The sequence below is a fragment of the Streptomyces sp. NPDC052114 genome (genome assembly GCF_040680155.1).
GTDB lineage: Bacteria > Actinomycetota > Actinomycetes > Streptomycetales > Streptomycetaceae > Streptomyces.
In genome coordinates this window covers 56,269-158,191 of record NZ_JBFAWC010000020.1, presented here as the reverse complement: position 1 = coordinate 158,191, position 101,923 = coordinate 56,269, and the positions used below count along the sequence as shown (strand labels likewise).

At 71.6% G+C, this 101,923-nt stretch carries 97 protein-coding genes, 1 tRNA gene, 2 pseudogenes and 1 riboswitch (1 of these 101 cut by a window edge); of the genes and pseudogenes, 44 read left to right on the top strand and 56 right to left on the bottom strand.

What is annotated here, in order from left to right; genetic code table 11:
• Positions 1–94: pseudogene (locus tag AB0L89_RS34285) on the bottom strand (IS5/IS1182 family transposase); the annotation flags it as partial.
• Between the two features lie 172 nt (positions 95–266).
• On the opposite strand from AB0L89_RS34285, the gene AB0L89_RS34280 reads away from it, so the two are divergent.
• Entirely contained in the window at positions 267–1,868 is a 1,602-nt protein-coding gene (locus tag AB0L89_RS34280) for a restriction endonuclease (protein ID WP_365150034.1), read from the top strand.
• A 214-nt stretch (positions 1,869–2,082) separates the two neighbouring features.
• Here AB0L89_RS34280 and AB0L89_RS34275 read toward each other — a convergent pair whose 3' ends face one another.
• The 3 genes from AB0L89_RS34275 to AB0L89_RS34265 form a co-directional block, all read right to left on the bottom strand.
• Positions 2,083–2,691, bottom strand: coding sequence for an SUKH-4 family immunity protein (locus AB0L89_RS34275; RefSeq protein WP_365150031.1), 609 nt, complete (start codon positions 2,689–2,691; stop codon positions 2,083–2,085).
• A gap of 167 nt (positions 2,692–2,858) precedes the next feature.
• Positions 2,859–3,062: a hypothetical protein gene (locus tag AB0L89_RS34270; RefSeq protein ID WP_365150028.1), complete on the bottom strand. Its 204-nt coding sequence runs from the start codon at positions 3,060–3,062 to the stop codon at positions 2,859–2,861.
• A gap of 139 nt (positions 3,063–3,201) precedes the next feature.
• The gene (locus AB0L89_RS34265) at positions 3,202–5,190 is read right to left on the bottom strand and encodes a WD40 repeat domain-containing protein (RefSeq protein ID WP_365150025.1); all 1,989 of its coding nucleotides are present in this window, start codon (positions 5,188–5,190) and stop codon (positions 3,202–3,204) included.
• Positions 5,191–5,553: 363 nt separating this feature from the next.
• On the opposite strand from AB0L89_RS34265, the gene AB0L89_RS34260 reads away from it, so the two are divergent.
• Positions 5,554–5,712 (top strand): hypothetical protein, encoded by a 159-nt coding sequence (locus AB0L89_RS34260; protein ID WP_365150022.1) that lies wholly within the window; start codon positions 5,554–5,556, stop codon positions 5,710–5,712.
• Positions 5,713–5,820: 108 nt separating this feature from the next.
• On the opposite strand, the gene phoU is transcribed toward AB0L89_RS34260, so the two are convergent.
• Entirely contained in the window at positions 5,821–6,501 is a 681-nt protein-coding gene (phoU, locus tag AB0L89_RS34255) for a phosphate signaling complex protein PhoU (RefSeq protein ID WP_055702652.1), read from the bottom strand.
• 273 nt (positions 6,502–6,774) lie between these two features.
• Between phoU and AB0L89_RS34250 the strand changes: the two genes are divergently transcribed.
• Together AB0L89_RS34250 and AB0L89_RS34245 are read left to right on the top strand one after the other, a co-directional pair.
• Positions 6,775–8,031, top strand: a complete 1,257-nt coding sequence (locus AB0L89_RS34250; RefSeq protein ID WP_365150018.1) for an ATP-binding protein — start codon at positions 6,775–6,777, stop codon at positions 8,029–8,031.
• Positions 8,028–8,708, top strand: a complete 681-nt coding sequence (locus AB0L89_RS34245) for a response regulator transcription factor (RefSeq protein ID WP_030682312.1) — start codon at positions 8,028–8,030, stop codon at positions 8,706–8,708. Before AB0L89_RS34250 ends, AB0L89_RS34245 begins: the two co-directional genes overlap by 4 nt.
• A gap of 74 nt (positions 8,709–8,782) precedes the next feature.
• Here AB0L89_RS34245 and AB0L89_RS34240 read toward each other — a convergent pair whose 3' ends face one another.
• Positions 8,783–9,508 carry a DUF461 domain-containing protein gene (locus AB0L89_RS34240; protein ID WP_365150015.1) on the bottom strand — a complete coding sequence of 242 codons (726 nt, stop codon included), beginning with the start codon at positions 9,506–9,508 and terminating at the stop codon, positions 8,783–8,785.
• Between the two features lie 604 nt (positions 9,509–10,112).
• Here AB0L89_RS34240 and AB0L89_RS34235 point away from each other — a divergent pair.
• The 7 genes from AB0L89_RS34235 (at position 10,113) to AB0L89_RS34205 (ending at position 16,892) form a co-directional block, all read left to right on the top strand.
• Entirely contained in the window at positions 10,113–10,595 is a 483-nt protein-coding gene (locus tag AB0L89_RS34235; protein ID WP_003953493.1) for a CarD family transcriptional regulator, read from the top strand.
• A 314-nt stretch (positions 10,596–10,909) separates the two neighbouring features.
• Positions 10,910–11,638: a 2-C-methyl-D-erythritol 4-phosphate cytidylyltransferase gene (gene ispD / locus AB0L89_RS34230; RefSeq protein WP_365150012.1), complete on the top strand. Its 729-nt coding sequence runs from the start codon at positions 10,910–10,912 to the stop codon at positions 11,636–11,638.
• Positions 11,628–12,137, top strand: a complete 510-nt coding sequence (ispF, locus tag AB0L89_RS34225) for a 2-C-methyl-D-erythritol 2,4-cyclodiphosphate synthase (RefSeq protein WP_365150009.1) — start codon at positions 11,628–11,630, stop codon at positions 12,135–12,137. Before ispD ends, ispF begins: the two co-directional genes overlap by 11 nt.
• 73 nt (positions 12,138–12,210) lie before the next feature.
• Positions 12,211–12,615: a PPOX class F420-dependent oxidoreductase gene (locus tag AB0L89_RS34220; RefSeq protein WP_365150006.1), complete on the top strand. Its 405-nt coding sequence runs from the start codon at positions 12,211–12,213 to the stop codon at positions 12,613–12,615.
• A gap of 81 nt (positions 12,616–12,696) precedes the next feature.
• Positions 12,697–14,100 carry a cysteine--tRNA ligase gene (cysS, locus tag AB0L89_RS34215; RefSeq protein ID WP_365150004.1) on the top strand — a complete coding sequence of 468 codons (1,404 nt, stop codon included), beginning with the start codon at positions 12,697–12,699 and terminating at the stop codon, positions 14,098–14,100.
• A 107-nt stretch (positions 14,101–14,207) separates the two neighbouring features.
• A complete protein-coding gene (gene rlmB, locus AB0L89_RS34210) occupies positions 14,208–15,158 on the top strand; it encodes a 23S rRNA (guanosine(2251)-2'-O)-methyltransferase RlmB (protein ID WP_365150001.1) in 951 nt (316 codons plus the stop codon).
• A gap of 96 nt (positions 15,159–15,254) precedes the next feature.
• Entirely contained in the window at positions 15,255–16,892 is a 1,638-nt protein-coding gene (locus AB0L89_RS34205; RefSeq protein WP_365149995.1) for a DoxX family membrane protein, read from the top strand.
• A 94-nt stretch (positions 16,893–16,986) separates the two neighbouring features.
• On the opposite strand, the gene AB0L89_RS34200 is transcribed toward AB0L89_RS34205, so the two are convergent.
• The 3 genes from AB0L89_RS34200 to ugpC all read right to left on the bottom strand — a co-directional run bounded on the left by AB0L89_RS34200 (position 16,987) and on the right by ugpC (position 19,573).
• Complete coding sequence (locus tag AB0L89_RS34200) at positions 16,987–17,706, bottom strand: nucleotidyltransferase family protein (protein ID WP_365149993.1); 720 nt, start codon at positions 17,704–17,706, stop codon at positions 16,987–16,989.
• Between the two features lie 36 nt (positions 17,707–17,742).
• The gene (locus tag AB0L89_RS34195; protein WP_365149990.1) at positions 17,743–18,201 is read right to left on the bottom strand and encodes a hypothetical protein; all 459 of its coding nucleotides are present in this window, start codon (positions 18,199–18,201) and stop codon (positions 17,743–17,745) included.
• A 235-nt stretch (positions 18,202–18,436) separates the two neighbouring features.
• Positions 18,437–19,573 carry a sn-glycerol-3-phosphate ABC transporter ATP-binding protein UgpC gene (ugpC, locus tag AB0L89_RS34190; RefSeq protein ID WP_365149987.1) on the bottom strand — a complete coding sequence of 379 codons (1,137 nt, stop codon included), beginning with the start codon at positions 19,571–19,573 and terminating at the stop codon, positions 18,437–18,439.
• Positions 19,574–19,773: 200 nt separating this feature from the next.
• Here ugpC and AB0L89_RS34185 point away from each other — a divergent pair.
• Positions 19,774–19,847 (top strand) — tRNA-Thr (locus tag AB0L89_RS34185).
• Positions 19,848–19,925: 78 nt separating this feature from the next.
• Here AB0L89_RS34185 and AB0L89_RS34180 read toward each other — a convergent pair.
• From AB0L89_RS34180 to AB0L89_RS34120, 13 genes are all read right to left on the bottom strand, one after another.
• Positions 19,926–21,065: a tyrosine-type recombinase/integrase gene (locus tag AB0L89_RS34180; RefSeq protein ID WP_365149984.1), complete on the bottom strand. Its 1,140-nt coding sequence runs from the start codon at positions 21,063–21,065 to the stop codon at positions 19,926–19,928.
• A complete protein-coding gene (locus tag AB0L89_RS34175; RefSeq protein WP_365149981.1) occupies positions 21,065–21,262 on the bottom strand; it encodes a helix-turn-helix domain-containing protein in 198 nt (65 codons plus the stop codon). The genes AB0L89_RS34180 and AB0L89_RS34175 overlap by 1 nt, the downstream gene beginning before the upstream one ends.
• Before the next feature lie 173 nt (positions 21,263–21,435).
• On the bottom strand, positions 21,436–22,602 hold the full coding sequence (locus AB0L89_RS34170; protein WP_365149977.1) for a DUF3631 domain-containing protein: 1,167 nt from the start codon (positions 22,600–22,602) through the stop codon (positions 21,436–21,438).
• Positions 22,599–22,952 carry a hypothetical protein gene (locus AB0L89_RS34165; protein WP_365149974.1) on the bottom strand — a complete coding sequence of 118 codons (354 nt, stop codon included), beginning with the start codon at positions 22,950–22,952 and terminating at the stop codon, positions 22,599–22,601. The genes AB0L89_RS34170 and AB0L89_RS34165 overlap by 4 nt, the downstream gene beginning before the upstream one ends.
• The gene (locus AB0L89_RS34160; RefSeq protein ID WP_365149971.1) at positions 22,949–23,860 is read right to left on the bottom strand and encodes a bifunctional DNA primase/polymerase; all 912 of its coding nucleotides are present in this window, start codon (positions 23,858–23,860) and stop codon (positions 22,949–22,951) included. Before AB0L89_RS34160 ends, AB0L89_RS34165 begins: the two co-directional genes overlap by 4 nt.
• Before the next feature lie 88 nt (positions 23,861–23,948).
• Positions 23,949–24,395: a hypothetical protein gene (locus AB0L89_RS34155; protein ID WP_365149968.1), complete on the bottom strand. Its 447-nt coding sequence runs from the start codon at positions 24,393–24,395 to the stop codon at positions 23,949–23,951.
• Between the two features lie 179 nt (positions 24,396–24,574).
• Positions 24,575–26,584, bottom strand: coding sequence for a plasmid transfer protein TraB (gene traB / locus AB0L89_RS34150; protein ID WP_365150065.1), 2,010 nt, complete (start codon positions 26,582–26,584; stop codon positions 24,575–24,577).
• A gap of 64 nt (positions 26,585–26,648) precedes the next feature.
• The gene (gene traA, locus AB0L89_RS34145) at positions 26,649–27,194 is read right to left on the bottom strand and encodes a plasmid transfer protein TraA (RefSeq protein WP_365149965.1); all 546 of its coding nucleotides are present in this window, start codon (positions 27,192–27,194) and stop codon (positions 26,649–26,651) included.
• A 14-nt stretch (positions 27,195–27,208) separates the two neighbouring features.
• Positions 27,209–27,718, bottom strand: coding sequence for a hypothetical protein (locus tag AB0L89_RS34140; protein WP_365149962.1), 510 nt, complete (start codon positions 27,716–27,718; stop codon positions 27,209–27,211).
• A 43-nt stretch (positions 27,719–27,761) separates the two neighbouring features.
• Positions 27,762–27,992 (bottom strand): hypothetical protein, encoded by a 231-nt coding sequence (locus AB0L89_RS34135; RefSeq protein WP_365149959.1) that lies wholly within the window; start codon positions 27,990–27,992, stop codon positions 27,762–27,764.
• Between the two features lie 27 nt (positions 27,993–28,019).
• Positions 28,020–28,406: an RRQRL motif-containing zinc-binding protein gene (locus AB0L89_RS34130; protein WP_365149956.1), complete on the bottom strand. Its 387-nt coding sequence runs from the start codon at positions 28,404–28,406 to the stop codon at positions 28,020–28,022.
• On the bottom strand, positions 28,406–29,293 hold the full coding sequence (locus AB0L89_RS34125) for a DUF2637 domain-containing protein (protein WP_365149952.1): 888 nt from the start codon (positions 29,291–29,293) through the stop codon (positions 28,406–28,408). Before AB0L89_RS34125 ends, AB0L89_RS34130 begins: the two co-directional genes overlap by 1 nt.
• Positions 29,290–29,556 (bottom strand): DUF6284 family protein, encoded by a 267-nt coding sequence (locus AB0L89_RS34120; protein ID WP_365149949.1) that lies wholly within the window; start codon positions 29,554–29,556, stop codon positions 29,290–29,292. Before AB0L89_RS34120 ends, AB0L89_RS34125 begins: the two co-directional genes overlap by 4 nt.
• A 492-nt stretch (positions 29,557–30,048) precedes the next feature.
• Between AB0L89_RS34120 and AB0L89_RS34115 the strand changes: the two genes are divergently transcribed.
• Together AB0L89_RS34115 and AB0L89_RS34110 are read left to right on the top strand one after the other, a co-directional pair.
• Positions 30,049–30,822, top strand: a complete 774-nt coding sequence (locus tag AB0L89_RS34115) for a GntR family transcriptional regulator (protein ID WP_365149946.1) — start codon at positions 30,049–30,051, stop codon at positions 30,820–30,822.
• On the top strand, positions 30,819–31,364 hold the full coding sequence (locus AB0L89_RS34110; RefSeq protein WP_365149944.1) for a GNAT family N-acetyltransferase: 546 nt from the start codon (positions 30,819–30,821) through the stop codon (positions 31,362–31,364). Before AB0L89_RS34115 ends, AB0L89_RS34110 begins: the two co-directional genes overlap by 4 nt.
• A 125-nt stretch (positions 31,365–31,489) precedes the next feature.
• On the opposite strand, the gene AB0L89_RS34105 is transcribed toward AB0L89_RS34110, so the two are convergent.
• The gene (locus tag AB0L89_RS34105) at positions 31,490–32,299 is read right to left on the bottom strand and encodes a DUF6551 family protein (RefSeq protein ID WP_365149941.1); all 810 of its coding nucleotides are present in this window, start codon (positions 32,297–32,299) and stop codon (positions 31,490–31,492) included.
• A 187-nt stretch (positions 32,300–32,486) separates the two neighbouring features.
• Here AB0L89_RS34105 and AB0L89_RS34100 point away from each other — a divergent pair, with 187 nt between their 5' ends.
• Positions 32,487–33,395: a YDG/SRA domain-containing protein gene (locus AB0L89_RS34100; RefSeq protein ID WP_365149938.1), complete on the top strand. Its 909-nt coding sequence runs from the start codon at positions 32,487–32,489 to the stop codon at positions 33,393–33,395.
• 393 nt (positions 33,396–33,788) lie between these two features.
• On the opposite strand, the gene AB0L89_RS34095 is transcribed toward AB0L89_RS34100, so the two are convergent.
• From AB0L89_RS34095 to AB0L89_RS34080, 4 genes are all read right to left on the bottom strand, one after another.
• Positions 33,789–34,154 carry a hypothetical protein gene (locus AB0L89_RS34095; RefSeq protein WP_365149936.1) on the bottom strand — a complete coding sequence of 122 codons (366 nt, stop codon included), beginning with the start codon at positions 34,152–34,154 and terminating at the stop codon, positions 33,789–33,791.
• 141 nt (positions 34,155–34,295) lie between these two features.
• Entirely contained in the window at positions 34,296–34,955 is a 660-nt protein-coding gene (locus tag AB0L89_RS34090; protein ID WP_365149933.1) for a DUF4232 domain-containing protein, read from the bottom strand.
• A gap of 359 nt (positions 34,956–35,314) precedes the next feature.
• Positions 35,315–38,527, bottom strand: a complete 3,213-nt coding sequence (locus tag AB0L89_RS34085) for a Tat pathway signal protein (protein ID WP_365149930.1) — start codon at positions 38,525–38,527, stop codon at positions 35,315–35,317.
• Between the two features lie 123 nt (positions 38,528–38,650).
• Positions 38,651–40,072, bottom strand: a complete 1,422-nt coding sequence (locus tag AB0L89_RS34080; RefSeq protein WP_365149928.1) for an FAD-dependent oxidoreductase — start codon at positions 40,070–40,072, stop codon at positions 38,651–38,653.
• A 154-nt stretch (positions 40,073–40,226) separates the two neighbouring features.
• Here AB0L89_RS34080 and AB0L89_RS34075 point away from each other — a divergent pair, with 154 nt between their 5' ends.
• Positions 40,227–40,991: a thioredoxin domain-containing protein gene (locus tag AB0L89_RS34075; RefSeq protein WP_365149925.1), complete on the top strand. Its 765-nt coding sequence runs from the start codon at positions 40,227–40,229 to the stop codon at positions 40,989–40,991.
• Here the strand turns inward: AB0L89_RS34075 and AB0L89_RS34070 are convergent.
• Positions 40,969–41,649 carry a rhomboid-like protein gene (locus tag AB0L89_RS34070; protein WP_365149922.1) on the bottom strand — a complete coding sequence of 227 codons (681 nt, stop codon included), beginning with the start codon at positions 41,647–41,649 and terminating at the stop codon, positions 40,969–40,971. The two genes, AB0L89_RS34075 and AB0L89_RS34070, sit on opposite strands and share 23 nt — an antisense overlap.
• A 34-nt stretch (positions 41,650–41,683) precedes the next feature.
• Here AB0L89_RS34070 and AB0L89_RS34065 point away from each other — a divergent pair, with 34 nt between their 5' ends.
• The gene (locus tag AB0L89_RS34065; RefSeq protein WP_365149920.1) at positions 41,684–42,571 is read left to right on the top strand and encodes an aminoglycoside phosphotransferase family protein; all 888 of its coding nucleotides are present in this window, start codon (positions 41,684–41,686) and stop codon (positions 42,569–42,571) included.
• A 117-nt stretch (positions 42,572–42,688) separates the two neighbouring features.
• Entirely contained in the window at positions 42,689–43,168 is a 480-nt protein-coding gene (locus AB0L89_RS34060) for a GNAT family N-acetyltransferase (protein WP_365149917.1), read from the top strand.
• A 17-nt stretch (positions 43,169–43,185) separates the two neighbouring features.
• On the opposite strand, the gene AB0L89_RS34055 is transcribed toward AB0L89_RS34060, so the two are convergent.
• The 3 genes from AB0L89_RS34055 to AB0L89_RS34045 form a co-directional block, all read right to left on the bottom strand.
• Positions 43,186–44,457 carry a GNAT family N-acetyltransferase gene (locus AB0L89_RS34055; protein WP_365150062.1) on the bottom strand — a complete coding sequence of 424 codons (1,272 nt, stop codon included), beginning with the start codon at positions 44,455–44,457 and terminating at the stop codon, positions 43,186–43,188.
• An 88-nt stretch (positions 44,458–44,545) separates the two neighbouring features.
• Complete coding sequence (locus AB0L89_RS34050) at positions 44,546–45,562, bottom strand: zinc-binding dehydrogenase (RefSeq protein WP_365149914.1); 1,017 nt, start codon at positions 45,560–45,562, stop codon at positions 44,546–44,548.
• A 62-nt stretch (positions 45,563–45,624) separates the two neighbouring features.
• Positions 45,625–46,836, bottom strand: coding sequence for an NAD(P)-binding protein (locus tag AB0L89_RS34045; RefSeq protein ID WP_365149912.1), 1,212 nt, complete (start codon positions 46,834–46,836; stop codon positions 45,625–45,627).
• Positions 46,837–46,952: 116 nt separating this feature from the next.
• Here AB0L89_RS34045 and AB0L89_RS34040 point away from each other — a divergent pair, with 116 nt between their 5' ends.
• Positions 46,953–47,654 (top strand): pentapeptide repeat-containing protein, encoded by a 702-nt coding sequence (locus AB0L89_RS34040; protein ID WP_365149909.1) that lies wholly within the window; start codon positions 46,953–46,955, stop codon positions 47,652–47,654.
• 718 nt (positions 47,655–48,372) lie between these two features.
• On the opposite strand, the gene AB0L89_RS34035 is transcribed toward AB0L89_RS34040, so the two are convergent.
• Positions 48,373–48,876 carry a hypothetical protein gene (locus tag AB0L89_RS34035; RefSeq protein WP_365149906.1) on the bottom strand — a complete coding sequence of 168 codons (504 nt, stop codon included), beginning with the start codon at positions 48,874–48,876 and terminating at the stop codon, positions 48,373–48,375.
• Between the two features lie 246 nt (positions 48,877–49,122).
• On the opposite strand from AB0L89_RS34035, the gene AB0L89_RS34030 reads away from it, so the two are divergent.
• Positions 49,123–49,656: a Uma2 family endonuclease gene (locus tag AB0L89_RS34030; protein WP_365150059.1), complete on the top strand. Its 534-nt coding sequence runs from the start codon at positions 49,123–49,125 to the stop codon at positions 49,654–49,656.
• An 18-nt stretch (positions 49,657–49,674) separates the two neighbouring features.
• On the opposite strand, the gene AB0L89_RS34025 is transcribed toward AB0L89_RS34030, so the two are convergent.
• Positions 49,675–50,319 (bottom strand): response regulator transcription factor, encoded by a 645-nt coding sequence (locus tag AB0L89_RS34025; RefSeq protein WP_365149903.1) that lies wholly within the window; start codon positions 50,317–50,319, stop codon positions 49,675–49,677.
• Complete coding sequence (locus AB0L89_RS34020; protein WP_365150056.1) at positions 50,316–51,500, bottom strand: sensor histidine kinase; 1,185 nt, start codon at positions 51,498–51,500, stop codon at positions 50,316–50,318. Before AB0L89_RS34020 ends, AB0L89_RS34025 begins: the two co-directional genes overlap by 4 nt.
• A gap of 335 nt (positions 51,501–51,835) precedes the next feature.
• On the opposite strand from AB0L89_RS34020, the gene AB0L89_RS34015 reads away from it, so the two are divergent.
• The 4 genes and pseudogenes from AB0L89_RS34015 (at position 51,836) to AB0L89_RS34000 (ending at position 55,709) form a co-directional block, all read left to right on the top strand.
• Positions 51,836–52,393: a heme-binding protein gene (locus tag AB0L89_RS34015; protein ID WP_365149900.1), complete on the top strand. Its 558-nt coding sequence runs from the start codon at positions 51,836–51,838 to the stop codon at positions 52,391–52,393.
• Between the two features lie 72 nt (positions 52,394–52,465).
• Positions 52,466–53,065: pseudogene (locus AB0L89_RS34010) on the top strand (ankyrin repeat domain-containing protein); the annotation flags it as partial.
• Complete coding sequence (locus AB0L89_RS34005; RefSeq protein WP_365149897.1) at positions 53,065–54,189, top strand: hypothetical protein; 1,125 nt, start codon at positions 53,065–53,067, stop codon at positions 54,187–54,189. The pseudogene AB0L89_RS34010 and the gene AB0L89_RS34005, both read left to right, overlap by 1 nt.
• Before the next feature lie 92 nt (positions 54,190–54,281).
• Positions 54,282–55,709, top strand: a complete 1,428-nt coding sequence (locus tag AB0L89_RS34000) for a M1 family metallopeptidase (protein WP_365150053.1) — start codon at positions 54,282–54,284, stop codon at positions 55,707–55,709.
• A gap of 27 nt (positions 55,710–55,736) precedes the next feature.
• On the opposite strand, the gene AB0L89_RS33995 is transcribed toward AB0L89_RS34000, so the two are convergent.
• From AB0L89_RS33995 to AB0L89_RS33980, 4 genes are all read right to left on the bottom strand, one after another.
• The gene (locus AB0L89_RS33995; RefSeq protein WP_365149894.1) at positions 55,737–56,255 is read right to left on the bottom strand and encodes a GNAT family N-acetyltransferase; all 519 of its coding nucleotides are present in this window, start codon (positions 56,253–56,255) and stop codon (positions 55,737–55,739) included.
• A 10-nt stretch (positions 56,256–56,265) separates the two neighbouring features.
• Positions 56,266–57,312: a hypothetical protein gene (locus AB0L89_RS33990; RefSeq protein WP_365149891.1), complete on the bottom strand. Its 1,047-nt coding sequence runs from the start codon at positions 57,310–57,312 to the stop codon at positions 56,266–56,268.
• Positions 57,290–57,646: a PadR family transcriptional regulator gene (locus tag AB0L89_RS33985; protein ID WP_365149888.1), complete on the bottom strand. Its 357-nt coding sequence runs from the start codon at positions 57,644–57,646 to the stop codon at positions 57,290–57,292. Before AB0L89_RS33985 ends, AB0L89_RS33990 begins: the two co-directional genes overlap by 23 nt.
• A 209-nt stretch (positions 57,647–57,855) precedes the next feature.
• Entirely contained in the window at positions 57,856–58,431 is a 576-nt protein-coding gene (locus tag AB0L89_RS33980) for a TerD family protein (RefSeq protein ID WP_055696644.1), read from the bottom strand.
• Positions 58,432–58,621: 190 nt separating this feature from the next.
• Here AB0L89_RS33980 and arfB point away from each other — a divergent pair, with 190 nt between their 5' ends.
• On the top strand, positions 58,622–59,050 hold the full coding sequence (gene arfB, locus AB0L89_RS33975) for an alternative ribosome rescue aminoacyl-tRNA hydrolase ArfB (RefSeq protein ID WP_365149885.1): 429 nt from the start codon (positions 58,622–58,624) through the stop codon (positions 59,048–59,050).
• A gap of 158 nt (positions 59,051–59,208) precedes the next feature.
• Here arfB and AB0L89_RS33970 read toward each other — a convergent pair whose 3' ends face one another.
• Positions 59,209–59,727 (bottom strand): flavin reductase family protein, encoded by a 519-nt coding sequence (locus AB0L89_RS33970; RefSeq protein WP_365149882.1) that lies wholly within the window; start codon positions 59,725–59,727, stop codon positions 59,209–59,211.
• A 396-nt stretch (positions 59,728–60,123) separates the two neighbouring features.
• Here AB0L89_RS33970 and cdgB point away from each other — a divergent pair, with 396 nt between their 5' ends.
• Both cdgB and AB0L89_RS33960 read left to right on the top strand, forming a co-directional pair.
• Positions 60,124–61,761, top strand: a complete 1,638-nt coding sequence (cdgB, locus tag AB0L89_RS33965) for a diguanylate cyclase CdgB (RefSeq protein ID WP_365149879.1) — start codon at positions 60,124–60,126, stop codon at positions 61,759–61,761.
• Between the two features lie 88 nt (positions 61,762–61,849).
• Complete coding sequence (locus AB0L89_RS33960) at positions 61,850–62,851, top strand: carbohydrate-binding protein (RefSeq protein ID WP_365149876.1); 1,002 nt, start codon at positions 61,850–61,852, stop codon at positions 62,849–62,851.
• Between the two features lie 54 nt (positions 62,852–62,905).
• Here AB0L89_RS33960 and AB0L89_RS33955 read toward each other — a convergent pair whose 3' ends face one another.
• The 5 genes from AB0L89_RS33955 to AB0L89_RS33935 form a co-directional block, all read right to left on the bottom strand.
• A complete protein-coding gene (locus tag AB0L89_RS33955) occupies positions 62,906–63,754 on the bottom strand; it encodes a class II fructose-bisphosphate aldolase (RefSeq protein WP_365149873.1) in 849 nt (282 codons plus the stop codon).
• 148 nt (positions 63,755–63,902) lie between these two features.
• Complete coding sequence (locus tag AB0L89_RS33950; protein ID WP_365149870.1) at positions 63,903–64,841, bottom strand: 1-phosphofructokinase family hexose kinase; 939 nt, start codon at positions 64,839–64,841, stop codon at positions 63,903–63,905.
• Positions 64,842–65,022: 181 nt separating this feature from the next.
• A complete protein-coding gene (gene nagA / locus AB0L89_RS33945; protein WP_365149867.1) occupies positions 65,023–66,162 on the bottom strand; it encodes an N-acetylglucosamine-6-phosphate deacetylase in 1,140 nt (379 codons plus the stop codon).
• A gap of 7 nt (positions 66,163–66,169) precedes the next feature.
• Positions 66,170–67,174: an ROK family protein gene (locus AB0L89_RS33940; RefSeq protein ID WP_365149864.1), complete on the bottom strand. Its 1,005-nt coding sequence runs from the start codon at positions 67,172–67,174 to the stop codon at positions 66,170–66,172.
• A gap of 1,017 nt (positions 67,175–68,191) precedes the next feature.
• Positions 68,192–69,085 (bottom strand): sugar isomerase, encoded by an 894-nt coding sequence (locus AB0L89_RS33935; protein WP_365149861.1) that lies wholly within the window; start codon positions 69,083–69,085, stop codon positions 68,192–68,194.
• A 333-nt stretch (positions 69,086–69,418) separates the two neighbouring features.
• On the opposite strand from AB0L89_RS33935, the gene AB0L89_RS33930 reads away from it, so the two are divergent.
• The 3 genes from AB0L89_RS33930 to otsB are packed head-to-tail and all read left to right on the top strand — an operon-like array spanning position 69,419 to position 71,771.
• On the top strand, positions 69,419–70,636 hold the full coding sequence (locus tag AB0L89_RS33930) for an extracellular solute-binding protein (RefSeq protein ID WP_365150050.1): 1,218 nt from the start codon (positions 69,419–69,421) through the stop codon (positions 70,634–70,636).
• A 9-nt stretch (positions 70,637–70,645) separates the two neighbouring features.
• On the top strand, positions 70,646–70,879 hold the full coding sequence (locus AB0L89_RS33925; RefSeq protein WP_365149858.1) for a DUF3263 domain-containing protein: 234 nt from the start codon (positions 70,646–70,648) through the stop codon (positions 70,877–70,879).
• Between the two features lie 19 nt (positions 70,880–70,898).
• The gene (otsB, locus tag AB0L89_RS33920; RefSeq protein WP_365149855.1) at positions 70,899–71,771 is read left to right on the top strand and encodes a trehalose-phosphatase; all 873 of its coding nucleotides are present in this window, start codon (positions 70,899–70,901) and stop codon (positions 71,769–71,771) included.
• On the opposite strand, the gene AB0L89_RS33915 is transcribed toward otsB, so the two are convergent.
• The 4 genes from AB0L89_RS33915 to AB0L89_RS33900 all read right to left on the bottom strand — a co-directional run bounded on the left by AB0L89_RS33915 (position 71,759) and on the right by AB0L89_RS33900 (position 77,952).
• On the bottom strand, positions 71,759–73,252 hold the full coding sequence (locus tag AB0L89_RS33915) for a right-handed parallel beta-helix repeat-containing protein (RefSeq protein WP_365149852.1): 1,494 nt from the start codon (positions 73,250–73,252) through the stop codon (positions 71,759–71,761). The two genes, otsB and AB0L89_RS33915, sit on opposite strands and share 13 nt — an antisense overlap.
• An 86-nt stretch (positions 73,253–73,338) precedes the next feature.
• Positions 73,339–74,745 (bottom strand): trehalose-6-phosphate synthase, encoded by a 1,407-nt coding sequence (locus tag AB0L89_RS33910; RefSeq protein WP_365149849.1) that lies wholly within the window; start codon positions 74,743–74,745, stop codon positions 73,339–73,341.
• An 88-nt stretch (positions 74,746–74,833) separates the two neighbouring features.
• The gene (locus AB0L89_RS33905) at positions 74,834–76,906 is read right to left on the bottom strand and encodes a hypothetical protein (RefSeq protein ID WP_365149846.1); all 2,073 of its coding nucleotides are present in this window, start codon (positions 76,904–76,906) and stop codon (positions 74,834–74,836) included.
• A gap of 74 nt (positions 76,907–76,980) precedes the next feature.
• The gene (locus AB0L89_RS33900; RefSeq protein ID WP_365149843.1) at positions 76,981–77,952 is read right to left on the bottom strand and encodes a glucosyl-3-phosphoglycerate synthase; all 972 of its coding nucleotides are present in this window, start codon (positions 77,950–77,952) and stop codon (positions 76,981–76,983) included.
• Between the two features lie 156 nt (positions 77,953–78,108).
• Positions 78,109–78,257, top strand: a riboswitch (SAM riboswitch).
• Here AB0L89_RS33900 and thrC point away from each other — a divergent pair.
• The 5 genes from thrC to AB0L89_RS33875 all read left to right on the top strand — a co-directional run bounded on the left by thrC (position 78,251) and on the right by AB0L89_RS33875 (position 84,228).
• Complete coding sequence (gene thrC / locus AB0L89_RS33895) at positions 78,251–79,570, top strand: threonine synthase (protein WP_365149840.1); 1,320 nt, start codon at positions 78,251–78,253, stop codon at positions 79,568–79,570. Its footprint overlaps the riboswitch before it by 7 nt.
• 115 nt (positions 79,571–79,685) lie before the next feature.
• Positions 79,686–79,961, top strand: coding sequence for a ubiquitin-like small modifier protein 1 (locus AB0L89_RS33890; RefSeq protein ID WP_173895112.1), 276 nt, complete (start codon positions 79,686–79,688; stop codon positions 79,959–79,961).
• Positions 79,962–80,380: 419 nt separating this feature from the next.
• The gene (locus AB0L89_RS33885; protein WP_005315736.1) at positions 80,381–80,584 is read left to right on the top strand and encodes a cold-shock protein; all 204 of its coding nucleotides are present in this window, start codon (positions 80,381–80,383) and stop codon (positions 80,582–80,584) included.
• A gap of 384 nt (positions 80,585–80,968) precedes the next feature.
• Entirely contained in the window at positions 80,969–82,594 is a 1,626-nt protein-coding gene (gene groL / locus AB0L89_RS33880) for a chaperonin GroEL (RefSeq protein WP_365149836.1), read from the top strand.
• A gap of 176 nt (positions 82,595–82,770) precedes the next feature.
• The gene (locus tag AB0L89_RS33875; protein WP_365149833.1) at positions 82,771–84,228 is read left to right on the top strand and encodes an alanine/glycine:cation symporter family protein; all 1,458 of its coding nucleotides are present in this window, start codon (positions 82,771–82,773) and stop codon (positions 84,226–84,228) included.
• 20 nt (positions 84,229–84,248) lie between these two features.
• Here AB0L89_RS33875 and AB0L89_RS33870 read toward each other — a convergent pair whose 3' ends face one another.
• Entirely contained in the window at positions 84,249–85,514 is a 1,266-nt protein-coding gene (locus AB0L89_RS33870; RefSeq protein ID WP_365149830.1) for a hypothetical protein, read from the bottom strand.
• Positions 85,515–85,908: 394 nt separating this feature from the next.
• Here AB0L89_RS33870 and AB0L89_RS33865 point away from each other — a divergent pair, with 394 nt between their 5' ends.
• Positions 85,909–86,511, top strand: a complete 603-nt coding sequence (locus AB0L89_RS33865) for a Uma2 family endonuclease (protein ID WP_365149827.1) — start codon at positions 85,909–85,911, stop codon at positions 86,509–86,511.
• A 72-nt stretch (positions 86,512–86,583) separates the two neighbouring features.
• On the opposite strand, the gene AB0L89_RS33860 is transcribed toward AB0L89_RS33865, so the two are convergent.
• The 3 genes from AB0L89_RS33860 to AB0L89_RS33850 all read right to left on the bottom strand — a co-directional run bounded on the left by AB0L89_RS33860 (position 86,584) and on the right by AB0L89_RS33850 (position 90,102).
• Positions 86,584–88,092 (bottom strand): PTS transporter subunit EIIC, encoded by a 1,509-nt coding sequence (locus AB0L89_RS33860; protein WP_365149824.1) that lies wholly within the window; start codon positions 88,090–88,092, stop codon positions 86,584–86,586.
• Between the two features lie 44 nt (positions 88,093–88,136).
• Positions 88,137–89,111, bottom strand: a complete 975-nt coding sequence (murQ, locus tag AB0L89_RS33855) for an N-acetylmuramic acid 6-phosphate etherase (protein WP_365149821.1) — start codon at positions 89,109–89,111, stop codon at positions 88,137–88,139.
• 67 nt (positions 89,112–89,178) lie between these two features.
• The gene (locus AB0L89_RS33850; RefSeq protein ID WP_365149818.1) at positions 89,179–90,102 is read right to left on the bottom strand and encodes a MurR/RpiR family transcriptional regulator; all 924 of its coding nucleotides are present in this window, start codon (positions 90,100–90,102) and stop codon (positions 89,179–89,181) included.
• Between the two features lie 102 nt (positions 90,103–90,204).
• Here AB0L89_RS33850 and AB0L89_RS33845 point away from each other — a divergent pair, with 102 nt between their 5' ends.
• The 4 genes from AB0L89_RS33845 to AB0L89_RS33830 all read left to right on the top strand — a co-directional run bounded on the left by AB0L89_RS33845 (position 90,205) and on the right by AB0L89_RS33830 (position 92,358).
• Positions 90,205–90,561 (top strand): hypothetical protein, encoded by a 357-nt coding sequence (locus AB0L89_RS33845; RefSeq protein WP_365149815.1) that lies wholly within the window; start codon positions 90,205–90,207, stop codon positions 90,559–90,561.
• Positions 90,558–90,842 carry a DUF4031 domain-containing protein gene (locus AB0L89_RS33840; RefSeq protein WP_365149812.1) on the top strand — a complete coding sequence of 95 codons (285 nt, stop codon included), beginning with the start codon at positions 90,558–90,560 and terminating at the stop codon, positions 90,840–90,842. The genes AB0L89_RS33845 and AB0L89_RS33840 overlap by 4 nt, the downstream gene beginning before the upstream one ends.
• Before the next feature lie 185 nt (positions 90,843–91,027).
• A complete protein-coding gene (locus AB0L89_RS33835; RefSeq protein WP_365149809.1) occupies positions 91,028–92,059 on the top strand; it encodes a hypothetical protein in 1,032 nt (343 codons plus the stop codon).
• Positions 92,056–92,358 (top strand): hypothetical protein, encoded by a 303-nt coding sequence (locus tag AB0L89_RS33830; protein ID WP_365149806.1) that lies wholly within the window; start codon positions 92,056–92,058, stop codon positions 92,356–92,358. The genes AB0L89_RS33835 and AB0L89_RS33830 overlap by 4 nt, the downstream gene beginning before the upstream one ends.
• A 19-nt stretch (positions 92,359–92,377) precedes the next feature.
• Here the strand turns inward: AB0L89_RS33830 and AB0L89_RS33825 are convergent, their stop codons facing one another.
• The 3 genes from AB0L89_RS33825 to AB0L89_RS33815 all read right to left on the bottom strand — a co-directional run bounded on the left by AB0L89_RS33825 (position 92,378) and on the right by AB0L89_RS33815 (position 96,155).
• A complete protein-coding gene (locus AB0L89_RS33825; protein WP_365150047.1) occupies positions 92,378–93,595 on the bottom strand; it encodes a Cmx/CmrA family chloramphenicol efflux MFS transporter in 1,218 nt (405 codons plus the stop codon).
• 778 nt (positions 93,596–94,373) lie between these two features.
• Complete coding sequence (locus AB0L89_RS33820) at positions 94,374–95,450, bottom strand: GNAT family N-acetyltransferase (protein WP_365149803.1); 1,077 nt, start codon at positions 95,448–95,450, stop codon at positions 94,374–94,376.
• 66 nt (positions 95,451–95,516) lie between these two features.
• A complete protein-coding gene (locus tag AB0L89_RS33815; RefSeq protein WP_365149800.1) occupies positions 95,517–96,155 on the bottom strand; it encodes a hypothetical protein in 639 nt (212 codons plus the stop codon).
• A gap of 124 nt (positions 96,156–96,279) precedes the next feature.
• Here AB0L89_RS33815 and AB0L89_RS33810 point away from each other — a divergent pair, with 124 nt between their 5' ends.
• From AB0L89_RS33810 to AB0L89_RS33800, 3 genes are all read left to right on the top strand, one after another.
• The gene (locus tag AB0L89_RS33810; RefSeq protein WP_365149797.1) at positions 96,280–97,689 is read left to right on the top strand and encodes an MFS transporter; all 1,410 of its coding nucleotides are present in this window, start codon (positions 96,280–96,282) and stop codon (positions 97,687–97,689) included.
• A 112-nt stretch (positions 97,690–97,801) separates the two neighbouring features.
• Positions 97,802–98,485, top strand: a complete 684-nt coding sequence (locus AB0L89_RS33805; RefSeq protein WP_365149794.1) for a maleylpyruvate isomerase family mycothiol-dependent enzyme — start codon at positions 97,802–97,804, stop codon at positions 98,483–98,485.
• Between the two features lie 16 nt (positions 98,486–98,501).
• Positions 98,502–99,197, top strand: a complete 696-nt coding sequence (locus AB0L89_RS33800) for a CatB-related O-acetyltransferase (RefSeq protein ID WP_365149791.1) — start codon at positions 98,502–98,504, stop codon at positions 99,195–99,197.
• A 30-nt stretch (positions 99,198–99,227) separates the two neighbouring features.
• Here the strand turns inward: AB0L89_RS33800 and AB0L89_RS33795 are convergent, their stop codons facing one another.
• Complete coding sequence (locus AB0L89_RS33795) at positions 99,228–100,220, bottom strand: hypothetical protein (protein WP_365149788.1); 993 nt, start codon at positions 100,218–100,220, stop codon at positions 99,228–99,230.
• 231 nt (positions 100,221–100,451) lie between these two features.
• On the opposite strand from AB0L89_RS33795, the gene AB0L89_RS33790 reads away from it, so the two are divergent.
• Positions 100,452–101,923, top strand: the 5' portion of a protein-coding gene (locus AB0L89_RS33790) for a heavy metal translocating P-type ATPase (protein ID WP_365149785.1). It continues 817 nt past the right edge of the window; the window shows 1,472 of its 2,289 coding nt (coding positions 1–1,472); it begins with the start codon at positions 100,452–100,454; its stop codon lies beyond the right edge, outside the window.

Here is a 101,923-nt window from a genome sequence, read left to right as displayed (position 1 = left end):
CGCCCTGAGGCCGCTGCGGAGCAGGCGGAACCACCCGCTGGAACAACTCCCACAGGTCCTCCGGGGCCATCCGCTCGACAAGCGCAGCAGTCATCACCCCAGACTGCCGCAAGATCACACCAACTGAAATGACGTCTAAGACGAGCAGGCTCGTCGCCGCGCCTTGTGCCCGAAGTCAGGATGGGGTGATGTCTCCGGTGCGTGATTCTGCGAGGTGAGAGGGGAATGCAGCTCTGGGAGAGCCAAGCCGAGGGAGGGGCTAGCAGGTGGCGCAGCGTAGTAGCGGCCGAGGCAATGAGTACCAGCGGCAACAGCAGGCCTTACGTCGGGCCCAGGAGCAGCAGGCACGTCAGGTGGAGCGGGAGCGTAAGGCAGCTGAGGCGGCCAGCAAGCGGCAGGAGCGTGAGCGGAAGGCCGCGTATCAGGAGCAGCAGGCCGAGCAGGCGCAGGTGCGTACGATCGGTGTTGAGCACGAGGTCGAGCAGCTTGGGCAATTGCTCCGTGACGCTTTGGTCGGTGATCCGCCAACGACCTTTGAAGGTCGGCGACGGACGCACAAGCCCAGGGTGTGGGATGAGCGTCCGTGGTCCCGACCGGAACCCTCCCCGCGCTGGGAGGAGTTCGCCCCGCCGGAGCCCGGCGGTCTGGCTGCTGTTCTGGGCTTTGGCAGGAAGCGCTTCGAGGTTGAAGTCGCTGAGGCCCGTGTGCGCTTCGGCGAAGCGCAAGAACGCCATAGGCGAGTCGAGGACGAGCGGCTGGCAACGCTGGAGCGGAAGCAGGCCGAGTACCGCCAAGCCGAAGAGCGTGCCCTTGAGGAAATCGAGTCCTTCAACCGGCAGTTGGACGAGGAACGCGAAGCGTACGGAGCGGGGGAGCCCGGGGCAGTGGAGGCGCACCTAGGTGCCGTACTGGATGCGTCGAGCTACCCCATGGGCTTCCCGCACGAGCATCGGATCGCCTTCCGTCCTGCTACCGGTGACGTACTTGTTGAGGTCCACCTGCCTTCGGAGGAGATCGTTCCGGCCGCACGGGGCTACCGGTATGTGAAGAGCCGAGATGAGACGACCGTGCTGCCTCGGCCGGAGAAGGAGCGCAAAGAGATCTACGCGTCCGTCCTGGCACAAGTCGCTCTGAGGACGGTCCACGAGATCATGACGAGCGATCCGGACCGGATCATCAATGGCGTCATCTTGAACGGCCATGTGAAGACCATCGACCGCGCCACTGGCCAAGAGGTCTCGCCTTGCCTGGTCACGCTCAGTGCCAGCAGCGAGCAGTTCGGGAAGCTTCGACTGAGCCAGGTCGATCCCGTGCACTGTCTCAAGGGGCTCAACGCATTGGTGTCTCCTAACCCATACGACCTTGAACCGATCCGGCCCATCATCGAGTTCGATCTGACGAAGTACCGCTTGATGGACAGCATGGACGTGGTGGCTGATCTGGACAGCAGGCCCGTGTTGGTGAAGCTGACACCCACCGAGTTCGAGCACTTGATCCGCCAACTGTTCGAGGCGATCGGAATGGAGGCCTGGAACACTCAGGCATCAAAGGACGAGGGTGTTGACGCGATTGCGATTAGCAAGGACCCCGTCTTCAACGGTGAGTGCATCATCCAGGCCAAGCGCTACACCAGGCTGGTGGGCGTCGAGTCCGTCCAAGCGCTCGCCGGAGTGGTCGAGCACAAGCGCGCCGCCAAGGGGGTCCTCATCACCACGTCATGGTTCGGCAGGGCTAGTCACGACTTCGCCCGCCAGCATGGCCGGCTGCAGCTCATCGAAGGACCAGAGCTCAAGTACTTGATTAAGGAACACCTTGGCAAGGATGTGATTCCTGGTCCGGTTCCCCCTAAGAGGCGTCCCTCGCGCTGAGGGGGCGCCTGCCCTGGGCGGGCTGTTGGGCCGTCCCTGGGCCGTCCGAAGCCGCTCAACACCGGACGACAACGACCAATGACGACCAGCCAGGCAATCGCGACCAGGCCCCGGAGCTGCGAAAACGCTGGTTTCCAAGGCTCCCGGCAACACCCAGGGCAAGAAGAAGTAAGCCGGACGCTATAGGCCCCTGCCGTCGGGACCCCGGCCGCCGTCACCCGTACAGCGAGCGGCCTCCCGGGCTGTCGCCCCGGAAGCGTTGGCCCGCGGCGATTTCGTCGGCGACCGTCGACCAGACGGTCTCGTCGTCCTGGAAGGGGAGTGGGTCGAGGGCGCTCGTCTCCTCGCGGATCCGGTCGACCTCGTTCTCCAGGCGCTCGAAGTCCGCTTCCTCGTCGCCGCTGAAGGTGAACTCCTCCAGCAGGCGCTGGAGGCGGAAGGTGACGTGGAGGAGAGAGGAGGCGTCCGTGTGGAGGGGGCGCGCGGTTTCCTCGTCGGGGTCGAACGCGTGCACCGAGCCGGAGACCGGGTCGAGGGCGAGGTGGGCGTTGAGCAGCCAGCCGATGACGGGCCAGGCACCCGCGCCGTCCGCCGCGTCCTCGAAGTCCTCGACGTGGACGACGTCCTGGACGAGCGGCAGCAGGCCGTCGTCCTCGTCGGGCCGGCGCGGCAGGAGCGTCCCGGTGGGGACGCCGACGGCCCGCAGGAGGCGGGCGCCCTCGGTGTCCGCCGCGGCGGGCGGGAACGCGGTGACAGGAACCGTCGCGAGCCCGCCCTCGCCGAGGACGCCGACGAGCTCGGCACGGGTGACGTCGAACAGCACTTCCGGAACTCCGAACTCGTCGGCGCCACGGACGCCACGGGACTCTGGGCGGACGGGAGCGACCGCGACAACCGCGTCGCGGAGCCCGTCCGCCCGCTCACCCTCCTACGGCACGAACCCGTTGTCCAAGCGCGGGGCCCACTCCCTGACCCGCACACCGGCACAGGTCAAGGAGTGGCCGCCTCCGTGACGCCCTGGGCCAGTTGGCCCGTGGCGTCCAGGATCCAGTGGCCGAAGCTCGTGGGGGCGATCAGGACGCCGAAGACGAGGACCAGGGTCATCGTCAGGACGGCGTCGATCCGCTTCCGGGGCTTCGGAGGTCTGCGGATCAGGATGAAGATGACGACAGCCAGCAGAACCGCGAGATCCATCGTGAGTACCACTGGCCGTCCTCCCGTCAGGCAAGAGAATCCCGGCTTTCCTGTGTAGCCCGAACTCACGTGCGTGAAGGTTCAGTTACCCGGGGTTGGCGACAAAGTGCCCATCCCGGGCCGGATCGGTCCCACCGGCTCAGCGCGTGAAGTTCAGGTACTTCCACGCCCCGTGCGTCGTCGAGTTCACGTTGTCGCCCGACGTGCCGTTCACGTACGACGAGCGGATGCGGGCGCGGATGCCCGACTGGCCGGGGGCGCCCAGGCGCACCGCGGAGTAGCCGTCGGGGGCGATCTCGAAGTACTCCGAGCCCGTGGAGTGCCACCTGCGGTCGGCGCCGTAGACCTGGACCTCGAAGCGCTGCTTGCGGCCCTTGTAGTAGGTCATCTTCGTGGTGAGGATCGGGTCGGTGTTCTTGTGGAAGTAGTGGTACGTGGTGGAGCCGATCTTGCCCGTCTTGTAGTGCTTGGAGACGGCGCTGGAGATCTTGACCTTCGCGTACGCCGTCGACGTGGCCTTCTTGGGGGCGTACCGCGCGTCTCCGGAGAAGACGGCCGTGACCTTCGTGTCGCGCTTCATGTCGACCGTGGCCGACAGGTTGCCCGAGGAGTTGACCTTGGCCTTCTTGATGAGCTTGTTGGGCTTGTCGCCGCCGTACGGGTCGGCCCAGATCTCGACCGTGCGGTTCTTGTACGTGGAGCCGAGGTGCGCGGTGAAGGAGACGTCGGCGCCGTAGGAGTAGACGTTGCCGTTCTTGTTCAGGGTCAGCTTCGTCGCGGAGCGCGAGACCTCCACCGAGTCCGACGCGGACGCGGCGGCGTGCGCGGCGTCACCGGCGTACGCGACCTTGTAGGTCACCTTGCCGCCCGCTGGCGGGGTGTCCTTGAAGGAGAAGGAGCCGTCCGCCGTGGTCTTCGCCGCGGGCAGCGCCTTGCCGGGCGCGGGTGAGTCGACGTCCGTGCGCGTGACCGTCAGGGGGGTGCCCGCGGGGATCCCCGTCCCGGCCAGCTTGCCCGTGACGGTGAGCTCCTTGGCCCGCGGCGCCTTCTCGGGCGCGCTGACCGTGAGCTTCGGCAGGGACTTCGCGGGCGCGTCCAGGACCCGCAGCGAGTAGACGTCCGCGCTGTTGTAGGAGACGGCGAAGAGCTTGCTGCCGTCCGGCGCCCACGCCAGGCCGCCCTCGGCCAGGGTGTCGCCGCCGCTGCCGCCGCCGGTGTTCGGGAACTCGTACTCCCGCACCTTGGACCACTGGCCCTGCTTGTAGATGTGCACGTCGGGGCCGTACCAGGAGAAGGTGCCCGCCGCGACCGTGCCGTCCGGGGCGATGTCCACGGCCGCGCCGTAGGACCCGGAGTCGTAACGCCCCAGCGGGGACAGGTCCTTGGTGGAGTACACCGGGTGGTAGTACGGCGAGCCGCTGGCCGTGACGACCTGGGTGCCGTCGGGGGAGACCGCGATGTCGTCGAAGAAGCCGCCCTCGACGGACTTGCTGGCCACCGTCGTCGGCTTGGGGCCCGAGACGTCGTACACGGTCAGCGTGTCGTCGCTGGTGTCCTTCTCGCCGGCCACCAGGATCCCCGAGTCGGGGTCGGAGCCGAGCTCGGGAGCGGCGTAGAAACTCGCGTCGCCGTCCTGGCCGAGCGCGACGACCGGCTCGGCGCCGGAGAGGTCGAGCGAACCGATGCCGCCCCCGGCGTCGGGCCCGTAGCCGAACCAGAGCTTGCCGCTCGCGAGGGCGAGCGTGCGCGGCTTCTCCGCGCCGTCGAGCGCGTAGCTCGCGCTCTGGGTGTACGTGGAGGTCTCCACGGAGACGATCCGGTTGAGCCCGGAGACCGCCGCGTACACCTGGCGGGAGTCCGGCGAGAGCGCGAGGCCCTCGACGTCCGGCAGCCCGTCCAGGGTCGCCTTGACGGTGCCCGCGTAGTCCGTGACGACGATCTTGCCGCCGCGCGGGTCGGAGACGTAGACGCGCTGGTGCTCCCCGTCCACCAGCACGTCGCCCGCCGACTTCACGTCCAGGACCTTGGCGGAGTCCGCCGCCGCGGGATGCGATGCCACCGCGACCAGGGCGGCGGAGCTGAAGAGGACCGCGAGTGCCGTCGCGGTCGAGAGGGTGCGCGTACGCACGATATGTGACCCCCCACATATGAAGATCCCGGGCCGGACGCCCGGGACGTGAACCCAGGCCAGGCGCCCGGGACTTGAGCCCCCGTTACAGCGCCCTCACATTAGGGCATTCCTGTGAAGGCGGGGGAGGGAGTTTCTCGTGGGGCGCTCCGGTCGGCGAGTTTCTCGTGGGGCGTCCCGGCCGGCGGGTTTCTCGTGGGGTGTCCCGGCCGGGCGTCCCGGCCACCTGTCCGGCCGTACCGGGCCCCGCGCCCGCCTCCCCGATCGCCCGCCCGCGCGCGTGTGCGCCGTTGATGCGCCCCTCGCTCCTGGGCATGGAATGGGCATCAGGCAGTACGCCAGTACGCCTTCGAGGAGGAGACCATGGCCGTGTCCCCCATGACCGAAACCGTCCCCGAGCAGCCGGCCGGCGCGCAGGACCTGCCCGTGCTGGCCCTGCTCGGCTCCTGCGGCTGCGGCTCGGGCTGCAGCTGCGGCTGCCAGTCCGGCGGCTCCTGCCAGTGCGGCGGCGGCTGCGGCTGAGCCGGCCGGGCGGCCCGTTCCGTACGCGTCACATGACTGTGCCCCGCACGGCAGAGGCCGTGCGGGGCACAGGTGCGCGAGGGCGAGGGCCGGGCCCGCCGGAAAGGCCTACGCCCCCTCCACCGGCGCCCCCGCCGGCTGGATCTCGTCCGCGTGCTCGCCCGTGACCAGGTACACGACCCGCTTCGCCACCGACACCGCGTGGTCCGCGAAGCGCTCGTAGTAGCGGCCGAGGAGCGTCACGTCGACGGCCGTCTCGATGCCGTGCTTCCAGCGGTCGTCCATCAGGTGCTGGAACAGCGTGCGGTGCAGCTGGTCCATCTCGTCGTCGTCCTGCTCCAGCTGGAGCGCGAGGTCGACGTCCTTGGTGATGATGACCTCCGCCGCCTTCGCCATCAGGCGCTGCGCGAGCTGGCCCATCTCCAGGATCGTGGCGTGCAGGTCGCGCGGCACCGCCGAGTCCGGGAAGCGGAGCCTGGCCAGCTTGGCCACGTGCTGGGCGAGGTCGCCCGAGCGCTCCAGGTCGGCGCTCATCCGCAGCGAGGTGACGACGATGCGCAGGTCCGTGGCGACCGGCTGCTGCCGCGCCAGCAGGGCTATCGCACGCGCCTCCAGGTCGTGCTGCAGATCGTCGACCTTCTGGTCTGCGGCGATCACGCTTTCGGCCATCTTCAGATCGGCGTCGAGCATGGCCGTGGTGGCGCGCCCGATCGCGGACCCGACCAGACGGGCCATCTCGACCAGGCCCTCCCCGATCGAGTCAAGTTCCTCGTGGTACGCGTCCCGCATGTGGCTGTCCCTCTCTCGTACGTCTCAGGGGGCTGGCCCCTACGCTCCCACGGTGTGGGCCGGACGCGTCCGTTTCCGGCACCCCGAATGAACCACCTGCGTCATCAAGGTGAACTGTGGGCGACGTGGGGCGGCAGCCGTGACCTGGTCCGCCCCGGCCCGGCCGGGACAAGTGAACCGGTGCCGTCCCCTCGGTGAACTCTGGGCGACGAGTGTTCGAGCCCGCACCCGTATGGCTGTGAGCGGCGCTTATTCGGCGCATAACCTGGATGCATGGACGTGAACGCGGCGGTCGCCGCAGCGGCAGCGATCGCCGGGGTGTGCACCGGCGTCATCGCCATGCTGGCGTTTCGCTGGAGCGAGCGCGACCAGAAACGCCCCACCCGCACCTCTCTGCACACCGACCCCGTGCTGCCGCCCGGCGTGGACACGGTCCTCTCCGTGCTGCGCTCCTCCGCGGTCGTCCTCGACGAGGCCGACAGCGTGGTCAAGGCCAGCTCGGCGGCGTACGCACTCGGTCTCGTACGCGGCGGGAAGCTCGCCGTCGAGCCGATGCTGCAGATGGCCAGGGACACCCGCCGCGACGGGGAGATACGCCAGGTCGAGCTGGACCTGCCCCGGCGCGGCACCGGCCGCGGCGAGGCGCTCGCCGTCTCCGCGCGCGTGGCCCCGCTCGGCTCCCGCCTCGTCCTGCTCCTCGTGGAGGACCTCACCGAGGCCCGCCGCATCGAGGCCGTGCGGCGCGACTTCGTGGCCAACGTGAGCCATGAGCTCAAGACCCCGGTGGGGGCGCTGTCCCTGCTGTCCGAGGCCGTCATGGACGCCTCGGACGACCCGGAGGCCGTCGAGCGCTTCGCGGGCCGCATGCAGATCGAGGCGACCCGGCTGACGAGCCTCGTCCAGGAGCTCATCGACCTCTCCCGGGTGCAGAACGACGACCCCCTGGAGGACGCCGAACCCGTCCGGGTCGACGAACTGGTGGCGGAGGCGATCGACCGCAGCCGTCACCAGGCCTCCCACAAGCAGATCACCATGGCCGCGGGCGGCACCGCCGACCTGCAGATCTGGGGCAACCGCGGCCAGCTCGCCGCGGCGCTCGGCAACCTCGTCGAGAACGCCGTGAACTACAGCCCGGCCCGCACCCGCGTGGGCATAGCCGCCCGCCGGGTCGCCGCACCCGGCGGGGACCTCATCGAGGTCGCGGTCACCGACCAGGGCATCGGCATCTCCGACAAGGACAAGGAGCGCATCTTCGAGCGCTTCTACCGCGTCGACCCGGCCCGCTCCCGGGCCACCGGCGGCACGGGCCTCGGCCTCGCCATCGTCAAGCACGTGGCCGCCTCGCACGGCGGGGAGGTCACCGTGTGGAGCTCCGAGGGTCAGGGCTCCACCTTCACCCTGCGGCTGCCCGAGGCGGCCGCGCAGCGCGACCGCGGATCAGGTCGCGGCGGCGGACTCGACGACGAGGCCACCCCGCCCGACGAGACCACTACGTACGAACCCATTCCTGCCCCGGAGGTCCTTCCGTGACCCGAGTGCTCGTCGTCGAGGACGAGGAATCCTTCAGCGACGCTCTGTCCTACATGCTCCGCAAGGAGGGCTTCGAAGTCGCCATCGCGGCGACCGGCCCGGACGGACTCGACGAATTCGAGCGCAACGGCGCCGACCTCGTCCTGCTCGACCTGATGCTGCCCGGCCTGCCCGGCACCGAGGTCTGCCGCCAGCTGCGCAGCCGCTCCAACGTCCCGGTGATCATGGTCACCGCCAAGGACAGCGAGATCGACAAGGTGGTCGGCCTGGAGATAGGAGCCGACGACTACGTCACCAAGCCCTTCTCCTCGCGGGAGCTGGTCGCCCGCATCCGCGCGGTCCTGCGCCGCCGCGGCGAGCCGGAGGAGGTCACGCCGCAGGCCCTGGAGGCGGGCCCGGTCCGCATGGACGTGGACCGCCACGTGGTCACGGTCTCCGGCTCGAAGGTCGACCTGCCCCTGAAGGAGTTCGACCTCCTGGAGATGCTCCTGCGCAACGCGGGCCGCGTCCTGACCCGCATGCAGCTCATCGACCGCGTCTGGGGCGCCGACTACGTGGGCGACACGAAGACCCTCGACGTCCACGTGAAGCGCCTGCGCGCCAAGATCGAACCGGATCCGGGGGCGCCGCGCTACCTGGTCACGGTGCGTGGCCTGGGCTACAAGTTCGAGCCGTAAACCGCGCGCGAAGACACGAAGAAGGGCGGGATCCCGACCGGGATCCCGCCCTTCTCGCTGTGTGCGTACGTCGCTCAGTGCTCGGCGGCGTCGCCCGCGCCGTGCGACGCGGTGCCGCCGTCCGCGGCCTGGGAGGCCTCACCGGACGGGTTCGTGCTCGCGCCGTCGGCGGCCTCGCCCGACGGGTCGGTGCTCGCGCCCTCGGACGGCTTGCCGGAGGGGCTGCCCGAGGCGCCCTTCGACGGCTTGGCGTCCGGTGCCTTCGGCAGCTCGCTCGGGCCCCACTTGCTGAAGTAGCTCTCGGCGGGCACGACGAACGCCTGCATCTTCACGTCGCCGGTCTTGCTGAAGGCGAAGGTGATGCCCTGCGCGTTGCCGTCCTTGATGGCCTCGCGGCTGCTGGGCAGGACGGCGGAGGCGTTGTTCTCGCCGCCGATGACGACGGAACCGCCGGCCGGGACGGTCAGCGGACCGTTCGGCTTGGAGTCCTTGTCGTCCTTGCCCGGCGTGAGCTTGGCCTTCTTGTCGGTGCCGTTGACCGTGATCGCGTCGAGCGTCTGGGCGGTCCGGCCGGTGTTGAAGATCGTCGCGGAGACCACGGCCGGACCCTTGGAGTCCAGGTCCGGCTGCGTGATGACCATGGCGTTCTGGATCTTGATGTCGCCGACGGAGGTCGCGGCGTTGTCCGGCTTGACCTCCATCGTCTGTGCGTTGTTGCCGGCGCCGCAGGCGGCGAGCGAGGCGAGCGAGAACGCGATGGCGGTGGCGGCGATGGCGCCGCGTCGAAGGCTGCGGCTCACGGCGGCGGCAACTCCTTGAACGTGGGCGGTACGGGACGGGCGGGCGGCCGTAAAGCCGCCCTAAGGGTGTGTCAGCGGCCTTAGGTTACCGAGCCGTTCCCGCGCCGCCGCACCCGACCCGCCCCTTGGGGCCGTGAGCCTGCGCGCTCCCCCCTGCACCCCGCGCGCCCCATTGCCCTCCGGTCCACCTTTCACATAAGCGTCGTCAAGAGTCCGGGCGTCCCGTGTTGCGGATTTCCGGTAAGGAATGCATGGGGGTCCGGAGAATTGATCATCGGGTGGCTTGATCAATTCCGGAATCGCGTCGGAGATCACTTCGCACACCTCTCCGGTCACCGAACGGAGTATCGATAGTTCACCGCTTGGAACCGCGCAAACCGGGACGTTCGGCCCCTTGGGGCGCTCTCGGAGGGTGTGTAACGTCCGCGTTTCTCCCTCCCCGGAGAGCGGCTCCGACCTGCGAATACCCCGTTCCGGGAGCCCTCCGCAGCACGTTTCTGTCGCTGTTGTCAAGCCCCGAGATATGCCCTGACCTGCGAAAACGCCATTCAGAAGAGGCGGTTCTCGTGTTAGGATGGATAGCCACGGAAGGGGTACCTGTCACATGACGTTCAAGGTTGGCGACACCGTGGTCTATCCCCATCACGGGGCCGCGCTGATCGAGGCCATCGAAACTCGCCAGATCAAAGGCGTGGACAAGACCTACTTGGTGCTGAAGGTCGCCCAGGGCGACCTGACGGTGCGTGTGCCAGCGGACAATGCGGAGTTCGTCGGCGTGCGTGATGTGGTCGGTCAGGATGGACTGGACCGGGTCTTCGAGGTGCTGCGCGCGCCGTACGCCGAAGAGCCCACGAACTGGTCGCGTCGCTACAAGGCAAATCTCGAGAAGCTCGCATCCGGCGATGTCATCAAGGTCGCGGAAGTCGTGCGCGACCTGTGGCGTCGGGAGCGCGAGCGCGGTCTTTCCGCCGGTGAGAAGCGGATGCTCGCCAAGGCTCGCCAGATCCTGGTGAGCGAGCTCGCCCTCGCGGAGAACACGAACGAGGACAAGGCCGAGGCCCTGCTCGACGAGGTCCTCGCGTCCTGACGCGGACGGCCTGAGGAGCATGCCCCGCGTATGCCCTGGCTGTCGTGCGCTTGCCCAGGCGCAGTAATGCCGCGGTGCCCGCTGACCCTTCATGGAGTCGCCGGGCGCTGCGGCATGTTCGTACCCGGATCCTTCTCGGTCCTTCTCGTAACCCGGGCGTACACGTGATGCGGCTCCCAGGGAGCCGTGTTTGGCGTGCCGGGCTCGGGCAGCTGGCTCGACCAGATGTCACGGAAGGGTCCGGTCAAGGCGTCGCGCCCGGCACGGTGTGGCCATACCCATGTCGGCCGAGCACACAAACCTGAACGGAACCGATGACTAGCGAATCCCGTACCGCGGTGGTCATTCCGGCGGCAGGACGGGGCGTACGCCTCGGCCCTGGCGCCCCCAAGGCGCTCCGCGCGCTGAACGGCACCCCGATGCTCATCCACGCCGTGCGCGCCATGGCCGAATCCCGCGCCGTCTCCCTGGTCGTCGTGGTGGCGCCGGCCGACGGCGCCGCCGAGGTGAAGACCCTCCTCGACGACCACGCGCTGCCCGAGCGCACCGACTACCTCGTCGTGCCCGGCGGAGACACCCGCAGGGAGTCCGTGCGGGCCGGTCTGGACGCGCTGCCGCCCGGCTTCGACATCGTGCTCGTGCACGACGCGGCCCGCCCGCTGGTGCCCGTCGACACGGTCGACGGCGTCATCGAGACCGTCCGCGAGGGCGCCGACGCCGTGGTGCCCGCGCTGCCGCTCGCCGACACCGTCAAGCAGGTCGAGCCGCGCACCGACGGCGGCCCCGAGAACGTCGTCGCCACGCCCGAGCGGGCCCGGCTGCGCGCCGTGCAGACCCCGCAGGGCTTCGGCCGCGCCACGCTGGTGCGCGCCCACGAGAGCGTCGACGGCGACGTCACGGACGACGCCGGGATGGTCGAGCGGCTCGGCCTGCCGGTCGTGGTCGTACCGGGCCACGAGGAGGCCTTCAAGGTGACGCGGCCCCTGGACCTCGTGCTCGCCGAGGCCGTCCTCGCCCGCCGGAGGGCCAACGATGGCTTCTGAGAACGTGACCCCCGTGCTGCCCCTGGTCGGCATCGGCACCGACATCCACGCCTTCGAAGAGGGCCGCGAGCTGTGGTGCGCGGGCCTGAAGTGGGAGGGCGAGGGCCCCGGACTCGCCGGGCACTCCGACGCCGACGTCGTCGCCCACGCGGCGTGCAACGCGCTGTTCTCCGCGGCCGGCCTCGGCGACCTCGGCGCGCACTTCGGCACGGGCCGCCCCGAGTGGTCCGGCGCCTCCGGGCTGACGCTGCTCACCGAGGCCGCCCGCATCGTCCGCGCCGCGGGCTTCACCGTCGGCAACGTCGCCGTGCAGGTCATCGGGCCCCGCCCCAAGATCGGCAGGCGTCGCGACGAGGCGCAGAAGGTGCTCTCCGAAGCCGTGGGCGCGCCCGTCTCGGTCTCCGGGGCCACCACCGACGGCCTCGGCTTCCCCGGCCGCGGCGAGGGCCTGCAGGCGATCGCGACCGCGTTGGTCGTCCGTACGGCGGGCCGGGGCTGATATTCGGGGTAGTGGTACGCCGCGTACCGGCGTATGCCTCGTACATCCAGCCGCCCACGAAGGAGTGACGTCCATGTCCGCCGCACTGTCCGACGACCTCAAGCAGCTGCTCGACACCCCCGTCTTCATCAGCGTCGCCACCATCCAGCCCGACGGCAGCCCCCAGGTCTCCCCGGTCTGGGTCAAGCGCGACGGGGACGACCTCCTCTTCTCCACCACGGTCGGCCGCCGCAAGGAGAAGAACCTGCGGCGCGACCCGCGCGTGACGGTGCTGCTCCAGCCCTTCGACGCCCCCTACTCGTACGCCGAGATCCGCGGCACCGCGGAGCTGACCACCGAGGGCGGGCAGGAGCTCATCGACGAGCTGTCGGTGAAGTACACCGGAAAGAAGTACGCGGAGTTCAACCCGGCCTCCAAGGACGACGCCGAGCGCGTCGTCGTGCGGGTCTCCGCCCGCAAGGTCGTCGGCCGCATCTGACGGGCGCCGTAACGTCACAGTTCCGTGCCCCGTGTCCCCATGGGGCACGGGGCACTGCCCTGCGCCCACTACCCTGGAGTGGTGACGATTCGCCTGTACGACACCAGCGCCCGGCAGATCCGTGACTTCAGCCCGCTCAACAGCGGTTGTGTCTCGATCTACCTGTGTGGTGCCACCGTCCAGGCGGCCCCGCACATCGGGCACATCAGGTCCGGACTGAACTTCGACATCATGCGCCGCTGGTTCGCCTACCGCGGCTACGACGTGACGTTCATCCGCAACGTGACCGACATCGACGACAAGATCATCAGGAAGTCGGCCGAGCAGGACCGCCCCTGGTGGTCGATCGGGTACGAGAACGAGCGCGCCTTCAACAACGGCTACGACGTCCTCGGCTGCCTCCCGCCCACCTACGAGCCGCGCGCCACCGGCCACATCACCGAGATGGTCGAGATGATGCGCGGCCTCATCGAGCGCGGGCACGCCTACGAGTCCGACGGCAACGTCTACTTCGACGTGCGCTCCTTCCCGGGCTACCTGGAGCTCTCCAACCAGGAGCTGGACAACCTGCTCCAGCCCGAGGGCGAGGGCGAGACCGGCAAGCGCGACCCGCGCGACTTCGCCATGTGGAAGGCGGCGAAGCCCGGGGAGCCCAGCTGGGAGACCCCGTGGGGCCGCGGCCGCCCCGGCTGGCACCTGGAGTGCTCGGCGATGGCCCACAAGTACCTGGGCACCGAGTTCGACATCCACGGCGGCGGGATCGACCTGATCTTCCCGCACCACGAGAACGAGATCGCCCAGGCCAAGGCCTTCGGTGACACCTTCGCGCGCTACTGGGTGCACAACGGCTGGGTCACCATGAGCGGCGAGAAGATGTCGAAGTCCCTCGGGAACTCGGTCCTCGTCAGCGAGATGGTCAAGCAGTGGCGCCCCATCGTCCTGCGCTACTACCTGGGCACCCCGCACTACCGCTCGATGATCGAGTACAGCGAGGAGGCCCTGCGCGAGGCCGAGTCCGCGTTCGCCCGCATCGAGGGCTTCGTGCAGCGCGTGGTGGAGAAGGCCGGCGGGGTCGTCGACCCGGCCGCCGAGGTCCCGCCCGCGTTCGCCGAGGCCATGGACGACGACATGGGCGTCCCGCAGGCGCTCGCCATCGTGCACACCACGGTCCGCCAGGGCAACAGCGCGCTGGCCGCCGACGACAAGGAGGCCGCCGTGGCGCGCCTCGCCGAGGTGCGGGCCATGCTCGGCGTCCTCGGCCTCGACCCGCTCGACCCGCACTGGGGCGGCGGCGAGGGCGACCGCGGCGAGGACCTGCACGGCGTCGTGGACACCCTCGTCCGGCTGGTCCTCGACCAGCGCGAGGCCGCCCGCGGCCGCAAGGACTGGGCCACGGCCGACGCGATCCGCGACCAGCTCAACCAGTCGGGCCTCGTCATCGAGGACAGCCCGTCGGGTCCGCGCTGGACGCTCGGCCCGCGCTAGCCGCCCGCTGATGTGCCGCCCGGCCGTCCGGGCGGCACACTTCATAGACGTACACCTCGTGCGCGTACGCAGGTACGCGCCCACGCATCACGACAGACAGGTAGGTCATGGCCGCTAACAACCGCCGCATGTCCGGCAAGAAGGGCGCGCAGGTCGGCAGCGGCGGCAATCGGCGCCGCGGCCTGGAGGGCAAGGGCCCGACGCCGCCCGCCGAGGCGCGCAAGGGGCATGTGAAGAACCGCATCGCCAACGCCAAGGCCAAGAAGGCGGCGGGCGCGCCCCGCCGTCCCGCGCCGAAGGGGCGCGGCGGCAAGGCGTCGTCCGAGATGGTCGTCGGCCGCAACCCGGTCTTCGAGGCGCTGCGCGACGGCGTGCCCGCCTCCACGCTCTACGTCCAGCAGTTCATCGACAACGACGAGCGGGTGCGCGAGGCGCTCCAGCTCGCGGCCGAGCGCGGCGGCATCCACCTCATGGAGGCGCCGCGGCCCGAGCTGGACCGCATGACGAACGGCCTCAACCACCAGGGGCTCGTCCTCCAGGTCCCGCCGTACGAGTACGCGCACCCCGAGGACCTCGTCGCCGCCGCGTTCGACGAGGGCCAGGACCCGCTGATCGTCGCGCTCGACGGCGTGACGGACCCGCGCAACCTCGGCGCGGTCGTGCGGTCCGTGTCCGCGTTCGGCGGCCACGGCGTCGTCGTGCCCGAGCGGCGTGCCGCCGGGATGACGGCCGGCGCGTGGAAGACGTCCGCCGGTACGGCGGCGCGCACGCCGGTCGCCCGCGCCACGAACCTGACGCGCGCCCTGGAGCAGTACAAGAAGGCGGGCGTCGCCGTCGTCGGCCTCGCCGCGGACGGCGAGCACGAGGTCGGTGACCTGGAGGCCCTCAGCGGTCCCGTCGTCATCGTCGTCGGCAGCGAGGGCAAGGGCCTCTCCCGGCTCGTCGGCGAGACGTGCGACTTCCGGGTGCGGATCCCCATGCCGGGCGGCGCGGAGTCCCTGAACGCCGGTGTGGCGGCGGGCGTCGTCCTCTACGAGGCGTCCCGGCGCCGCGCCTGACACGTCCGGGTGTCCGGGCCGTCGTTGATCTCTTGACGCGGCCCGGACATTTCCGCGTGGTCAAGGCAGTGTCCTAAACACACATCACTCGGTTAGATGAGTGTGGACACCAGAACATCCCGCACACCCACGGGGGGAAGCTCGTCGGGGTTCGACGACACTCCCGCGCTGAGCATGGTGAAGGTGCCGAGCGACCCGGCGCAGGTCATCGTCAATCACGCGAGCTTCCGCGTGCAGCTTCCCGCCGCTGGGCGCACTCAATCCCCGCGAATCTCACAGCACTTGGGCCGTACCGACGCGACGGTGCGCATCCCCGTCGTCGGCACGACGGCCAAGCGCCGCGCGCCCGTCGTCTGGAGCGGGAAGTCCGAGCCGGGCGACCCCGGCGCGACCGGTCTGCTCCAGGCCGTCCGTGGCACCGGCGTACGCCGAACGGCCGAGGGCCCCTTCGACGACGGCGGCGCCACGCAGGTCATCCCGCGCGTCGAACTCGACGAGGGACCCGAGACCGCGCAGACGCCCGGCGTCGGCGGCCCCGGCGAACCCGAGACCCGCCTGCTGCCGCAGATGCGGCTCCCCAGCAGCGACTACGACGAGAGACTCGCCGAGCAGGGCGAGGACCACGACGCGTACGAGGACGACGAGGACGAGGGCACGGGCGCCGAGCGGGCCCGGCGGCACGGGGCCGACCCCGTCCGGCACGCCTACTACCCCGGGCGCCGGATGAACCTCGGCGTCGTCCTGCTCCCGCTGCGCGTCTTCCTCGGCTTCATCTCCATCTACGCCGGCATGGGCAAGCTCTGCGACCCCGTCTACTTCGACGGCGGCGAGCGCGGCTCCATGGTCAAGTGGCTGAACTCGCTGCACCCCTGGGCGCTCGCGGAGCCGCTGCGCGACTTCGCGCTCCAGCACCCGGTGGGCGCCGGGCTCAGCATCGCCTTCCTCCAGGTCATCGTCGGCGTGCTGACGGTGCTCGGGCTCTGGCAGCGGGTCGCCGCCTCGATCGGCGTGCTGCTCTCGGCGGCGCTCATCGTCACGGTCAGCTGGAAGACGGTCCCCGCCTACGACGCGCCGGACATCATCTACCTCGCCGCCTGGTCGCCGCTGATCATCGCGGGCGCCCCCGTCTACTCCGTCGACGGCCGTCTCGCCGGTGAGGCCTGGCGCACGCTCGGGCCGCGCGCCGACATCTGGGAGCTGCGCCGGCGCGTGCTGCGCAGGGGCGGGCTCGTCGGCGCGGTCGCCGTCGGCGTCACGCTGCTGGTCGGGTCGCTGCTCGGCGGCGCGGTGCGCGACGCGGACCGGGTCACCGTGCCCGGCCCCGGCGAGGCCCCGCGCAACGAACTGCCGGGCTCCCCGCTCCCGCAGGACCCCGCGAAGCGCAAGCAGAGCCGCCAGTCGCAGTCGCCGTCCGCCTCGGCCGGGACCTCCCCGACGCAGGGCAGCTCGGCGAGCCCGACGCAGGGCGCGACGGCGCCGGGCACGGCCCGCGAGACCGGCACGGCCGGCTCCACGCAGCCCAGCCAGACGCAGGGCAGCTCGACGGCCGGGCAGGCCCCGCCGCAGCAGTCGGCGCAGCAGCAGCCGCAGCAGCAACAGCAGCCCGCCACGAGCACGGGTCCCGCCTCCGGCGGAGGCACCGGCACGGGCGGCGGCACCGGCGGCCCGAGCGGTTCGGGCGGCGGCACGGGCGGCGAGAAGCCCGGCCTGCTGGGCGGTGTGTTCGGCCGCTGATCCGCCGGGAGTACGAGGACGGGCCCCGCACCGGGAAGGTGCGGGGCCCGTCGACGTATGCGGGCAGGTCGTGCACACGGCGGGGAAAGCCGTCTCAACGGCTCTGCGCGGCAAGCTCCTTGGCGGCCTCGGTGAGGTCCTTCGCCGTGTCGATGGCGCGCCAGTAGGCGCCCTGCGGCAGCGGGAAGCCCGCCAGGCGCTTCTCGCGGGCCAGGCGCGGGAACGTGGTGCGCTCGTGGTCGCCGAGGTCCGGCAGGAGTTCGGTGAAGGAGGCCGAGAAGACGTACACGCCCGCGTTGATGAGGTACGGGGACGGCGGGGCCTCGATGAAGTCCGTGATGTGGCCGAACGCGTCCGTCTCGACGGCGCCCCAGGGGATGCGGGGGCGGGCCAGGGCGAGGGTCGCGGTGGCGTCGCGCTCGGCGTGGAAGGCCGCCATGTCGCGCAGGGAGAAGCGGGTCCAGATGTCGCCGTTCGTCGCGTACCAGGGCTGGTCCGCGTGCGGCAGGTGCCGGGCGGCGTACTTGAGACCGCCGCCGCGGCCCAGGGGCTCCTTCTCGACGACCGTGCTGACGTTCAGCGGCAGGTCGGCGGAGTCGAGCCACTCCTGGAGGACCTCGGCGAGGTGGCCGCAGGAGACGACGGCGTCGGTCACGCCCTCGGCGGCCAGCCAGGCAAGCTGATGGCCGATGATCGGGGTCCCCGTGCCGGGGATCTCGACCATCGGCTTGGGCCGGTCGTCGGTGTACGGGCGGAGGCGGGAACCCTGGCCTCCGGCCAGGACGACAGCCTGCGTGGGCTTGAGCGTGGTCATGCCGGAAACCCTACGCGGCGGTACGGGCAGGGCCGCTCAGCCGTTCTGGAAGGCGGCCACGCCCGACGCGAAGGACGTGTCGCAGACGGGCCTGGCGTAGGACTGGGCGCGGCTCGGGCCGTAGGCCTGCACGGCGGCGCGGCCGAGTGCGCGGGCGATGGCGACACAGTGCCGGGCGAGCGACGGGTGGCGGTTCACCTCCTGCTGGAGGTGCGTCAGCGCGATGCCCGGGTTCTTGTCCTGGAGCTCCATGAGCAGCCGGTCGCGCAGGACGTCCTGCGGGGCGCGGGACTTGGCGGGCTTGGAAAGGTCGTCGGCCGACGCGGTGAGCATCGATTCCGAGGAGTTCCCCGACCAGTTGACGCTGGTGACCGCTAGGGTCCCGGAAAGCACCAGCATCACGGGCAGTACGAGGGCGAGGGTGCGGCCGATGCGGCGGGCGGGGCCCCGGTGCGCTCGGCGCGGCTTCTGGGTGTAGTTGGCGGAGTGCGTCACGCGTGTGAGCGTAGCGCTAGGTGATGATTTGGCGACATTTAGTCACTCGGTCGAGCGACGGAGGAGAAGGTTTCTCCAGAGTGATGTTGACGCGGGATGGTCGAAATGACCCGGTCTGCCGGGGTATTTGTCGACAACCCGCCGGTGCCCGCGAATGCACGCACGGAGGCCCGTGCGTCCACGCGGAAGGGCCCCGCACCGGAGTGCGGGGCCCTTCCGAAGATATGACGGGGCGTCAGTCGCTGAGGCGCTCGCCCGTCGACGTGGAGAACACGTGGGTCTCGCCCGGACGCGGCACGACGTGCAGCTGGGCGCCCTTCTCCGGGACCTGGCGGCCGTTGACGCGGACGACGAGGTCCTTCTGCTCGCCGCTGACCTCGGCGGTGCCGTAGACGTAGCCGTCGGCGCCGAGCTCCTCGACGACGTTGACGGAGACGGCGAGGCCGGCCGGGGCGTCCTCGGTCTCCTTGGTGAGGGCCTTGGCGGCGGCGCCGTTCTGCTCGACGACGTCGAAGTGCTCCGGGCGGACGCCGACGGTGACCGTGCGGTCGCCGCGGTCCGCGGCGGCGGCGAGCGCCTCGCGGTTGACCGGGACCACGGAGTTGCCGAACTTCACGCCGCCGTCGGTGATCGGGACCTCGACGAGGTTCATCGCCGGGGAGCCGATGAAGCCGGCGACGAAGAGGTTCGCCGGGCGGTCGTACATGTTGCGCGGCGAGTCGACCTGCTGGAGCAGACCGTCCTTGAGGACCGCCACGCGGTCGCCCATGGTCATGGCCTCGACCTGGTCGTGGGTGACGTACACCGTGGTGATGCCGAGACGGCGCTGGAGCGAGGCGATCTGCGTACGCGTGGAGACGCGGAGCTTGGCGTCGAGGTTGGAGAGCGGCTCGTCCATGAGGAAGACCTGCGGCTCACGGACGATCGCGCGGCCCATCGCCACACGCTGGCGCTGACCGCCGGAGAGGGCCTTGGGCTTGCGGCCCAGGTACTCGGTGAGGTCGAGGATCTTCGCCGCGTCCTCGACCTTCTGGCGGATCTCGGCCTTGTTGACGCCGGCGATCTTGAGCGCGAAGCCCATGTTGTCGGCGACGGTCATGTGCGGGTAGAGCGCGTAGTTCTGGAACACCATGGCGATGTCCCGGTCCTTCGGCGGCAGGTGCGTGACGTCGCGGTCACCGATGCGGATGGCGCCGGCGTTCACGTCCTCGAGCCCCGCGAGCATGCGGAGCGAGGTGGACTTGCCGCAGCCGGACGGGCCGACGAGGACGAGGAATTCGCCGTCCTCGATCTCGATGTCGAGACCGTCGACGGCGGGCTTGTCGCCACCCGGGTAGATGCGGGTCGCCTTGTCGAACGTAACAGTGGCCATGGTGAGGGCCCCCTTCACCGGCAGGAACGTGCCGGACGATCCGAGTAGAGGGAGTGGTGTAGTCCACCTGGGTGAACTGCTCGTGACCGTACCCCGGAGCCCCGCGGTCTGTCAGTAGTCGGCGGGCGGTGAGCTTCGAGGAAATTTTCGACGGGCGCGCGGACGGTGTTGGTTACACTGCTCGGGCACGCCCGGTGCGCGCCTCCTTAGCTCAGCTGGTCAGAGCGCCGCTCTTGTAAAGCGAAGGTCGTCGGTTCGAATCCGACAGGGGGCTCTTCCCACTACCTGGGACAACGGCCCCGCGATCACTGATCGCGGGGCCGTTGACGGTAGAAGCTGACGGCAGTCGCCCTCAGCGACGCCGTTTGAGCAGGCGGTCCATGTGCCCCATGGCCTCACGGCGGTCGCCATCGCTCACGTGCGTGTAGACGTTCATCGTCACTGCGATCTGAGAGTGCCCCAGGATCTCCATGACGGTGCGGGGCGCGACCCCGGCCGCGAAGAGCAGCGACGCACAGCCGTGCCGAGTGTCGTGGAGGCGAACCTTCGGCAGCCCTGCGGACTCTGCAATCCGCAGGAACGAGCGGTACAGGTTCCGGGGCTCGATGGGGCGACCACTCCGCGTGGTGAACACGTGATCGCTGTCGTGCCACTCGGCGCCGGCCGCTGCTCGCTGCTGGGCCTGCCGTAGTCGCTGCCATCGGAGCGGCGCGACGCACATCAGCGGAATCGGAACCATGCGTGCGCGGCGGTTCTTCGTGGTGTCGAGGTACAGGGCTTTTCCGCCCCGATTCAGCGTCGTGCGCACCGTGAGGGTGCGGCGTTCAAGGTCTACGTCCGTCCATTGCAGCCCGAGGATTTCCCCCCGGCGCAGGCCGAGGGCAACAGCCAGGACGAACGCAGTGTGGAGCGGGTCGGAGCGCGAGGCTTCGAGGAACGTCAGAGTCTGATCCAGGGACCAGGGGTTGAGCGCGCGCGGTTCGACGCGGGGCGCCGGAACCAACTGCACCACGTTGCGACTGATCAACTCCTCACGGCAAGCGGCCGTTAGAGCTGTGCGAAGCACGCGGTGCGCTTCCTTGGCGGTGGCCGCCGATGCCTGCGTGGTCACCTTCGCGACCATCTGCCGAACGTTGGCTGTCGTCAGCGATTCCAGGCGCCGACTGCCGAGAAGAGGTACGAGGTAGAGGCGCACGTGCATCTCGTACTTCACATACGTGGTGCGCTTGCGGTGGGGCTCGATGTACTCCGCGAGCCAGTACGGCAGCCACTCGGAGAGCTTGGCGGAGCGGGAGGGCGTAGGAATGCCTTGGCGGTCCCGCCTGACAAGCTCCTGACGCTTCTCGTCGCACTCCTCCCACGTGGCGCCGTAGACCGTCTTGCGCTTGCGAGTGCCGTCCGGTTGGGGCACGTAGACGCGTGCCTCATAGCGTCCGTCCTTGCGCTGCCAGATGCTGCCAGCGCCATTGGGGTTCCTCTTACGGGGGGACATCAGGCGGCTTCCTCCAAGCGGTCGTGCATGTATTGACGGACGGCGTCGACGGGAATCCGGCGGCAACGGCCGGACTGGAAACTGCGGAGTTCCTTCGAGCGGATGAGGTCGTAGACCTTGCTGCGACTGAGACGCAGAGCCCTCATGACCTCCGGGACCGTGAAGGCTTCGGGGTCGTTCGGCACAGCGACGAGCACGGGCAACCTCCATGAGAGGGCGGGGCCACTTGGCCCCCTTCTGGGAAGTCCGCTACTTCCGCTACCTCCGCTACCTCGCAGGTCAGAAGGCCTGTCAGAGGTAGCGGACGCGGTAGCGGTAGCGGATAGGTAGCGGCTAGCGCGACGGCTTGCCGCTACCTCATCGCTGCTGCTCAGGCCAGGTTTTCGGTGCCGGGTAGCGGAGGTAGCGGACTTTCGGGGGGTGGGGGGCAGTAGCGCTGCCAGGCGTCGTGGAGATCGGCGGCGTAGTAGCCCTTGAGGACGCCTCCGCCGGTCTTGATGTTGCGGGAGGCGATGGGATCTCCGTCGGCGGTGACGTACTCGCCGAGCATGCGGGACAGGCGTCGGTTGTCGAGGGGCTTGCCGTTGAGGTCGGCCCATGGGGCGTCGTCGAGGGCGTTGAGCCGGTCGAGGATGGCGACGGTGGGCAGTCGGTCGATGCCGGTCAGGACGTGGTCGCGTAGGTCGGTGAGGAGGCGGATGCCGATGCTGCCTTTGTCGTTGGCGCGGGAGGCTTTGACCAGGGCGAGGCAGGCTTCGCGGGCGCGCTCGGGCCAGTCGCCGCCGGCCGCGTCTGCGATGGCGAGCAGCGGTTCCCAGACGTCGGCGGGCCGGTCGGCCACTCCTTCGGGCATTTTGGGGAAGACGTCGGTGACTTGCTCGCGGATGGCTTCGGCCCAGGTGGCGAGGCGGTCGCGGAGCTTGTTGCCCTCGCTCACGTGGATGCGGGTGCGGAAGGATTCGATCTTCTCGTTCCGTGCCCGGCGGCGCATGCGGATGATGACGGCGCGGGTCGTGATCGTGTCCGGGAGCTTGCCGAGTCCCGCGACCGCCACCGCGCAGAACGAGGGGAAGCCCTGTACTTGCTGGTTGGCGCCGTCTCCGACGCAGCGGTACATCTCACGGCCGCGTGTGTGTCCGGCATTGAGGAACCCTCGGAGCTGTTCGTTCTCTCCAGCCTTGGGGCCGAAGACAGTGTCGATCTCGTCGAACAGGATCGTGGGACGCCCGCCGTCGAGCCCGGAGACGGACCGGAACAGGGCGGAGGCGGATGCGTCCACGGCGGCCAGCGAGCGCGGCACGAGCGTCTCGACCACCTCCAGGGCCCGCGACTTCCCCGACGCCGGTTCGGGGGAGAGGAATGCCAGTCGGGGGGTGGAGTCGAAGGCGTCGAGGAGGTGGGCGTGGGCGTCCCAGAGGGTGACGGCGACGTATCCGGCTTCGGTGGGGAAGACGTTGAAGCGGCGGTGGAAGGCTTCCACCTCGTTGAGGAGTGCGGCGCCGTCGATGGTGGGCGGGGCGGCGGGTTGGTCGGTCATGCGGCGGCCCGTCCTTCCTGGGGGTTGCGGAGGAGGCAGGTGTCGCGGTGGGCGGTGTGGTCGTCGATGAGGGCGAGCACCTTGCCGTGTCCCACGGCGCTGCGGTCACGGCCGCACGCGCACGTTGAGGTGGCGGTGGGGACCGCGCCGCGCGGGGCGCAGATGTGCAGCCACGCGATGGGGTAGCGGCCGTCTCCGGTGTGCGGGTCAGGGCGAAGAGCAGTGCGGACGCCTTCGGCGACGCCCTTCGGGGCGCCCACGGCCCGTTGCGGTGCGGCCGGTGCGGCGGCATGCAGCCCCGTCGTGGCGACAGGCTGGCCTTCCAAGGGGGAGCGGGGTGGGGTACTCATGCCGCGTCCCGGGGGCGGGCTTTGCGGAGGGAGCCGTCCAGGGCGCTGCGGATGGTGGCGCGGCACTCGGCAGCGGTGAGTCCGAGGGCCTCTCCTGCCCCTTGGAAGGCCTGCTCCACCACGTGCCGGGGGAGGTCGCCCCACGCGACGAAGCGCCCCACCTTGAAGGCGCACCGGTTGAGGACGATGTTGCGGGTCGATTCCGGCGCGGCCGAGACCACCGCGCATTCGGCTTCCAGCGCGGCCAGCGCGGCACGCGTGCCACTGACCGCGGGCAGGCGAAGTGGCCCGGCAGGGCGAACCGGGGCCGGTTGCAGCAGTCGCAGCAGCCAGGCGGGCAACGGGGCCACCTCGCGGGTGCCCAGGGCCTCGTATGGTCCGGTGGGGGTGGTGCTGCCCGCGGCGACGACGTAGCCGCCCCACGCCCGGGTGTCGACCAACGGGGCCAGGCTGCCCGCGGTGTTGGCCAGCCGGATGCCGGTGGGGGCGGTGAAGTACAGATGCGCCCCACCGCTCGCAGTCCGCGCCCGGTAGGTGGCGGGGATGAGCTGTCCGGCGCGCTCGCAGAGCGCCTCAAAGGTCGTTGCGCCGCACGGCGCATCCGAACTGCCCTTGTCCTTGGGCATGTCGAGATCGACGACCAGCAACCCGGAAGGGCCCGTGGCGATACCGACGTTGAACGGGCTGCGCGACCAGGCGGCGCGGATGCGCTCGGGGTCGACGGTGGCGCGCTGCTCCCACTTTACGTGGCCATCGGCGCACGAGCCGGTACGCGGGCAGGCCGCTTCGCCGTGCAGGGCGGGCCGCTTTGTGCCGGGGCGGAGGGGAAAGATGTGCCAGCCGCGCGCGGCAGCGCTGAGAGCTGCGCCTAACGGGGCCTCTCGCCTGTTGGTAGCGGGTTGGGTCATGCTGGAGACCTCCACTGGTCTGTTGTGGGCAGGTGGACAAGGGCGGCCCCGGTTCTTTGGCGAGATGCGGGGGCCGCCCTTGGCGTAGCTAGCCGTAGAACCGGCTGCGCTTGATCACGGCCTTGCGGATGTTGACCGTGGTCCCGCCGCGGCCACCGGTGCGGAAGATCTGTGCCGCGATGACGCCGCCGAAGATGACCGCGGCCAGGACGATGAGCTGGGTCACGAGGGCCGTGAGCGCGGTGATGAACGCGGCGGCCAGCGCCAGGCCGCCGCAGACGCCGGCGAACCCGACGCCCCCAAGCGCGATGTTCACCGCGGTCCGGCTCACCGCGGGCGCCGTGGCGGGCGTGGGCGGCGCGGTGGGGGTGAGGGTATAGCCGGTGGCGACCTGTCCGTTGGGCAGGACAACGCTCGCCACCGCGGGCACCTGGCCCGGCTGTACCGGGACGAGCGGCCCAGTGTGCGGGGCGGTGGGCGTGATGGGTATGGGCTGGTGGACTTCGACGGTCGTGGGCCGCTCGTGGTGGTCCATGAGGTCTCCCTCGGATGGCCCGTGGGCCCGCACCGGGTGTGGTGCGGGCCCACGGGGGCTTGGGTGTCAGGGACAGGTGTCAGGGGGTGTCAGGTGGGGCGTCACGCGTTTCTGACACCGGGTTTGCCTAGGGGTTTGGGTGTCAGGGCCGCGTGACGGTGTCAGGCGTCAGGCAGGTGTCAGGCGGCGGCCAGGGTGGGGACGATGCGCCACCGGCCGGTCTTGCTGGTCTCCTGCAACCGGCCCTCCCGGTACGCCTCTGCCAGACGTTCGGACACCCACGGGCGGGAGAGGTCGTTGCGGTCGCACCAGTCCTTGAAGTCGACCGGGCCCACGACCATCTGCCCCGCGCGCTCGAACTCCTCCAGCGCCTGAGCGAACAGCCGCCGTGCCTCCTCCGGGCCCGGCTTGCGGCCGGTGCCCTGCCCGAAGATCGGGCTCTCGTCGCCCGGCTCGGGCTCGGGGAGCTCTTCCTCCGGGTCGATGTCCGCGTCCTCGGGGTCGACGTTCAGGCCGGCGGGGGCGTCGTCCGTGTCCATGTCGTCGTCCTCCACGGCGGCCATGGTGGGCCGCTGTCCGGTGTCGGGGGTGCGGCCGGTGTAGGCGGTCCCGGCGACGTTGCGGGCGGCGCCGGTGGTGATGGGGTCGGCACTGGCGCCGTTGCGCTGGGCCCACTGCGCGAGCATCTCCATCACCGGCACCGCGCGGACGGTGAACTGGGAGGTGCGGCCCGGGGTGGCGTACTTGGTCTCGTCGATGCCGGGCGAGACCACGTAGCAGTAGCCCGGGCGGCGGTTGCCCCACGCGCCCGGATGCGCCCCCGCGTCGAGCACCTTGTCCGGCAGGGAGAACCCCTCATCGCGCGGGTCGCAGCCGAGCGCAACCACGGAGGGGATGGAGGCGCGGGTGCTGGTGGACATCTGATCGTAAGAGGGCCGCTGCAAGGAGACCACCAGGGACACCCCGGCGGAGCGGGCTTCCTGAGCGATGCCGGTGAACGCGTCATCGCCCAGGTTCCGCAGCGTGTTGGCGGCTTCCTCGAACCAGGTGACCAGGAACGGCATGCCGGGGCAGCCGCAGGCCTGCCCGTCGTCGCGGCAGGTGTGCTTGGTGCTGGTCTGGGGCTGGGCGGCCTCGGGGAGCCACTGGCGGTAGCCGTGCGCGCCCAGCCAGCGAGTGCGGGCGGGGATGGCGGCCTTGACGCCCTCCACCAGGACCTCGGTGTCGATGCCGCCCCCGGCCGCCCAGTCCATGCCCGGCCGCAGCGGGGCGAAGTCCTGGAACTCCTTGGGGTCGGAGAACCAGACGACGACGTCGGTGCGGGAGAGGATCTCGGTGAGCACGTTGAGGGCGGCGTCGCCCTTGCCGGAGCCGGTGCCGCCCGCGATGAGCACGTGCGTGCTGTTGCGGCCCTCCGCCGGGTTGCCGGGCAGCCACAGCAGCAGCGGGGAGCCGTCGTCGTAGCGGCCGATGACCAGCGGATCGGCGATCGAGCCGCCCACGTTCGAGGGGCCCTCCCACTGCACGGTCTGGGCGAGCATGTCCTCGGGCACGATGACCAGGTCGCCGCGGCGCTCCGAGCCCGGATCGGCCTGGTAGCGCACCGCGGACTTGGGCAGGTCCAGCGCGGAGGCGAGCCGGGCCAGCGACTTGGACACGTCGTCGTTGGTCTGCTCGCCCGGCTCCAGCGCCAGCGACGCGGTGACCTTGTTCGGCTCCACCTTCGTCGCCGCGAACTTCGCCCCGGCCAGCCCGACCTTCTCCAGCAGACCACCGTCCGAACTGCCCGCACCAGCCTCGGGGTTGTGCCGCATGAGCATGCGCAGGTTCCACGACAGCGCGAGTGCGGGGCCGCCCATGAGGTAGAGGTCATCGAGCGGCCCCGCGGCCGGTCCGGCCAGGCACGCGGCGGTCAGCCACGCCGACGCCAGCCCCGTGGTGGCAGCCGAGTGCAAGCGCCGCTGCCTGCTGGTCGTCTTGCCGATCAGATAGGCGCCACCGGACAGCGCCACCGACGAGAGGGTCAGGCCGACCCCGGCCGCGGTGCTGTCAGCCCACCGCCAGTGCCCCAGGACACCGGCGAGGCCGACGCCGCCCATGCCCAGCCACGGCGGAACGTGCGGCTTGGCCCGGTGCAGGAGGTAGGCGAGCACGCCGCCCCCGTCCGCGCTGCCGCGCTGGGCCTCCATCAGCTGCAGGAGCTGCTGCTGGTCGTCGACGTCACTGCGTCGCATCATGACGGTGCCTCCCTTCCTACTGCTGGGCCCAGTTCATGACGGGCTGTGCGGGGCGGCGGGCGCGGTGGCGGACCCGGTTGATCTCTTCTTCGTACTGCTGCTGGAAGGTGGAGTAGGCCGCCGCGGCGTTCTTGGCCGCGGACTTCAGGTCGTCGGCGGCCTTGTTGAGCTTGCGGGCGACCTTGGCGGCCCGGATCTTGGAGCCGAACGCGCGGCCCTCGGGGTCGGGCACCGCGGCCAGCACGCCCTTGAGGATTTCCGCGCCCATGGCCACCTCAATGGCCAGCGTCACGCCGGCCGCGCGCAGGGTGTTGCAGTAGTTGCGGACCTGCGCGGGCGAGGTGAACTCCGGCGACGGCAAGAGCGAGTTGGACTGCGGGCGGCCCCCGTTGGCGTGGGCGGCGTTCTTGGCGTTGTTCACGGTGACGTTGATCGGCGGGACGAAGGAGCCACCCATCGCGCCGACGAACCCGCCCGCGGCGGCACCCGCGTTGGCGAACTTGTTGGCCTTGTCCGAGTTGGGGAAGCAGTTCGACCGCGGGAAGAAGCTGTTGCGAGCCATCAGGACTCCTCAGATCAGTGCGAGCGGCGGATGACGAGCCAGACGGCCTGCGCGGCGATCAGCGTGAGCAGCCAGGCCAGATCCAGCGGTCCGGCCAGCGGGCCGAAGGCGGCGGCGAGCGCGATCCAGGCCGCGGCGGCGGTGCCCAACGCGGTCAGCCCGGCCCGCCAGGCCCACACCGCGCGGTCGGCGGCCGGACGGCGGCGCTGGGTGATCAGCAGCCAGAGCAGTGGGCCCGCCGTCAGCGGGGCCAGCACCAGGCCCGACCACCACGCCAGCACATGCAGCAGCGCGGTGACGGGGAACGCGGCCAGGGCGATGGCGGTGGGGGCGAGCGGGCCGCGGTGCGTCCACAGGGCCCCGGCCAGCAGGCCGAGGAACTCGCGGGTCAGGGAGCGGTGTTCGGGGACGACGATGATGAACGGCTGAGCGGCGCGCCGTCGGCCGCGCTGACGCGGGAGGCGGATCGTGGTGCCGGTGGGCGCCTTCGCGGCACGCGCCCGAGTACGGGTACGGCTGGACACAGCAGTCTCCTCAAACGGAGGGGTGGGTGGGGTGCCGTGCGGGTCAGAGCGCTTCGCGGTCCAGCGCGAAGAACAGCGTGATGAAGCCGCCGTAACCGATTTGCTGGGCGGCGACGGCTTGGATCTCCCGGTAGACCTGGGAGCGGGTGACGCGGGCGGGGTTGACCTGGATGACGTCGGTGAACGTGGCCAGCGACTCATCGCGCAACCGGACCGTCAGCACGTAGTGGAAGCCGACCCGCACCGCGGTATCGGCCGTGTTCGGGGTGCTCACAGAGAAACTCCTCACGGGCACACGCGCTCAGGCGGCGTGCTGCCGGTCGGCGTCGGCACACAGGACGCACATGCCGAGCGAGGTGGGCAGGCAGTAGCTGTAGACCACCCGGCAGACGGGGCAGGTGCGGCGGGCGAGCATCGCCAGCGCGAGCGCGCCCCACTTGCGCGAGGTCATCGGCCGGACCCTGGCGGCGCGGTCGACGCGGTAGAGGTAGGCCACCTTCGCGCCGCCCTTGCGGCCGCGGTGACGCAGCATCACCTGCGCGGCTATCGGCTGACCGCCCGGCCGCAACCCGCGCTCGCGCAGCTGACGGCGGGTGGCCAGCCCGGTGGGGGCGTAGCGCCACGGGTAGGTGGGGATGCCGTAGCGGACGCCGGAGGGGTCGAAGCACGTGCTGTAGGCGGTGCCCATCAGCCCGCCGCTCCGTCGAGAACCGGCTGTGCGCTGGATTCAGCGGCGGGCGTGGCGCGTTCGGCGCGCAGCGCCTCCCGCAGGCCGCGGGCCTTCTCCGGTGACGTGTGCACAGCCTTGCGGATGCCTTCGCCGGTCAGCCGCTCGTCCGGCCAGTCGGCCGTCACCGTGCGGGCTTCAGCAAGCAGCTCCTCCGGGGTACGCCGCGGTCGGGTCGACCGGGCAATCTCCGGCACACGACCGGTCGCCCGGTGCGGTCGACTCGACTCCGCCGCCACCGCCCGCACCGTGTCCCGATCGGTCGACTCCTCCTCAACCGGCGCGGTCGACTGAGCGAGCGCGAGCGGCACGGAATCGGTGGCCGCGGTGACGCCCGGATCGATCGACTCGACAACGTCAGGGGTAGACCGATTTGAATCGATCTGTGCGGTTTTCTGCACGTTCGTGGATTCGGTCGGGTGGTGGTGCAGCACCTTGGCCACCAGGTCCGAGCCGAAGTAGATCGACCCGACCGGCAGCGACGTGGCCAGCAGCACCAACGCCCAGTTGGCAGGGTCCCAGTCGGCCAGTCGAGTCCAGTCGACCGATCGACCGTGCAGCTCCGGCACGAGTCCGTGCACGTAGTTGAGGACCAGCGAGGCGGCGGTGTAGGCGCCCAGCACACGCAGGGCGAAGGCCCGGTCCCGCCCGGCCAGCACGAGCGTGGCGACCAGGGCGAGGGCCATCAGGCCATCGACCACGAACGGGTACAGCGTCGCCGCGGTGGCATCCGCGCCGACCGCGTTCGCGATGTCGCGCAGCGCGTTCCACGAGACCCGAAACGCCATGCCGACCACGCCCACGAGGGCCAGCACGAGGGCGGCCCGCCCCTTGCGGTGCAGGCTCATGCCGCGCCGCCCGCGTCCGCGGCGGCCGCGAGGTTGGTCAGCTCGCAGCGCGCGGCCAGCACCTTGTTCGCGGCCCGGCGCAGTCGGCGCGCGTCCAGCTCCGAGACCGGACGGTCAAGCAAGGTGATCTGCACATCGAGCAGCTCGACCTCCGCGTCGATGAGCGGCGTCTCGCGCTCGATGGCCTCCAGCTCCGCGTCCGTGGGCTCCACGAACGCAGCGAACGCCGTAACAGCGTCCTGAACAGTGACGATGTGCTCCATGGGTCGTCTCTCCCTAGCAGTAGGTACGGCCCGAACAGCGCCTCCCGGAGCTGCAACTCCGGGAGGCGCGCGCCGTTGAAGTCGGTAATCCGGCTCCCCTCAGCGCTGCTCGTACGAGACGAGCAGCGGAGGCAACCGGCCGCAGCAGATGAGCTGCGAAGAGGGTTGAAGTGCGCTGTACCGCGTACGGGACAGGCCCGTACGCGCCCGCCCTCTTGCTGCGAGGTGGGGCGGGACTCCCTCAGCACTCTGTTCAGTTCTCAAGCCGCAATCGCATGCGATGAGTGCGGTAACCCCGAGTCGGGGCTCCCGTCTCCACGGGACTCACCGGGCGCTTTCAGTGCAGGCGAGAGCAGCTCAAAGGAATTGCCCCGCTTGCTCAACTTGTTGGAACAAGTTGATGCAGTGATGCTGCACCCACGCACGGTGAGTCGTCAAGGGATTGGGGCCCACATGTACCAACAAGTTGAGCGAGTGCGTCATGATGGGCGCATGAACAAGCAGCCGAAGTACCGGCAGGTGGCCGACGCCCTGCGGCGGGAGATCGACGGCGGGGTGTTCCCCCCGGGGGCCCGGCTGCCCTCCGAGAGTGAGCTCTCGACGCGGTTCGATGCCTCACGGAACACCGTGCGTTCCGGGCTGAGTCTGCTGGTCAGCGAAGGACTGATTACGTCCAGCCAGGGGCTCGGGTACGAAGTCCGGTCACACGAAGTGTTCGAGCTGAACGCGTCCCGCTTCGAGAACCTGAACTTCCCGCAGAACGGCGACGCGTACAGCACCGACGTGACCAACGCGGGCCGCCGGCCGCATCAGACGTTCCGCGTAGAGATGAAGCCAGCGCCTGAGGACGTCTCGGAGCGCTTGAAAGTTGAGGTGGGGTCTACGACCGTCCTGCGGTTCTGTCATCGCTTCGTCGATGACGTGCCCTGGTCGACTCAGGCGACGCACTACCCCGCCTGGCTCGTGGAGCAGGCTCCGAGGCTTGCTGAACCTGGTGATATCGCGGAAGGGACTACCCGGTACCTCGCAGCCCACGGGATCGAGCAGATCGGGTACTTCGACGAGATCTCCACGCGGATGCCTACCCCCGATGAAGCCCGCTTGCTGGAGATCGGTGCCGGGGTGCCTGTGCTGCTGTGGATGCGTACGGGGTACTCCGACGAGCGGCCCATCAGGTGCACCATCACCACCTTCCGGGGCGACCTGAACCGGATGAACTACGAGATCAACGACGTGTCCGCCCGAAGCGAGAACGAGCCTCAGTGAGAATCATTCCGGCTGAACCCAGCGACGTTGCCAAGCTGCTTGGTTTTCGGGAGGAGGCGGCGTCTTGGCTCGCTGACCTCGGTACCGATCAATGGCAGCGGCCGTATCCCGCCGACCGACTGCTGAAGACGATTGAGGCTGGCACGGTGTTCATGGTGATGGACGGTGACGCGACAGCGGGCACCATCACGCTCACGCCAGAAGCCGAGGAAGGGCTGTGGACCGAAGGTGAGCTGAGTGAGCCATCCCGCTTCGTGAACAAGCTGACCGTTGCCCGAACGCATGCCGGGCGGAACATCGGGGGGCGGCTCCTCGACTGGTCTGGGGACCGTGCGTACCGGGACGGGGCCAAGTGGCTTCGGCTCGATGCGTGGACGACGAACGAAGCGCTACAGACGTACTACCTGCGGCAGGGGTTCGAGCACGTTCGCACTCTCCGTGAGGGCGTTGCCGTGAACGGCGGTCCACGCGTGTCAGGGTGGCTGGCTCAACGGTTGACTGGCCCTGCGGAGCACGGTTTTGAGGACCTCACGGGCCCGTAGCGGCAGGTGCACGGTGCGACGCTCGACGGCAGTCGTTGCCGGCAGCAGCGGTGCACGTTGGCCTTGGGTAGAACTGTGGGCCCACGGATTTCCGTGGGCCCACAGCTACGCATTTACCAACTAGGTCAGGCAGCGATCCGATTCTCAGTCCGCTTGCCCTTGTTCCACTCGGAGAGGACGAGTTGGTAGCACGTGCTTACCCTCGATCCCGTGCCGCTGTGCTGCGTCCCGCCCGCAGACGCAAGTGCGGTGATGTTTGCGCGCCATCGGAACGCCGGATCCCTCTTGCCGATCTTCTCGGCCAGAGCCTGGTCATCTACATGGTCGCCATGCTTACCGAGGAAAATGCCGATGCCACCGAGCAGCATTCCGTCCCAGGTGTCTTTCGTACGCCCCCATGCTTCCTCAGCGACCTTAAGCGTGCGCTTCAGGATCTCGGGTCCGTACTGATCGGTGATGCGGAGCACACCCGCGACAGCACCTACTGTGTTGGTTCCAGAGGAACCCATGGACAAGTTGCGTGCCACGAGCGCCGACTCGGTGTCAACGAACAGGGGCAGACCGGCCGTCAGTCCGATGCGGTACTCATCGAGGGGCCGCGGCTTGCTCGATTCGCGGTTCTTGATGAGGAACAGCACGGCCTCTTGCATCTGGTCGAGGTCATGGTGCACCTCGGCAATCAAGGTAGGAATACCAGAGAGCTTGGCAGCGTGCCATCGGTGCATGCCGTCGACGATGTAGCGGTCTCCGTTTGACCGCTGAGAGACAACAATGGTGCCGAGCGCTTCCGGAACCATGTTCTTCGCGATGCCCATGGCCCGCGGCTCGTTGAGCGTGCGCTGCGCCTTGTCATCGATCTTGAGGGCCTCGACAGGGATCTCGACCCCGTGGACGACCCTGTGCTTCGGGAGTTGGTACGGGTACTTCTTGGGCATACCTCTGCCCTCTCTACGTCGCGCTTAGGAGGATGGCCTGTTGCCAAAGAAAGGGATGCGACGTGGCGTAGAGAGTACTAGGCCACGTGGGTGACGTGCACCGATTTTCTGATGCTGTGTTCGATCCTGTACCAGGCACGGCACCTGTGCCCCTGGTGCTGTCAGCGACGGATGGCAAGGTGTACTCATGATTGGTGAGGTCCCCAACACCGAAGTTGGCCAGGAGTTCGTGAGTCGGCGGCTTGCTCACGAAGCCGGCATCCATCGCCCGCTCCAAGCGGGCATTTGTGGCACCAAGAAGAACGGCGCCGAGTCGATCGTCGTATCCGGTGGGTACAAGGACGACGAGGACCACGGCGACGTCATCATCTACACCGGACATGGCGGACAAGATTCATCAGGGAACCAGGTCAGCGATCAGAGCCTCGATGACGCAGGGAATGCAGCTCTGGTCACGAGCTACCTAGAAGGACTTCCCGTCCGCGTACTTCGAGGCGCGCACAGTGGTTCTCAGTGGCCCCCATCGACGGGTTATAGGTACGACGGGCTCTTCCGGGTGACCAGCTACGGAAGCAAGCTGGGCATCGACGGCTTCCTGATCTGGCAGTTCCGCCTGGAGGCGTATGACGGAACGCCTCTTCCTGCACCTGTCCAGCAAGAGCTGCTGCCACAAAGTGAGCCAGTAGCCGTCACCATCCCCAGGCAGGCTCCGACCGGGAACGAGTCTCCCGGGCGCGTAACCACAACTGTCCAGCGCATTGTCAGAAGCAGTGCAGTAAAGCGGCAGGTCAAGGCGTGGCACGACAACCGTTGCCAGATCTGCAATCTGCGGATCGAGGTACCGGGAGGCAGCTACAGCGAAGGCGCCCACATGCAGGCACTCGGTAGCCCTCACAATGGACCCGACACGACAGGGAACGTACTCTGCCTGTGCCCGAACTGCCACGTCATGCTCGATGCCGGCGCCATCGTAATCAGCGACGCATTGACCGTCGTTCGGGGAGGAGTCGAGGAGGGCACTCTCCGTACCCACCCGCGGCACGTTCTCGACATGGACTGTGTGCGCCAGCACCGTGAGAGGTGGCGCCAAAGCTGACGGTTGTAGTCAATCTTGGACCGTGCCAGTCGCGTGGCAGATCGGGCGGGAGACCACGGGGAACCACAGCGAACGGCCACGCCAGGTTGCGCACCCCTCGACTACGTTTTCGCAGGTGAACCGTCCGTCTAGCCCTAGACCACCCAAGCTGAAGTGCTTCTTTGCTCGACGGCAGTCGTTGACGGCAACAGCGGTGCACGTTGCCGTACCGAGGCGGGCGTGCTTGCACGCCATCGGCCTGGCTCCTGAGCCAAGAGCCAGGTCATTGGACGCGCAGAGAGAACTTGTAAAGCGAAGGTCGTCGGTTCGAATCCGACAGGGGGCTCCTCATGACGAAGGGCCCGGACCACCTCCGAGGTGGTCCGGGCCCTTCGCGTTCGGCGGGGCTGCCGGCTACAGGTTCCAGGTGATGCACATGAGCGGCACCCAGCCCTTGGTCCCGCGGTAGTTGATGTAGTCCCAGCGGTAGTCGACGCCCTCGCCGCAGAGGTTGTACTTTCCGCCCATCTTGACCTTCCCGCAGGTCGCGCGCTTGCCGTGTGCGCCCTTCGGGAAGAGGCCGACGGCCGTGGCCGACAGCTTCGCGCTCTTGCGGATCTTCACGCTCTCATCGGCGGTGATCTTGGTGTAGCTGCACTTGGCCGCCACGGCCGAGGTGCCCGCCGCACTCCCTGCCTGGGCCGACGCCACACCGCCCGTCAGGCTCACACCGGCCATGGCCACCAGGCCCACGGCAGCCGACGCCATCTTGAACTTCAAGGAAGTCCCCCGTATCGCATGGAACATCAGAAATGACATGTGCACGATACAAGTCAAGATCGACTGGGAGGCCGTCCGACGGGTCCGGGCGCCGAACGGTCACCCGACCGCCACATCCTTCACCGGATCAAGGGGCAGGGGTCACTGCTTGCCGGTGCCGACGGGGTCGACCGTGAGGCCCTCGACCGTGGAGTCGTCCGTGGCGGGCAGGTTGAGGTCGATCATGACGGTCTTGGAGTGGGTCTCGTCCGGCGGGGTCACGACGAGGCGGTCGATCTGCACGCCCGAGCCGCCGCTGTTGTTCGGCGGGTAGTGCAGCGTGAAGCGGGTCTCCTCGCCGGACTTCACGACGACGGACGGGGCGGCCAGGTCGGAGCGCTCGGCGGCGATGCCGCCGGGGCCGCCGTCGGCCTTCAGGTCGACGCCCGGGAAGCCCTTGAGGGAGCAGGCGTCGCCGGTGTTCTTCATGCTGACCAGGACGTTGCCCTCGCCCATGCCGTGGGTGGCGCGGAACTGGAGGTTCGCGGTCTTGCAGGGGCCGGTGTTGATCTGGCCGCCGCCGCTGCCCGGGGCGTCGTCGTCGGCGTCCGCCCGGCCGCCGCCCTGCTGGGAGCCGTCCTGCTGGGAGCCGTCGCCGGAGCCGTCCTCGGTGCCCGAACCGCCGGTGCCGCCGGCTTCCTGGGACGCCGCCGTGTCGGAGCCGTTCGCGCCGGAGGCGGTGTCCTCGTCTCCCTGGCAGGCGGTGAGCGAGAGGCCCGCCACGAGGGCCAGGGCGGCGAGGGTGAGCTTCTGGGCGCGCATCGATTCTTCCTTCGCGGTCGGTGGGGGAGCCTTACTGCCCCTCATGACCCGCTCGGGCCCGAACGCCGTTCCGCCCAACCTCCTCTCCATACATGCCTGTTACACGCGAGTACGGGGTGCGGTGGCGCCGGCGGCCGGCGGGTGCCGACCGGCGGCGGAGGGCCCCGCGCCGCCCTCGAACCGCCGTTCGGCCCGGGAAATGGGGCCAGGCCCTCGTCCCCGGCACCGCGTCGACGCGGCGCCCGGGGCGCCCGGTTCCGCCCGGTTCCCCGGCCTCCGGAACTCCTCGACGGCACCCTCGGCCGCTGGGACAGTCCCGTGACCCGGGGACCCTTGACCGGGTGCGGTGGCATGGCCTCCTAGGGGGCGACGGTCCCGGTCGCCCCGCTCGTCGCCGTTCCGTCGCGGTGGCCGGTGCGGCGGGCCGTCACCTTGACCGTGATCTTCTTGCCGCGCTGGGCGGACTTCGGGGTCAGCGAGGACTTGGTCGCGCCGGAGATCGCCGTCCCGTTCGCGTACCACTGGTACGCGTACGAGCCAGGGGCGGGCGACCAGGTGCCCTTCCCGGCCTTGAGGACCTTGCCGACGCGGGCGGTGCCGGTGATCGACGGCTTCTCCGTCGCCCTGGGCGCGGCGCCCTTGGCGACCGTGACCGCCGGGGACGTCGCGGTGGCGTCCTTCCAGCCGGCCTTGTGGGCCGTGACGGTGACGGTCAGCTTCTTGTCCAGGCGCGCGGCCGGGATCTTGTACGTCGAGGCCGTGGCACCGGCGATCGCCGCGCCGCCCGCCTTCCACTGGTAGGTGTACGAGGAGGGCGTCGCCGACCAGCCGCCGGGCGCCGCCGTCACCGTGGAGCCGACGGCGGCCGTGCCGGTCACCTTGGGAGCGGTGGTGCTCGTCAGCTCGGGGGCGGTGACGGTGAAGGTGCCCTGCGGGAACTCCGAGCCGCCCGCGACGACGCTGACGTACCAGTCGCCCGCGGGGACGTCCGTCAGGTCGAGGGTCGCCTTGAGGGTGCGGTAGTCGGCCGACACCGAGTTCGTCTTCGCCGTGAGGGTCCTGCCCGCCCGGGACAACCGGACCGTGGCGTCCGGGGGGAGGGCAGTGCCCGTCACCGTGAGCGTGGGCTTGGTGCCGCCGGGCGCCGTCGTGGGCGTCAGCCCCGTGACGGTGACCTTCTCGCCGCCGCAGCGCCCGGACCAGCACGTCAGCGTGGCGCGGTAGGACGTGGCCGAGGCCTTGTCCGGGAGGCCGAGGACGAGCACGGAGGGCTTCCCCGGGGCCGTGTCCGGGTCGTTCACGCCGCAGACGTAGTCCTTCGGCACGGCCGGTGAGCAGCCGTTCTTCCATGCGCTGTTGTAGAGCGAGGGGACCGCTTTCACGGCGGCTCCCGTGGTGTCGGTGATCTCGGCTTCGAAGCGGTCGTCCCGCGACGTGGGCAGGACGGCGCAGGTGGCCGTGTGCGCTTCGTCCAGGGTGCCGGTGACCGGGCCGTATCCGTACGCCACGGACGGGACCTCGGCGCACTCGGACGCGGGGCCTTCGGCCGTGGCGATGCGCAGGGCGTCCAGGCGGTACTCGGGTGCCGCCCGGCGGTTCACCGGGGTCTGCACGAGGACCTGGTGCGTGGTGCCACCGGTGACGGCGCAGGCCCGGCCGCGCAGCTCGCACGCGTTCTTGCCGTCGCCGTCGAAGACGTACATGTCGGCGGTGCCCAGGGCGTCCCGCACGTCGAGGTGCACGACATCGGTGGCGGCGGACGTGGTGACCTGGCGGCAGCGCAGAGTGCCGGGAGCGCCGTACGAGCCCTTCACCGAAGGGCCGCCCACCTTGCCCGCCGGTGTCTTCGTGCAGCCCGCGGACGACGCCGTCGACGTCACGTCGCGGCGCGTCAGCGTGTAGTCGGCGGCCTTGTCGCTGCCGGTGACCAGGACGGTGTGGGCCTTGCCGGGCGTGAGCGCGCAGAGCGTCCAGCCGTTGGTGGTGGCGTTGCGGTCGCAGACCCGCTTGCCCGTGGAGTCGAGCACGGAGAACGTGGCAGGGACGTCGCCGGACGTGGCGACGAGTTGCAGGACCTCGGCCGAGGTGTGGGCGTCCGCCGGGATGGTCAGGCAGCGCGAGAAGGTGCCGTCCCCGGTGGAGAAGGCGGCCTCGGCGCCGTCGGCGGCGAAGCTGCCCGTGGGCAGGACGGGGCAGTCGTTCGCCGCGTCCGTGCGGTGCAGGGCCAGGGTGTACGGGCCGGTGCGGGTGGTGCCGTCGTCGGCGTGGACGAGCGCGCGGTAGGGCGCGGTGCCGCTGAGGGCGCAGTCGCCCGCGGCGAGCTTCTCCGCGTCGCACTGCTCGGTGCCCTCGCCGTCGACGACCTCCACGGCGGCGTCGACTCCGGAGCGGCCGAGCGGGGTGAGCGCCGCGATCCTGGCGTCCTTGGGCGCGGCCAGCTCCAGGCAGTCGTACTGCCCGCCCGTGCTCAACTCGCCCTTGTGGGTGCCCATTCCGGTCCTCACGCACCCGCTGCCGGAGGCCCGGTCCCGGACGATGAGCCCCTTGGAGTCGTCGTAGAAGGGGTACGAGCCGTCGAGGACGGCCGTGTAGGTGCCCGCGGAGGGCAGGCGGCAGGGCTGCTCGGTGGTGCGGCAGACGGTCCTGCCGGACCGGTCGTGGACGCGGACCGGCGCGGTGGCGCCCTCCTTGTCGACGGAGTCGATGCGGTACCGGCCCGCCTTGTCGGCCGTGACGGTGAAGCAGGGTGTCGTGGTGAAGTCCGGTGCGGCCGAAGGACCGTAGGGGCGGACGGGGGCGGACGGGCATCCCTGCGGGTCGTTCAGGCGGCGTGCCTTGACCGCGTACTGGGTGGGGAAGCCGCCCTCCGCGTACGTGACGCGGGATAGGACGCGGTAGGGGCCCTTGCCCGGCAGGACACAGCTGTCCTCGCCGTCCTCGGGGAAGCGCGGGCAGATCCGGGCGCCGGTGGTGTCGGTGATCCAGGCGACCGATTCGCCGTAGGCCTTGGTGCCGCGGGTGAGCCGGATGCGGTCACCGGGTTCGGCGTCGAAGGGCTGGCAGCCGACCTCCAGGGGGCCGGTGGACGTCCTGGTGTCGGTCGGCCGGTCCCAGGCGGTGCCGGTGGACGCGGCGCAGCCGCGGTTCGTGCCCAGCGGTACGACGGTGACGGCCGTCTCGGCGTCGTCGAAGCCGTTGTTGACGACCTTCACGGTGTAGTCGCCGGCCGCGGGCAGGTCGCAGAGGCCGCCGGTGCACTCGATCCGGGTGTCACCGGCGTGGACCTCGGTGTACGCCTCGTTGCTTGTGTCGGTGAGCGAGACCTGGTGGAGGCCCGCTTCGGTGGCGGTGAAGGTGTGGCAGGCGCTCGCGTCGGGAGCGACCACCGCCTTGCCGACCGCGTCGCCCGGGTCGCCGAACGGGGCGAGGGCCAGCGGCGCGCACTCCGCCTCGGCGGCATGGGCGGCCGTCGCCGGCAGCGCGGACGGTACGAGCAGGGCCAGCAGTGCGGCCAGGGCGAGGAACACCGCGGTGTGCGCCGTGCGTCTCGCGGAAGGACATGGTTCAGGCATCGAGCCCCCCCAGGCTGAACGAACAATTGGGTGATCGTGGCACAAGGGTGTGACAACGGACCTGGAGGGGCTGCTGATGCCGGTGGTTCTCGGCCAGGGGCGAGAGCGGCCGGGCCCGGCGCGCTAGTGCCGCCCCGCCACCCGGTCCGCCACCCGTGCCAGGCGGGACGACTGTGCCGTGTGGGTGGTCAGTTCGCGGCGGTCGGCCGCGTAGTACGTGGCGTACATGCCGTGCACGCCCAGCCAGCGGAAGGGTTCCGGTTCCCACTTGCGGACCTTGTGGTTGACCCAGGGCAGGGTCGTCAGGTCGGTGGGGCCCGCCTGGCCCGAGTCCTGCTGGACCAGGTCGCGCAGGGTGCGGGCGGCGAGGTTGGCGGTGGCGACGCCCGAGCCGACGTAGCCGCCCGCCCAGCCGAGGCCCGTGGCGCGGTCCAGGGTGACCGTCGCGCACCAGTCGCGGGGCACGCCGAGGACGCCGGACCAGGCGTGGGCCACCCGCACGCCCGCGAGCTGCGGGAAGAAGCGGGTCACGATGGCGCGGAGCGACTCGATCGTGGCGGGCTGGGTGCGGCCGTCGTTGTCGGTCTTCGACCCGAAGCGGTAGGGGACGCCCCGGCCGCCGAGCGCGATGCGGTCGTCGGCGGTGCGCTGCGCGTACATGTACGCGTGGGCCATGTCGCCGAGCGTCTCGCGGCCCTCCCAGCCGATGGACTCCCATTGGGCGGGCGAGAGGGGCTCCGTCGCGATCATCGAGGAGTTCATCGGGAGCCAGGTGCGGCGCTGGCCCTTCAGGGACGCGGTGAAGCCCTCGGTGCAGCGCAGGACGTAGGGGGCGCGGACCGTGCCGTACGGGGTGATCGCGTGCTTCGGCCTGATCTCCGTGACGGGCGTCGACTCGTGGATCGTGACGCCCAGGGCCTCCACGGCGGCGGCCAGGCCCTGGACGAGCTTCACCGGGTGCAGGCGGGCGCCGTGCGGGGTCCAGGTGGAGCCGACGGCCCCGGCGACGCGCACGCGCTCGGCCGTCTCGCGGGCGCCGTGCAGGGTGCGGTCCTTCTCGCCGTACGCGAGCTCGGCCTGGTGGAAGGCCTTCAGGCGGGCCAACTGGGCGGGGGTGTAGGCGACTTCGAGGACCCCGCCGTGGTGGATGTCCGCGTCGATGCCCTCCGCCCGCGCGGTGTCGACGACCTCGGTGACCGTGTCGTTCATCGCGTGCTGGAGCCGCACCGCCGCCTCGTGGCCGTGCAGCTTGGCGTAGCGGTCGCGGCCCGCGATGCCGTTGTAGAGCCAGCCGCCGTTGCGGCCGGAGGCGCCGTAGCCGCAGAACTTCTGCTCCAGGACGGTGATGCGCAGGAAGGGCGCGGCCTTCTTCAGGTAGTACGCGGTCCACAGGCCGGTGTAGCCGCCGCCGACGACGCACACGTCCGCCGTGGCGTCGGAGGTCAGGGGCTCGCGGGCGGTGGGCAGGCCCTCGTCCGCGTACCAGAACGATATGCCGCCGTTGACCGTGCCGGGCGCGTGGTTCGGGTTGCTCGTGCTGCTCATGGGCGGACGTTACTGCGCAGGTGGGGGCCGTGGGCAGGGGTCGGCCGCGGGGGTGGGGCCTTGGTCCCGTGGGGCGGGTCGTTCGGCGGCCGTGACACGGGATAGATTCCGATACTTTGAGGCTTAAGTGTCGAAACCCTGGAGGGCTCTACTCATGGCCGTACACAAGGCCGGGCGCGTCGCCGCCGCGGTGGCAGCGGCGGCGCTGATCGGGCTGGCCGCGTCCGCCTGCGGTCCCGACGAGGACAAGGGCGGCGGCAGCGTCAGCGAGAAGCCCGCCGCGTCCGGCGAGAAGTCCCCCGGTTCCGACGCCCCGGAGGCGAAGGCCCCGCCGGCGGCCAGCGCCCAACTCGCGGACGTGCCCGCCTCGGTGAAGGGCGGCGTGATCACCGTCGGCGACCCGAAGGCCAAGCATACGGTCAAGGTGTACGAGGACCCGCGCTGCCCGTTCTGCAAGCGGTTCGAGGAGGGCGGGGCGCAGGCGCTGGTGAAGCCGGTGGCCGACGGCAAGGTCAAGGTCGAGTACACGATCGCCTCGTTCCTCGACAAGAACCTCGGCGGCAGCGGCTCGGTGAACGCCGCCAACGCGCTGCGGGCGTCCGTGGAGGCGGGCAAGTTCCCGCAGTTCCACGCGGCCGTCTTCGCCAACCAGCCGGAGGAGGAGTCCGACGACGCCTACACCCCGGCGTTCCTGCTGAAGATCGCCGACAAGGTCGACGGGCTGCGCGGCGGCGCCTTCGACAAGGCGGTGACCGGCGGCACGTACAAGAAGTGGGTCGGCGAGGCGATGGAGGCCTTCTCCGCCGACGGCATCCAGGGCACGCCGACCGTCCTCGTCGACGGCAAGAAGCCGGAGGGCAACTCCCTCTACGAGCAGGCGGCGTTCGCCAAGGAGCTCAAGGGCGCCGGGATCTCCTGACCTTCCGTGCCGATGTCCGGTGGGGTGCGGCGTCCCGGGTGAGCGGGCGGCAGGCCAGGCCGATCAGGACCGCGGTGAAGTGGCCCAGGTCGGTGAAGGTCCTGCCCGTGATCAGCGGGGCGCCGTACACCACCAGGACGGCGAGGAGATACGCGTACCGCCAGGGCGGCGGAAGCCGGTACACGAGGACCGCGACCACGCCCGCCAGCGCGTAACTCACGCCCACGTCCAGGGTGTTGACCGAGGACTGCGGGGCGGCGCCGTGGCGGATCGCGAGCGCGAGGACGCCCTCGCTGATGAGCGTGGCCAGGACGTGCGCGAGCGCCGCCACCGCCAGCCACCGCACGGTGCCGAGCCAGCGCTCGGCACTCGCGTGGAAGACCGTGTAGAGCACGGCGTACGGCAGCCAGCCGCCGCCGTCGATCCAGAACGCGCTGGAGACCAGCACCCGCACCGGATCGCGCGACAGCTCATGGATGTTCGTGGAGCGCCGGCGCAGGAACTCCTCCTCGAACTCCGGCGACATGTGGTGCATCGCGACGGTCGTGACGAACAGCGCCGCCAGCCAGACGTACGTCCCCGGGGCGGAGCGGACGTACGACGTGACGGCGAGGACGGCGGTGCGGGCGCCGGCGGCCGCGTCCCGGAAAATGCGCATGCGGTGATTCACGCACGCCGCTAAGGTCGCGCGTGTGATCGACATTCGCATTCCGGACGAGCTGGTCGAGTCGCAGCACACCTACGCGGGGGAGCCGGGCAGGGCTTTCATCGCGGCGCTGCCCGAGCGGGTGAACGAGACCTTCGAGGCCTGGGACCTCACGCTCGACGGCGAGCCCATGCACGGCATGGCCGCCCTCGTGCTGCCCGTGCGGCGCGCCGACGGCACGCCCGCCGCGGTCAAGTTCCAGATCCTGGACGAGGAGACCGAGGGCGAGCCGGTCGCGCTGCGCCTGTGGAACGGCGACGGCGCCGTCCGCCTCCTCGACCACGACGACGCCCACGGCACGATGCTGCTCGAACGCCTCGACCCCGCGCGGATGTTGTCGACGATGGCCGACACCCACAAGGCCGTCCTCGTCATCGCCGAACTCCTCGCCCGGCTGACCGCGGGGCCCGCCCCCGAGGGCATGCGCACGCTCGGCGACATCGCCGCCGAGATGCTCGACGAGCTGCCCGGCGCCCTCAAGGCCGTCGCCGACCCCGCCGAGCGCGCGATCGTCGAGCGGTGCGGGGGCGCGGTCCGCGAGGTCCTGGGCGAGCCCGGCGACCGGATGCTGCACTGGGACCTGCACTTCGAGAACGTCATGGCGGGCGAGCGCGAACCGTGGCTCGCCATCGACCCCAAGCCGCTCGCCGGAGACCCCGGCTTCGACCTGTGGCCCGCGCTCAACAACCGCTTCGAGCCGGACGACGTGCTGTGGCGGTTCGACGCGATGACGGAGGTCCTCGGCCTCGACCGCGGGCGGGCGCGCGCCTGGACGCTCGGCCGGGTCCTCCAGAACGCGCTGTGGGAGATCGAGGACGGGCGTGCGCTGGACGAGGACGACATGGAGGTCGCGCGGCGGCTGCTGGGGCGGTGAGGCGCGGGGCGGGGCACCCGGCGCCGCGCGAGGCGTCGCGCGGACGGCCCGCCCGGTGGCTTCCCGGCTGGTGAGACGCCTTTGACCGCGGCGGTACGGGCATGGCTTGCTGCCGCCATGATTCGTACCGCCACACCCGCCGACATTCCCGTCATCCACGCGCTGGTCCGCGACCTCGCCGCGTACGAGAAGGCGCTCGACGAGGCGAGGGCCACCGAGGAGCAGCTGCGCGAGGCGCTCTTCGGGGAGCGGCCCGCCGCGTACGCGCACATCGCGCAGGACGACACCACCGGCGAGGCGGTCGGCTTCGCGCTGTGGTTCCTGAACTTCTCCACCTGGCGCGGTGTGCACGGGATCTACCTGGAGGACCTGTACGTACGCCCCGAGGCGCGCGGCGCCGGGCACGGCAAGGCGCTCCTCACCGAGCTCGCGCGGATCTGCGTCGCGCGCGGCTACGAGCGCCTCGAATGGTCCGTCCTGGACTGGAACGAGCCGTCGATCAACTTCTACCGGTCGCTCGGGGCGCTGCCCCAGGACGAGTGGACCGTATACCGGCTGACCGACGGCGCGCTGGCGGAGCTGGGCTCGGCCTCCTAGGACTTCCTGGGCGTCTCCTAGAACTCGTCCACGGTGTGCGGCAGGCGGGGCGTGCGCAGCGCCGCGTCCAGCGCCGTCACCGTGCCCGGCGTGTGCTCCGTCGCCAGGCCCGCGCGGACCAGGGCGTCGACCGTGGTGCCGCCCAAGTAGCCCGCGGCCAGGTCGCGGACGTCGACGGTGAGGTCCGCGGGGTCCTCGGTGCGCGCGTACGTACACCCCTCGGCGGACGCCGTCAGGCGGTGGCGTCCGGCGTTGGCCGCGAGTCGGTCGTCGCGGACGTCGAGGACGACGTCCACCGGGGCCGCCCAGGAGCGGGACTCCAGCGCCTCGCGCACGTCGATCAGGCGGAGCCACAGCGCCGGGAACTCGCCGGTGACGCGCACCTGGTCGCGGTCGCCGGCGAAGAGGTGCAGCGGGTCGTCCACGGGGCGGCCCCAGGCGCGGATCAGGCCCGTCAGGTCGATCGACGCGAGATAGCGCCACAGGGCGGCCTCGGCGGCCGGGGTGTCCGCCTCCAGCTCGTCCAGGCGGACCAGGCCGGGGGCGTCGTCGCGGGTCTTGGTGCGGTAGATCGCGTAACCGGCGACGGGGCCCCGCGGGGCGCCCAGGACGACGACGCGGGGCGGCGACAGCTCGTCGTCCTCCTCGTCCTCCTCCACCAGCCACTCCTCGCGCCACCAGGCCTCGGAGCGGTCGATGCGGCCGGCCCGCTCGGCGCGCGTCCTGTCGTAGTACGCGCCGAGGAGGCCGGGGGCGTCGGCCGGGTCGACCAGGCGCAGCGGGCGGTCGTCCGGGGTGATGCGCAGGTCGAGCGGGCGCCGGGAGTCGATCTCCACGGTGTGGCCGTGGGTGGCGGGCCCGAAGCCGAACCTGCCGTAGATCGCGTCCTCCGACGCCCACAGGGACGCGATCGGCGAGCCCTGCGCCGCCGACCTCGCGAACAGCTCCGCGAGCATCCCGGAGAGCACGCCGCGGCGCCGGTGGGTCGGCGCCACGGACGCGAACGTCAGGCAGGGGCAGGGCAGTTCGCCGCCGGGGACCGACACCCTGAAGGGGAACGCGGCGACGAAGCCGACGAGTTCGTCGCCGTCGTACGCGCCGATGCGGGTGCAGTCGCGCAGCAGGTCGTGGTGGTGCTTGCGCTTCTCCTCCTCCGGGCTCTCGTGGAAGACGAGGTACGCGAGGGAGAGGGCGCCGTCGATGCCCGCCTCGGGGATGTCGCGGAACTGGACGGGCGACGGGGCGTGGGACGGAACGGGGGACGGGACAGGGGGGTGGACGGGTTCCATATCCATATAACGGACGGTAGTTCCCGCATGTCGTGAGGGCACCTGGATTTCGGGGCCGGGGATCCGCGGGGTCAGGGGATGTGCGGGGTCAGGGGATCAGGACGACCTTGCCCATCGTGCCGCGGGTCTCCAGCGCGCGGTGGGCGGCCGCCGCCTCCGCGAGGGGGTAGCGCTGCACGGCCGGGGTGAAGTGGCCCGTCGCCGCCTCGGCGAGCGCGGCGAGCTCCAGGGTGCGGACGGGGTTGTCGCCGCCCGCCTTGGCCATCATCGCCGGGCCGAGGACATTGACCTGCGTGATGCCGCGCGCGGCCAGCTCCTCCTCGGTGAACGTCAGCGCCTCGCCGTCGTGCAGGCCCTTGCCGGACCAGCCGAAGACGACGTGGCTGCCGCCGGGGCCGAGCAGGTCGACCGCGGCGAGGCCCGCGTCGCCGCCGACCCCGTCGAAGACGACGGTGGCCGCGCGCCCGTCGAGCCGCTCCTTCAGGTACGCGCGCACCTCGTCGGGCCAGGCCGGGTCCTTGTAGTCCACGGCCAGGTCGGCGCCGTTCGCACGGACGCGGGCCGTCTTCTCCGGGCCGCCCGCCAGGCCGATGACGGTGGCGCCGCGGTGCTTGGCGTACTGCGTCAGGAGCGTGCCGATGCCGCCCGCCGCCGCGGGGACGACGACCACGGAGTCCGCGGTGAGTTCGGTGAACCGGAGGATCCCCATCGTCGTGCGGCCCGTGCCGATGAGGGCGACGGCCTCCGCGAAGTCCAGGCCGTCGGGCAGCTCGTGCAGGCGGGAGACCTCGGTGACGGTGCGCTCGGCGTAGCCGCCCGGGGCGAAGCCGATGTGGGCGACGACGCGCTTGCCGAGCCAGTGCGCCGGTACGCCCTCGCCCACCTGGTCGACCGTGCCCGCCACCTCGCGGCCGGGAATGGTGGGCAGGGCCGGGAGTTCGGGCAGCGGGCCCTGTACGCCCTCGCGGATCGCGGTGTCCAGGAGGTGCACGCCGGCGGCGGCCACGGCGACGCGGACCTGGCCGGGGGCCGGCTCGGGGTCCGGGGTCTCCTCCAGGCGGAGGTTGTCGGCGGGGCCGAAGGCGTGGAGACGGATGGCATGCATGGGGCTCACTCCTGGACTGTCGGTGCCGTGTCGTTCTGTGTGCTGAGCCCCACTCTTCGACCTCAAGCCGACTTGAGGTCAACCTCCTGCTTGAGGTCGACCCCTTGCTTGAGGTCGACCCTCGACTTGGTCAGCGCGAGCGACACCGCTTCCAGGGCGCTGTTGAACGACACCTCGGCCAGCAGCCCCGGCGCCGCGACCTGATCGCCCGCCAGATAGACGTCGTCACCGCGGTCGATGGCGGGCCGGTCCCGCCAGGTGGTGCCGGGCAGGTCGACCGCGCCGGTGCGGCCGTTCGCCACCGCGGCGCGGCGCCACGTCACGCGCTCGCGCCAGCCGGGGAAGCCGAGGTCGAGGAGGTGCTCGGCACGGGTCACGCCGTCCGCCCTGCTCTCGTCCGGGGAGAGCGGGATCTGCGCCTGCACGAGCTGCTCGCCGGCGGGGGCGAGGGTGCGGTCCTGGGCGGTGAAGCGCTCGACCCAGCCGGTCCGGTCCAGGTCGGAGACCGCGAAGAGGTCGCCCCTGCGGGAGCGGAACGCCACGTCGACCAGCGTGGTGCGGCCGCTCTCCCCGCGCAGGGAGTCGTCGCCGAGGAGACGGCGGGCCGCGGTGAGCGAGGTCGCGACGACGACGGGCCCCTCACGGGACAGGTCGCCGAGGTCGTCGACGCGGGCCAGGGTCTCCACGCGTACGCCCAGGTTCCAGGCGCGGGCGGCCATGCGGTCGATGACCGAGCCCCAGCCGCCGCGCGGGTAGTGGGCCTCCGGGGGCAACTTGGCCGCGCGGCGCAGGCGCTCCTGCACGAAGCGGGCAGAGAGCGTGCCGGGGTCGTGGTGGAACGTGGCCACGGCGACGTAGTGCGCGGCGGCGCGTGCGCCTTCCTCGCCGACCTGTGCGGTGGCCCAGGTCAGGAAGTCCTGGTCCACGGGCGCCTGTTCGGGCCTGCGGCGCAGCAGCTTGAGCATGGCGAGCGGCGGGGTGCGGCGCAGCGCGCCCTGGTGGCGCAGGCGCAGGCGGGCTCCTTCGAGGGGCGGGAGGGGCGCGAGGGGGCCGATGAGGTCGCGCTGCTTGAGCCAGGTCCAGTGGGGGCCGCCGTTGTAGAGGGCGTGCGGGCCCTCGTTCGTCTTGTACGGGCCTTCGGCGGTGCGGGCGCGGCCGCCGAGGGTGTGGTGGGACTCGTGGAGGGTGACGCGGGCGCCCGACTCGGCGGCGGTGATCGCGGCGGTGAGTCCGGCGAGGCCGCCGCCGATGACGGTGATACGGGTGCTGCGCATAGGTCCGGCTCCCTTGGCGTCGGTGCGGGTCGTGTGGTCCTGTCCCTTGGACGTTCGGGGGTGGGCGGGTTGTGACATCGGGGGCGTTGTCAGTGGGGGAGTGCACGATGGGGGGCATGGCTGGTAGGGCGAAGACGAAGGCGCAGGCGCAGGCGAAGGTGGTCAAGGCGGCTCGGCGGGCCGAGGTGCGGTTGCCGCCGCTCCGGCCGTTCGGGGGAGGGGAGCTGGCGCCGGACGGGGACTACGACGGGGTGGAGTTCCGCGGCCTCGACCTCGGTGCGCAGGACGGGGGCGGCGCGCTGTTCATGGACTGTGCGGTGACGGGGTGCGCGCTCGACGGGACGCGGCTGACGCGGGCGCGGTTCGTCGACTCCGTGCTGACGGAGCCGCGGGGGGTGGGGACCGATCTGGTGGAGGCGTCGCTGCGGGACGTGGAGGTGGTCGACGCGCGGCTCGGGGGTGCGCAGGTGCACGGGGGCGTGCTGGAGCGGGTGGTCGTGCGGGGCGGGAAGATCGACTACCTGAACCTGCGGAAGGCGCGGCTGCGTGACGTGATCTTCGAGGGGTGCGTGCTGGTGGAGCCGGACTTCGGGGCGGCGGTGCTGGAGCGGGTGGAGTTCCGGGACTGTGTGGTGCGCGGGGCGGACTTCACGGGGGTGCGGATGGTGGACGTGGATCTGCGGGCGGCGGGCGAGCTGGAGATCGCCCGCGGCCTCGAATCCCTCGCGGGCGCGGTGATCAGCCCCGCCCAACTGATCGACCTCGCACCGGCGTTCGCGGCACAGGTGGGGGTTCGGGTGGCGGATCCGGGGGCGTAGGCGTAGGCGTGGGCGGCTGCGCTTGGACGGTGCGCGGTTCGTTCGTCCGTGGGGTGGGTGTCGTCGGCGTCTGCCGGGTCGTCTTGGGCTGGTCCGCCTTTGCCCGTCTCGGGGGCGGGGCCGCGGGGGTATGTGCGTACTCGCCATCCCTGCGCCCCGCCTCAAGTCCAAAGGCGCTATGGCTGGCTCGGTGCTCCGTTCGCACATACCCCCACGTCCCCTCGGGAGCGCGTGCGGGTGCGGCCCGGTGGGGGCCGCTCTGCCCGCGCTGCGCCCGGTGGGCAACCTGCCGCCGGTCCCGCCGCTGTGGGCGGCGGCGCGGTGGCGAACTGGCCGCCCCCGCTGTGGGCGGCGGCGCGGTGGGCATGTGGCCGCTCCCGCTGTGGTCGGCGGCACTGGCCGGGTAGCCGCCCCTGCTGCGGGCAGCGGCGCGGTGGCGAACTGGCCATCCCGCTGTGGGCAGGCGTTCCGCAAGGCGGAACGGGTGGGCACAGCCCCCGGTGCCGGGCGGCGGGAAGTGTGGCTCCAGCCCCGGCGCAGCCGGACGGTGCCGGGCAGCGATGAAGGAGGCACCAAGCCCGGGGCAGGCGGGCACAGGCCCCGGTGCCGGGCGGCGATGACCGTGGCTCCAGCCCGGCGCAGCCGGACCGCCCCGACGCGGGGAGGCGGGACCCCGGGGCCGGGCGGCGAGGGGAGGGCGTCCGCCCCGGCGACGGGGTTACCGCGGGACGCGAGGGTGGCGGGAGAGGAGGGACCAGATCGCGGGGTTGTCCGCAAGCCCCTCGTGGAGATCGGTGAGGTCGGCCACCACGTCATGGAGAAAGTCCCGCGCCTCGCGGCGAAGCTCCGCGTGGGAGAAGGACAGCGCCGCCTCCTCCGCCTCCATCCAGTCCGCCTCGATGTCCACCCAGCCAAAGCGCCGGGCGAACAGCATCCGATCCGTCGACTCCGTGAAGTCGAGCTCCGCGTACTGGGGCCGGGAGGCCCGGCTGCCCAGCGGATCCTTGTCGAGCGCCTCGACGATGTCGCACAGCGCCCACGCGAAGTCCAGCACGGGAACCCATCCCCAGGCTGTGGACAGCTCCCGGTCCGCCTTGGTGTCCGCCAGATACACGTCCCCGCAGAAGAGGTCGTGCCGCAGCGCACGGACGTCCGCGCGGCTGTAGTCCAGCTGCGGGGGGTCGGGAAAGCGGGAGGAGAGCGCGTAGCCGATGTCGAGCACGGGTCGATGGTGTCACGGCCCGCGCGCAGGGCCGGACTCCACGCCCCTGACCTGCGAAAACGCTGCCGCTCACGCGTTCGAGTGAACGCTTCCCGGTCCGGCGGAAGCGGCGCGGCCTACGCTGGCACTGTCGCGCTGAGCGAAGGAGGTTCCGCCATGGCAGCACTGCCACTGCCGGAGTACGAGCCCTGCCAGGAGCTCGACACGCGATCCCTGGTGGGTCTGGTCCAGGACCGAGTGCCGGCCATGCCGGTGGAGGAAGCCTTCGTCATGTTCAGCGCGGTCGCCCCCAAGGGCTGGCGCGTGGAGTTGATCGAAGGGGAGATCCACGTGACGCCTCCGGCCAACGGGGAGCACGAAGAGATCGTGTCGGAGATGACCGGTCAGGTGCGGGACCACCGCAAGGACCTGGGGCGCTACACGGGGATCGGGCTGTGTGTGCCGGGCGCCTCGGTGGGCGGTCAGGTCGAGCCGGACCTGGTGCTCGCTCCCAAAGGAAGCTTCGACAACGAGGAGAAGTACCACGACGCGTCGCCCGTCCTGCTCGTCGCGGAGGTGACGTCTCGTTCGACGGGAGACAACGACCGCCACAAGAAGGTCCTCGGCTACGCCCGCGCGGGCATCCCCGTCCACCTCCTGATCGACCGGCAGGCCGGACTCGTCGTCCTGCACACGGAGCCCGAGGGGGAGGAGTACGGGCGGCAGGAGACCTTCAAGCTCTCCAAGGTCGTTCCGCTTCCCGAGCCGCTCGGCTTCGAGATCGACACCAGCCGCTTCTGAGCCCGCAGCCGCCCGCCGTCACGGCAGCAGGCGCTGTTCCTTCGCCACCGCGACCGCGCCCGCGCGGGTGTCGACGCCGAGTTTGTCGTAGATGCGGCCCAGGTGGGTCTTCACCGTCGCCTCGCTGATGAAGAGGGCGCGGGCGATCTCGCGGTTGCCGAGGCCCTGGGAGAGCTGGCCGAGGATGTCGCGTTCGCGGTCCGTGAGGGTGGGGCGGGGGCTGCGCATGCGGGCCATCACGCGGGACGCGACCGGCGGGGAGAGGGCCGTGCGGCCCTGGGCCGCCGCCTGGATCGCGGAGAAGAGCTCCTCGGGGCGCTCCGCCTTGAGGAGGTAGCCCGTCGCGCCCGCCTCGATGGCCCGGGTGATGTCCGCGTCCGTGTCGTAGGTGGTCAGGACCAGGACGTGCGGGGCCTTGCCGGGCGCCGAGGCGATGCGGCGGGTGGCCTCCACGCCGTCGATGCCCTCGCCCAGTTGCAGGTCCATCAGGACGACGTCGGGGGCGAGTTTCGCGGCCAGGGCGACCGCCTCCTCGCCCGTGCCCGCCTCCCCGACCACCTCGATGTCCGGCGCGCTGCCGAGCAGGGCGAGCAGGCCCGCGCGGACGACGACGTGGTCGTCGCAGACCAGCAGGCGGACGGGATGGGGCGGTGCGGTGGTCATCGCTGCGGCTCCAACGGGATCGATACGGAAAGGACCGCGCCCTCGCCCGGCGCCGACTCGATCGTCAGTGTGCCGCCCAGCTGGCCCGCCCGCGCGCGGATCGCGGGCAGCCCGTGGCCGCGTACGCCCGCCGGGGCCCCGGACGCGGACGGCGGGGTGAAGCCGCGGCCGTCGTCGGCGACGTCCAGGACCACCTGGTCGTCCAGGAGCGTGAGGGTGAGCGCCGCCGTGGTCGCGTCCGCGTGTTCGCGTACGTTCGCCAGCGCGCCCTGCGCGATCCGCAGGAGCGCCGAACCGACCCGGTCCGGCAGCGCCACCGGCGTGCCCTCCACGTGGAGGCGGACGGTGAGGCCCGCGTCCGACTCCCGTTCCGCGAGGGCGCGCAGCGCCTGTGTGACGCCGCCGCCGTCCGCGAGGTCGGCGGGCGCCAGGTCGTGCACGAAGCGGCGCGCCTCGGTGAGGCCGTGCTCGGTGATCGACTCGGCGGTGCGGACGTGGGCGCGGGCCTTCGCCGGGTCCGTGTCCCAGACCCGGTCGGCCGCCTGCAACAGCATCTGCTGGCTGGACAGGCCCTGCGCGAGGGTGTCGTGGATCTCCATGGACAGGCGCTGGCGTTCGGCCAGCGTGCCCTCGCGCCGCTCGGTGGCGGCCAGTTCACGGCGGGTGCGGATGAGGTCGTCGATCAGGTCGCGCTGGCGGGCCGCCTGGCGCCGCATGTAGGTGAACACCGCCGTCGCGATCGCCGACACGGCGGGCGGCCCGAGGATCAGGTCCGGGTCGTAGCGGCCCGCGAGCCGCAGCTGCGAGGCGATCACGCAGCCGGTCAGGACGGCCACCAGGGCCAGGGCCGCGCGCGGCGGCAGGGTCCGCAGGCCGGTGTAGAAGAGCGGCACCGCGCACCAGCCGAAGCTCGGCGCGAGGACGACGAGGACCAGCCAGACCGCGACGACCAGGGCGAGCCAGGTGAGATGGCGGGGTGTGGCGCGCTTCCTCGGCGGGGTGCCCGGCGGCGGGGTGCCCAGCGGCGTGGCCGGCGGCCCGCCCGTCAGGAACGGCAGGGCGTAGAGGACCGCGAGGACCGCCGAGAGCGCGATGATCCACGGGACGCGCGCGCCGCCGGGGTGGCGCAGCAGGAAGCGGGCCAGCGAGGTGGCGAGCAGCAGATAGAACGTCGCGTGCATGACGGCCGCGAGCCAGCGGGCGTCGGGGTCCGGCGCGCGGGGGTCGGGGCCCGGCGTGCGCGTGCGCTGTTCCACTGGGGCGCCTCCCTCTCGTACCGACGGCTCGTACCGACGGCCCGTACCGCCGTCACGTCGTCGCTGAACTGCGCAAACATCCCCATTGTGGCCCGCCGGGACCACCCGGGGGTCAACCGATCGGCTGACCCGGGTGTCGGCCGAGTCGCGCGCCGGTGCCAGCCGGTACGTCGAGGGGTGGGCCCCGGACCCGGCCACAGGATTGAGGGCAGAGGCAAGAACCCCTCGCTCCCTCCCTCCGAGAACCCCAGGAGTCCCCGGTGAAGAAGCTCTCCCGCCGCAGCCGCGTCCTCACGATCGCCGCCACCGCCGCCGTCCTCGGCGCCGGCACCTTCGGCGCCGTCTCCGCCACCGCCGGCACCCCGGACGCCGCCGCCAAGGCCGCCGTCACCGCCGACGCGGGCAACAAGAACCTCACGCAGTCCACGCACCTGTCGGTCGCCGCCGCCACCAAGGCCGCGCAGGCCACCCTGGACGCCGCGAAGAAGGAGAACCAGCGCGTCTCCGTCGCCGTCGTCGACCGCAACGGCAACACCATCGTCACGCTGCGCGGCGACGGCGCCGGCCCGCAGTCGTACGAGTCCGCCGAGAAGAAGGCGTTCACCGCCGTCTCCTGGAACGCCCCCACCTCCGAGCTGACCAAGCGCCTGGAGCAGGCCCCGACGCTGAAGGACATCCCCGGCACCCTCTTCCTCGCGGGCGGCGCGCCGGTGACCGCCAAGGGCGCGCCCGTCGCGGGCATCGGTGTCGCGGGCGCCCCGAGCGGCGACCTGGACGAGAAGTTCGCCCAGGCGGGCGTGGCGGCGCTCAACCGCTGAGCCATGCTGTCGAGGCTGTTCCCGGTCCCCGCGCCCGTCCGCGCGGGGGCCCGCACGACGAGGAGATCCGCCATGAACACCACCGTCGCCGACCGGCAGCTGCTCGACGCCGCACGGGCCGGGAACGCCGCCGAGGTGAGTGCCGCCCTGGAGGCGGGCGCCCGCGTCGAGGCCCGCGACACCGAGCTGCGCTCGCCGCTGCTGCTCGCCGCCGTCGGCGACCACGTCGAGGCCGCCCGGGTGCTGGTCGCCGCGGGCGCCGACGTCGACGCGCAGGACCACCGCTCCGACAGCCCCTGGCTGGTGACCGGCGTGACGGGCAGCGTCGCCATGCTGCACGTCCTGCTGCCCGCGGGCCCCGACCTGACGCTGCGCAACCGCTTCGGCGGGATCAGTGTGATCCCCGCGTCGGAGCGCGGCCACGTCGCCTACGTACGCGAGGTCCTGCGCGTCACCGACATCGACGTCGACCACGTCAACGACCTCGGCTGGACCGCCCTGTTGGAGGCCGTGATCCTCGGCGACGGCGGCCGTCCGCACCAGGAGATCGTGGAGCTGCTGCTCGCCGCGGGCGCGACGCCCGGCCTCGCCGACGGGGACGGCGTCACCCCGCTCGCGCACGCGGAGCGCCGCGGGTTCACGGAGATCGCGGCGCTGCTGCGGGGCGCCGCGTGAGGGGCCGGGCCCTCGCGGCCGGTACGTCGGCGCTGCTGGCCGCCGCCGTCCTCGCCGGCTGCGCGGGCGCCTCCGAAGGGTCCGCCGCGTCCGCCCCCGAGCCCACCCGCGCGGCCTCCACCGCCCCCCTCCCCGCCGGGACGAAGACGCCCGAAGGCACCCTTCTGGTCGCCGACTTCGGCTCCGACACGGTGACCTTCGTCGACCCCGAGAAGGGCCCCGTCGACTCGGTGAAGGTCGGCACGGCGCCCTACGGACTGACCGTGGGCGAGGACGGCCGCGCCTGGGTGGCGACCGCGGAGGGAGTCGCCGTCGTCGACACCGCGTCCCGTGAGCGCGTCGCCCGCATCCCCTACGAGACGGAGACCGGCCCCACGACGACCGGCGAGTACCGGGGCGGCGGCATGGGCATCGCCCTCGCGCCCGACGGCGAGCACGTGTACGTCGGCGTCAACGTCCCCGGCGGCAACGGCACGCTGGAGGTCATCGACACCGCCGAGCGCGAGGTCACCGACACCGTGCCCGTCGGCCGGCGGCCCTTCGACGTGGACGTGTCCAAGGACGGCCGGGAGGTCTACGCCACCGACCACGACTCCTTCGACGTGACCGTCGTGCGCGCCGACTCGCTGAAGCCGCGCCGCATCGAAGTCGCCCCCTACGGCACGGAGGGCGGCCTCGGCTCCTGGCTGAAGCCGCACTACACCGCCGTACGCCCCTCCGACGGCAAGCTCCTGCTGCCCTTCGAGGGCGAGCGGCTCGTCGTGCTCGACCCGCGCACCGGGACGTACGACATCGAGAGGATGACCGCCGACACGCACCAGCACGGCGTGACGGTCACCGACGACGGCACGCTCTTCGCGGTCGGCACCGGACCCATCGACCCGGACGCCGACAAGGGCCCCTCGCTGACCGTGCGGACCCGGGGCGGCAAGGAGCGGGTGATCCCGCTGGACGGCCCGCACGAGGACGTCGCCGTCTCCCCGGACGGCCGCACCGCGTATGTGACGGGCGGCTTCACGCGCGACGGCTACTGGAACGGCATCTCGGTGGTCGACGTGAAGGACGGTTCGGTGCGCCGACTCCCGGCGGGCGAGCGGCCGTTGGGCGTCGCGGTGCTCTGACCGTCCGCGGGCCGGGGGAGGAGAGGTCCCCTGCGCGGGGTCCCATACCTCCCCCGGCCCGAACATTTGCCGCATAAGATCACCGGGTGGAACTGCGATCCCCGGCCGTCCGAGCCGCCACCGTCACCTGTGCCCTCGCCCTGCTCGCCACCGTCAGCGCCTGCAGCGGTTCGGGCGCGGACGGCACCCCGGGCGCCGACGGCGTGCGCGACCCGTACTTCCCCAAGCTGGGCAACGGCGGCTACGACGTGGCGCACTACGGCCTGAAGCTCGGCTACGACCCCGACTCCCGCCACCTCACCGGCACCGCCGAGATCACCGCGCGCGCCACCAAGAGGCTCAGCGCCTTCAACCTCGACCTGAAGGGGCTCGACGTCTCCGCTGTCACCGTCGAAGGCAAGGCCGCCCGCTTCCAGCGCGCCGGCCACGAGCTGAAGGTCCGCCCCGCCGACGACCTCGACCGGGGCGAGACGTTCCGCGCCGTCGTGCGCTACTCCGGCACCCCCGAGACCGTCACCGACGCGGACGGCTCCGAGGAGGGCTGGCTGAAGACGGCCGACGGCGCGCTCGCGCTCGGCGAGCCGACCGGTTCGATGGCGTGGTTCCCCGGCAACCACCACCCGAGCGACAAGGCCTCGTACGACATAGAGGTCACCGTCCCCAAGGGCCTGAAGGCCGTCTCCAACGGCGAGTTGACCCGCGAGACGACCAGGAACGGCCGGACGACCTTCGCCTGGCACAGCGCCGAGCCGATGGCGAGCTACGTGGCGACCGTCGCCGTCGGGAAGTTCGAGATGGAGACCACGACGACGGACGACGGGCTGCCGGTCGTCAACGCCGTCGAGCCCGGTGAGGCCAAGGCGAGCAAGAAGGTCCTCGCGAAGATCCCGGACATCGTCGAGTGGGAGGAGTACAACTTCGGGCCCTACCCGTTCTCCTCCACCGGCGCGATCGTCGCCCGCGAGGACGACGCGGGGTACGCCCTGGAGACCCAGACCCGGCCCACCTACCCGGGCGCCCCCGAGACCGGGCTCGTCGTCCACGAGCTGGCCCACCAGTGGTTCGGCAACTCCGTCACGCCGAAGTCGTGGCAGGACATGTGGCTCAACGAGGGCTTCGCGACGTACGCGGAGTGGCTGTACGAGGAGGACCACGGCGGCGACAGCGCCCAGGAGACCTTCGACGCGCTCTACGAGGGCGACTACTTCGAGGACGACGAGGACAACGAGGCCGTCTGGGCCTTCCCGCCCGCCAAGCCGACGAGCGCCGAGCACATCTCGGACTCGCCCGTCTACGAGCGCGGCGGCATGGTCGTCCACAAGATCCGCCGGGCGGTCGGCGACGACGCGTTCTACGACATCGTGCAGGGCTGGACGAAGACGTACCGCCACAAGAACGCCGACACCAAGGACTTCACGGAGTACGTCGAGCAGCACGCGGGCAGCGAGAAGGCACGCGAGAAGGTCGCGGCGATCTGGGGCGACTGGCTGTACGGCGAGGGCAAGCCGGACAAGCCCTGAGGGAGCGCCGCCCCGGCCGTGCCCTCCTCAGCCCGCGCGCAGCGACTTCCGCAGGACCGCGCAGGGCCGCCGCAGCGCCCGGTCCTCGCGGTGCCCGATGACGAGATAGCCGAGCGCGGTCCAGAACCGCAGCGCCCCGGGGTTGTTCTCCAGGACCGCGAGCCGCACGGCGTCCCGGCCCGCCGCCCGGAACCGCTCCTCGACCCGGGTCGCCAGCTCCCGCCCGACACCCGTGCGGTGCACCTCGGCGGCCACCACGAGCAGTCCGATCCACGGGTCGGGGTCGGCGGGGTCGGGGTGGCGGGCCAGGGTGACGGCGACGCCGACGAGCCGCCCCTCGGAGCGGGCGAGCAGCACCTCCGCGTCGGGGTGGGCCAGCTCGTCCGCGAGGGCCTTGGCGACCTGGTCGACGCGGATGTCGTGGGCGTCGGGAAAGTCCCCGCTGAGCGCGAAGAACGCGTGGTTCGCGGCGTACAGGGCGGTGACTTCGGTGAGCACGGAGCCGGGCAGCGCGCCGTCCACCGCCGTGAGCGGTTCGAGGATCATGCGCGGCAGGCTAGCGGGACGCCCCGGCCCCGGCCGGTCCGCGGGACTGCCGCCACTCGCCGAGCACGCCCCACAGCCAGGCGCCCGCCGCGCCGACGTAGCAGGCGAACCAGCCCGTGAAGCCCGAGCGGACCGCCTCGTCGACGGCGAGCACCACGAGGATCCCGGCCATCGCGACGGCGCGGTAGAGCTTGTGCCGGGCGATGCGCTGCCGCTTGCGGGGCCCCTCGGCGAGCCGCATGGCGTACACCTCGACGTCGCCGAACGTGTCGTCGGCCCGCTCGCCGCCGGGCGCCGCGAGATGCTGCCGGGCCTCTTGCACATGGCCGCGCGCCTCCGCGGCCGTCATGGCGTGCCGCCCCCGCAGCAGCCCTTCGAGCCGCGTGAGCCACTGCTCGTCGTCGGCGTGCGGCCGGGGCGTGAACCACCGGTCGAGGACGGCGTCGGGGAACAGGTAGACGCCGACGGCCCAGGCGACGCAGCCGGCCATGAGCACCGGCACGGGCACCTCGAACAGCTGCGCGTCCGGCAGCGCGGAGAGGACGGCGGCCCCGCCCGCGACGGCGCAGGCGGCTCCCGCGAGGAACCCCCACATGCCCCGCATCCGGCCGGCGGCACGGGCGACGAAGGCGAGGGTGACGAGCGAGACGACGACCACGACGGTCGTGCACCCGGCGACCGAGGTCCAGCTCCCCGACACCCACAGCCCGTCCTCGATCCAGTACAGGACGCACAGGACGAACCCGATGAACCCGAACGTCCCGAGGGAGGCGGAGACCCGCTCGCCCGGCGTCAGGCCGTTCGCGTCGACCTTGGCCCGGTGTTCCTCGCTGATGCGCTCGGCGGCGACCGTGCGCGCGTACGCGTCGGCGGTGCCCAGGACCTCGGAGGCGGGCAGGTCCGCCTCCGTGACGACCTGGTGCGCCTCGGAGAGCACCTCGTCGGCGAGTCCGGCGGGCGCGTCGTGGTCGAGCACGAGCCGCACGCGGACCCTGTCGGCCCACTCCTGGTCCGCCTCGCGGGCCCAGCTCAGGTCAGGCGTCTGTGTCTTGCCCATGGTCTTCCCCCTTGTCGAGGAGCGAGGCGACGGTCCGGGTGAAGTCACCCCACGCGGCCTGGTCACGCCGCAGCCTCGCCCGCCCCTCCTCGGTGATCCGGTAGTACTTCCGCCCCGGCCCGCCCTCGCCGGCGCCCCACTCGACCTCGACGGAGCCCTCTTCTTCGAGGCGGGTGAGGGCCGGGTAGAGCGTCGCGGCCTTCACGCCGTCGAGGCCCGCGTCGGCGAGGCGGCTGAGCAGGGCGTACCCGTAGCTCTTCGGCTCGCCGTCGAGGATCCCGAGCAGGCAGAGGGGCAGCGCGGCACGGGTCCACGGGGTGTGAGCGTCGGCCACGGCGCCCTCTCTCTCGTCGATGTCTCTTCTGCTCTGCTGACTATTACAGTATCCAGAATAGTCGGCGATCTGTAAATCCCGAGTGGCCCGGAGGGTGCTCAGGAGAGGACTTAGGAGGGGGCCCGGGAGGGTTCCGGGAACGCCGAAGGGCCCCGGCGTGTGCCGGGGCCCTTCGGGACGGTCGGCCGAGGTCGGCCGGTGGCGTCGGATCAGACGTTCACACCGAAGTCCTGCGCGATGCCGACCAGGCCCGAGGCGTAGCCCTGGCCGACGGCGCGGAACTTCCACTCCGCGCCGTTGCGGTACAGCTCGCCGAAGACCATGGCGGTCTCGGTGGCAGCGTCCTCGGAGAGGTCGTAGCGGGCGATCTCGGTGCCGCCGGCCTGGTTCACGATGCGGATGAACGCGTTGCGGACCTGGCCGAAGTTCTGCGAGCGGTTCTCGGCGTCGTAGATCGAGACCGGGAAGACGATCTTCTCGATGTCGGCCGGGAGGCCGGCGAGGTTCACGTTGATCTGCTCGTCGTCGCCCTCGCCCTGGCCCGTGACGTTGTCACCGGTGTGGACGATGGTCTGGTCCGGTGTCGCCTTGTTGTTGAAGAAGACGAAGTGCTGGTCCGAGAAGACCTTGCCCTGGGTGTTCACCGCGATCGCGGAGGCGTCCAGGTCGAAGTCGGTCCCGGTGGTGGTGCGGACGTCCCAGCCGAGGCCCACGGTGACGGCGGTCAGGCCCGGAGCCTCCTTGGTGAGCGAGACGTTGCCACCCTTGGACAGGCTTACTGCCATTGTTGGGAGTCCCTTCCCTCGTTGCATTCGTACGGGCTTCGTACTGGGGACGAAGCTACCGTCACCCCTAACAACGCGGACCGGGGTCCCCAGGGTTCCGCTCCGCTTTACTTTCTTTACCTCACCGGATCCGGGCGGCGTGCCGGAAAAGCGCGTGACGTGAGCCCGACAGGCGCGGGACCATGGGGGCATGTCCGGTCCCCATGTCATCCGCGGTTCGGTCCTCCTGCCCGAGGCCGAGCTCATGTGGCGTTTCTCGCGGTCGTCCGGGCCGGGCGGGCAGCACGTCAACACCAGTGACTCCCAGGTCGAGCTGCGGTTCGACCTCGCGAACACCGACGCGCTGCCCGAGGTGTGGAAGCAGCGCGCCCTGGAGCGCCTCGCGCCCCGGCTCGTCGACGGCGTCGTCAGCGTGCGGGCGAGCGAGCACCGCTCCCAGTGGCGCAACCGCGAGATGGCCGCGACGCGGCTCGCCTCGCTGCTCGCCGAGGCCACCGCGCCGCCGCCGAAGCCGCGGCGCGCGACGAAGATCCCTCGCGGCATCAACGAACGGCGCCTGCGGAACAAGAAGCAGCGGAGCGAGACCAAGCGGGGGCGCTCGGGGCAGGGCTGGGGCTGAGGTGCGCCCCGTCGGGGGCGCGGGGTACTGCGCGAGCAACCACAAAGAAGCCGCAGACGCGTCTGCCGGGATCTCCCGGGACGCGACCGCGGCTCTTCGCGCGCTGAGCGCGCAGTTCCCCGCGCCCCTTATGGGGCTCCGGCAGCCCCCGGCGGCGCTCAGCCCAGCTGTCGATAGCGGCCGCGGAAGTACATCAGGGGGCCGCCGTCCGCGCTCGGGAGCGAGGCCGTCAGGACGCGGCCGATCACCAGCGTGTGGTCACCCGCCGTCACCGTCTGCTCCGTGCGGCACTCCAGCGTCGACAGCGCGCCCCCGACCAGCGGGGCGCCGCTCGCCGCACCCCGTACGTACGGAATGTCCTCGAAGAGCAGCCGGTCGCTGATGCGGCCCTTCATCGCGAAGCGGCCCGCGATGTGGCGCTGGCTCTCGGCGAGCACCGACACCCCCCACAGGGGCTGCTCGGCGAGCAGGTCGTCCATCCGGGAGCCCTCGCGCAGGCTCACCATCACCAGGGGCGGGTCCAGGGAGACGGACAGGAACGCCGTGGCCGTCATGCCCACGTCCTCGCCCGCCGGGGCGGTGGGGTCGTCCGGGTCCAGGGCGGGCTCGCGCGCCGTCACCAGGACCACGCCCGCCGCCAGGCGGGACATCGCCGCGCGGAACTCGTCGTTGCTCACCCCATCAGCATGCCCATCCGGTGACGGACGGCGCGGGGAGGGCGGGGCCGGGAGAGTCTTCAGTACGTGAGCCACGCCCCGACGCTAGCCGGGGGGCACCCCGCGCCACATCGGGCGCTGGAACGAGACGGGTCCTAGGACCAGGGGTGGCACTCAGTGCCCGCGGAGCGGTGGACTAGTCCAAGGGACTGGACCAACGGCGGCTTCTCACCTGTGACTTGAGTCACAGGGACCATATTTTGTTGACCCTGTGTACCGAGTGAGCAGCTCGCTGTGATTCAGTGACGGAGGCAATAAGACACTGAGGGCACAAGGCACGGAAGTACCAAGACACAGAAGAACACTGCGGGCGCTGCGCATCCTGGAGTTGCTGTCGAGGTCTCGGGGAGAACGAGCATGGAGACCGAGTCGGAGCCGTACGTCCGTCTTGCGACCCTGCGGCAGCTGCACCAGGTGGTGGCGGAGCTCAACACGGCCCGGAGCCTGGCGGACACGCTGCAGACCGTCGCCGACGGAGTGGTCAACGGCCTTGGCTATGAGCTGGCGTGTGTCAATCTCGTGCGCCCGGACGGCGATCTCGTCGTCGCCGCCTTCGCCGGCAACTCCTCCGCCGAGGCCCTCATCACCGGACGCGTCGGCTCCCGCGACGCCTGGGAGCGCCGCCTCGCCATGGGCGAGCCCTGGGGCGCCCTGCGCTTCATCTCGTACACCGAGGGCTGGGTCCTCGACGACGACGACGTACCGCAGTGGTACACCGAGGGCCCCGAGCCCCGCTTCGAGGACGAGTGGCACCCCTCGGACCGCCTCTTCGCGCCGATGTACGCGACGGGGGCGGCCGGCGGCGAACTGCTCGGCGTGATCTCCGTGGACCGCCCGCGCAACGGCCGCAGGCCCGGCGCCTGGGGCCGCGAGGCCCTCCAGATGTACGCCTTCCAGGCCGCCATCGCGATCAGCAACGCCCGGCTGCGTGCCAACATGCAGCGCGCCCTGGTCCGCCTGGAGCGCGAGCAGCAGGCGCTGCGGGCCAGCGAGGAGTCCTTCCGGCAGGCCTTCGAGTACGCGCCCTCCGGCATGGCCATCGCCGAGATGGGCGGCGACCAGCACGGCCGCATCCTGCGGACCAACGACGCCCTCTGCCGCCTCCTGGGACGCCCCGCCTCCGCCATGCGGCGCTACTCCTTCTCCGACCTCGTCCACCCCGAGGACATCGGGACCCTGCTGCGCACCTCCGCCGAGGGCGGCCGCGCCGAGCTGCGCCTGGCGCGGCGCGACGGGACGTACGTCTGGGTCAGCCTGCGCAACTCCGTCGTCGCGGACGCCGCCGACGGCCCCCGCTTCCTGCTCACGCACGTCGAGGACATCGAGGAGCGCAAGCGCCGCGAGCTCCAGCTCGCCCACCGCGCAAGCCACGACTCGCTGACCGGACTGCCCAACTCCGCCGAGCTGCGCGCCCGCCTCAGCGCCCGCCTCTGTCGCAGGCCCCACGCGGGGCAGCCCAGCGCCGTGGACTCCCTCGACGCCGCCTACGAACACGGCTTCGACTTCGGGCCCACCACGCACCAGCAGGACGAGGGCTTCGACCACCACGTCCACACCGTCGCCCCCGAGGGCGGCGAGGGGGACGTGGACGACGGCACCAAGGGCCTCGCGGTCCTCTTCTGCGACCTCGACGGCTTCAAGTCGATCAACGACCGGTTCGGGCACCACACCGGCGACGCCGTCCTCATCGAGGTCGCCAGGCGCCTGACCAGCGGCGTCCGGGACGGGGACACGGTGGCGCGGCTCGGCGGCGACGAGTTCGTCGTCCTCGCCGACGGCCTCGGCCGCGCCGACGCCCAGGACCTCGCCGTCCGGCTGCGGAACGCGATCATCCCGCCGATCCGCGTCGACGGCAGGGCGGTCCGGGTGGGGGCCAGTTTCGGTATCGGCTGGGCCCACTGCGGGATGTCGGCGGACGAAGTGTTGCACTCGGCTGACCAGCGGATGTACGTGGAGAAACGCTCCCGTGCCAAGCAGCACCGCCGGGCCGGATAGCGGCCCGGATGAGGTCAACGCCACCCCGTGGGCTCACTCGGACCGGGTAGGCTCCCCGCGTCAAGCGATGTGAGGGAGTGACCAGGGAATGACGCCCGGCAATAACGGCGGGAACACGCCGAGCGCGCCGCAGGGCGACGACGATCCGTTCGGCTATCTGTACGAGGACGGACAGGCAGCCGGAGCCACCCCGCCGAGCGGTGGGGGCGGATACGGGTACCCGGGTCCCCGTTCCTCGTACAACCAGGTCAGAGCGGTCGGCGACCGGCGCCCGCAGTACGGGCAGACCCAGCCCACGCAGCAGTACGGCCAGCAGGCGTACGGCCAGCAGGTCCCGCAGCAGGGCCAGCAGGCCTACGGCCAGCCGAACGCCCACTACACCGCCCCCGAGGCCCAGCCCGGCGGCGCCCCGGTCACCGGCGCCCCGTACGCGCCCGCGCCCTCGGGCCGGGGCCGCGGCCCCAACAGCAAGGGCCTGCTGATCGCCGCCATCGCCGTGGTCGCGGTCGTCGCCATAGGGATCGGCGCCGCGGTGCTCTTCGGCGGCGACGGCGACAAGGGCGACGGGGGCGGCGAGGCCGGCGCCAAGCCGTCGCAGGCCGAGAGCGTCAAGCCCAGCGAGAAGCCGACCAAGGAGCCCGAGAAGGACGTCGAGCTGCCCAAGACCGACGCCAAGGCCCTGAAGCTGGAGGGCGGCACCAGCACGGCCTCCGACGTCGACGGCGCCAAGGCCGCGGGCGGGGTGTACGTCGCGGGCTTCGACAAGGTCGGCGCGCAGGTCACCTGGACGGTGAACGGCATCGACAAGGGCGGCGACTACAGCCTCCGGGTGAACTACGGCGTCCCCGGCAAGGACTCCAACGCCACCATCCTCGTCAACGGCAAGAAGCAGACCCGCCCCCTGAACATGAAGAACTTCGCCGGCGCGAAGGAAGGGGAGTGGGACAAGGGCTGGACCAACACCTGGGCGGTCGTGCAGCTCACCAAGGGCACCAACACCATCACGCTCACCTGCGACCAGAGCAACCTCTGCGGGAGCGTCGGCGCGAACATCGACCAGATGTGGCTCGTCGAGGGCAGCAACGGCTGACCCCCGACAGCCCGCCTCCTGGGGCTGCCCGCCCCGAGGCCGCCCGGCCCGGGGCTACGTGAGCAGCCCCAGGAACCCCGCCACCGTCCCGGCCATCGCCTCGCGAGCCGGGACGAGGTATTTCCGGGGGTCGACGCCCTTGTCGTGGGCGGCCAGATACGCGCGGACCTCGCCCGTGAACGCCGTGTTGAGCGCCGTGCCCACATTGATCTTCACCATGCCGGACGCGATCGCGCCGCGGATCTCCTCGTCCGGCACGCCGCTCGATCCGTGCAGGACCAGCGGGACGGGGACGGCCGCCGCGAGCGAGGCGATCAGCGCGTGGTCCAGGGCCGCCGTGCGCTCCGTCATCGCGTGCGAGGAGCCCACCGCCACCGCGAGGGCGTCCACGCCCGTCTCCGCGACGTACGCGGCCGCCTCGGCCGGATCGGTGCGCACGCCCGGCGCGTGCGCGTCCAGCGGCGCCTCGCCCTCCTTGCCGCCCACCTGGCCGAGCTCCGCCTCGACCCAGATGTCGCGCTCGTGGCCCCAGCGCACCGCGTCCGCCGTCGCCTTCACGTTCTCGCCGTACGACAGCTTCGAGGCGTCGAACATCACCGAGCTGAAGCCCTCCGGGTGCGCGGCCCGCAGCAGTTCGACGTCCGTGACGTGGTCCAGGTGGAGGGAGAGGCGGGCCGTGGAGGCGCGGGCCACCGCCGAGGCCGCGGCGGCGACCGCGGCGAGCCGGCCGCCGTGGAACTTCACCGCGTTCTCGGATATCTGGAGGATCGCCGGGGCCCCGGCCCGCTCGGCGCCCAGCGCGACGGCCTCCGCGTGCTCCAGGGTGATGACGTTGAACGCGGCGACGCCATGACCCGCGGCGCGGGCCTCCGCGACCAGTTCACCGGTGCTGACGAGTGGCACGATGCTCCCCAATTCCCAGGGCGCTGCGCCCCGTTGTGCGGTGCGGACACGACTCCGTGCGTACGGCTCCGTGCGTACGGCTCCGTGCGTACGGCTCCGTGCGTACGTCTCTTGCGTACGGGCCTGCGTACGGACGCGGGATACGGCGTCAGGTGCCGGCGGAGACGGCTCCGGTGACCGCGACGCGCGGCAGTAGGTCTTCGTACGTAGCGGGATCGAACTCACCGGCCACCGGCGCCACCACCGTCGCGGCGGACAGCGCTACCGCGCGGGCCAGGCGCTCGGGCCACGGCAGCCGCTCGGCGAGGCCGGAGAGCAGGCCCGCGACCGCCGAGTCGCCGGCGCCCGTCGGGTTGCCGTGCACGCGGGCCGGGGGCGCGGCGCGCCAGCCGCCGTCGGGGGTGAGGGCGAGCAGGCCGTCGGCGCCCAGCGAGGCGACCACGGCGTGCGCGCCCCTGCGGCGGGCGTCGCGGGTGGCCTGCGCGGGCTCGTGGGAGCCGGTCAGCTCGGCGAGTTCGTCGGCGTTGGGCTTGACGATGTCGGGGCGGGCGGCGACACCGCGGCGCAGCGGCTCCCCGCTGGTGTCGAGCAGGACGGGGACGCGGGCGGCGCGGGCGGCGCGCACCAGGAGGGCGTAGGCGCCGACGGGGACGCCGGGCGGCAGGCTGCCGCAGAGGGCGACCGCGGTGACGTCCTCGCGGTGCACCAACTCCTCGTAGGACGCCAGGAAGGCGGTCCACTCGGCGGGGGTGACGGCCGGGCCCGGTTCGTTGAGCTGGGTGGTGTCGCCGGTCGTGGCGTCGACCACGGCGAGGGTGCGGCGGGTGGCGCCGCCGACGGGGGCGAGCGCGTCCGTGAGGCGGGGCTCGGGGGCGAGGTGCTCGCGCAGGGTGCGGCCGGTGTCGCCGCCCGCGAAGCCGGTGACGGTCACGTCGTGGCCGAGGGCGGCGAGCACGCGGGCGACGTTCAGGCCCTTGCCGCCGGGGCGTTCGGTGACCTCGGTGACGCGGTGCGAGGCGTGCGGGACGAGGGCGGGGACGCGGTAGGTGAGGTCCAGGGCGGCGTTCAGCGTGACGGTGAGTATCACTCGTACCACCCCCCGAAGTACCTGGCCGTACGTCGTCCGCACGGAACCGGGAACGCGCGTGCCGTCGGCCTCTTCCGGGGTCTGATCATGCCAAACAGAAGGCGGTTGGCCCAGAGGTCAGGGCCAACCGCCTTGCGTTCCTTGACGCGTGAACGGGTGGTGGAATCACCCGAGTTGGGGGCTAAAAGGGCTCAACCACCCATTCGCCCTTGCGCATCACGCCCTTGAGGTCGAAGGCCGCGTCCAGGACCACCAGGTCGGCGTCCTTGCCGGGCTCAAGGGAGCCGACCCGGTCGGCCAGGCCCAGGAGCCTGGCCGGGTTGGCGGAGATGGCGCGGACGGTGTCCTCGACGGAGAGGCCGTCGACGGTCACCGAGCGCTTGAACGCGCGGTCCAGGGTGAGGGTCGAGCCCGCGATGGAGCCGCCCTCGACCAGGCGCGCGACGCTGTCCTTCACCTCGACCTCCAGCGGGCCGAGCATGTAGCGGCCGTCGCCGAAGCCGGCCGCGTCCATCGCGTCGGTGATGAGGGCGACGCGGGCGGGGCCCGCGTGGTGGAAGGCCAGCTCGAAGGCGGCCTTGTGCAGGTGGGTGCCGTCGTTGATGAGCTCGACGGTGACCCGCTCGTCCTCCAGGAGGGCGGCGATGGGGCCGGGGGCGCGGTGCCCGAGGGCCGGCATGGCGTTGTAGAGGTGCGTGGCGACGGTGGCGCCCGCGTCGATCGCCTCGGCGGTCTGCTCGTACGTCGCGTCCGTGTGGCCGATGGCCGCGATCACGCCGTGCTCGGCGAGGAGGCGTACGGAGTCGATGCCGCCCGGCAGTTCGGTGGCGAGCGTGACCATCCTGGCCTGGCCGCGGGCGGCGTCGATCAGCTTGCGGACGTCCGCGGGGTCGGGGTCGCGCAGGAGGGCCTCGCTGTGCGCGCCCTTGCGGCAGGGCGAGATGAAGGGGCCCTCGAAGTGGATGCCGGCGAGGTCGCCCTGCTCGGCGAGTTCGGAGAGCAGACCGGCGCGCTGGGCGAGGAAGTCCATCTCGCCGGTGACGGTCGAGGCGACGACGGTGGTGGTGCCGTGCAGCCGGTGGGTGTGGATGCCCTTGAGTACGTCCTCGACGGTGCCGGAGGTGAAGGAGGCGCCGCCGCCGCCGTGGTTGTGGAGGTCGACGAAGCCGGGGACCACCCAGTGGCCGCCGAGGTCGAGGGTCTCCGCGTCCGCGGGAGCGCTCCCGGCGATGCGGCTGCCGTCGACGATCACGCGGCCGTCGGTGAGGGTCCCGGTGGGCAGAACCACCTGTGCACCGGCGAGAACCTTGCTAGTGGCCATCAGGTGGCTACCTCCGTGGGGTCGGGCTGCTGGATTCGGGCTGCGGACGGGTGGGCGACGCGGCGGTCGACGCGGTGGTCGACTCGGTCCGCCGGTCGACGAGGTCCCAGGCGAGCAGGCCCGCGCCCAGGCACCCGGCGGTGTCGCCGAGGGCCGCGGGGACGATCTCCGGCAGCGTCTGGAACTGGACGATGCGTGCCGCGACGGCGGCCCGCAGCGGCGTGAACAAGGTTTCCCCGGCCTCGGCCAGACCGCCACCGATGATCAGGGTGTGCGGGTCCAGCAGAGTGAGGGCGGTCAGGAGGCCGTCGGCGAGGGCGTCGACGGCGTTCTGCCAGACCTCCTGGGCGCGCGGGTCGCCGGACTCCACGGCCTTCGCGCAGTCCGCGGCGTCCGCCTCGGGGTCGCCGCTGGCCTCGGCCCAGGCCTTGCTGACCGCGGAGGCGGAGGCGAGGCGCTCCAGGCAGCCGCGCTGGCCGCAGCCGCAGGGCGGGCCGTCGGGGCGGACGACGATGTGGCCGATCTCGCCGGCCGAGCCGTGGGCGCCGGGCTCGATGGTGCCGCCGATGCCGATGGCGCCCGCGATGCCGGTGCCGAGGGGGACGAACAGGAAGCGGTCGGCGCCCTTGCCCGCGCCGATGCGGCCCTCGGCGAGGCCGCCGGTGCGGACGTCGTGGCCCAGGGCCACGGGGACGCCTTCCAGGCGGGCGCTGAGGAGGTCCCGCAGGGGGACGTCGCTCCAGCCGAGGTTGGCCGCGTACACGGCGATGCCGCGGTCGGCGTCGACGATGCCGGGCACCGTGACGCCGGCCGCTTCGGCGGGTTGGCCGAAGCGGGCGATGCCGTGGGTGCGGAGGTCTGCGGCGAAGTCGAGGATGGACTCGACGACGGCGTCGGCTCCGCGGGCGCGGCCGGTGGGGCGGCGGGCCTCGTGGAGCAGGGTGCCGTCCGCGCCCACCAGGGCGGCCTTCATTCCGGTGCCGCCCACATCGAGGGCGATGACGTGTCTCACGGGGAACAGTCTCGCGCGTCACCCCGCGAGAGGTCTAGTCCACTCCGTCCACTTGCGGTGGGCGAAGGTCCTTTTCGTCCCCGTACGGGGGCGTGAGGCGTCCGACGGGGGCCTCGTGCCCGGTGCCGTTCTGCCCTGGCCCGTCGCTGCGCTCCGGTATCCGCCGTGTCCGGCGGCGCGCTGTGCTGGCCCGCCGCTGCGCGGCGGTTTCCCCACCCGCCCGCCCGGCACTCCCGCCCCGGCGCCGCCGGGTCCCGGTCCGTCGCTGCGCGCCGGTGTCCACCGCCTCCGGCGACGTTCCGTCCTGGCCCGTCGCTGCGCGCCGGTATGCACCGCTTCCGGCGATGTCCCGTGTCGGCCCGCCCGCCCGCCCGGTACTCCTGCCCCGGCGCTGCCAGGTCCCGGTCCGTCGCTGCGCGCCGGTATGCACCGCCTCCGGCGACGTTCTGCCCTGGCCCGTCGCTGCGCGCCGGTATGCACCGCTTCCGGCGATGTCCCGTGTCGGCCCGCCGCTGCGCGGCGGTTTCCCCACCCGCCCGCCCGGTACTCCTGCCCCGGAGCCGGTATGCACCGCGCCCGGCGACGTTCCGTTCCGCTCCGGACCGCCCGGGGTTTCCGCCCGCATGGGGCAGGTCCAGGCCCGCCCGGCATTCCCGTCCCTGCGGTCACCGTTCGGTGCGGGGTAAACGGGTGGGTGGGTGGGAGTGGATCCGCCGCGAAGCGGCGGGTCGGAGCAAGCCCGGTCAGGCCCGGCAGGAAGGACGGCCCGGCCCTCCCCGACCTGGTCGGGGAGGGGCCCGAGCCGGACGGCGAGGGCAGCCATCACCGAACCGATGGGACTGGCCCAGTCGGGGAGGGGCGCCGGCCGGACGGTGAGGGCAGTCCGTCCTTGGGCCGGGCCGGGCCGACCGCCGCGGCCCTGTCGGAGGCGGTGCCCCCGGCAGGGCCCGGCAGGGCCCGGCGGGGCCCGGCGGGGTGGGGTGCGCCGTCCCGCCCCCTCAAGGCGCCCCGCCAGACCTAGCTGAGGATCACGCTCCGCGTCAGGTTCCGGGGGCGGTCGGGGTCGTAGCCGCGCGACTCCGCGAGGGCCACCGCCAGGCGCTGCGCGCGGATCAGGTCCGCCAGGGGGTCCGTCTCCTCGCGGGCCACCAGTTCGCCGCCCACGCGGGCCACGTCGGACGCCAGGCCCTCCGGGAGCGTGCCGAACATCCACGTGACCCGGCCGGGGGCCGTGATGGAGATCGGGCCGTGGCGGTACTCCATCGCCGGGTACGACTCCGTCCAGGCGCCCGCCGCCTCCCGCATCTTCAGGGCCGCCTCCAGGGCGAGCCCGTACGTCCAGCCGCGCCCCAGGAACGTCCACTGCTCCGCCGCCACCACCGCCTCCGGCAGCGGCTCGGTCACCGCGAGTTCCGCGTCGACCGCCGCCTCGGCCACCGGCTTCACGCCGGGGACGTCCCCGAGGCCGGCCCGCAGGAAGGCCAGCGCCGTCGTCGCGAAGCGGGTCTGGACCACGGACTCCTCGTCCGCCCAGTCCAGGACCGCCACCGCGTCCGCCGCGTCCATGACGGGGGTCTTGGGGTCGGCCGTGAGCGCGACGGTCGCCACCTCGCCCTTCAGGCCGGCGAGGAGTTCCAGGACCTCCGTCGTCGTGCCGGAGCGGGTGATGGCGACCACCCGGTCGTACGTCCGCCCGGCCGGGAACTCCGACGACGCGAAGGCGTCCGTCTCGCCCTGGCCGGCGGCCTCCCGCAGCGCCGCGTACGCGATGGCCATGAACCACGACGTGCCGCAGCCGGTGACGGCGACCCGCTCACCCGGCTTCGGGAGCCCCTCGAACGAAGCGGCTGCCTCCGCCGCCCGGCGCCAGCAGGCGGGCTGGGTGGCTATTTCTGCTGCGGTACGCGACATGCGTCAAGGCTCCTCGTCGTGCGGGACGTTCAGGTGTGCTGAGAGGGAACGTGACGTGCTTAGCAGCCGTCGGGCGGCCGCTGCAATGGACTTCCGTGCACAGGGAAATGGACGCGTCTCCTGGGGCCCCCGAAGACCGCCGTTGCACAAGTGATACGCGTGTGGTGTAGACCTTGTGTCCGGACTCGGGGGAAACTCGCAGTTCAAGGGCATTGGGGCAGGGACGCCTCAGAACGTGGAAGCAACACGTGGAAGCAACGTGGAAGCGATGAGGGTGGGACAGCTGTGCAGCGGCGCGTGACAGGACTGACCGCGGCGGTGGCCGCACTGGGCATGGCGGGCGTCCTCGCCGGCTGCGGCGGTCCCGGCGACTCCGGCGACGTCACCCTCAAGCTGGTGGCCGCCGACTACGGCGACTCCGCGGCGAACAGCTCCAAGAAGTACTGGGACAAGCTGGTCGAGGGGTTCGAGAAGGAGAACCCCGGCATCAAGGTCGACGTCACCGTCCACTCCTGGAACGACGTGGACCGCGAGGTCAAGGAGATGGTCAAGAAGGGCGACGCCCCCGACCTGGCCCAGATCGGCGCCTACGCCGACTACGCCGCGCAGGGCAAGCTCTACGAGGCCGACGAGCTCCTCTCCATCGCCACCCAGGCCGACTTCCTGGCCCCCCTCGCCCAGGCCGGCGAGGTCAACCGCATCCAGTACGGCATGCCCTTCGCCTCCTCCACGCGCCTGCTCTTCTACAACACCAAGCTCTTCAAGGACGCGAACCTCACCCCGCCGCAGAGCTGGAGCGAGCTGCAGGCCGACGCGAAGGCCCTCAAGGCGCGCGGCGTGAAGATCCCCTACGCGCTGCCGCTGGGCTCCGAGGAGGCGCCCGCCGAGACGCTGATGTGGATGCTGAGCGGCGGCGGTGGCTACACCGACAACGTCGGCTCGTACGACATCGACTCCAAGCAGAACGTCAAGACGTTCACCTGGCTCAGGGACGAGCTCGTCGGCGAGGGCCTGACCGGCCCGACGCCGCCCGCGAAGATGAACCGCGCCGACGCCTTCGCCGCGTTCTCGCGCGGCGAGGTCGGCATGCTCAACGGCCACCCGACGCTGATGAAGATGGCCGCCAAGAAGGGCGTGAAGTTCGGCATGGTGCCCGCGCCGGGCATCAACGGCAAGGCCCAGGCCACGATGGGCGTCGCCGACTGGATGATGGCGTTCAAGCAGAACGGCCACCGCAAGGAGGCCGGCAAGTTCCTCGACTACGTCTACAGCAAGAAGAACGTGCTCGACTTCTCGAACGAGTACGACATCCTGCCCGTGACGACCTCCGCGTCCGACGCGATGGCCGGCGAGCGCGGCCACACCGAGCTCGGCAAGTTCCTCAAGGAGCTGCCGACCTCGCAGCTCTACCCGGTGGGCAAGACGTCCTGGGCGCAGGTCTCCGCGGACATCAAGAAGGACATCGGCAGGACCGTCGGCGGCGACGGCAACCCCGCCGGGGTGCTCGGCCAGATCCAGAACCGGGCGGCGTCCGCGGAGAACGCGGAATAGCGTGTCGGCATGACCGATCAGGAGCTCTCCGAGCGGGACCGTGCCGTCCTCGCCCTGGAACGGCGGGACTGGCCGGGCCCGGGCGCCAAGGAGCGCGCCATCCGCGAACGGCTCGGCATGGTCCCGGTGCGCTACTACCAGGTCCTCAACGCGCTGCTCGACGACCCCAGGGCCCTCGCCCATGACCCGATTACGGTCAATCGGCTGCGGCGGGTGCGGGAGTCACGGCGCGGGGAGCGCTGACGCGACTATGGTCGGGGCCATGGGTGACCCTTCGCACTCCCTGCCGGACCAGCCGGGCCCGCCGGACCTGCCCGCGCCCGCCACGCCCGCCGGACGCGACGGCCTCGCCGCGCTCCTCGCGCGCCCCGAACGGGCCGTCGTGGCCCTGGACTTCGACGGCACGCTCGCCCCGATCGTGCCCGACCCCGAGCAGGCCCGCGCCCACCCCGACGCCGTCCCCGTGCTCGCCGCGCTCGCCCCGCGCCTGCGGTCCGTGGCCGTGGTCACCGGCCGCCCGGCGGGCGTCGCCGTGCGCCACGGCGGCTTCGCGGGCGTCCCTGGACTTGCGCACCTCGTCGTCCTCGGGCACTACGGCGCCGAGCGCTGGGACGCCGTCAGCGGCACCGTCCGCGCCGCCGAACCGCACCCCGGGGTCGCCGAGGTGCGGGCCGAACTCCCCGGATTCCTCGACGCGATCGGCGCCTGGCGCGGCACCTGGATCGAGGAGAAGGGCCGCGCCGTCGCGGTCCACACGCGCCGCGCCGAGGACCCGCTCGCCGCGTTCGAGGCGCTGCGCGAGCCGCTCGCCGAGCTGGCCGGACGGCACGGTCTGATCGTCGAACCGGGCCGCATGGTCCTGGAGCTGCGGCCCCCCGGCATGGACAAGGGCGTGGCCCTCGCCGAGTACCTGCGCGAGGTCGGCGCGGAGTCCGTCCTGTACGCCGGGGACGACCTGGGCGACCTGCCCGCCTTCGGCGCGGTGGAGAAGCTCCGTTCGGACGGTGTCGCGGGCCTGCTGGTGTGCAGCGGCAGCGCGGAGGTCACCGAACTCACCGAACGGGCCGACCTGGTGGTGGACGGACCGTCCGGCGTCGTGCGTCTGCTGTCGGCGATCTCCGCTCAACTCGACTGATCGGCGCCGATGTTGGGCGGGTCGGGGATCGGGTTCCCGAAGTAGTCGTACGCCGTTGCGTCGTCGACGGCCGTGCCCGCGCCCCGCGCCGGTGAGCCGTCCCCCAGGCGTACGTCGTCGGGGGAGTCGGGTGCGCCGGAGACGAACCGCGGATCGGCGTTCACGGCCTTCGCGTCGCGGGGCTGCGCGGTGTTCTGGTACAGGTTGCCGGAGTACGTGCTGACGGTGTCCTTGATGGGGGAGCCCGACCCGGTGGACGCCCCGACGAAGATGTTGTCCTGGAAGGTCACGCCGCCCGGTCCGTTGTTGGAGACCAGGGCGGTGTCCGCGCGGTTCGTGACGACCGTGTTGCGATAGATCCGGGTGTCCGTGGTCGCCCCGCACACCACCGAGATCACGGCGTAGGGCGAGGCCGTGTTGCGGTCGTTGACGCTGATGTTGTCGTGGACGCGGTTGCCGTCGCTGACCTTGCCCTCGCCGTTGCAGACGAGCAGGAAGCCGCCCTCGTTGTCGTGGCTGTAGTTGTAGCGGTAGACGTTGCGGACGTTGCCGCCGTCGATGTCGTACGCCATCGAGTCGCGCGTCCCGTGGCCGCCGGTGACCTCGTTGTACTGGTAGAGGGCGTCCTCGGACTCCCACGCCCACACGCCCGCGTTGTAGCCGGCGGAGCGCATGTTGAAGCCGTCGACGTAGTTGTGCTCGACGCGCGCCTTGCTGGTCTCGTGGATGACGATGCCGTCGCCGCCCACGTCGTACGCCTTGTTGCGCTGGAACCGCACGCCCGTCGCGAACTTCCCCGGGCCGTCCCACGTCGACATGATGCCGATGCCGGTGCGGTCCACGTGCCGCACGGTGGAGTCCTCGACGCGCACCCCGGCGAACCGCGTGGGCTTCGCCGTCCCCTGCACGACGAAGAGGATGCCGCCGGAGGGGTCGGGGTCCTTGAAGTCGGCGCCGTTCACGTCGTGCACGTCCACGCCGTCGACGACGAAGTGCTCGGCCGTGCCGTAGTCGGTGAGCTGCACGTACAGGCCCGCGCGGCGCTCGGTGGTGGTGGCGGGTCCGGTGTTGGACAGGTCGAGGTCGCGGATCTCCCACTGCTCGGTGTTCACCAGGTGCAGTGCGGCGCGCGCTCCGCGGGCCTCGATGCGGGGCTTGGCGGCCCGCTGGTCGCCGTACGCGTCGATGCGCACGGGGGCGCCGGCCGCACCCGCACCTTTGGGAGCCAGCACCCCCGTGCAGCTCGTGCCCCGCTTCAGCAGGAGCCGGTCGCCGGGGCCGAAGGCGTGCCCGCTCGCCTTGGCCACGGTGCGCCAGGCCGCTCGCGCGGAGGTGCCGGACGCGCTGTCGTCGCCCTTCGCGCAGTCCACGTGGTACGTGGTGCCGGACCGTGCGGCGGCGGTGGGTGTGAGGCCCGCGCCGACCGCGGCGAGGGCGGTGAGGGCCGTGAGGGTCACGATGCTCGTACGACGCGGGGTCATGCGGGGACCGTAGTGACGGCCGGCGCACCGGGCCCATGGACAAACCGAAGCGGTCCTTGGACTGGCCGACGGCCGGACGGCGGGCGTCAGCCGGTGAGCGCCCGCAGCTGGTCCAGGAACCACTGGGCGGGCGGCAGCGCCGTCGCCGCCGCCGCGAGGCGCTTGGTGCGCTCGGCCCGCTCGTCGTCCGGCAGGGACAGCGCGGCGTGCAGGGCCTCGGCGGTGGCCGAGATGTCGTACGGGTTCACCGCCAGCGCGTCCTCGCCGAGCTCCTCGTACGCCCCGGCCTCCCGCGAGAGCACCAGCGCGCACCCCTCGTCGGAGACCACCGGCACCTCCTTGGCCACGAGGTTCATGCCGTCGCGGATCGGGTTGACCAGTGCCACGTCCGCGAGCCGGTACGCGGCGAGCGAGCGCGCGAAGTCGTCCTTGACGTGCAGGACCACCGGGGTCCAACCGGCGGTCCCGTACGCGGAGTTGATCTCCGACGCGACCCGGGAGACCTCCGCCGTGTAGTCGCGGTACACCGCGAGGTCCTGCCGCGAGGGGTAGGCGAAGGCGACGTGCACGACCCGCTCGCGCCACTCGGGGCGGTCCGCGAGGAGCTGCCGGTAGGCGAGCAGCCCGCGCACGATGTTCTTGGACAGCTCGGTCCTGTCCACCCGCACGATCGTCCTGCGGTCCTCGCCGACCTGCTCGCGCAGCGCCCGCATCCGCTCCTCGACGTCGTCGCGGCGCGAGCGCTCCCGCAGGAAGTCCGCGTCGGCCCCGAGCCCGTGCACGCCGATCCGCGTCCCCGACGTGCCGCCGAGCACCCGCACGCAGCACTCCGTGAACGCGTCCGCCCAGCGCCCGGTGAGGAAGCCGAGCCGGTCCGCGCCGAGCATGCCCCGCAGCAGTTGCTCGGCCACGTCGTCCGGCAGCATCCGGAAGTAGTCGGCGGGCGCCCAGGGCGTGTGCGAGAAGTGCCCGATCCGCAGGTCATCGCGCAGCTCGCGCAGCATTCCCGGCACCAGCGCCAGGTGGTAGTCCTGCACCAGGACCGCGGCCCCCGGGGCGGCCTCCGCGGCCAGCGCCTCGGCGAACGCGCGGTTGTACGTCTCGTAGGCGGCCCACTGCGCGCGGAACTCCGGACCGAAGACCGGCTCCAGAGGGGTCTGGTAGAGCATGTGGTGGACGAACCACAGGACCGAGTTGGCGATGCCGTTGTAGGCGGCCGCGTGCACGCCCTCGTGCGCGCCCGCGTCGATGTCCAGCATCCGCACGCCCGGTTCGCCGACGCCGCGGCGCACCGCCTCCCGGTCGCCCTCGCCGAGCGCCGCGCACACCCACAGGGAGTCCGCCCGGTCCCCGATCGCGCTCAGCCCGGAGACCAGGCCGCCCCCGCCGCGCCTGGCGGTGAGCTCTCCGTCCTCCCCGGCCGTGTACGAGACGGGGCCGCGGTTGGACGCGACGAGTACCTGCGCTGCTGTCGATCCGGGCTCGGAGACCATGTGGCAAAACGTAGCCCGTCCCGGGGCCGGGCAAACGTACGGCCGGGCTCCGGCGCATCGCGGAGCCCGGCCGTGGCGCGGTATCAGGTCAGTCGCGCCGGGCCCGCACCGCGGCGAGCACCAGCACGCCGAGCCCGCACAGCGCGGCGGCGACGCCGCCGTAGAGCAGGGTCGCGGAGTCGCCGCCGGTCTCGGCGAGCTCGTCGTGCGGCTGCGGCGCGTGCTGTCCGGGCTGCTGCTGCGGCGGGGCGGGCCTGCCCTGCACGCGCTGGGCGACGATCGCCGTGGTGCACGGGTCGTCGCCGCCGCGCAGGGACTTCGGGCAGTTGCTGCCGGGCGCGCTCACCGTGATGACGGTGACCTTGCCGGGGGTGCAGGACACCTTGACCTTCTGGGTGATGGTGACCTTGCCCCTGGCCGGGACGTTGCCCCGCCACACGTACGTGGAGCCCTGCCGGGCGACCTTCCCGGAGCTCGCGACGGGCGTGGAGCCCGGCCGCACGGGCCACGAGGCGGAGGCGCCGATGCGCGGGTCGCCCGACGGGTTCTTGAGGGTGATGGTGTTGGTGGTGGAGCCGCAGGCCGGGACGGTCGGGTCGGTGGGCCGCGAGCCGACGCTCAGCGGCGGCTCGGGGTAGTCGATGACCGGTTCGGAGGCGCAGTTCGGGTCGGTGCTGCCGGGGTCGCAGTTGGAGCGCGGGGTCTGCACGTCGACGTTGTTGAGCAGCTTGCCGTCGCCGCTGACCGGGTCGTGGACGGTGACGGAGTAGGTGACCGTCGCGGTCTGTCCGGGCGCGATGTCACCGACGTAGGAGAGGCGCGGCTTGGTGTACGAGACGGTGCCGGCCGACGCCTTCGCGTCCTCGTCGTACGTCGCGTCGTCGAGGTTGCCGCTCAGGTCGTCGCTGAATCTGGCCCCCGGATAGGGGAGTTTGCTGATGTTCTTGGCCTTGACCGTGTACGTCAGCTTCTCGCCGGGCCTGACCTTGGCGGGCGAGGCGGTCTTGGTGACCTCCAGGTCGGGGACCGGCACGGACAGGGCCAGCTGCGAGGGGACGTAGACGTCGCCGGTGCTGGTGAACGTCAGCTTCGCGGAGGTGGCGCCCACGGGGATCGCCCCGTCCGGCACCTCGAAGGCCTTGGCGTCGATGCTCAGGTTGTTCCGGTACTTCGGGTTGACCGAACCGTCGTCCTCGCTGATGAAGAAGTTGTCGGTCCTGCCGGTGTGCGACTCGGTGACGGGCTGGTCGTTCACCAGGAACTGGTCGCCCTTGGTGTTCCAGTCGCCCTCGTACGCCGTCGTGCTGGCGTGGATGTCGCCCGCGGTGCGGTAGAAGCCGTCCACCGGGACGGTGGTGGATCCTGCCGGGGCCGCGGCCCGCCTGGTCGAGCGCTGGATGACGTGGCCGCCCCAGATGTAGACGTTGCGGCGGTCGGGCGCGTACTGCTCGTTCGGCCCGTCGTACTTGTAGACGACGGTCAGCGACCAGCCGCCGACGCAGCCCTGTCCGTTCGGCGCCCAGACGTTGCCGACGGCGACCTCGACGGGGCTGCCGGTGGCGGCGCCCGCGAAGGAGGAGGTCACGTCGGCCTCGGCGGTGTAGTAGTGCGGGCCCTGCGTGGTGTTCGGGGTGCGGACGGCGTTCTGGACGTCCACCGTGGACTGCGTGCCGCCGCCGACGCGGATGACCGGGCGGGTGGTGAGCGGGTCGCCGGGGGCCGGGTCGACGGGCGCGTTGCCCTCGCGGTTGAGGTCGCAGATGTTGCGGACGGTGTTGCCGAAGCGGTGCGTGCCCGCGTTGCCGCCCCAGAACAGGCGCGCGTAGTCGACCTTCGCGCCGGGCGGGACGGTCACCTGGCCGGTGCTGGAGTCGAAGGTGCCGGTCAGGCCGGCCACGTCGATGCGGCGCTCGACGAAGTTGTTGTTGTTCTTGGTGCCCTTGGCCTGCTGGGTCTCCTTGCAGGCGGCGGCCACGTCGGCCGGGCTCGTCGGGCAGTCCAGGACCGTGTTGCCGATGGTCTTGAAGTCGCCGTACAGCGATTCGTCGTAGCGCTTGGCGAAGGGCTCGACGATCTCCGCGGCGGCGGGCGTGGCGGTCGCGGTGAGCACCCCGGCCGCGACGGTGGCGGTGGCGAGCGTCAGTCCGCCCGCCCGCCGCATGGCTCTCATTGCATGTCTGGCATGTCTGACCCACATAAAGGGGCAATGTAGGCAAAACGCATGATCATGGCCGGTTACGCCACGCGACGGTGGGCATACTCGGCGATATCGGTCATAGGGGGGCGTTCTTCCGTGTCGATCGCGTACGTCCGCGGCTCGAACCCGTGCTCGCCCCGCTCGAACTGCGTCAGCTCGGGGCGTACGAGATGACCGCGCGCCAGCCGCAGCTGCGCCGTCCGGTAGATCGCCGCCGCCATCCGCCCGAGCGCCTGCCCGTCCTGGTGCCGGTGCCTGCGCACCCCCACGTCCACCTGCGCCAGCGCGTCCAGGCCCACCGTGTGCAGCGCGTCCACGAGCAGCCCCAGCTCCACGCCGTACCCCACGGGGAACGGCAGCCGCTCAAGGAGCGACCTGCGCGCCGCGTACTCACCGCCCAACGGCTGTACGAACCCCGCCAGTTGGGGCCAGTGCATGTTCAGCAGGGGCCGCGCCATCAGCTCGGTCACCCGCCCGCCCTGCCCCGCCGCCCGGCCCGCACCGGGCGCGTCGAACTCCGCGCCGAGCGGCCGGTCGTACATCGCCTTCACGAAGTCCACGTCCGGATCGGTCAGCAGCGGACCCACGATCCCCGAGACGAAGTCCGCGGAGAACTCCTTCAGGTCCGCGTCGACGAACGCCACCACGTCACCGTCCGTGACGAGCAGCGAGCGCCACAGAACTTCACCCTTGCCGGGGACGGGCGTGAGCCGCGGCAGGATCTCGTCCCGGTGGACCACCTTGGCGCCCGCGGCCGCGGCGACCTCCGCCGTGCGGTCCCGCGACCCGGAGTCGATCACCAGCAGCTCGTCGACCAGCGGGGCCCGCTCGACCAGCTCGCGGCGGATCACCGAGACGATGTCGCCGACCGTCTCCTCCTCGTCCAGCGCGGGCAGCACGACGCTCACCGAGGTGCCGGACGCGCGCTTGGCGGCCACGAGGCGCTCCAGCGGGCGGTCGGCCACGGACCAGGAACGCCTGCTCAGCCAGCGCTCGACCTCTTCCAGCACGGTCAGGGTCCTCCCGTATGTGATCCATCTCGCGGTTCGGACGACTATCTCAAGGGTCCAGGGCTTCGGTTACAGTCTTGAACAACGCCGGTGACCATCGCATGTCGGGGTCGCCGCCGCGTTCAGGATCGACAACTGAAACCCACAATCGAATACCGCTCATCCAGAGGGGCAGAGGGATACGGCCCGTTGAAGCCCCGGCAACCCTCCAGCCGGTCTCGTCGCGATCAAGCGCCGCGAGGCTCCCGGCTAGGGAAGGTGCCAATTCCGTCTCGCGGCGAGATGCGTCGCGAGGAAGATGAGGAGAAAGGGCCTCGCCTCCATGGCTGTGCAGACTGTCGCCACCCCTTCCGCCGACGCCACCGTCGACCTCGGACCCGCCTCCGGCCTGTCCTGTCGCGAGTGCGGCACCACGTTCCCGCTGGGTCCGATCTTCGCCTGTGTCGAGTGTTTCGGCCCCCTCGAAGTCGCGTACGACCTGCCGCTCGGCGACCCGGAGGCCCTGCGCAAGCGGATCGAGGCGGGCCCCGCCAACATCTGGCGCTATGCCCCGCTGCTGCCCGTCCCCGCCGACGTGGCCGAGAAGCCCAACCTCAACCCCGGCTGGACCAAGCTCGTCAAGGCCGACAACCTCGCCCGTGAACTCGGCGTCGAGCCGGGCAAGTTGTTCGTCAAGGACGACTCCGGCAACCCCACGCACTCCTTCAAGGACCGCGTCGTCGCGCAGGCGCTCGAAGCGGCGCGCGCCTTCGGCTTCACCACCCTGTCCTGCTCCTCCACCGGCAACCTCGCCGGCGCCGTCGGCGCCGCCGCCGCCCGCGCGGGCTTCCGCTCCTGCGTCTTCATCCCGCACGACCTGGAGCAGGGCAAGGTCGTCATGGCCGCGGTCTACGGCGGCGAGCTCGTCGGCATCGAGGGCAACTACGACGACGTGAACCGCTTCTGCTCCGAGCTCATCGGCGACCCGCTGGGCGAGGGCTGGGGCTTCGTCAACGTGAACCTGCGGCCGTACTACGGCGAGGGCTCCAAGACCCTCGCGTACGAGATCTGCGAGCAGCTCGGCTGGCAGCTGCCCGACCAGCTGGTCATCCCGATCGCCTCGGGCTCGCAGCTCACGAAGATCGACAAGGGTCTGAAGGAGCTCATCGCGCTCGGCCTGGTCGAGGACAAGCCCTACAAGATCTTCGGTGCCCAGGCCGAGGGCTGCTCGCCGGTCTCCGCCGCGTTCAAGGCCGGTCACGACGTCGTGCGCCCGCAGAAGCCGAACACCATCGCCAAGTCCCTGGCCATCGGCAACCCGGCCGACGGTCCCTACGTGCTCGACATCGCGCGCCGCACCGGCGGTGCGGTGGAGGACGTGAACGACGAGCAGGTCGTCGACGCGATCAAGCTCCTCGCGCGGACCGAGGGCATCTTCGCGGAGACCGCGGGCGGGGTGACGGTCGGCGTCACGAAGAAGCTGATCGAGGCGGGGCTGATCGACCCGGCGCTCACCACGGTCGTGCTGAACACCGGGGACGGCCTGAAGACGCTGGACGCCGTCGCCGAGACGTCGCAGGCCACCGCCACGATCAAGCCCAGCCTCGACGCGTTCCGCTCCGCGGGGCTCGCCGGCTAGTCGCCGTCGCGCCGCGCGGCCGCCGCCGACTGCCGGTCGTGGTCCGTCCTCGCGCAGTTCCCCGCGCCCCTGACGGGGCGCTCCGTCTCCCCCCCGTACCTCAGAGGTGAACCCCATGAGCGTCAACGTCCGCATCCCCACCATTCTCCGCACCTACACCGGCGGCCGGGCCGAGGTCGCCGCCGAGGGCGCCACGCTCGGTGAGGTCATCGCCGACCTGGAGAAGAACCACACCGGCATCGCCGCCCGCGTCCTGGATGACCAGGGCAAGCTCCGCCGCTTCGTGAACGTGTACGTCAACGACGACGACGTCCGTTTCGAGCAGGGCCTGGAGACCGCCACCCCGGACGGCGCCGGCGTCTCGATCATTCCCGCCGTCGCCGGCGGCTGATCTTTACGCAAGTACCCTGCGTTATCTGAATTGCCCCCTCCGCGAGAGAAACGGAGGGGGCAATTCTGCATGGTTGAGCGCGGTACAGTTGGGAACAGCGCTTCGCGGTTAGTGCCGAGCGCATATATGAAGTCGGTCCCGAGCCGACAAGAAGCAGCCAAACAGTGCTGCCAATTTGAGCCCCATGTGGCATTTGCCCGGCCCGACTTGACCTGAGTGCTGACGAATTCTCCGCATTCTCCCGATCGGTCGTGCCCAGAATTCTCGTCCGATTGACCTGTTGCAGACGGCAGTTGGACAGATACATTCAGCGGCGGTCGACGCGTTCCGGCGCACACCCCCAACCAATGGGGCGTGAGGTCTGACCCGGGTCCGCGAAGTGCGGTCCTGTGCAAGGGCCAGTAATAGGGGAGTTAGGCATGGCTCAGGGCACCGTCAAGTGGTTCAACGCGGAGAAGGGGTACGGCTTCATCGCGGTCGACGGTGGTGCGGATGTTTTCGTCCACTACAGCGCGATCCAGATGGACGGTTACCGCACCCTTGAAGAAGGTCAGCGAGTCGAGTTCGAGATCTCGCAGGGCCAGAAGGGTCCGCAGGCGGACATGGTCAAACTCGCCGTCTAGCTCGGCGCGACCGACCACCGAAGCACGCATCGTGAGGGGCTCGTATCCCACCAGGGGTACGGGCCCCTCGTGTGCGTCCGGGAGGCCGGCGGTGCTGTCCGGGGGCTGTTCGGGGGCTGTTCGGGGCTGCCCGGGGTGTGTCCGGGAAGCGGCCCCCGAGGTCCCTCACAGGTGCCGATCTCTCGGGAGCACCTTGCACTCGTGGGGGTCGAGTGCTAATCATTGGCGTTAGCACTCTACGAGTGAGAGTGACAGAACTTGGATCGGGTCGGTGAGGTCCGCGGGCCGGGTGGGGCAAGGAACCACAAGGCACGCAGGCCGTCCGTCGCGGGCACCAGCACGGTCCGTTTGCTTTTCCACCCCTGTCCGGGAGGACCACTTCACATGGCCAAGATCATCGCGTTCGACGAGGAGGCACGGCGCGGCCTCGAGCGCGGCATGAACCAGCTCGCCGACGCCGTCAAGGTGACCCTGGGCCCCAAGGGTCGCAACGTCGTCCTCGAGAAGAAGTGGGGCGCCCCCACGATCACCAACGATGGTGTCTCCATCGCCAAGGAGATCGAGCTCGAGGACCCGTACGAGAAGATCGGCGCCGAGCTGGTCAAGGAGGTCGCGAAGAAGACGGACGACGTCGCCGGTGACGGCACGACGACCGCGACCGTCCTGGCCCAGGCCCTGGTGCGCGAGGGTCTGCGCAACGTGGCCGCCGGTGCCAACCCGATGGCTCTGAAGCGCGGCATCGAGAAGGCCGTCGAGGCCGTCTCGGGCGCCCTGCTCGAGCAGGCGAAGGATGTCGAGACCAAGGAGCAGATCGCTTCGACGGCCTCCATCTCCGCCGCCGACACCCAGATCGGCGAGCTCATCGCCGAGGCCATGGACAAGGTCGGCAAGGAAGGCGTCATCACCGTCGAGGAGTCGCAGACCTTCGGTCTGGAGCTCGAGCTCACCGAGGGCATGCGCTTCGACAAGGGCTACATCTCGGCGTATTTCGCCACCGACATGGAGCGTATGGAGGCGTCGCTCGACGACCCGTACATCCTGATCGTCAACTCCAAGATCTCCAACGTGAAGGACCTCCTTCCGCTGCTGGAGAAGGTCATGCAGTCGGGCAAGCCGCTGCTGATCATCGCGGAGGACGTCGAGGGCGAGGCGCTGTCCACGCTCGTCGTCAACAAGATCCGTGGCACCTTCAAGTCCGTCGCCGTCAAGGCCCCGGGCTTCGGTGACCGCCGCAAGGCCATGCTCGGCGACATCGCCATCCTCACCGGTGGCACCGTCATCTCCGAGGAGGTCGGCCTCAAGCTGGAGAACGCCGGTCTCGACCTGCTCGGCCGTGCCCGCAAGGTCGTCATCACCAAGGACGAGACGACCATCGTCGACGGCGCCGGTGACAGCGACCAGGTCCAGGGCCGCGTCAACCAGATCCGCGCCGAGATCGAGAACTCGGACAGCGACTACGACCGCGAGAAGCTGCAGGAGCGCCTGGCGAAGCTCGCCGGCGGTGTTGCGGTCATCAAGGCCGGTGCCGCGACCGAGGTCGAGCTCAAGGAGCGCAAGCACCGCATCGAGGACGCCGTTCGCAACGCGAAGGCGGCCGTCGAGGAGGGCATCGTCGCCGGTGGTGGCGTCGCCCTGCTCCAGGCCTCCCAGGTGTTCGAGAAGCTGGAGCTGGACGGCGACGAGGCCACCGGTGCCGCCGCTGTGAAGCTGGCCCTGGAGGCCCCGCTGAAGCAGATCGCCGTCAACGCCGGCCTCGAGGGTGGTGTCGTCGTCGAGAAGGTGCGCAACCTGACCGTCGGCCACGGCCTGAACGCCGCGTCCGGTGAGTACGTCGACATGATCGCCGAGGGCATCCTCGACCCGGCGAAGGTGACGCGCTCTGCCCTGCAGAACGCCGCCTCCATCGCCGCGCTGTTCCTCACCACCGAGGCCGTCATCGCCGACAAGCCGGAGAAGGCCGCCGCGGGCGCCGCTCCGGGCGGCATGCCGGGCGGTGACATGGACTTCTGATCCCCCGCGGATCGGAGCCCATGACGCGCGACGCCTGACGCGCAGCGCGTAGCTCGTACGAAGGGGCGGCACTCTCCTCACGGAGGGTGTCGCCCCTTCGGCGTGCCTTTGCTCACCGTTTACCAAGGACCTAAGTCCCTGGTCCGGGTCTTTTGTCCCGGGTGAGACTTTTGCGCGTGAACTCCCTGGACTCCGTCATCCTGCAGGTCAACGACCACCTGTGGACGTACCTTCTGATCCCGCTCGTGGTGGGCGCGGGCCTCTGGTTCACCGTGCGGTCCCGGGCCGTGCAGCTGCGGCTGCTCCCCGAGATGTTCCGGGTCGTGCGCGAGAAGACGCCCGAGCGGGCCGACGGACGCAAGCAGGTGTCGTCGTTCGGGGCGTTCACCATCTCCGCGGCGGCCCGCGTCGGCACCGGCAACATCGCGGGCGTCGCCACCGCCATCACGCTCGGCGGGGCGGGCGCCGTGTTCTGGATGTGGGTCATGGCCGTCATCGGCGCCGCGTCCGCGTTCGTCGAGTCGGCCCTCGCGCAGCTCTACAAGGTGCGGGGCGCGACCGGCGCCTACCGGGGCGGGCCCGCCTACTACATGCAGCGCGCGCTCGGGAAGCGCTGGCTCGGCGTGCTCTTCGCCGTCACCATCACCGTGACCTTCGGGTTCGTCTTCAACGCCGTGCAGTCCAACACCATCACCTCCGTCGCCACCGGCTCCCTGGGCACGGGTGAGGCGGAGTGGTTCGCGCCGCTGGTGGGCCTGCTCCTCGCCGCGCTCCTCGGCCTCGCCGTCTTCGGCGGCGTCCGCAGGATCAGCGCGGTCACCACCGTGCTCGTGCCCGTCATGGCCGTCGTCTATCTGCTGCTCGGCACGGCCGTCGTGCTGCTCAACATCGCCGATGTGCCGAGGGTGCTCGCCGACATCGTGGGCGGCGCCTTCGGGGTGCGCGAGCTGGCCGCGGGCGGCGTCGGCGCGGCGATCCAGCAGGGCATCAGGCGCGGCATGTTCTCCAACGAGGCGGGCCTCGGCTCCGCGCCCAACGCGGGCGCCACCGCCGAGGTCTCGCACCCCGTCAAGCAGGGCCTGGTGCAGTCGCTCGGCGTCTTCTTCGACACGCTGCTGGTCTGCTCGATGACCGCCTTCATCATCCTGACCGCCAACCCGGAGCTGTCCGGGCGGCAGAGCGCGGACCTCACGCAGTCCACGATGACCGCGAGCCTGGGCGGTTGGGCCGGGCACGTGCTGACGGTCGTCGTCTTCCTGCTGGCCTTCAGCTCGATGATCGGCAACTACTACTACGGCGAGTCCAACATCCAGTTCATGACGCGCAGGCGCTGGGTGCTGCCCTCCTACCGCGCGCTCGTCCTCGCGACCGTCTTCCTCGGCGCGCTCGGCTCGGTGAGCGTGGTGTGGAACCTCGCCGACGTCTTCATGGGCTTCATGGCGCTGGTCAACCTGCTCGCGATCATCCCGCTCTCCACGATCGCCTTCCGGCTCCTCGACGACTACCTGGCGCAGCGCCGCGCGGGCCTCGACCCGGTGTTCACACGGGACCGGATGCCGGGCCTGAAGGGCGTGCAGTGCTGGGAGCCGGACCGCTCCGGGGAACGGCCGGCGGCCTCCGCCGCACGCCCCTGAGGCCTGCCCCGCGAACGGGGTTACGGCAGCCGGTCCAGGATCCAGGCGCAGAGTTCCTCGGTGACCAGCGTGTGGCCCTCGTTGTGCGAGGCGCAGAGGAACTCGTCCAGTTCGCTCTCCTCCTCCGCGGAGGCCGTGACCGGCTCGTACAGCCTCTCGTGGGTGTCGGGGTCGCGCAGCGCGATCGCGCTGACCGTCGGTACGAAGCAGTGCTCGCGGATGTCGGCCCGGGCGCCGAGGCCGATGAAGGCGGGGATCTTGTCGAGCTCGTCGGCGAGGATGCCGAAGCCCTCCAGGGTGCCGCCCGGCGCGCCGTCGATCTCCGGCAGGCCCGTGGTGCGGATCCGGGGGCGGCGCAGGGTCGCCACCCGCAGTTGCGCGACGAGCTGGTCCTCGCCCGTGGACTGCGTGTACAGATGGGTGCCCGTGATGGCCAGGCCCCTGCCGTGGAAGGCCTGTTCGCCGGGGCGGACGCCGTTGCTCTCGCCGCTGCGCACGCCGTTGGCGACGCCGATCCTGCGGGGCCGCGACGGCCAGCCGCCCACGCGCTCCAGCTCGGCGAGGAAGACGCCGCGCTCCTTGTCCGTCTCGGGGGCGTCGTTCCACTCCGCGATGTGCTGCCACAGGAGCTGGCGGGCGGCCGGGCTGTTCATCTGGTGCGAGAAGGCCGCGTTGAGCGGGCGGATGTAGTGCGCGAACGACTGGAGCGCGAGGGGCACCCAGGCGCCGCGGTGCGGGCTGTCGTAGGAGAAGTACAGGGCGGTCGCGTGGTCGTTCTCCTCGCCGCCGTCGTGCTCCATCCTGGCCAGCGCGTACCGCGTGACCAGGCCGCCCATGCTGAATCCGCCGACGGTCAGCGGATGGTCGCCGGAGCGCTGCGCGACCGCCTCGCGGATCGCGGCCCTGGCGGCGACGGCGTTCTCCAGGATCGAGGCGCTCCGCTCGTCGAAGCCGAGCAGGACGACGTCGTATCCGCGTCCGCGCAGCGCGCCGACGAACGGGTACGGGCCGCGCTCCAGGAGCTCCCAGGAGAAGTCCAGGTCACTGGGCCCGGAGCTGAAGCCGTCGGCGAGGATCACCGGCCGGGTCAGGCCCTTCGCGGGATCGGCGAGGTACACCCAGGCCGTGCCGCCCGGCAGCGTCCACTCGTCGTCCGGCTCGGGCGCCTCGCCGGGCGCCTCGCGCGCCTCCCGGGGGCCGGGGGCCAGTGTGATGCGGGCGGCGGACCCCAGGGCCTCGGCGATCTGCCGCTCGTCGGCCGCGGTGGGCTCGTTGTGCTCGGTCATGAAGGGTCCCCTCCGGTCGTGCCGCTTCGATGACGTGCGCAGGACGATGCCGTTCGGTGTCATCTTCGATACGTCGGATGGCCCCCGAAAGCCGCTTCGGTCATTCCGCACCCGCGCCGCGCCCCTTTCGGACAGCGCCGCGATGGCCGCTTTCCCGCCCCACACACCCCTCCCCACCCCGCGCCCCCACCCGCCGGACCCCCTCCACCGCCCCACCCCACGCACCGGCACCCGACTCGGTCACCCCCGCCCCGCCCCGCCCGCCCAACTATGTCGCGAAGCTGACGACGGCCCCGGCCCGCTCATTCGTGGGACGCCGGGAGGAAGCGGTCAACGACCGCAGGCCCGTCGATCTACGCTCACGTGCCGCAGGCTTCGAGAGAAGGGACCCGCGATGACCGCCGCACTGGTCGAGCACGACACGGCTCCTGACCGCCGGTCGTGGGACCGCCTGCTCCAGGCATGGCGTGAGCTGGATGTGCCGGAAGGCTGGCACGCCGAGATCGACGAGGGGCGTATTTCCTTGGTGCCTCCGCCGCACAGGCATCACAACGGAATCGCGGCTCTGCTGCACCGGAGTCTTTACCGGGTGCTCTCCGAGGAGCTGGGGGTGTACCAGACCCTCGGCATCCACATCGCCCCCCTCGACAAGCTGTACGTCCCCGGTCTGGTGCTGGCTCCCCGGGAGGCCGTTGACGCCGCCGATCCCGACAGCAACGACCCGCTGGACGCGTCCGAGGCGCTGCTGGTCGTCGAGATCACCTCACAGAGCAACGCCAAGGACGACCGCACCAAGAAGCTCTGGGCCTATGCGCACGCTCCTGTGCCGGTCTATCTGCTCGTGGACCGCTTCGACGAGCACGGCCCGACGGCCACGCTGTTCAGCGGGCCGCAGAACGGGGCGTACAAGCACGCCGAGCGGGTGCCGTTCGGTGAGAGTCTGAAGCTGCCGGAGCCGTTCGCCGCGGTGATCGACACGGCGGGCTTTCCCGGCTGACGGGGCGTTCGGCGTGGTGGAGGGGCGGCGCCCGGGGTGGGTGCCGCCCCTCTGTGTGGGGTCGGGGTGGGGTCAGACCGTTGCCGGGGCCTTCGCGGGTTCGCTGCCGGCGGTGGTCGGTTCCGGTCCGGCGTGGGTCGTCGGGGTGTCCTCGGCGCTGTCCGTGTTCAGGTCCGTCAGCATCTGCTTGCTGAAGCCGAAGAAGTACGTCGCGAAGAAGCCGACCAGGTAGCCGACCAGGAGGCCGCCCGCGTAGATCGCGATCGTGAGGCCGAGGCCCTTGTTGCCGTCGAGGAGGGGGAAGAGGGCCCAGCCCGAGGGGCCGATCGCCGTGGAGCCGACCTTGTCGCCGATCATCGAGAAGAAGCCGACGAACGCGCCGCCCGCCGCGCCGCCCACGCACGCCGTGACGAAGGGGCGGCCGAGGGGGAGCGAGACGCCGTAGATCAGGGGTTCGCCGACGCCGAGGAAGCCCGCGGGGAGCGCCGACTTGATCGTCGTACGGATGGACTTGTTGTGCTTGAGGCGCTTGAAGACGGCGATCGCGCAGCCGACCTGGCCCGCGCCGGCCATCGCGAGGATGGGGAGCAGGACGGTGTAGCCCTGCTGCTCGATCAGGGTGGTGTGGATGGGGATGAGAGCCTGGTGCAGGCCCAGCATCACCAGGGGCAGGAAGAGGCCGCCGAGGACCAGGCCCGCGAAGGCGCCGGTGTTGTCCAGGAGCCAGTTGGCCGCCGTGCCGATGCCCGTGGAGACCTCGCCCGCCAGGAACATCAGGCCGAAGATCGTGACCAGGCCCGAGATCAGGACCGTGAGGGTCGGGGTGACGAGGACGTCCACCGCCTCCGGGACCCACTTCCTGCACCACTTCTCGACGTACGTGGCCAGCACCGCCGCGCCCAGCGCGCCGAGGACGCCGCCCTGGCCGGGGGAGAGCTTCTGGCCGAACGCCTCGATGTTCGCGACGCCCGCGTACACGATGATCGCCGCGACCGCGCCGCCCAGGATCGGGGTGCCGCCGAACTCCTTCGCCGTGTTGAAGCCGACGAACACCGCGATCAGCGCCATGAAGCCGGAGGCGATGGCGGCGAGGGCCGGGGTGATGGCGGGCAGCCACTCCAGGTTGACCAGCAGGCCGTTGATGCCCGCGATGATGCCGCAGCCGATCAGGGCCGGGATCAGCGGCACGAAGATGTTCGCGATGCGGCGCAGGAAGAGCTTGAAGGGCGTCGCGTTCTTCGCCTTCCTCGCCTCCTTGATCGCGGCGCCCTGTGCCGCCAGCTCCTCGGCGGTGAGCGTGTGCTCGGCGGGGGCCTCGGTGCGGCCCTCCGCCACCATGGCCTCGAACTCCGGGGTGACCCGGGCGACCGTGCCCGGACCGAGCACGATCTGGTACGTGTCGTCCTCGACCACGCCCATCACGGCGGGCAGCGCCTTCAGCGCGTCGTCGTCGACGAGCGAGCGGTCGGCCAGACCCAGGCGGAGCCGGGTCATGCAGTGGGCCACGGACGTGACGTTCTGGGCGCCGCCGACGAGGGGGAGGATCGCGGCGGCGGTGGCGCGGTTCTTGTCTGGTGCCATGGTGCGGTGCCTTGCTGTGCGGTGCCCGGTGGGGCGGGGTTGGTTCAGGTGGTGCGGGCGGCGTCGAGGGCCGTGCGGAGGTGGCCGGACGAGGCCGCGAGGAGGTCCGCGGCGGTGGCGGCGTCGACTCCGCCGAGGATCGTCAGGATGGCGTTCTTCACCTCCCCGTCGGTCGCGGCGAGGGCGGTCTCGATCTCCTCGTCGGCGGCGCCGGTGGCGAGGGAGACGATCCGGCGGGAGCGGGCCCGCAGCTTCTCGTTCGAGGCGCGGACGTCCACCATCAGGTTTCCGTACGTCTTGCCGAGGCGGATCATCGTGATCGTCGACAGCATGTTGAGGACGAGCTTCTGGGCCGTGCCCGCCTTCAACCGGGTGGATCCGGTGAGCAGTTCGGGGCCGACGACGACCTCGATGCCGTGCTCGGCGGCGGCCGCGAGCGCGCTGTCCGCGTTGCAGGACAGGCCGATGGTGAGGGCGCCGTACCGCTGCCGCGCGTGCTCGACGGCGCCGATCGCGTACGGGGTGCGGCCCGACGCGGAGATCCCGACGACCACGTCGTCCGCCGTGAGGCCCAGCGCGTCCAGGTCCTCGGCCGCGAGCTCCTTGCTGTCCTCGGCGCCCTCGACCGCGGTGACCATGGCGCTCGGCCCGCCCGCGATGAGGCCGACGACCTCGCTCGGGTCGGTGTTGAAGGTCGGCGGGCACTCGGAGGCGTCCAGCACGCCGAGCCGGCCCGCCGTGCCCGCGCCCGCGTAGATCAGCCGGCCGCCGCGGGCCATGCGCTCGGCGGTGCCGTCGATGGCGGCGGCGATGGCGGGGAGCTGCTCGGCGACGGCGGCGGGCACGGACGCGTCCTCGCCGTTCATGATCTGCGCGATCTCCAGGGTGGGCAGCCGGTCGATCTCGGAGAGCTCGGGACGGAACGCCTCGGTGGTGAGGGTGGCCAGCTGGGCGCGGAGCGCACCGTAGTTGTCGGAGTCTCCGTGCCGGGAGGAGGTGGCGTCGGTCGTGGAGGTCATGGCGTCTGCGGCTCTTTCGTGTCCGGGGAGGGGGTGGGCGGGCAGGTGACGGAGGGGTGCCGGGCGGTCAGCGGCCGCCGCCGCGGGGGTTGTGGCGGTGCGCGAGCGCTTCGTAGGAGGCGGCGAGCGCGGGCGCCGCCGTCTCGTACGTCCGCTGGGCGACGCCCACGAACAGGCAGTCCACGACGAGGAGCTGGCTCGTGCGGGACGACATCGCGGCCGGCCGCAGCTCGCTCTCGCGCGCGGTGGAGGTGGTCAGTATGTGATCGGCGTACTGCGAGACGGCCGCGCCGGGACGGCCGGTGATCGCGATCGTGGTCGCCCCGTGCTCGAAGGCGACCCGGAGGGGTTCGATCACGTCGCCCGTCGACCCGGAGTGCGTGATCGCCACGGCCACGTCCTTGGCGCGCAGCGTCACGGCGTTGGTGACGGCCAGGTGCGGGTCGGAGTGCGCGTGCGCGATGTGGCCGATGCGGAGCAGCTTCTGCGCCAGGTCCTGGGCGACCAGGCCGGAGGCGGCGACGCCGTAGATCTCCACGCGCCGGGCGGTGGCGAGCGCGGCGACGGCGGCGCCGAGCTGCACGGTGTCGAGCCCGGCGGCGGTGTCGGCGAGGGTCTGCTGCTCGTCGTACGCGAGCTTGGCGACGACGTCCGCGATGGGGTCGTCGACGGCGATGTCCGCGGTGACGGCGGGCGCGCGGCCGGACTGCTGCTGGGCGGCGAGTCCGGCGAGCGCGAGCCGCAGGTCGCGGTAGCCCGGGTAGCCGAGGAGGCGGGCGGTGCGGACGACGGTCGCCTCGCTGGTGCCGGTGAGCTCGGCGAGGCCGGTGACCGTGAGGGCGGCGCATCCCGCGGGGTCGCCGGCGACGGCCTCGGCGACCCGCTGCATGGAGCGGGTCATCGACGGCGCCAGGGTCCGCACCTTGGCCGCGAGGGCGGCGGGGGCGGGGGGCGTGGCGCCCGCGAAAATTTCCTTCACTTCATTGGTCACGTCTGAAAGATATTTTCGGACGTCTGTCCGGTCAAGACCCCGTTGGTCCCGAGACCGGGCGGGACCTTCGGCCCGTGGCGCGGGTGGGGTGACAATTGCTGCATGGACACGATCGACCCCCTGGAGCAGGCGTTGCACGCCGCTCGCGCACTCGTCCTCGCCGACCTGGTCGCCCGCGAGGTCGCCGAGGCCGAGGTGGTCTCGCTCGTCGAGGCGTCGGTGGCGCACCGGCGCTGGTGGGTCGAGCAGTGGCCCGAAGGCATCGAGTACGTCGCCGGGCTCGTCGCCCAGGACGTCCAGGACGCGCTCCTGGAGCGGTACGGACGGTGGCCGCTGTGCCCCGTCTGCGGCTCGGGCGATCCGCACGCGCTCGACGTGGAACCGGAGTTGGGCCCCGATCCGCACTGGGTGTGCGCGAAGGCGGGCGTGGTCGTGGCACCGGTGGGAGGGCTCACGTGACGGTCTACATAGACCCGCCGACCTGGCCCGGCCACGGCCGCATGTGGTCGCACCTGGTGAGCGACGTCTCGTACGAGGAGCTGCACGCCTTCGCCGCGGGCATCGGCTGCCCGCCGCGCGCGTTCGAGCGCGACCACTACGACGTCCCCGCGGAGCGGTACGAGGACGCGGTGCGGGCGGGCGCGGTGCGGATCGGCTCGAAGGAACTGGTGCGGAGGCTGACGGGGGCGGGGCTGCGGCGGCCCAAGGGGCGGCCCGCGCCGGGCGGGTCCGCCGGCTGAGGTCCGTCCGTGCGGCCGGCCGTCCTGGGTCCGTTCTGCCCCGCCCGAAAATTGTTTGCCGTTTCGGGTCCCTGCCGCGCCTAGAGGGTGAAACCTCAGGGAAGCGCGTGCAGACGCGGCACAGAGCGGAGCGGGAAAAGGTGGACAGGGACGAACTGATCCGGACCGGGGCCCATGCGGTCCAAGTGACCCAGGGAAGTCGGTGCGCGACGTGGGCCGGGCACGACCCGGCGGACGTCGACGGGCTGCGCGACGTCGAACGGTGGCGCGAGGAAAAGAAGTTCGGGGCGTGGGCGCTGCCCCGGGCCTGCCTGGCGGTGCCGCCGAGTGCGGTGTCCCGGCGGCTCGCGCGGCCGTTCATCCGGCCCACGGGTGACCTGCTGTGGGCCTCTTGGGACTCGGCCAGGGACCATCTGGCGGGTCCCTCGTTCTCCTTCCCTTCCTGGCCCTACGAGTTGTTGTGGCACGAGCCGAGCAGGTACGTCATCACCGGGGACACCAGTGTCGGGAAGACCCGGGCGATCGTGGAGTGGCTGACCCTGACGCGCTTCCTGGCACGCGGCGTCCCGCGCCGCGACGACGCGCCCGACCCCCTGACCGAGTGGGCGCGCTGTGCCTACTCCGAGGCGCGCTCCGCCCGGGACGCCGCCCTGCGCGGCGACCACGAGGCGGTGGACTCCTTCTCCCGGCTGTGGCTCGGTGTGCGGGATGCGAAGAGCTGGCGGGACGGGGTCATCGACGCGCTGCTGCACGGCGAGTGGGACAGCGGCCCGCTCACGGCGGACCACACGTTCACCGAGGCCCTGAAGCTCATCGCGCGCAGGTGGGTGGCCCGCTGGAAACCGCTGTGGGAACGCATGCAGAACCGGCAGTACGTCGAGCTGCTCAGCCGTCCGCTGGTGCCGGGCCGCACCGATCTGGGCACGCTCGCCGACACCCTCACCGTGCCGAGCACCGAGGACCTCGTCCTCGGCCGGGAGATCGAGGACCCGCGGCTGCGCTGGATCCTGCGGCAGCTCGCGGCCGACAGCGCGCGCGACCACGCCGTGGCCCGCGTCTTCGCCGAGAACCCCCGGCTCAACTGGAAGGACGCGGCCTCCGCGGCCGGGCTCCCCGAGGCGTACGGCGAGCGGGTGCGGCGCAAGCTGAAGCGCCTGGCCCGGCGGTACGCGGGCCTGTGCGAGGCCTCCGCCGCGACGGCGGGAGCGGCGGCATGAGCGTACGCGTGGACGTGGGAGCGAGCGGTCCGTCCACCGTGACGGTCTCGCTCACGGCCCGAGTGGCCCTGCCCCGGGCGCCGTTCCGGCTGGCGGGGCGGGCCGCCCGGGGCGTGGCGGGCGCGGCGCGCCGCGCGGCGGTGACGCTCGGCGCCCTCGCGGCGGGGGGTGCCGGGACCCTCGCCGGGGTGTGGGCGCCGGAGCGGGGCGTCGCGCCCGAGGGGCTGTTCTGCCTCGGGGTGGCGGTGTTCGTGGACGGGGTGCGGTGCCTTTCGGGAGGGCGCAGGGGGCCGCGGTGACGCTCGGCGGGGGCCGGTGTCAGTGGGGTGCGGCCGTCGGGGCGGTGGCGGTCTCGGCGGGGGCGGAGGCGGCGACCACGCGGCCGGTGCCGGAGCGGTGGTGCAGGCGGAGCGAGAGCGTCACCGCCACGATCGCCGTCGCCGTCATCGCCGCGCCCGCCCAGGCGGTCGCCGCGTAGCCGAAGTCCAGGTCGATCACCGTGCCGCCGAGCCAGGGGCCGCCCGTGTTGCCGAGGTTGAACGCGGCCGTCGTCGTCGCGCCCGCCAGCGTGGGGGCGGCGCCCGCGACGTTGAACATACGGGCGTTCAGGGCCGGGGCCGTGTAGAACGCCGAGACGCCCAGGAGGAAGGAGAGCGTGATCGCCGCGGCGGGGGCGGCGGCGAACAGGGCGAGGGAGACCAGGAAGACGGTGGACGCGGCGATGCCGCTCAGGAGGACGCCGAAGAGGTGCGCGTCCGCCACCCGGCCGCCGATGGTCGTGCCGACCAGGGCGCCGAGTCCGAAGAGGGCGAGGATCGTGGGGACCCACCCTTCGGACAGGCCCGCCACGTCCGTGAGGAGCGGCGAGAGGTACGAGAAGGCGCAGAAGACGCCGCCGGCCGCGAGCGCCGTGATCGCCACGGAGAGCCAGACCTGGGGGTCGCCGTAGATGGACAGCTCCTTCTTGAGCTGCGGCTTCTCGGTGGGCAGGGGGATGCGGGGGATGAGCGTCAGGACGCCGACGAGGGCGATCGCGGAGGCGGCGCCGACCGCCCAGAACGCGGAGCGCCAGCCGAGGTGCTCGCCGAGGAAGGCGCCCGCGGGGACGCCGAGGACGTTTGCGATGGACAGGCCGCCGATCATCACGGCCATGGCGCGGGCGCGCTGGTTGAAGTCGACCATCGCGATGGCGACGGCGGCGCCGACCGCCCAGAACCCGGCGCAGGCGAGGGCGCTGACGACGCGGGACGCGAAGAGGACGCCGTAGGACGGGGCGAGGGCACCGGCGACCTGGCCGAGGCCGAAGACGGTGATGAGGGTGACGAGGGTGGTGCGGCGGGGGAGCCGGAGGGTGGCCACGGCGAGGAGGGGGGCGCCGATGACCATGCCGATCGCGAAGGCGGATATGAGGAGGCCGGCGCGGGGGATGGAGACGTTCATGTCGTCGGCGATGGGCGGGAGGAGGCCGGAGAGCATGAACTCGCTGGTGCCGAGGGCGAAGACGGCGAGGCCGAGCATGTAGACGGCGACGGGCATACGCGCGGCGGCGCCGGGCTTGGGGGTGGGGTTCGGCATGACTGTGCAGAACACTGCGCCGGAACACGACATTCCCGGGCTCCTGAGCCTTGGGCGGTGCGCTGTTCGTCCGTCTGCGGGGTGGGTCCGGTGGCGTCTGCCGAGTCGTCTTGGGCTGGTGCGCCTTGGGTTCGTCTGCGGGGCGGGTCCGTGGGCGTCTGCGCCTTGGGCGGGCGTCTGCGCGGTTGCTTCGTCTGTGGGGCGGGGCCGCGGGCGTCTGGCGGGGCGCCTTGGGCTGGTCCGCCTTTTCCCGTCTCGGGGGCGGGGCCGCGGGGGTATGTGCGTACTCGCCATCCCTGCGCCCCGCCTCAAGTCCAAAGACGCCATCGCCCGCTCAGTGCTCCGTTCGCACATACCCCCACGTCCCCTCGGGAGCGTGTGCGGCAGCGGCCCGGTGGGGGCCGTTGTGCTCGCGCCGCGCCCGGTGGGCAGCAGCCCGCTCCCGCTGTGGGCGGCGGCGCGGTGGCGAACTGGCCGCTCCTGCTGTGGTCGGCGGCACTGGCCGGGTAGCCGCTCCTGCTGTGGGCAGGCGTTCCGCAGGGCGGAACGGGTGGGCACAGCCCCCGGTGCCGGGTGGCGATAAGTGTGGCTCCAGCCCCGGCGCAGCCGACCCGTGCCGGGTGGTGATCAAGGTGGCGCCCGCCCCGGCGCAGGCGGGGACGAACCCCGGTGCCGGGCGGCGATGAAGGTGGCTCAAGCCCCGGCGCAGCCGGACCGTGCCGGGTGCTGAGGGAGCGGCTCAAGCCCGGCGCAGGCCGTACGCGTGGTGGACGTCCCGGTCGGCGAGGCGGACGTACCCCGCTCGGGTCACCACACCCTGCGACGCCGTATTCGTCGCCTCGATGACCGCCAGGAGCGACGTCACGCCGGGCTGCCGCAACGCCCACCCCGAAAGCGAGCGCAGCGCCTCCGTGGCGTACCCCCGCCCCCGCGCCGCCTCCGCGAGGTCATAGCCGACCTCGGCGCAGCCGTTCTCGTCCGGCGGCCCGTGGAAGCCCATGCCCCCGACCGCCGTCTCGTCGGCCGCCCGCACCACCGCGTACAGCCCCCACATGGGCCGGTGCACCCCGCCGAAGTACGCCTTCGTCACCATCTCCGCGGCCCGCCGCGTCCCGTCGAAGGGCCCGCCGTCGATCCAGGTGAGCCCACCCGTGCCGCCCGCGGCGAGGTCCATCGCCGCCGCGGGGGTCACCTCGCGCAGCACGACGGGCCCGGCCGGCAGCGAGAGCGGATTGTGCCAGCGCCAGGGGACGAGCGCCGCGCGCCCCGGCAGCGTGCCGCGCCCCGTGGCCCACAGCAGCGTCGTCCAGGGCGTGCCGCCCGCCGGCGTCGGCGGCACGTGCGGGAAGAGGTGGGAGAGGACCGCCTCGCAGAGGTCCGCGGGCGGCTCGGCGTCGGCCCCCAGCGCCTGCGCGATGTCGTGCGTGTGGAGCAGCACCTCCGCGACCCCCATCGCCGCGAACCCCGTCGCGTCGGCGGCACCGGAGGGATAGGGGTGGTACGCCCGCACCTCCCGCGGCGTCGTGCGGACGACCGCCGACAGCATGCCGCCGGTCGCCTCGATCACCTCGATCGCGCCCTGGGGGGTGGTGCCCTCGTCGAGGACGACCTCGAAGGGCACGTAGGCGTCGGCGGCCCGGCCGGTCAGCTGGCCCGCGTAGAACACGAAGTCGCCCGCGATGTGCTCCGCGGTCTTCAGGCAGCTCCAGTCGAGGCCGCCCGCCTTGACGCCCCAGTCGCGGTCCGCGACCGCGCGCAGCACCTTCGCCGCGTGTGCCACGGCCTCGTCGATCCGGTCCCCGCCCATGAGAAGCATGCGGTGAGAGTACGGGAGCCGCGGGCGGCGGGCCGCCGGTTTTCACGGTGCCGGGAGCCGCGGCCGTCAGGCGTCGAGCAGGGCCAGTTCCGTCGCCAGGTTGGCGCGGGCCGGGCCCTCCCAGTGGGACGCCCCGTGCGCGGTCCTGAACAGCCGCGGCAGCGCGAGGAGTTGGCGCAGCACCTCGGCCCGCCCCGCGCGGAACGCCTCGTCGGGCACGAACCCGTACTCCTCCCTGACCGCGGCCGCGTAGGCGGCGTACGCGTCCGGGGCCGCCGCCAGGATCGCCAGGTCAGCGTCGCACAGCGCCTCGCCGTTGCGGTCGTCCTCGGCGGGGTCGTGGGTGACGGTGAGGCGGACCAGGCGGGCGACCTCGGCGACGGCCTCCTCGCTCAGCCCGGCCTCGGCCAGGGCGCGTTCGGCGAGGCGGGCCGAGCGCTCCTCGTTCTCCGAGCGGTCGGGCGCGTAGATCGCGTCGTGGAACCACGCGGCCAGGCGGACGAGCTCGGGGTCGTCGGCGTGCTCCTGGAGTACGTCGACGTGGTCCAGGACCGCCGTCAGGTGCGCGGTGGTGTGGTAGCGCCGCTGCGGCTCGGCCCAGCGGGCCAGGAGGCGGTCCGCGTAGGGGGCGGGGTCGGGGCTGCCCCGGCTCGCGCGGAGCAGGGCGGTGGCCCAGCGGGCGTGGAGGTCCTTGTCGTCGGCCATGCGGCCACCCTAGCCGCCGGGCCATTGCATACCCCCAGGGGGTATGTTAGCTTCCCTGGCGTCAGCGGCTCATACCCCTAGGGGGTATCGAGTCGTCGTTCTTGGTCCGTGGAGGGGAACTGTCATGCAAACCGCCGATCCCAGACGCTGGTGGGCGCTCCTCGTGCTCGCCGCCGCACAGTTCATGGTCATCATGGACACCTCGATCATCGGGGTCGCGCTCCCCGAGATGCAGAAGGACCTGGGCTTCTCGCAGGGCGAGTTGCAGTGGGTCTTCAACGCCTATGTCATCGCCTTCGGCGGGCTCCTGCTCCTCGGCGGGCGCCTCTCCGACCTGCTGGGCGCGCGGAAGGTCTTCGTCTCCGGCTGGGTCGTGCTCATCGTCGGATCCGTCCTCGCCGCCGCCGCGCAGACCGCGACGGTCGAGGTCGTCGGGCGCGCCGTGCAGGGCGCCGGCGGCGCGCTCATCGCGCCCGCCGCCATGACCCTGCTGATGATGCTCTTCGGCCACGACCCCAAGGAGCTCGGCAAGGCCATGGCCCTCTACGGCGCCGCGGCCCCCGCGGGCGGCACGGCCGGCGTCTTCCTCGGCGGCGTCTTCACCGAGTGGCTGAGCTGGCCCTGGATCTTCGCCATCTATGTGCCGATCGGCCTCGCCACCCTCGCCGCGACCCGTCTGCTGCCCGCCGTCGAGGGCAGGCGCGGCTCGGTCGACCTGCTCGGCGCCGCCGCCGTCACCGCCGGTCTCGCGCTCGCCGTCTTCGCCGTCGTCCGCGCGCCGGAGACCGGGTGGGGCTCGGCCGGGACCGTCCTGCAACTCGCCGGTGCCGCCGCCCTGCTGGCCCTCTTCCTCGTCGTACAGAAGGTCGTCCGCGAGCCCCTGATGCCGCTGAACGTGTGGCGCGTGCCGCGGCTCGGCTCCGCCAACCTCGCGACGGCGCTGCTCGGCGCGGCCTGGATCCCCATGTGGTACTTCCTCAACCTCTACCTCCAGCAGGTCATGGGGTACGGGGCGTTCGAGAGCGGCGCGGCCCTGCTGCCCATGACCGGTCTGCTGATGGTCCTCATGACCGCCGTCACCGCCCGCCTCCTCGGCCGCTTCGGGGCCAGGAACCTCATCGGCGGCGGGCTGCTCGTCCTCGCGCTCGGCCTGCTGTGGCTGTCGCGGCTCGGTCCGACGGGATCGTTCGTGACCGACGTCCTGCCCGCCTCGCTGGTCGCCGCGCTCGGCATGTCCCTCGCCTACATCCCGGCGATGATGGCCGCCATGTCCGGCGTCCCGCGGGAGCAGGCGGGGCTCGCCTCCGGCATCGTCAACACCACCTACCAGGTCGGCTCGGCGCTCGGCCTCGCCGCGCTCACCGCGCTCGCGACGTCGCGGGGCGCGGGCGAGCTGGGCAACCTGCCGGCCCTGACGGACGGGTTCGGCGCCGCGTTCGCGGGCGCCGCCGCCCTCGCGGGTGCGGCCGGTGCGGTCACCCTGCTGGTGATGCGCGGGGACTCCGTCCCCGAGGAGGAGAAGGTGGGTGTCTGACGGGGTGGCCGTCCGTCGTCGGCTCCGCCGTACTCGTCCCCGAACACCGGACGGGCCGGATACTTCCGGCCCGTCCGTTGCCATGTGGCTGCTCAGGCGATTGGCTGCCGTCATGACGACGACCGCCGAAGAGACGTACGAACCCGAGCGCGCCGGGCGCCTGCTCATCGCCGAACGCGACGCCCTCATACCGCTGTTGAGGGCGGCCCCCGACGACGCGTACGCCCTCCGCACCTGCTGTCCCGGCTGGACCGTGCGGCATCTGCTCGCGCACTGCGGCTCCGCGCTGACGCGGGTCGTGGAGAGCCGTTTCGAGGAGGGCGTGTACTCGCCCGAGAGCAATGAGCGCGACATCGCCGAACGCGCCGACTGGCCCCACTCCCGTGTCGTGGACGAGCTGGAGCGCGGCATGACCGAGGCCGGGCCCGTGCTGGCCGAGGCCAAGGGGCTCCTCGACGGCGTCGCGGTGGGGGAGTGGGTGCACGCCGGCGACGTGCGCGAGGCGTGGGGGAAGCCCGGCGCGTACGGCGGCGACGGGCTCGCCGACGCGCTCGTGCTGCTCGCGGCGCACAGCAGGTCGGCGTTCGGCACGGGGGCGCGGGGCCTCACCGTGCACGCGGACGTCGACGGGCTCGACGAGCCGCTGATCCTCGGTGCCACCGACGGGCGCAGGCCCCCGGCCCGCTACATCGGCGACGCGCCGACCCTGGTCCGGCTCTGCGCGGGGCGGCCGCTGACGGGGACGCGGTACGAGCTCGCGGGCGCCACGGAAAAGGATTTGGTCCTCTTCGGCTGACGGGGATCATGGACGGATGTCCGACGATCACAACACCTCCGCCACGCCCTCCGGGCCCGCCGACCCGAACGTGCTGCACCCCATGCCCGGCCAGTCGCGCGTGGTGCTGCTCAAGCCGCTCGTGACCTCGCCGCTGATCGAGGTCGGCGACTTCTCCTACTACGACGATCCCGACGACCCGACCGCCTTCGAGACCCGCAACGTGCTCTACCACTACGGTCCCGAGCGGCTGGTCATCGGGAAGTTCTGCGCGCTCGGCGAGGGCGTGCGGTTCATCATGAACGGCGCCAACCACCGGATGGACGGGCCCTCGACGTTCCCCTTCCCGATCATGGGCGGGTCGTGGAGCGAGCACTTCGACCTGATCAGCGGGTTGCCGGGGCGCGGCGACACCGTCGTCGGCAACGACGTCTGGTTCGGCTACCGGTCGACGGTCATGCCGGGCGTACGGATCGGGCACGGCGCCGTCATCGCCTCGGGTGCCGTCGTCGTCGACGACGTGCCGGACTACGGCATCGTCGGCGGCAATCCGGCCCGGCTGATCCGGCGCCGCTTCGGCGACGAGGACGTGGCCCGGCTGCTCGAACTGGCCTGGTGGGACTGGCCCGTCGAGCACCTCACCGAGCACATCCGCGCCGTCATGTCCGGCAGCGTCGACGCGCTCGCCGCCGTGGCGCCCGGGGGCAACGCGTCCGCCCCGAAGGCCGGTTGACCTTCGGGGCGCACAGGGGGCGGTCGGTCGTCAGTGCTGGTGGCCGCCGCCCTCTTCCGTGCCGCCGTGCTCGGCGCCGTCCTTCTCCGCGTCACCGTGTCCGCCGCCCGCGTGCACCGTGAACGCCGCCGTGCGGACCTTGCCCTCGTGCTTGAAGTCCAGGAACAGGCGGTACGCGCCCTTGCTGGGGGCCGCCGCCATGAACGAGATGCCGGGTCCCGCCTTCGTCTTCCCGTCGCCGGGCTCGCCGTTCGGGTGCACGTGGAGGTAGGCCAGGTCGCCCGAGCGCAGCGCGACCAGGTGGCCGTACGCGCCCAGATAGGGCTGGAGGTCGGTCACCGGCCTGCCGTCCTTCGCCACGTTCAGCGTGAGGTCGCCGCCCGCGCCCGTCTTCAGGTCGCCCTTCAGCGTGACGTCGTAGCCGTCGACCTTCGCGGTGGTGCTGTGCGCGGGCAGGTCCTTCGGCCCGTACGCGCCCGCCACCGCCAGGTCCGCGCCCAGGGTGAGGCCCTCCTTCGCGCCCTCGGGGCGGAAGTCGGCGAAGACGCGGTAGCCGCCGGCCTCGGGCAGTTCGACCTTCGTCGACCAGGTGCCGTCCGCCGCGCGGGTCGGGTGCAGATGGCGGTAGGTGTTCAGGTCGCGTGAGGCGACGATCAGGTGGAGCTCCTTGTCGTGCTCCTTCGCGTACGCGGTGACGTTCTTGCCCGAGGAGTCCTTGACGACGGCGAAGCGGAGCTCCTCCTTGCGGTCCGCCTCGATGCGGGCCGTCCTGAGGTCCAGCGTGTAGCCGCGCTCCGAGACCTGGAGGCCGCCGGGGGTGCTCTCGCCGTGGCCCGCGTGCTGCGCGCCCTCGTGTTCGCCGTTCATCTCTTTCTCCTTCTGCGGGCCGCCGTCGTGTTCTCCGTGCCGAGCCGCCGGCTTCTTCTCCGTGACGGGGTCGATGACCTGTCCCACTCCGTACGCGGTACCGAAGGTCGCGGCGACGGCGGCGGCGAATGCGGTGATCTTCAGTCCGGTGTTCATGACGGCTCCCTGGGTGATCCCCGTCCGGTGGTTCCGGCCGGTCGGACTCGATGGACACGAAGATACCCCCTGGGGGTATGAAGTCAAGTCCTGGATCCCTCTTGCGCTGGGTACCCCCTGGGGGTATACATGGATCTCGTCAGCGGTACCCGCCCCGGGTATCGCGGCACCGGCACCACCGAACCGGGCGACCGCTTCTTCCTCCGCCCACGTCACGAGGAGTCCGCAGAGATGTCCACCACCGCACCCGGCGCCCCCCAGGCGGCGCCCACCGCCGAGGTCGAACTCGCCATCGGTGGCATGACCTGCGCCTCCTGCGCGGCCCGCATCGAGAAGAAGCTCAACCGCATGGACGGCGTCGAGGCGACCGTCAACTACGCCACCGAGAAGGCCAAGGTCAGCTACCGCGGCGCGGACGTCTCCGTGCAGGACCTGATCTCCACGGTCGAGGCCACCGGATACACCGCCCAGGAGCCCGCCCCCGTCCGTACGGAGTCCGGCGCGCAGGGCGACGGCGCCGAGGAGGAGGCCGACGACGGGCTGACGCCGCTGCGCCAGCGCCTGACCGCCGCCGTCCTGCTCTCGGTGCCGGTCATCGCGATGGCGATGGTCCCCGCCCTTCAGTTCGAGTACTGGCAGTGGCTGTCCCTCACGCTGGCGGCACCCGTCGTCACGTACGCGGCCTGGCCCTTCCACAAGGCGGCGTTCACCAACGCCCGGCACGGCGCGGCCACCATGGACACGCTGATCTCGGTCGGCACCTCGGCGGCGTTCCTCTGGTCGCTGTGGGCGCTGTTCTTCGGCACCGCGGGCACCCCGGGCATGACGCACCCCTTCGAGCTGACCATCGAGCGCAGCGACGGCGCGGGGAACATCTACCTGGAGGCCGCGGCCGGTGTCACCGCCTTCATCCTCGCCGGGCGCTACTTCGAGGCCCGCTCCAAGAGGAAGGCCGGCGCGGCCCTGAAGGCGCTGCTCCAGCTCGGCGCCAAGGACGTGACCGTGCTCCGCGAGGGCGGACGCGAAGAGACCATTCCCGTGAGCGAGTTGAAGACCGGCGACCGTTTCCTGGTCCGGCCCGGCGAGAAGATCGCCACGGACGGCAGGGTCGTCGAGGGCTCCTCCGCCGTGGACGCCTCCATGCTCACCGGCGAGTCCGTGCCCGTCGAGGTCGCCACCGGCGACGCGGTCACCGGCGCCACCCTCAACGTCGGCGGACGCCTGGTCGTCGAGGCCACCCGCGTCGGCGCCGACACCCAGCTCGCCCGCATGGCCAAGCTCGTCGAGGACGCCCAGAACGGCAAGGCCGCCGCCCAGCGCCTGGCCGACAAGATCTCCGCGGTGTTCGTGCCCGTCGTCATCGGCCTCGCGCTCGCCACCCTCGGCTTCTGGCTCGGCAACGGCGCGGGCCTGACCGCCGCGTTCACCGCCGCCGTCGCCGTACTGATCATCGCCTGCCCCTGCGCGCTCGGCCTGGCCACCCCGACCGCCCTCATGGTCGGCACCGGCCGCGGCGCCCAGCTCGGCATCCTGATCAAGGGCCCCGAGGTCCTGGAGTCCACCCGCAAGGTCGACACCATCGTCCTGGACAAGACCGGCACCGTCACCACCGGCAAGATGACCCTGCTCGCCGTCCACACCGCCGACAACGCCACCGAGGACGAGGTCCTGCGCCTGGCCGGCGCCCTGGAGCACTCCTCCGA

What these genes read in the sequence shown, in the direction of transcription:
- AB0L89_RS34070 (WP_365149922.1), bottom strand. Translation starts at nt 41,649, where the DNA reads ATGCGCATTTTCCGGGACGCGGCCGCCGGCGCCCGCACCGCCGTCCTC.
- AB0L89_RS33845 (WP_365149815.1), top strand. Translation starts at nt 90,205, where the DNA reads ATGGACACGATCGACCCCCTGGAGCAGGCGTTGCACGCCGCTCGCGCA.
- AB0L89_RS33990 (WP_365149891.1), bottom strand. Translation starts at nt 57,312, where the DNA reads ATGGGCAAGACACAGACGCCTGACCTGAGCTGGGCCCGCGAGGCGGAC.
- nagA (WP_365149867.1), bottom strand. Translation starts at nt 66,162, where the DNA reads ATGGCCACTAGCAAGGTTCTCGCCGGTGCACAGGTGGTTCTGCCCACC.
- AB0L89_RS34025 (WP_365149903.1), bottom strand. Translation starts at nt 50,319, where the DNA reads ATGACCACCGCACCGCCCCATCCCGTCCGCCTGCTGGTCTGCGACGAC.
- AB0L89_RS34100 (WP_365149938.1), top strand. Translation starts at nt 32,487, where the DNA reads ATGATTGGTGAGGTCCCCAACACCGAAGTTGGCCAGGAGTTCGTGAGT.
- AB0L89_RS34055 (WP_365150062.1), bottom strand. Translation starts at nt 44,457, where the DNA reads ATGGAACCCGTCCACCCCCCTGTCCCGTCCCCCGTTCCGTCCCACGCC.
- AB0L89_RS34155 (WP_365149968.1), bottom strand. Translation starts at nt 24,395, where the DNA reads ATGGACCACCACGAGCGGCCCACGACCGTCGAAGTCCACCAGCCCATA.
- AB0L89_RS34250 (WP_365150018.1), top strand. Translation starts at nt 6,775, where the DNA reads ATGGACGTGAACGCGGCGGTCGCCGCAGCGGCAGCGATCGCCGGGGTG.
- ispF (WP_365150009.1), top strand. Translation starts at nt 11,628, where the DNA reads ATGGCTTCTGAGAACGTGACCCCCGTGCTGCCCCTGGTCGGCATCGGC.
- cdgB (WP_365149879.1), top strand. Translation starts at nt 60,124, where the DNA reads ATGGAGACCGAGTCGGAGCCGTACGTCCGTCTTGCGACCCTGCGGCAG.
- AB0L89_RS34235 (WP_003953493.1), top strand. Translation starts at nt 10,113, where the DNA reads ATGACGTTCAAGGTTGGCGACACCGTGGTCTATCCCCATCACGGGGCC.
- AB0L89_RS33930 (WP_365150050.1), top strand. Translation starts at nt 69,419, where the DNA reads ATGGCGGGCGTCCTCGCCGGCTGCGGCGGTCCCGGCGACTCCGGCGAC.
- AB0L89_RS33800 (WP_365149791.1), top strand. Translation starts at nt 98,502, where the DNA reads ATGTCCGACGATCACAACACCTCCGCCACGCCCTCCGGGCCCGCCGAC.
- AB0L89_RS34120 (WP_365149949.1), bottom strand. Translation starts at nt 29,556, where the DNA reads ATGGAGCACATCGTCACTGTTCAGGACGCTGTTACGGCGTTCGCTGCG.
- AB0L89_RS33830 (WP_365149806.1), top strand. Translation starts at nt 92,056, where the DNA reads ATGAGCGTACGCGTGGACGTGGGAGCGAGCGGTCCGTCCACCGTGACG.
- AB0L89_RS33935 (WP_365149861.1), bottom strand. Translation starts at nt 69,085, where the DNA reads ATGTCGCGTACCGCAGCAGAAATAGCCACCCAGCCCGCCTGCTGGCGC.
- AB0L89_RS34205 (WP_365149995.1), top strand. Translation starts at nt 15,255, where the DNA reads ATGAGTGTGGACACCAGAACATCCCGCACACCCACGGGGGGAAGCTCG.
- AB0L89_RS33870 (WP_365149830.1), bottom strand. Translation starts at nt 85,514, where the DNA reads ATGACCGAGCACAACGAGCCCACCGCGGCCGACGAGCGGCAGATCGCC.
- AB0L89_RS34130 (WP_365149956.1), bottom strand. Translation starts at nt 28,406, where the DNA reads ATGGGCACCGCCTACAGCACGTGCTTCGACCCCTCCGGCGTCCGCTAC.
- AB0L89_RS34180 (WP_365149984.1), bottom strand. Translation starts at nt 21,065, where the DNA reads ATGTCCCCCCGTAAGAGGAACCCCAATGGCGCTGGCAGCATCTGGCAG.
- thrC (WP_365149840.1), top strand. Translation starts at nt 78,251, where the DNA reads ATGAGGAGAAAGGGCCTCGCCTCCATGGCTGTGCAGACTGTCGCCACC.
- otsB (WP_365149855.1), top strand. Translation starts at nt 70,899, where the DNA reads ATGGGTGACCCTTCGCACTCCCTGCCGGACCAGCCGGGCCCGCCGGAC.
- AB0L89_RS33980 (WP_055696644.1), bottom strand. Translation starts at nt 58,431, where the DNA reads ATGGCAGTAAGCCTGTCCAAGGGTGGCAACGTCTCGCTCACCAAGGAG.
- AB0L89_RS34220 (WP_365150006.1), top strand. Translation starts at nt 12,211, where the DNA reads ATGTCCGCCGCACTGTCCGACGACCTCAAGCAGCTGCTCGACACCCCC.
- AB0L89_RS34080 (WP_365149928.1), bottom strand. Translation starts at nt 40,072, where the DNA reads ATGAGCAGCACGAGCAACCCGAACCACGCGCCCGGCACGGTCAACGGC.
- ispD (WP_365150012.1), top strand. Translation starts at nt 10,910, where the DNA reads ATGACTAGCGAATCCCGTACCGCGGTGGTCATTCCGGCGGCAGGACGG.
- AB0L89_RS33960 (WP_365149876.1), top strand. Translation starts at nt 61,850, where the DNA reads ATGACGCCCGGCAATAACGGCGGGAACACGCCGAGCGCGCCGCAGGGC.
- AB0L89_RS33995 (WP_365149894.1), bottom strand. Translation starts at nt 56,255, where the DNA reads ATGATCCTCGAACCGCTCACGGCGGTGGACGGCGCGCTGCCCGGCTCC.
- AB0L89_RS33865 (WP_365149827.1), top strand. Translation starts at nt 85,909, where the DNA reads ATGACCGCCGCACTGGTCGAGCACGACACGGCTCCTGACCGCCGGTCG.
- AB0L89_RS34020 (WP_365150056.1), bottom strand. Translation starts at nt 51,500, where the DNA reads ATGCACGCGACGTTCTATCTGCTGCTCGCCACCTCGCTGGCCCGCTTC.
- AB0L89_RS34270 (WP_365150028.1), bottom strand. Translation starts at nt 3,062, where the DNA reads ATGGATCTCGCGGTTCTGCTGGCTGTCGTCATCTTCATCCTGATCCGC.
- AB0L89_RS33810 (WP_365149797.1), top strand. Translation starts at nt 96,280, where the DNA reads ATGCAAACCGCCGATCCCAGACGCTGGTGGGCGCTCCTCGTGCTCGCC.
- AB0L89_RS33825 (WP_365150047.1), bottom strand. Translation starts at nt 93,595, where the DNA reads ATGCCCGTCGCCGTCTACATGCTCGGCCTCGCCGTCTTCGCCCTCGGC.
- AB0L89_RS33820 (WP_365149803.1), bottom strand. Translation starts at nt 95,450, where the DNA reads ATGCTTCTCATGGGCGGGGACCGGATCGACGAGGCCGTGGCACACGCG.
- AB0L89_RS34085 (WP_365149930.1), bottom strand. Translation starts at nt 38,527, where the DNA reads ATGCCTGAACCATGTCCTTCCGCGAGACGCACGGCGCACACCGCGGTG.
- AB0L89_RS34200 (WP_365149993.1), bottom strand. Translation starts at nt 17,706, where the DNA reads ATGACCACGCTCAAGCCCACGCAGGCTGTCGTCCTGGCCGGAGGCCAG.
- AB0L89_RS33815 (WP_365149800.1), bottom strand. Translation starts at nt 96,155, where the DNA reads ATGGCCGACGACAAGGACCTCCACGCCCGCTGGGCCACCGCCCTGCTC.
- AB0L89_RS33860 (WP_365149824.1), bottom strand. Translation starts at nt 88,092, where the DNA reads ATGGCACCAGACAAGAACCGCGCCACCGCCGCCGCGATCCTCCCCCTC.
- AB0L89_RS34090 (WP_365149933.1), bottom strand. Translation starts at nt 34,955, where the DNA reads ATGCGCGCCCAGAAGCTCACCCTCGCCGCCCTGGCCCTCGTGGCGGGC.
- AB0L89_RS34260 (WP_365150022.1), top strand. Translation starts at nt 5,554, where the DNA reads ATGGCCGTGTCCCCCATGACCGAAACCGTCCCCGAGCAGCCGGCCGGC.
- traA (WP_365149965.1), bottom strand. Translation starts at nt 27,194, where the DNA reads ATGGCTCGCAACAGCTTCTTCCCGCGGTCGAACTGCTTCCCCAACTCG.
- AB0L89_RS34040 (WP_365149909.1), top strand. Translation starts at nt 46,953, where the DNA reads ATGGCTGGTAGGGCGAAGACGAAGGCGCAGGCGCAGGCGAAGGTGGTC.
- AB0L89_RS34075 (WP_365149925.1), top strand. Translation starts at nt 40,227, where the DNA reads ATGGCCGTACACAAGGCCGGGCGCGTCGCCGCCGCGGTGGCAGCGGCG.
- AB0L89_RS34115 (WP_365149946.1), top strand. Translation starts at nt 30,049, where the DNA reads ATGAACAAGCAGCCGAAGTACCGGCAGGTGGCCGACGCCCTGCGGCGG.
- AB0L89_RS33910 (WP_365149849.1), bottom strand. Translation starts at nt 74,745, where the DNA reads ATGGTCTCCGAGCCCGGATCGACAGCAGCGCAGGTACTCGTCGCGTCC.
- murQ (WP_365149821.1), bottom strand. Translation starts at nt 89,111, where the DNA reads ATGACCTCCACGACCGACGCCACCTCCTCCCGGCACGGAGACTCCGAC.
- AB0L89_RS33890 (WP_173895112.1), top strand. Translation starts at nt 79,686, where the DNA reads ATGAGCGTCAACGTCCGCATCCCCACCATTCTCCGCACCTACACCGGC.
- AB0L89_RS34060 (WP_365149917.1), top strand. Translation starts at nt 42,689, where the DNA reads ATGATTCGTACCGCCACACCCGCCGACATTCCCGTCATCCACGCGCTG.
- AB0L89_RS33885 (WP_005315736.1), top strand. Translation starts at nt 80,381, where the DNA reads ATGGCTCAGGGCACCGTCAAGTGGTTCAACGCGGAGAAGGGGTACGGC.
- AB0L89_RS34030 (WP_365150059.1), top strand. Translation starts at nt 49,123, where the DNA reads ATGCCGGTGGAGGAAGCCTTCGTCATGTTCAGCGCGGTCGCCCCCAAG.
- phoU (WP_055702652.1), bottom strand. Translation starts at nt 6,501, where the DNA reads ATGCGGGACGCGTACCACGAGGAACTTGACTCGATCGGGGAGGGCCTG.
- AB0L89_RS34045 (WP_365149912.1), bottom strand. Translation starts at nt 46,836, where the DNA reads ATGCGCAGCACCCGTATCACCGTCATCGGCGGCGGCCTCGCCGGACTC.
- AB0L89_RS34170 (WP_365149977.1), bottom strand. Translation starts at nt 22,602, where the DNA reads ATGACCGACCAACCCGCCGCCCCGCCCACCATCGACGGCGCCGCACTC.
- groL (WP_365149836.1), top strand. Translation starts at nt 80,969, where the DNA reads ATGGCCAAGATCATCGCGTTCGACGAGGAGGCACGGCGCGGCCTCGAG.
- AB0L89_RS34050 (WP_365149914.1), bottom strand. Translation starts at nt 45,562, where the DNA reads ATGCATGCCATCCGTCTCCACGCCTTCGGCCCCGCCGACAACCTCCGC.
- arfB (WP_365149885.1), top strand. Translation starts at nt 58,622, where the DNA reads ATGTCCGGTCCCCATGTCATCCGCGGTTCGGTCCTCCTGCCCGAGGCC.
- AB0L89_RS34160 (WP_365149971.1), bottom strand. Translation starts at nt 23,860, where the DNA reads ATGACCCAACCCGCTACCAACAGGCGAGAGGCCCCGTTAGGCGCAGCT.
- AB0L89_RS34165 (WP_365149974.1), bottom strand. Translation starts at nt 22,952, where the DNA reads ATGAGTACCCCACCCCGCTCCCCCTTGGAAGGCCAGCCTGTCGCCACG.
- AB0L89_RS34125 (WP_365149952.1), bottom strand. Translation starts at nt 29,293, where the DNA reads ATGAGCCTGCACCGCAAGGGGCGGGCCGCCCTCGTGCTGGCCCTCGTG.
- AB0L89_RS33915 (WP_365149852.1), bottom strand. Translation starts at nt 73,252, where the DNA reads ATGACCCCGCGTCGTACGAGCATCGTGACCCTCACGGCCCTCACCGCC.
- AB0L89_RS33925 (WP_365149858.1), top strand. Translation starts at nt 70,646, where the DNA reads ATGACCGATCAGGAGCTCTCCGAGCGGGACCGTGCCGTCCTCGCCCTG.
- ugpC (WP_365149987.1), bottom strand. Translation starts at nt 19,573, where the DNA reads ATGGCCACTGTTACGTTCGACAAGGCGACCCGCATCTACCCGGGTGGC.
- AB0L89_RS33905 (WP_365149846.1), bottom strand. Translation starts at nt 76,906, where the DNA reads ATGCGGCGGGCGGGCGGACTGACGCTCGCCACCGCCACCGTCGCGGCC.
- AB0L89_RS33805 (WP_365149794.1), top strand. Translation starts at nt 97,802, where the DNA reads ATGACGACGACCGCCGAAGAGACGTACGAACCCGAGCGCGCCGGGCGC.
- AB0L89_RS34105 (WP_365149941.1), bottom strand. Translation starts at nt 32,299, where the DNA reads ATGCCCAAGAAGTACCCGTACCAACTCCCGAAGCACAGGGTCGTCCAC.
- AB0L89_RS33795 (WP_365149788.1), bottom strand. Translation starts at nt 100,220, where the DNA reads ATGAACACCGGACTGAAGATCACCGCATTCGCCGCCGCCGTCGCCGCG.
- traB (WP_365150065.1), bottom strand. Translation starts at nt 26,584, where the DNA reads ATGGAGGCCCAGCGCGGCAGCGCGGACGGGGGCGGCGTGCTCGCCTAC.
- rlmB (WP_365150001.1), top strand. Translation starts at nt 14,208, where the DNA reads ATGGCCGCTAACAACCGCCGCATGTCCGGCAAGAAGGGCGCGCAGGTC.